We start from the raw sequence: 115,343 nt of genomic DNA, 5'->3' as shown, positions 1-115,343 counted from the left end.
GCCACTTGTTTTTAAAAATATCAGTACTAATTTTCCGGTTGATTATACTATTCAATCGAAATGTTTCAACGATGAAAAGGTATCAGCACACCATGGTATTGTTCCACAGGCAATACCTATTCATTTAGCAACCATGAGCGAGAAACAAAAAAATGTTTATATTGCGATATGTGAACGCTATATTATGCAATTTTTACCGCCATTAAGAAAAAAGATACATAGTTGTCAATATCCTTTAAAACAAGGTGTTTTAAGTTACGAAGATTCTGTAGTTTTAGATAAAGGATTTATAGCTTATTTTGATTATTTAAAAATCAAAGAAAATAATCAAAACTTACCGCAAGGAACACATAAAGGTGTATTTAAACAGTATTTTATCAATGAAAAACAAACAAAACCATTACAGGCTTATACACCAAAAACACTCATTAAAGATATGAGCAGCATTTCAAAATATGTTACAAACGATGCTCTAAAAAAAGTATTAAAAGATAAAGATAAGGGAAAAGTAGGTGAGCATGGCTCAATAGGAACAGTAGCCACAAGGGCTATTGTTGTAGACAATCTAATTAAAAAAGGTTTCTTAGAAATGGACGGCAAAAAAATCCTTTCAACGAAATTAGGGCAAGAATTTTGCTCCTTAATTCCAGAAGAAATCAAATCAGCTGAAACAACCGCCAAATGGTGGATGTTGTTGCAAGAAGTCAAAGACAACAACAAAAATCCAAATATTGTAATGGAATCTGTAGTAAAGCAATTTCAAGAAACAAAAGATAACAGCTATAAAGGAACACTTAGTCATACGCAAACGTTTAGTCGAGAAATAGGCTGTTGTCTAAAATGTGGAAAGAATGTTTTAAAAACAAAATCAAAAAAGACATTAAAAAACGTCTATTATTGTGAGGGTTTTAGAGATAAAACTTGTGATTTTGTTTTAAATGAAGATTTCAAACGATTTAACGATACTATCCATTTAACTGAAGCTAAAGTAATAAAGCTATTAAATGGTGGTACTATTAGCGAAGAATTAACCAACAAAGATGGTAAAGCCTATCAAGCATTATTAAAATTAGAAATAGATGGTAAATACGTCCAGTTAAAAATAGCTGGATTTTCCAGAAAGAAAAAGCAATAAATAGTTAAGTTTTTCATTCCCCTTAAAAATAGCAAGACATTTGTATTAAAACAAAAAGTCTTGCTATTTTTTTATTGAGAATGACTGATAGAAGCTGAAAGTAGTGTTGCTTTCATAAAAATTCTTAGAAAATAGAATTAGAGAGGATTTTAGAATGAGAAAGCCATTCAAGCATTTGAATTTAGAAAAAAGACTATTATTAGAGCGTTTACTTCATCATCATTATAATAAAAAGGAAATATCAAAGATACTTGATGTTAATCTTTCAACGATTTATCGAGAGTTGACAAGAGGAAAATATAGCCGACTTGAAAGTAGTTTAAAAAGAAGAATAGACTATTCGCCAGTCATTGCACAGGAAAAATATTGTCAAAATCAAACAAACAAAGGAAAGGAAATAAAATTAAAAAACGACCATAAACTTAGCAAATATATAACCGATTGCATTACTAAATTGAAATGTAGTCCAGCTGTTGTTGTTAATAACATACAGCGTTTCAATCTTCAATTCAGCATAAACATATCATCCAGAACGATTTATAACTATGTTTACAAAGGCGTTTTAGCAATAGAAAAAAGTGATTTAATATATGATAGAAAGAAAAAAAGGCAGAAAATAACTCATTTTCGTAAATGGAGAAAACCAAAAGAATGTACCATTGAACAACGTCCACAATCTATTCTTTCCAGAGAAGAATTTGGTAATTGGGAAATGGATTCGGTTATAGGAAAAAGTAAAGATAATCAGTCTTTGTTGGTTCTAACGGAGCGTAAAACACGCTATGAAATGATTTTTAAGGTGAAACGAGGTTCAAAAGCTGTAGTTAGGGTTCTAAATCGTTTAGAAAAGGCTTTTACAAGCCAATTCAAGAACATATTCAAGACTATAACTGTAGACAATGGATCAGAATTTTCTGATTATAAAGGAATGACAACATCTTGTGTTTCTAAAAGGAAAAAGAGGGTAGATATCTACTATTGTCATCCATATACTAGTTGTGAAAGAGGAAGTAACGAAAATCAAAATAGATATATCAGGCGATGGTTTAAAAAAGGTGAATCATTAAACGACATTTCAAAAATTAAGGTTAAAATGGTAGAGGAATGGATGAATGATTATCCTAGAAAGCTATTCAATTTCAGGACACCAAAGGAACTATTTGAAGAAGAAATTCAACAAATAAGCTAATGTTTTGTAAATTTTCATAATGTTAGAATGAGAAAGTTGATTTTTTAGAAAATTAGCTCTTTTAAACTTGGAAAAAGGTTGGTCTTGTTATAGAATAAAACTGCTAGATAGGATTGTTTTCTTTCTAATTTAAAGAACTTGGGTTTTGAAACTTAAAAATTCTTAAAAAACAATCCTACTTTTATTAAAAAATATCATTTGCAATTAATGTTTCAATTTATATAGCGGTTCGATAGAATCGTTTTTCTATTGTCAATTTATTTATTTTAGGGTATAATCATAAAGCTAAGTTGAAAGGAGGGTTGTTGAATGGCAAGAGTTGTATTAAAAGAAAATGAAAACCTTGATGATGCTTTGCGTCGTTTTAAGCGCCAGGTCTCCCGCAATGGAACCCTCGCAGAAGCTCGTAAGAGAGAATATTACGTCAAGCCGGGTATTAAGCGTAAGCTTAAAATTGAAGCTGCGAAAAAGGCTAGAAAGCGCAACAAGTAACTTCTAAAGAAGTCATTGACTTCTTTTTTTATTGTTGCATTTAATTTTACAATCTACCATAAAGCTCTTAAATCTTGAATGAGTTCTTCCGGTAAATGGCGAGGACCACGAATGGCACCGATACCATATGTCTTCATTACCGATAAAGTAAAATCATGATGACGATAATCACGAATAATTTTAATTTTCATACCTCGTTTAAAAGAAAAGTGTTCATCTTCATACTGATAAGGGATATTTTCTTCACTGACATAGCCTTCATAAATAATTTTTTGACTTGGGGCAGTTTCATAGATAAAGATGGTATCGCCTTGATGAAAATTAGGGTATTGTTGCCAAAGGAGACTATGGTCTTCACTTTGTTCAATTTCTTGATGAATATCATAGTACTTTGGATTGGAGGGAATAATCCAAGTTTGATTGCCAAAAGATTTTTGTTTCTTGGGTTTAAGGCAATTGTCATAACTCATTTCCAGTAAATCTAAAATTTCATCACTAGGAACTGTTCCATCTAAAACAACTGAAATCCAATTCGCTTTTTTCATATGATATGCAGGGAAATAACCGGGATTTCGTCTCAATGTCCCAGCGATAAATTCATCACATTTTAGATTAACAATATCCACCATTTCATCGCTATCCATACCTAATTTTCTTTTTGATATGCGCAGAAATAGCGCAAACCAAGTCTTTTGATTGGGAATACGAAAGACCTGTGCTTCGGGATTTCTTTGAAAAGGATAATCAACTGAAATTTGAAATTTCTTTTCAGCTTTTTTAATTAAGGAATAACGAATACTTTGCATAAGATTATTATACCGTCTTATGGTAAAATTAGTTATATGAGTAAAACAATAGATATCAATGATGTAAGTACCCAAGACTTACAAATTCTTGTTGGACCACAAGATAAATACTTAAAAGAACTGGAAGCAGCTTTCCAAAGTCAAATTCTTTTGCGTGATAATCAATTCATAATAGAAGGAAAAGAAGAAGTGCTTTCTATTTTGAAAGAGTTAGTTCGTTTTGTGAAAAAGAACCATTCTTTATCTTTGAAGGAAGTGCAATTTTTAATTCAAAATAGGCAAGGAAATCAATTGGATTTTGTGGATCAGCTTCAAATTGGGCGTACCTTTTCAGGTAAAAGTATTAAGCCAAAGACACTTGGTCAATACCATTTTGCAAAAGCTATGGAAAACAATACAATTGTGATTGCGATTGGTCCAGCCGGGACGGGTAAGACTTTTCTGGCAGTGGTTAAAGCGGTTACGGCTTTAAAAAATCATGAGGTAGACCGTATTATTCTAACTAGACCAGCAGTGGAAGCAGGTGAAAGCCTGGGCTTTTTGCCGGGAGATTTGAAAGAAAAAGTAGATCCTTATTTAACACCTTTATACGATGCTTTACATACGATGCTAGGATTAGAGCAAACGGAAAAGCTTATGGAAAAAGGAACCATAGAGATAGCCCCGTTGGCGTATATGCGAGGAAGAACTTTGGAGAATGCTTATATTATCTTAGACGAAGCGCAAAACACATCCAATGCACAAATGAAGATGTTCTTAACACGATTGGGGTTTCATTCCAAGATGATTATTGCTGGAGATAGTTCACAGGTAGACTTAAAAGACATCAAGTTATCTGGCTTAGCGGATGTGCAAAAGCGCTTGGCACATGTGAATGATATAGCGGTTGTAACGATGGATGGAAGAGATGTCGTTCGTCATCCTCTGGTACAAAAAATTATTGAAGCTTATGAAAAATAGGCTTCTTTTTAATAGAATAAACATAGAAATTGATTAAGGATACTGATGTGATAAAAAAAGACGACAAGGTATCCTTTTTGTATGCAAGGGATTGAAGAATAGATTAGCAACCAGTTGTTAAAGACAAATTATGAATTACGGTGTCTAGTTTTCTTGGTATATATCAAAATAGGCTAATCCTGTCAATGTTCAGTGAAAATGTCCCAAAAAATTTGTAATATAAGCGGGGAATCTTGATTAGAGATTTCTCGCTATTTTAAAGCTTACTATCATCGTGTAAATTGCTTGTGTTGATGTGCTCTTTGTTGCTGACGAATAAATGAATCTCTTTTCCAAGGATGACTCATTGGCGGTATATGTACCTGTTTCGGCTTTTTTTCTTTTGTGTCATCAGTGTCAAAATTTGCAGAGACTTTCTTGTTCTTTTCTAATTCAAATAGAGCATACACACGATCATCTACCGTTACGTATAGGGTATTGTTTAGGGTTTTAATGACTAAGGCTTTTGTCTTAGGCTTAAAGGCGATTAATTGATTATTTTGATTATAGGCTTGGTAATATTTGTTTTTATAGCTTATACAGGAGCCATTATCGAATTTTCTTTCGCATATAACTGATAATGTTAGATTGATTGTCTCTTCGCCGGGACTACTTTCTATTACCGAAGGGTATTTCGTATAATCTTGAGCAAAACGCCTATTAAAATTAGGTACGAAGGTTTCAATAAGATATTGGTCGGCTTTTTCTATGGTTGTTATATTCTCCATTTTTAACTCACTAACTAAGCGGTCTTGAAAGGTTCTATTCGCTCTTTCTATTTGCCCCTTGTATTGGCTAACACTGGAAGTTTCAATGGTAACACCAAGAGTGTTACAGGCATAACCGAATTGCGTTAAGACATCATTTTCAGCCGATTTATTCGTGCGTCTTTCATACTCAAAAACAGTTCGTCTATCGGTAAGAAATTGATAGGGTATGCCATAGTTAGAAAGGATTTGGTGAAAACAGTGATAATAGCCGTGAAGTGTTTCTTGCTTGTCAAAATAAGCACCTACAATCACGCCTGTGGCATTATCAATCGCTAAATGTAGCGTTGCCTTATTTTCACCAAACCAATTATGAATAGAGCCATCCATTTGTATTTCTTCCCCAAAATTCTTACATCGAGCTTTTCTTGGATGAGCTAGTTGTAAACTTAATTCATGATTGACAGCCACATTTAGTTCCGTATCTGTGAGAGTCGGTTTCGTTTGTTTTAAAGACATGATACTTCTTTTCTTTTTTGAACAGCGGTGTTCATTAGGGGAGAAGATACCTACTTCATTTAAAATTCTTCTAACCGAAGAAAGACTGACATGGATATCATGTTTTTCACTTAAGAATTGGGTGAAATGAGAAAAATTAAAGCCCGCATCTTGATAAATCGATTGATAAAGATGTATGATGTGAGAGCTTAATTCTTGTGTGAGGCAATGAGCAGATGGTCGGTTTCTGTTTCCGTGAACGAAACCGGCTTTTCCTTTATTCCGATAGACAATAATTAAACGATTGATTGTACGAATAGAAACACCGAGTTTTAAAGCTGCTCGTTTCTTATTGCCGTGATGGTCAATTAAATCTTTGATTGTTAAATATTTTTCTTGTTCTTTCATAGATAATCGTATCCTCTTCATTTGTTCCTCCAATGACTAGAAAATAATAAAATGGAGAAAGAGATGTAAAACAATGCCTCACTATCTTTAATCAATAATCGGGACATTTTCACTGAACATCTATTAAGACATTATCACTGAACATTCATAACTTGGTATATATCAAAATAGGCTAATCCTTTTTTATTTACTTAAATAACGATATAATAGAAAAAAGAGGTAGTTAAATGGAAATTACTTTTTATTATCGAACCAATTTTCCAGCCAAACCATATGAAAGCTTATATCGTAAAATTGGTAAAAGGACAGAAGAAGTTTTACAATTAGACAAACACAAAGAAATATCGGTTACTTTTGTTCGATCACGTACCATTCACCGAATCAATCGGGATTATCGGCAAATTGATCGACCAACGGATGTCCTCTCTTTCGCTATCCAAGATGGTGAAGAAAAAGTAGATATGAATGATTTAGGAGATGTTTTTATTAATGTTGACTATGCAGTACGCCAAGCTAAAGAATATGGGCATTCAGAAAAAAGAGAATTTTGTTTCTTATTTGCGCATGGCTTATTACACTGCTTAGGCTATGATCATATGAAGCCAGAAGATGAAAAAGAAATGTTTGTTATTCAAAATCAATTGTTAGAAGGGATTGCGGATCGAAAATGACAAGAGAAGAATTAATTCAAGAAGCCTTTTCCGTGCTTAAGAATTCCTATGCACCTTATTCCAATTATCATGTATCCAGTGCTTTAGAGTGCAAAGATGGACGTGTTTTTCATGGTGTTAATATTGAAAATGCCAGTTTCGGAGCAACGAATTGTGGGGAGCGTTCAGCGGTATTTGCGGCGATTTCCGAGGGCTATCGTAAAGAGGACTTTGTTGCGATAGCGATAGTTTGTGATGGTCCTAGAATGGCGGCACCATGTGGAATTTGTCGACAAGTCTTAAGTGAGTTATTGCAACTGGATACACCAATTTATTTATCGAATGGAAAGGGAGATGAATTGGATACAAATATGCGTCGATTATTGCCTTATCATTTTGATTCAGAGGATGTTCTTCGATGAGAAGTGGTTTTGTTGGAATTGCCGGTCGACCAAACGCTGGTAAAAGCAGCTTGATTAATGCTTTAGTAGCTGAAAAAATAGCGATTGTATCGAAAAAAAGTCAGACTACCCGTTCAGAAATTCGTGGTATTTTAACACGCGAAGATGGACAAATTATTTTTACCGATACCCCTGGTATTCACAAGCCTTTCGATCGTCTGGGTGTACGCATGAATAAAGAGGTTTATTCGGTGATTCAGGACGTGGATATGTTGTATTTAGTGGTGGACGCTAGAGTTCCCTTTGCAAAAGGAGATGCCTTTGTACTAGAACATATTGCGAATTTAAAGAAGCCCGTTTTTTTAATCTTAAATAAAGTGGATTGTTTATCCAAAGAAAAGGTTATGGCTATTTTAGGAGAGTGGAGCAAGCGTTATCCTTTTGCAGAGTATTTTCCAATATCCGCTAAGTTTACTTTGAAATTGGATGATCTCATTCAAACTACTTTAAAGTATCTACCGGAGGGAGATTATTTATATCCAAGCGATATTACCAGTGATAATGCTTTGGATTTCCGTTTGGCTGAAATTGTTCGGGAAAAAATTCTTTGCAAAACCGAAGATGAAGTTCCACATGCTTGTGCCGTTTATATTGAAAAGCGTGAGTTTAAAAAGAATACTTGTTACATACAAGCTACGATACTAGTGGATCGTCCTTCCCAAAAACCAATCCTAATTGGCAAAGAGGGCTCTATGTTAAAGAAAATTGGTTCTTTAGCAAGAGAAGACATGGAAATATTATTAGGCAAGAAAGTTTTTTTGGAATTATTTGTTCGGGTGGAAGAAGAATGGCGTTCAAAAGATGCTCGTATTTCACAAATGGGTTATGCGGGGGCGAATCGAGATGAATAATCAAGTACTTGGCTTTGTGTTAAAAGAGGTACCTTATCAAGATAAAGCGGTCATTATTTCCCTTCTTACAGAAGAAGGGAAAATTAGTTTTATTGCTAAGGGAGTGCGTAACACAAAGTCTAAAAATGCATCGGCTTTGCAAGCTTTTACTAAGGTTGAAGTGCAATACGATTTAAAAGAAGGAAAAGAGTTACAAACTTTAAAAAGGGCGAAAGCCCTCAATTTTTATCGCCATGTGTATAGTGATTTAAGGCTTTCTTCGATGGCAAGTGTCATCGTTGATATTCTTGATTGTTTGACTGTTTTTCAAGAAGATAGCTCACATCTATTTCAATTACTAGAAAATAGTTTTTCTTTATGGGAAAAAGGAGAAAATGCCGATACGGTTTTTGTCCTTACTCTAAGCACATTATTACAAGAATTTGGTTTTGAACCAAATATGGATGCTTGCGTTCATTGCGGAAAACAAGAAGTCGTTTCTTTTAGTGCAAAAGAAGGTGGTTTTCTTTGTGAAAATCATGCCCACGAGTTAGCTAGTCCAGTTATGAAAATAAGTCAATTAAAAAAGATACGTTTGGCCTTTAAGGCTCGTTTAGAGCACTACGAAGTAGTTAATCATCGAGTTGATTTTAATCATCATGAGATACGTTTGGCTTTTGATTTATTCCGTGAACACGCCGGTTTACATTTAAAGTCCTTTGATTTCTATGAACATTTATTTATGTAAGGGGAATATGGTACAATCAATAGGCATATTAGAAGGAAAGAGGAAGGATGAAAAGAGAGAAAAGTTTTGATTTAATTGTGGCACATGCTAAGGAAACCGGCTTTGTTTTCCAAGGTTCTGAGATTTATGGGGGATTAAGCAATACCTGGGATTTTGGCCCAAATGGTGTGCTATTAAAAGATGCTATTAAACGGGCTTGGCAGAAAAAGTTTATTCAAGAAGACGCAAACAATGTTGAATTACAAGCCGCTATTTTAATGAATCCAAAGGTATGGGAGGCCTCAGGTCATTTGAGTGGATTCTCAGATCCTTTGATGGATTGTAAGAATTGTAAGACAAGACATAGAGCGGACCATTTAATTGAAGATGCAACGCATGGAGAGGTTAGTCCGGAAGGCTGGTCCAAGGAAGAAATGGAAAGCTTTATTAAGGGACATAAGATTGCTTGCCCGGATTGTGGCAGTCATGATTTCACACCAATTCGTCAATTTAATTTAATGTTTAAAACGTTCCAAGGTATTTTAGAAGACTCTAAGAATACAATTTATTTACGACCTGAAACGGCTCAAGGCATGTTTGTTCAATTCAAGAATATTCAAAGAACCTATCGTAAGAAGCTTCCTTTTGGAATTGGTCAAATTGGTAAATCTTTTCGCAATGAAATTACACCTGGTAACTTCATTTTCCGTACCCGTGAGTTTGAACAAATGGAAATGGAATACTTTGTGAAACCGGGTGAGGATGATAAATGGTTTAGTTATTGGCGTAATTTTTGTATGGATTGGATTCTTTCCTTAGGAGCTAATCCGGAACATCTTCGTTTTAGAGATCATGAAAAAGAAGAATTATCTTTCTACTCTAAAGCAACAACGGATATTGAGTATAAATTTCCATGGGGTTGGGGGGAACTATGGGGTATCGCCAACCGTACAAACTACGATTTAGGTCAACATGAAAAAACCTCTAATAAGGATTTAACGTACTTAGATTCAACAACGAATGAAAAGTACTTGCCTTATGTGATTGAACCGGCGGTTGGGGTAGAGCGTTTATTCTTTATGTTCTTTACTGATGCTTATGATGAAGAAGAATTAGAGAATGGTGATACACGTGTTGTTATGCATTTCTCACCGGCGTTAGCACCAGTTAAAGCGGCGATTTTACCATTGCGTGCCAAATTACATGGTGAAAAAGCTGAAGAAATTCGTCATTTATTTTCCAAGTATTTCGCTGTTCAAAGCGATGGCTCCGGTTCGATTGGCAAGCGTTACCGTCGTCAAGATGAGATTGGTACACCATTCTGTATCACAATTGATGATGAAACTTTAGAGAATACTACGGTTACCATTCGTTACCGTGATTCCATGAGCCAAGAAAGAATGAGCATTGAAGAAGCTTTACAAAAGATAAAAAAAGAAATTGAATTTTAAGGAGTTCTATGGCGAGTATTCCGCAAAATGTCATCGATGATATTCGTTCTAAAGCTAATATTGTGGATGTCATTCGACATTATATCCCAGTAACGGAGAAGGGAAATGGCTATGTGGCTGTTTGCCCTTTTCATGATGACCACGATCCATCCTTAAAAATTTCAACGGACAAGCAAATTTATCGTTGCTTTGTCTGTGGGAATGGTGGGACGCTCTTTCAATTTGTACAGGATTTTGAGAAAGTTTCTTTTCCGGAAGCGGTTGAAAAGGTAGGTGAAATCGTTGGTATTCATGTGCAAAGTGCCCCTAAAAAAGAAGTGGTAGAAGATCCACAAACGCAAAAAATGAAAAATGTCTTAAGCGATGCAACAAGTTATTTCTCCTATATTCTAAAAACAAATGATGGTCTAAAAGCAAAAGAATATCTCAAGCTGAGAGGTATTGATGAAGAAACGGCTTTGAAGTTTGGTATTGGTTATAATCCTTATCGAAAGCTTTATTCTTATTTAAAAGCAAAGGGATATAGCGAAGAAGAAATGAGCCAAGCTAACTTAATTCGTTATTATAATGGTCGTTTTGAAGATGTATTCCAAAATCGAATTACTTTCGCTATTCATGACCGAAATGGTCAAACCGTTGGTTATACAGCTAGAAGTATGGATTCAAATGTGGATTCGAAATACATTAATACGGACAATACCTTAGTCTTTCATAAGGGAAGTGTGATTTATAATTATCATCGAGCTAAAAATCCAGCCCGAAGAGCCGGCAAGATTTATCTTTGTGAAGGGGTAATGGATGTGATTGCTCTTGGACAAGCCGGTATTGAAAATGCAGTTTGTACTTTAGGAACGGCTTGTACGGTAGAGCAGATGCGTTTATTGGCTTCCATGGCTCCGATTTTAGTGCTTGTTTATGACGGTGATAATGCCGGTCAAAATGCTTCTTATAAGGTGGCTAAATTAGCGCAATCCATCGGATTGGAATGCCGAATTGTCAAGAATATGGACAATTTAGATCCGGATGAAATCTATCGTCAAAAAGGCAAAGAAGTTTTAGAGAAGTTTATAAAACAAGAAGAAAGCTTTATGGAATTTTTCATTGATTATCGATTGAAAAATACGAATTTAGATAATTATTCTGAAAAAAAGAAGCTTGGTCAAGAAATTGCTCTTGAGATTCAAAACTTAAATGATGAGATGGATCGGCATTATTTCCAACATGTTTTAGAAGAAAAACTAGGTTTGAATTTTTCGATATTGGGAAGAAAAGAAGCCAAAAAAACACATACTACGAGAGTGAAAGTTGATGGTGTGGAAGTGGCGGAATATGAAATATTAGCCATGATGCTACAATATCCAAAAGCTATTCAAATCTTTGATGAAGAATTAGGCTTTTTAACGGATACACTGCGAAATAATGTGGCTTTAACACTGGTCAATCGCCTTCATCGTAAACAAGAAATCCAATCCATTGAATTATTAGAAGCTGCCCAAAGTGAAATGGAAAGAAAGTGTTGGTCAAAACTAATCTCGATGAATGTCAAAGAATACCAAGAAGAAAGCTTAAGAGCATTATTTGATCGCGTTAAAATGAAGCGTTTGGAAGAGCAAAGTAGAGAATTGTACGATAGTCTTTCCAATCCAAGCTTAGATGAAACAACGAAAAAACTCTTGTTACAGAAGTATAGTGAAGTAAAACGTGAATTAGGTCGTTTGAAATCAAACGAAGAAAAGAAAAATTAAAGCCATTTACCAGATTGGAATAGATTGTGGTAAAATAGGCAAAAGTGGAAGAAGGACAGACAGTGTATTCAATAGAAACCTGTGTTTAAAAAGAAAAAAGCCCACAAAGTAAAAAGAAAATAGATGGGAGAGAATATGCCAACAAAGAAGAGGACTGAAGCGAAGAAAAAGATTAGTTCCGTGAAAGAAGCGGGAAAAAATATGGATTTAAAAACATTGGATGATTTAAAAGAAGAATACAAAGCTACCTATCGAAAAGAAGGTGAATTATTACAAAAGGATGTTGTTGCTTCTTTAGAACATTTGGATTTAAGCGATGATGAAATGGATGATTTGTGGGATTGGTTTAATGAACAAAAGATGGAGGTTACTTCGGAAGAAGAATTAGAAGACTTTGAAGAAGATGAAGACCATGTTTTAGTGAATGATCAGGATGAAGGCACAGGCGATGATTTAGATGATGTAGATAAAGAAAAAGATGATAAAGAGACGACGTTAGATCATTATGGCTTGATTCGTTCGGATATGTCGAGTGCATCCGGTGATTCGGTTAAGATGTATTTAAAAGAAATTGGTCGTGTTCCTTTATTGAAAGCTTATGAAGAAGTGGAAATCGCAAAACGAATTGAACAAGGTGATGAAGAAGCTCGTAATATTCTAATTTCTTCTAACTTGCGTTTAGTTGTTTCAATTGCAAAGAAATATGTTGGTCGTGGTATGCAGTTCTTGGATTTGATTCAAGAAGGAAATATGGGACTTGTTAAAGCGGTTGAAAAGTTTGATTATACAAAAGGATTTAAGTTCTCTACTTATGCGACTTGGTGGATTCGTCAGGCTATCACACGTGCTATCGCCGATCAAGCTAGAACAATACGTATTCCTGTTCACATGGTAGAAACCATCAATAAATTAACGCGTGTGGAAAGAAGCTTAGTACAGAAATTAAGCCGTGAGCCAACCCCGGAAGAAATTGCGGAATGCTTGGATGGTATTTCGGCAGACAAAGTGCGTGAAATCAAAAAGATTGCTTTGGATCCGGTCTCTTTGGAAACGCCAATTGGGGAAGAAGATGATTCTCACTTAGGGGATTTCATTGAGGATAAGGATGCTTTAAGTCCGGATCAGTATGCTTCTAATCAATTATTGAAAGATGAAATCAACGATGTTCTTTCCGGTTTGACGGAAAGGGAAGAAAAGGTTCTTCGTTTGCGCTTTGGGTTGTATGATGGTCGTACAAGAACATTAGAAGAAGTTGGTCGTGAATTTAATGTAACACGTGAGCGTATTCGTCAAATTGAAGCAAAGGCTCTTCGCAAGTTAAAACATCCAAATCGTTCAAAGCGTTTAAAGGATTTCTTTGATAAATGATTTCAAAGCGTTTAAAAAAGATAAAACATCATGTTCAAAAGGGCTTGGTCATAGCGGATATTGGCTGTGATCATGCTTTTTTGTCCATTGATTTAATGAGGGACGGAATTGCTAAGAAGGTTTATGCTTGCGATATTGCGAAAGGTCCTTTAGCAATTGCTAAGGATAATATTAAATACTTTGGTTATGAAGATGTTATTCAAACGATTTTAAGTGATGGATTAGCGAAAGTACCAGAAGATACGCAAGGAATTATCATTGCTGGTATGGGCGGTCAAAGGGCTATTCATATTCTTGCAAGTGAATTGGCTAAAGCGAAAGGGTACAAGCAAATTCTTTTACAGGTGAATCGTGGTTATGAAGAACTAAGAAAATGGTTATTTGAGCATGGTTTTTCGATTCAAGAAGAATGGGTGGTGTATGATCGTAAGTTTTATTATCTTTCAATTTTTGTTTACTATACAGGTGAAAGCGAGTATCAAGAAGAGGATGTCTTCATTGGTCCTTATTTGAAAAAGAAGAAAGATTTAATCGCAAAAGAATGGTTTGAAAATGAAATAAAAAAAACAGAAAAGATTTTATCTTTAAGCCATGATGAACAATTAAAGAAACGTATTTCTTACTACAAGGAATATATAAAGAAATTTGAAGATGAATTTTAAAAATTCATCTTTTTCAATACAGTGGTATTTAATATAAAGCAATTTGTTAGAATGAGAAATGCGTATGGAGATAAACTGTATTTTCATAATAACGCATAAAATTTATAATGCCTTCTGTTTTAATCCAATCAACTATATTGGTGAATTTAAGGTATAATTTAGTATATGCGTAAAAAGATAAGTTGGCTGGTGCTCTTGTTGCTGATAAGTTGCTTACAAGCCTGTCATAAAGATGAAACGAAAAATTTAAAAATGGAATCCTATAAAATTCATTATAATATGGTGGAAAGTTATAGTAATTTCAAAACTAAGTCGTCATACTTTTCTACTTCAAGTGAAATGGTTAAAAGAGAAGATGGTAGTTATGTGTACTATATTTTTATCGATCACGCAAGGGTAGAAATGAATCAAGTGGTGGTGATGGCGGTTGAAAAGGGTGTTCCATACGCTCAGAATAAAAAAATGATGCCAAGTTCTGGTATCTTTGATAAACCAAGTTCCTTAATTCCTAATCAAGTGAATAAAGAAAAGGGCTATGTGAAGGGAATTGTGGTCTCTGGAGAAGCAAAAGAAAAGAAAATCCAAGTGGATATATTGGTTGAATTTAAAGATTATACCGGTGAAATTCAAAGAGAATTTATCCACTTAGAAATTCAATGAGGGGTTGAAGAATGAGTGAAAAATTAAAAAAAGAAGTTGGTCAATCATTTTTAGCTGGTTCCTTAACATCCACGGCCGGTATTTTCATTGCGAAATTAATTGGTTTGTTTTATATCATTCCATTTAAAGAAATTGTTGGTCAACAGAACATGGTATTCTTTTCAGCTTCCTATGATTATTACGCTTTATTACTACAAATTTCCGGCTCCGGTATTCCCTTTGCGATAGCGGCTTTAGTAGCGAAATATTATGCTAAGGAAGACTATAAGACGGTAATGTTAGTGCGTCGCTTAGGAACTGGAATTTTAATGGCATCTGGTTTTGTGATGGCAATGTTTTTCTTTTTGATGTCAGCTCCTTTAGCTACAAGGGCTTTAGGGGGAGGAAATATTAGCGCTTGGGAACTAAAGACCATGCAAAATGTATTCTCTTTATTAGCCTTAGCTTTATTCATTGTACCGATTTTGTATAGTTACCGTGGGTATTACCAAGGTTTAAAAGAAATGCGTGCCTATGCCGGTTCACAAGTTTTAGAACAGGTAGGGAGAGTTGCTTTTATCTTAGCGGCTTCGATGATTGGTGTTTATGTTTTTAAGATGCATCGCAGCTTTGGTGCTTATGCTTCTGTAATAGGAACCAGTTTAGGAGCTATTTTAGCCATTTTCTATTTTGCCTATTTTGATACCAAACGGAATAAAAGAATTGCTCGTTTGGCTAAAAGGCAAGAAAGAGAAGCGGTTTCCTACAAGATTATTTTAAAAGAGTTTTTAATGTACGCTATTCCATTCTTTGTGACCGCCATTTTAGGGAATTCACAAATTCTGGTGAACACCAATTTATTTGTATCTGTGAATCAAAGCTTAGGGATGAATCATAATACGGCTACGTTAATTTATTCCATTATTCAAACCAATTGTGATAAGTTAACTTCTATTCCACAAGTGGTTGCTAGTGGCTTTAGTGCGGGTATTATTCCTTTTGTGACCGCCGCTTTAGAAAACCAAAATTGGAAGGAAATGCGTAAATATTTAATGGATGCTTTTGACGTTACCTTCTTTTTTGCGATACCTGTCAGCTCGGTTTTATTTTTTCAATCCAGAGCTGTGTATTACATTATGTATGGTGGCGGTGAATTGGTGTATGGTCAAGTGGCTTTAAGACAAGCTGGTATATTAGCTTTTACATCTACCTTAACGCCTTTGATGACTTCTATTTTATTAACATTACGTTTTCGAAAAACCTGTATTGGTTATTTAGGTATAGGCTTTCTGGTTAAGCTCATTTCCTTTTATCCATTAACGGCTTTATTTGGGTATACAGGAGCGATTATTTCAAGCTATGTATCTGGTTTTGCGATTTTCTTCTTAGGCTTTTATAAGATAACTGCTTATTCTAAATTACAATGGAAAGTTTTATTAAGACGCTTCCTCAAGATTTTACTCATTTCAATTATTATGAATATCCCTTATTACTTATTGAAGTTAGTTGGTTTTGATTTTGTTCATTATTCAAGAGCGGTAGCACTGATTTTGTTTATTGGGGTTTCTATGATGGCTATGGCAATCTATTTTGCTTTAACAGAATGGTTACGTCTAGTTCAAGTTACTTTCCACCGTTCTTTAAAATTGCTTTTAAATCGTATGATAAGGAGAGCTTAATGCGTTTGGATCGAGTTTTAGCCAATGCAAGTGTGGGTAGTCGTACACAAGTAAAGAATATGGTTAAAAAGGGAAGGGTTTGTGTTAATGGTGAAGTAGTTTTAGCTGCCGGTAGGGCAGTTGATCCTAATCAAGATGTCATCACGATTGATGGCGAAGAATTAGCGTATTCTGAACATTATTATTTTATGTTGCATAAACCAGCAGGGTATATATCCGCCACCGAAGGAAGACATGATCCAACAGTATTGGAACTAGTGCCTGACTATAAAGGTTTATTTCCTTGTGGGAGATTGGATAAAGATACAGAAGGTCTACTTCTAATTATGAATGATGGTCCTTTGGCACATGAATTACTCTCACCTAAGAAACACGTTGAGAAAGAATATTATGTTGAACATCAATCACCTTTAAGTAAAGAAGATATAAAAGCTATTGAAAAGGGGGTTGAATATCGAGATATTTCATACAAAGGAGCTAAGCTGCATATCTTAGATGAGAGAAGCTGTACCATCGTTGTTCAAGAAGGAAAATACCATGAGATTAAGAATATCTTTCTCTCTCTTGGCAATAAAGTCATGTATTTAAAACGCATTCGCATGAAGAATTTAATTTTAGATGAAACACTAAAAAAAGGGGAATACCGCCCCCTAAGTAAAGAAGAAATTGAAGATTTAAAGAAGTTGTCGATTTAATTCAACAGGTAATTCAAACTTACCTGTTTTTTCATACTCCTGTAGAAAGGAAACCACTTGATTGGTTAATGCGTTGGGTGTGCTACTACCACTGGTGATGGCAATCCTTTCCTTACCAATGAGTTCACTTTCTTGAATGTCATTGACCGAAGAAATCATTTTTACAAAAGGAATACCAATCTTACGAGCAATAATTGCTAGTTGATTGCTGTTATTAGAACGAACATCTCCCACCACATACAAAGCATCGGCTTCTAAATTTAAAATTGCTTCTTGGCGTAACCTTGTGGCAGGGCATATTTCTCTTACGACTTTTGCATTTGGGTATTGCTTTAAGCAAGCTTCAATTAAGTCTTGTAAATCTAAAAGAGATAGAGTGGTTTGATTGGTGATAATGGGATTATGAATTTCAATATCTTGTAAAGCTTTTAAATCTTCAAGATTGGATACCAAATGAACCCGCTTGGATAAACCGACTGTTCCTTCGGATTCGGGATGGTTCTTCTTACCTAAATAAATGACATCATCTGCATAGTCTTTAATTAATTCATGGGTTTTTAAAACATCCGGACAGGTCGCATCGACAACTTGTAGACCTTTTTCTTTGGCTTTTTGATAAACAGCCGGTGAAACACCATGGGCTGTAAATAGAACAATTCCTTCTTGAATTTTATCTAATAAAGAAAGACGGTCTTGGTTTTTATCTTCAATGGTTTGCATACCACTTTCGGCTAATACATCCACAACGTGTTGGTTATGAACCAACATGCCTAAAATCGTAATTGGAGTATTTGGGTATTTCTCTTTAGTTTTTTGGGCTAAACGAATGGCTCGTATAACACCATGACAATATCCTCTTGGTTGAACAGAAATAATTTTCATGCCTTATTCCTTTCTTATTTTGTTGGCTCCCTTTATACTTATTATAGGTGATTATATGAAAAAGTTTGAAGATTTACACATACAAGAACCATTAAAACAATGGTTGAGGGATAAACATTTTAAAGAAATGACTGCCATTCAAGAGGAAGTCATTCCTTTATCATTGCAAGGGAAAGATATAATTGGTCTATCCGAAACAGGCTCCGGTAAGACACATGCGTTTTTAGTGCCTATTTTTGAAAAAATTGATGTTGCCAGCGATTATGTCCAAGCCGTGATTACAGCGCCTACGCGTGAACTGGCTTATCAAATTTATGCGATGGCAAAAGAAGTGGAAGCTTATTTTCCAAGCATTCGCATTAGTGCTGTTGTGGGTGGTAAGGAGCGGGCAAGAGATAGTAAGAAGTTTCAACTACAACAACCGCATGTTGTGATTGGTACACCAGGTCGGTTGAGGGATTTATTTTTAGAAGATAATTCTTTGCGTTTAGATAAAGCGAAAGTAATGGTTGTGGATGAAGCCGACATGACTCTGGAGTTTGGTTTCTTAGCGGACGTGGATGCGATTGTTTCGCGAATGAATGATGTACAAATGTTGTCATTTTCAGCTACTTTACCAAACCAGTTAAAGCCTTTTATTAGGAAGTATATGCATCATCCAATTACCATTGAAATTGGTAAACATCAATCCAATAATAAGAATATTGAGCATGTGTTAGTGCCTTGTTACCACAGAAGCTATGCCGAAACCATTTTAAAGATTATGCCCGGCTTTAATCCTTACGTCTGTTTAATATTTGCGAATTCGCGGAAAGAAGCGCATGAGATTGCCCAAGAATTGCGTGACCATGGTGTTAAATTAACTGAATTGCATGGTGATTTAAGTTCACGTGAACGTAAACAAGCCATGAAACAAATTACCCAATCACAATATGAATATGTGATTGCGACAGATTTGGCAGCCCGTGGTATGGATATTGGTGAAGTTGGTTTTGTTATTTCTTGTGGCTTTCCTAATGATTTAGAATACTACATTCATCGTGCTGGTCGAACCGGTCGAGCAGGACTATCCGGTACTTGTTACGCATTGTACCATGAGCAAGATGATGAAGCTATTCGTTCTTTAATGAAACAAGGTATTCCATTTAAACACCGCCGTTTCCATCACCATAATTGGCAAGACCTTCGTCCTTATGGTCAACGTCGAGCAAAAAAAGATACGGAAATGCAGAAACAGATTGCTAAAATGATGACCAAGAAAAAGAGGAAGGTTAAACCTGGTTATAAAAAGAAAAGAGAAGCGGAAATTGATAAACTCTATCGTCGTAAAAAGAGAGATTTTATTCGTTCCAAGATTAAAGAAGAAAAGAAGGCTCGTTATAAACAAAGAGCGAAAGAGCTAAGAGATGGCAATGAAAAAGCTTAGTTGGATTGACTAAGCTTTTCTTGTACTAGTTTATTAATTTCTTCAATCAAGGTATCCCGTAGTTCTGCTTGAGGAACTTTCCGAATGACTTCTCCTTTACGGAAGATAAGACCATGCTTGACACCACCAGCAACCCCAATATCTGCCCTAGAGGCTTCTTGGATACCATTAACAGGACAGCCCATAACCGCGACAGTGATATTGGCTTGTAAGTCTTTTAAATAGTCTTCCATCTCTTTCACCAGTGGTAACATATCATATTGAATACGACCACAAGTTGGACAAGCGATTAAATCCGGTACATCTTCTATCAATTTAAAACTCTTTAATAATTGTTTGCCGATATAAAGTTCTTCAATGGGTGGGGCAGAAACAGAAACACGCATTGTATCACCAATTCCCCGGTAAAGAAGAGCTCCCAAGGCGGCCGATGATTTAATGGATGAATCACGGAAACCTCCTGCTTCAGTAAGCCCTAAATGCAAAGGATAAGGGTATTTTCGGGATGCTTTTTCATAAACCTCAATGGTTAAAGCCACATTCGAGGACTTAAACGATAAACAAATATCTTTAAAGTCTAAATCTTCTAAAATTTTAATATGTTTATCAGCACTTTCTAGCATAGCCTCCGAACAAGGACCACCATATTTTTCCAATAGTTCTCTTTCAATGGAACCGGAATTTATGCCAATACGAATTGGTACATGTCTTTCTTGACATTTTTTAACCACGGCTTCTACATTTTCTTTAGCACCAATATTACCGGGATTGATGCGAATCGCATCAATCCCTAAATCCAAACAAGTGAGGGCAAGTTTGTGATTAAAATGAATATCAGCCACTAATGGTACAGTTGTTCCAGCTTTGATTTCACCAATTTTCTCAGCATCTTTTTCATTTAAAACAGCTAGACGAACAATCTCACATCCAGCTTCAGCTAATTCATTGATTTGTTTGATACTGGCTTCAACATCATGGGTTGAAACATTTGTCATGGATTGTAAAACACACTTATTTTGACCACCAATTTGGACAGAGCCCACGTAGATTGGTCTTGTTTCAGTTCGTTTCATCTGTGTCCTCCTAGAAAGTATTTTTCCACTATTTCATTTATTTGTCCACTAATAGAAATCTATGTTATAATCTTCTAGCGAAGACCAGGAGGTGTATCATGGCAAGAGAAAATGTCATCTTAGTCTGCTCAGAATGTGGTGAAGAAGACTATATCACGACAAGAAATAAGCGCAAGCATCCTGAAAAATTGGAAGTTATGAAATATAGCAAGCGTCTTAGAAAAATGACTCTACATAAGGAGAAGAAATAGTCATTGGACTATTTTTTATTATATCTATGAAAGTTATTTATTTAAACCAAGGAAAGTTTCAAGAAAATACTTATATTTGTTTGGAAGATAAGGAAGCCCTTATTATTGATCCGGGCAATTCTTTTTTATCCATACAAGCTAATTTACAAGGTTATAAAGTTGTAGGAATTTATTTAACGCATGGTCATAGTGATCACACCGTGTCTGTGGATGATCTCATGGACGCCTATCCGGAAGTACCTTTATTCATGCACGAAGGGGATCGTGACTTCATTGATCCAAAACTTTTTATTCCTTATGGGGCTGCTATTTATCATTCTTTTATAGCGATTCAAGAAGGACCACTTGCGATAGGGCATTTCCAAACAGAGGTCATTTATACTCCAGGTCATTCGATGGGGTCTACTTGTTTACGAATCAAAGATTGCTTGTTTTCAGGCGATACATTATTCAAAGGAACCGTTGGTCGAAGTGATTTGTATGGTGGGGATGAACAGGTTCTTATGCAAAGCTTAAAAAAGCTAAAGAAATTAAATCTTTGCTTAAAGGTCTATCCTGGTCATGACCAAGTAACAACACTAGCCTATGAGCTACAAAACAATCCTTTCTTAAGATGAGATTTCTCATCTTTTTTTGTGGATTTTTCAGTTTAAAGGGAATACAAGTATGCATGGATATGAAAGCAAGATTAAAAGATTGGTTGAAAGAAGCTTTACTTCGTAAAGCCAGTGATATTCATTTTATCAAGCAAGATGGGAAAGCCATTCAAATGGAATTTCGTACCATGCAAGGAATTGAAATGGTTTCAACAAAGCCGGAAGATGAACGTTTATTTCATTATTTGATGTATCTAGCTAACTTGGATGTTTCAAGGGCTTATCTACCACAAAGCGGCTCTTTTGAAATTCAAATTGGCGAACAGAGTTTAAGCTGTCGTTTCGCTCTTATCCAAAGCCACCATCAACAATCCGCTGTTTTAAGAATTCTAAATCACAATCATCACTTTCAAATTGAAGAATTAACCACTTCCAAAAATAACCGGGATTGGATGCGAAGGATGATGGCTATGAAAAGTGGCTTTGTGTTATTCAGTGGTTTAACAGGAAGTGGTAAGACAACAACTATGTATAGCATATTACAACAAATTCAAGGCAAAAAGATATTTAGCTTGGAAGATCCTATTGAAGTCTATCAAGAAAACATGGTTCAGCTTCAGGTTTCTAAGGAACAATTAAGTTATGAAGAAGGAATTAAACAATTATTAAGACATGATCCAGATATTATTCTCATTGGTGAAATTCGCGATAGTGTTGCTGCTAAAATGGCTTATCGTTGTGCATTAACAGGTCATTTGGTGTTTAGCTCTATTCATGCTTCTAGTTCTATACTGGCCATTCGACGGATGGTGGATTTGGGTGTTCCCTTAGGTCGATTAAAAGAAGTGTTGGTTGGTATTTCTTATCAAGAACTAGTGGAAGAAGATGGTCATAAACAATCAATTTATGAAGTTATGGATGAAAAGGAGTTGAGTTATTATTTTCAAAATCAGAAACATTCCCCTGAATTTGTTCCATTGGAAAAACAGCTTTCTCAAGAGATTTATTTCTTTTGAGGATTGTTTGTACTTGAATCAACTTTTAAAACAAGATATTCCCTTAAAAGATGCCTTGAGTTTGATTGAAGAGAAAAGAAACGAAAAAGCGATTAACAATTTAATAAGGCAATTGGAACAAGGGGAAGCTTTAGAAGTGGCTTTTCATTCTATTTGTCCTAAAAAACTATGGCTTCATTTGGAAGGCTTCTTACCATTCTTATCCTTTTCAAAAGCCTTGGAATTATCCATTCGTTTACTACAAATGGAAAATCAAAAGAAAAAAGCCATGGAAAAGAAATTGTCCTATCCATTTTTATTGCTGGTCTTGGTTAGTGCTGGTAGTTTTGCGTTTTCGTATTTCATTCTACCGACAATGGTAAAGCTGATTGGTAGTGCAGCGGTTGAAAATCAATCTCTAAAACAAGTCGAAAGAAGTTTGCGAATTTCTTGGATAATGATGGGCGTATTGTCCATTGTGGTGCTTAGCTTTGTGTTTTTATTAAAGATGAAGAAAGTACAGATTGTTTTGTATCGACTATTAAGTAAAATCTATCCCAAAAGTTATTTTGTGCAAAAGGGTTCGATAGAATTTGTAGAGTACTATTTGGAATGTTTACGATTGTGTCTATCGAGCCAAGAAAGTTTTCATTTATTAAGTAGTATTCAAGAAAAGCCACCGGTGCATTATATCGCTAGTGAATTTGACCGTTTATTATGTTTCGGCATTTCATTTCAACGGATTTATTCCCATCGTATTGTTGAGCCGAATTTGCAGCGATTTTTTCAACTATCCTATTTCTTTAAAGATACCATTCCTTTATTAGAGCGTTATTTAGCCATCGCAAGAGATAAGCAAAACCAACGTTTAAAACATTTTTCCATTCTTTTACAATGTTTTGCCTATGGTCAAATTGCGTATCTATTGGTTTTGATGTACCAAGTTATTCTTTATCCAATGCAGTTTCTACAAAAATTTTGAAAGGAGAAAAAAGATGAAAAAGAAAGTTCGTGGTTTTACCTTATTAGAAATGGTTATTGTTATTTTGATTATTTCGGTGCTGTTTCTTTTGGTTGTTCCAAATATTCAGAAGACATTGACGATTGTGAATAATAAAGGTTGCCAAGCTTTAGAGAAGATAGGGGATTCTGCCATTCTTCAATATAAATTAGCTCATGATCGTTTACCTAGTTCCATTAGTGAATTGGTTTCAGAAGGACTTTTGAGCGAAAGCCAATTGACTTGCGATGGTTCAAAGCATCTGATTATTCAAAATGGACAAGCCAAAGTTCGTTAGAGCGTTTAGTTTAATGGAATTATTGGTGGTATTGTCGGTATTATCCGTTTTATTTCTATGGACACCAAAACCTCATTTTCAAAGTTCTATGTCTAAACAAGAATGGTCTTTGAATTATTTACTAGCTCAAAGTCAAGCAATGGCAAATAAAAGAAATGGTAGCTATGAAGGGATATTTTTCTATCCCAACGGCTATGTTAATCAGGGGCAAAATAGATGGATAGATGTTTTAAAACAAAAGGTGGTGATTCGTATTGCACAAGGTCGACTGCGCTGGGAATAGAAAGGGATTTTTTCTGATGGAAACATTGATTTGTGTGTTTGTTTTTATGATTTTAGTTACTTTGGGCTATCAGACGATTTTGTATCTACAAAATGATAAAAGTCTAGAGCATTACCAAAAATGGACACAAAAGAATTTTAAAAGGGAGAAGTGTTCAGTATGCGAAGTCAAAGAGGAAGCCTCATCATCGACGTCTTATTGTCCATATTTATTTTGGTTAGTTTAGTATCTATCATTCCTTCTTTTTTAAAAACACAAAGAAGAGGTGAAACGTATATTCTTTGGCAAGATGAAATCTCTTTAGCCCAATTAAGAAGAGAACTTTTACTTGCAAAAGATATATCCATTGAAAACAATCAATTGCATTATCGCATTGGTAAAGAAGAGAAAGTATTATCTATGGTGAATAAAAAGTTAATTTTACAACCGGGTACGCAAATCTTTTTGGAAAATTTAGAGGATATTTCTTTTGAAGAATCGCAAAAGAAGATTTATTTGTTTTATAGAATAGGACATACCAAAAGAAAAGTGGGGATTTATGTACCATAAAAAGAAAGGTTTTATATCCATTTATTTTTTAGCTTTGTTTCTATTTTATAGTCAGTATCTTATCAACGAGTTAACTCTAAAACAAAAAGAATTTATTATTCAAGAAAACCTTAAAAAAGATTATTCCTTTTATCAAGAAGAAAGAAAAATCCTTCGTGAAGTAGAATGTGATTTGAAAAATGGAAAAATCAAAGAAGAACAAGTGATAAGAAACATTATTTATCCGGAAAGAAGAAGTCTAAAAATTAAGTTAGATTTAGAGAAAAAGGAAGTTGTTGAATATCGCTTTCAAGTTGATAAGTCCTCTTGAATTGGTTAAAATAGCGTAGAAGAGGTGGTAATAGAAATGATAATAGTGAATGATTTGAAGCCGAATATGTCTATTTCGTATGAGAATAATTTGTATACAGTGATTAATGTGGATCATAATAAGACAGCGATGCGCCAAATGATTATTAAAGTAAAGGTTCGTAATATGCGTACGGGTGTTATCCATGAACTTTCCTTTACTGGTGGTGATAAAGTTGAACAAGCTGAAATTGATAAAAGAAATATGCAGTATCTATACGATGATGGTACGAATTTAGTCTTTATGGATAACGATACTTATGAACAGACAGAAATTCCTAAGGAACGCTTAACTTGGGAAATGCAGTTTATGAAAGAAAATGACAATGTGATTGTAACGACGTATGGTAGCGAAATCTTAGGCGTTGCTTTACCGGATAAAGTTACCTTACAAGTCACGGAATGTGAGCAAGCTGTTAAAGGAGATACAGCAACTTCCGCCACAAAGAATGCAGTGGTTGAAACTGGTCTTGGCATTAAAGTACCATTGTTTATTCAAAATGGTGAAATGGTGGTTATCAGCACAGCTGATGGCAAATATTGTGGTCGTGCTTAAAGAATTCGCTAATGAATTCTTTTTTTCTTGCAAGGTTGTTATTTTTTTCTATAATTAGAGTGTAACTCAGGGCAGGGTGAAAGTCCCTACCGGCGGTATACCCCGCGAGCCTATGGCATGATTCGGTGTGATTCCGAAGGCGACAGTAAAGTCTGGATGGAAGAGTCTTTTATTATTTTTCCTGAGGTTACTTATAACCTCTTTTTTATAAGAGGAAAGGAGAAACCTATGTCAGAGAAAGCTCAAATGGTAGGAAAAAAAGTTTCTACCACAAGGCGTGTTGCGTTAATTGCTATTATGGGAGCCTTAGCATTTGTTTTAATGTCCATTGAATTTCCATTACCTTTTATTGCGCCACCTTACTATAAGTTTGATTTAAGTGAAGTGGCTGTTTTGATTGGTGGTTTTAGCTTAGGATCACTGGCGGCGGTATGTATGGAAGCCTTAAAGATTGTTTTACACCTTCTTTTCAAAGGAACATCCACCGCTTTTGTTGGGGAAATAGCGAATTTCTTAATGGGTCTTGCGTTTGTGCTACCAGCAACGCTTATTTATAAAAATCATAAGACAAAGAAAAATGCCTGGATTGGTTTATGCATAGGTACATTAACCATGGCGCTTATAGCTGTCTTTGCGAATTATTTCTTATTATTACCAGCCTATGCCTATTTCTTTCATATGAGTATTGAATCGATTGTTAAGGCAGGACATGCGATTATTCCATTAATCCATAATCCATTAGGATTTGTGCTTTTCTCAGTGCTTCCGTTTAATTTATTAAAAGGAAGTATTGTGTCAATTTGTACTTTATTATTGTATAAATCAATAAGTCCATTATTACATCGTTAATTAGAGCCAAAAGGCTCTTTTCTTTATGGTATAATCTTTTTGATTGGAGAGGTAATTATGGCAGAGTTTTCCCGTATAAAAAAATATAAAGATTTAAGAAATAGTTTACAAGAACAGGAATCCTTTCAAGATACTACCATTCAAAGTGAAGAACTATCTCGATTAGCTCGTCGCTTGAATGAAATTGATCAAAGTAATTTTAAAGCTCCTAGTGAAGAAATTAGTGAACCTAAAAAGGCGAGTCATGCGAAGGAAACCATTCGTGTACCACGCCAACCAAGTCTGATTGATCAAGCGGATTTATCACCGCTAGAGGCCTTAACTCATGTAGAATCTTCACCTTTGGACAATGAATATATCAGCCAATATTTAAAAGAAGCGAAACGTTATAATGTGGAACATGGCAACGCGGTTAGTGAAGAAACTTCTTTGGACATTTTAACTTCTTTAAAGAAAGAAGAAAAACCAACACGTCCTTTTCCAAAGAAACAACGTCGCTATGAACCATTGGAAGATAGTAGCACAACGGATATTCCTTTCCAAAAAGTAGAGGCAGAAAGTGAATCAACTCAAACTTTAACAAAAGCGGATATTATGAAAGAAGTACAGGATATTATGGCAGGTAAATCCGTTTCAGCTGTGGAAGATTCACAATATTCCATGGAAATTCCTAAACTTAATCGACAAGAAGAACAATCCACTCGTCAACAGCTTCTTAATGAAACAACTTCAATGCGTGCCCAACTTGAAAACTATGGCGATGATGTAGCTTCTTTAAATACAAAGATGAGAAGAACCAATCGTATTTTAAACATTGTATTGGTGATTTTGATTGTGGCTTTAGTGATTATCTTAGCTTTTGTATTTATGAGTATCTTTGGAGGTAAGCATTAATGGAACGTTATAATATTGCAATTGATGGTCCAAGTGCAGCTGGTAAAAGTACGATTTCAAAATGCCTTGCAAAAAAGCTGGATATGACGCATTTGGATACGGGGGCTATGTACCGTTGTTTAGCGTTAAAAGCTATTCGCTTGCATATTTCTCAACAGGATGAAGAAGCTTTATTAGATTGCTTAAAGAAAACTGGAATTCTTTTAAAAGGGGAACAAGTTTTCATGGATGGCGAAGATGTTAGTCAAGCCATTCGCAATCCAGAAGTCTCTTCGGCTGCTTCTAATGTCTCAAAATGGGCAAAAGTACGTCAAGAAATGGTTGCTCGTCAACAAGTCTTGGCTAAAGAAAAAGGATTTATCATGGATGGTCGTGATATTGGTACCGTTGTCTTGCCGGATGCCAAATTAAAAATTTTCTTAGTGGCTAGTGTAGAAGCAAGAGCGCAACGTCGATTCTTGGAGGATAAGTTAAAAAATCCTTCCCTTACGCTAGAGGAAGTTAGGCGGTCCATTGCTGAAAGAGATCGCCAAGATGAAACAAGATTGGCTTCACCATTGGTACAAGCTAAGGATGCTAAACGCATTGATTGTTCAGATATGAGTATTGAAGAGGTCGTGGATAAAGTTTGTTCGTACCTTTAGAAAGGGGTTTAATATGAAAGAAATGGTATTAGCCATTGTTGGTCGACCAAATGTTGGTAAAAGTACTATTTTTAACCGTTTGGTTGGTGAAAGAATGTCTATCGTAGAAGATATACCCGGGGTGACACGCGATCGTTTGTATGGTAGCGCTGAATGGGCGGGAAACTCCTTTCGAGTCATTGATACGGGAGGAATTCAATTAGCCAATCAACCATTCCAGACGGAAATTAGAGCGCAAGTAGATATTGCGATGGAAGAGGCGGATATCATTTTAATGGTTTGTAATGGTGCTGAAGGGCTTAGTGAAGATGACCATTTCATTGCCGGTTTATTACAAAGAGCTAAAAAGCCGGTGGTTCTAGCTATTAATCGAATTGATGATTCAAGTCGAATGATGAATATTTATGAATTTTATGAGCTTGGTTTAGGTGAACCAATGGCTTGTTCAGGAATTCATGGTATTGGTGTTGGAGATATTTTGGATTGTTGTTTTGAGCTGATGCCGGAAAGAGTGGATATTCCAGAAGAAGAGGGTGTTAAGATTGCTGTGATTGGTGAGCCGAACGTAGGTAAATCCTCTTTAGTTAATGCGATATTAAATGAAGAAAGAGCGATTGTATCCAATATTCAGGGTACAACTCGTGATGCCATTGATACAGCATTTGTTCATGATGAAAAACCATATATTATCGTGGATACAGCCGGGATTCGTAAGCGGGGAAAGGTGTATGAATCAGTTGAAAAGTATTCAGTTTTAAGAGCTATGCGAGCCATTGAGCGTTGTGATGTGGTCTTATTTGTGATGGATGGAGAAGCCGGTATTCGTGAACAGGATAAACATGTGGCCGGTTATGCAGTAGAAATGAATAAACCAATTATTATTGTTGTAAACAAGTGGGATATTGTTAAAAAAGATGATAAAACCATGAATGAATTTACACAAAAAGTAAGAAATCATTTCTTATACTTGAGTTATGCACCAATTGTGTTTGTATCAGCGAAAACACAACAACGTGTGCATAAGATTTTACCAATTGTTGATGAGGTCTTAGAAAATGCGAAACGAAGAATTCCAACGAATGTCTTAAATGAGGTGATTGGCGATTCACAAGTCACAACACCTGCACCAACACACAATGGTAAGCGTTTTCGTATTTATTATGCAACACAAGTGGGCATTCAACCACCAACCTTTGTGTTATCTTGTAATGATCCAAAATTATTACATTTTACCTATGAACGTTTTTTAGAAAATACATTAAGAAATGCGTTTGCTTTAGAAGGAACGCCAATTCGTATGATTGCTCGAAAGAAGGTGTCGGAATGAAAATAGCCATTCTTGGAACAGGGGCTTGGGGGTCGGGATTAGCTCAAGTAGTAGCGGATAATGGTCATGATGTACAAATGTGGGGTAAGGATGTTGGTGAAGTAGACGACATTCAAAATAATCACCATAACACCAAGTTTTTTAGTGCTGAATTAAATCACAATATCCATGCTAGTACTGATTTAGAAGTGATAAGAGGTAGTCGAGTTGTTCTGATGGCAGTGCCTTCCATTGCATTAGAACCAGTTGCGAAACAGGTTAGTCCTTACTTAGAAGATGGGGTGATTGTTGTCAATGTGGCGAAAGGATTTCATCCCGAGAATCATGAACGCTTATCACTTGTTCTTCAAAAAGCCTTTCATGATAAAAAAACTCGAATTGTAAGCTTGATAGGACCAAGTCATGCAGAAGAAGTGGTGCTTCGTTTATTGACATCGGTGAATGCGGTTAGTGAAGATGATGAAGCTTCCAGAATGATTCAAGAAATATTCTCCAATCATTATTTTCGTGTGTATCGCAATCATGATTTAATCGGAGCTGAAATTGGTGTTGCATTAAAGAATGTAATGGCTATCGCTTCCGGTATTTTGGATGGACTGGGACAAGGAGATAACGCTAGAGCAGCTTTAATGACGCGTGGTCTAGCCGAGATGAGCCGTTATGGTATTTATTTTGGTGGAAAACCCGAAACCTTTTTGGGCTTAGATGGAGTAGGAGATTTGATTGTGACTTGTACGTCTCATCATTCTCGTAATTTCATGGCAGGCTATGAAATTGGCAAAGATGATAGTGCTAAGAATTTCTTAGCCAATAATCAAAAAACGGTAGAAGGCATGTATGCTTGTAAAATTGTTTATGTAGAGGCGAAGAAACATCATATTGATATGCCAATAACGAATGAAGTCTATGCGATTTTGTATGAAGGTAAGAAACCAAGCCAAGCCATGGTGGACTTAATGGCTAGAGAGTTGAAGGCTGAATAATTGATTTGGCGTCATTATTGGTGAAAGAATAAAGGAAGCTATGAAGCTTCCTTTATTTAGTTGCATTATTTAAGGCTTTATCTTTTTTCTGTGTGTCTTCAGGACTGTAGTAACCAGCGCTTGTACAAATTTTTTCTGATTTTTTACCATTATTGACCATCCAACCACAAGCTTTAACTGTTCCTTTAAAGTAAGCAGGTAAACCTTCCCAAGTATTTTTCTTGGATTGAATGGTGGTAATGTATTTATCATCTTGATAAAGATCCATGTAGAATTGAGCGTTTTTTAACGAAGGCAGCCAACCATTACTGGCAAGACAAGAACCTGATTTAGAAATATTATTGTAACGATCATGAAGAGAAATATCTCTGTATCCACTACAAACATTTTGTGCACCCCAGTTCGCATAGATTAAGCCATTGGAAATTGAAGCGTGGAAGAAAGCTAAGTGATTGGCATTATTCTGATAATCACCGGCATAGACTGTTGGTACATTTTCCAGTCCTTTTTTAGAAACCATGGAAGTGATTGGATTACGGATATTCTGTCTATCAATTGCAATATGAGGATAAGTTCCTTTAGAGTACCTTATATTCACAACATCCTCCGGCTTTTGAACACCATTTAATTGAACACCGGGGATTTTTTCTTCCACATCCAACATTAAGTTATTAATACGACCGGGAAGATTTAAAGCACGTTTCCAATTGTGGAGATAGGTTCCTTCCCCTTTTTTTGCAGAATCATAACCTAACCAAACGGCATTGGTATAGTTGGAGCTAGAGGCAACCATCCAACTATCTTTAGCAGCTCCCTTTGGGATACCGTACGATAGACCGGAAGAACCCCAGTCAGTCGTTCCGGTCTTTGCGTAAATAGGATAGGAGCGTTTCAAAACTTGCATATAGTTATAAACACCAGAGGTTACGTTATTAGCCATTAAGACATCTGTCAAATAAGCAGAACCACTTGAAATTACTTGTTTATTTTGATTTGGTGGTAAGTATTCTTTACCATTATAAACAATCTTACGAATGGTATGCGGTTGGTTGTATTTCCCCAGATTCACAATTGCGGCGTGAGCCCCCGCTACTTCCGTAACAGTTGTTGTAAATAAATTACCGCCAATCGCAATAGAAGGATGGAAATTACCATAACGAGCTTTTTTGAAACCAAGACTACGAAGGTATTCCACATACTTATCTGAACCAATCTTAGCCGTCACGGCTTCGAAGGAGCGAATAGCAGGAATATTTAAAGAATGCGCCAAGGCAGTTTTGATATCCACATCACCACGATATTTCGTCTCATTACCGGCATTATGTAAAACACGTGATTCAGAAGGAAAGGTCATTGGTTGATCCAAGAGCATTTCATCGGTTGAATAACCCAAATATTCAAAAGCAGGAGCGTAATCAACGATTGGCTTAATGGAAGAACCGGGTTGCTTATAGCTTGAAACGGCACGATTTAAAAGACGAGCACTGCCACCATAATGACGACCACCACCAATCCCGACAATCTCACCATTTTTATTATTGATAGAGACAAGCGATATTTGCATATTTTTATCTGGGAATCGAAAGAATTTTTCATTTTGAATTTTTTCGATTTGTTCCTGAATTTGAGGTACTAAAGTAGTATGAATTTCCATGCCGGAAGAAACCGGATCTTTACCGGTTAATTCTTGAGCCTCATTTAAAACGGCATCCACAAAGGAACTGTATTGGGAACTTTCCGTTCTTAAATGCGTATTCCCTTTTAATAAATTTTCAACCTTGATGCTCTTCGCTAATTTTTTTTCATTAGCACTAATATAACCATGGTATTCCATTAGGTCTAAAACTTCATTCCGGCGGGAGGTAGCGTATTCTAAGTAACGATAAGGATTATAACGATTTGGTAGATTGATAATGCCGGCTAACAAAGCGGATTCCGATAGAGATAAGTTTTTAGCATCTTTAGAAAAATAATATTGAGAAGCTTTTTGAACGCCACGAATCCGATTACCAAAGTTTAATTTATTTAAATATAACTCAAAAATTTTTTCTTTGGACATTTTCTTTTCTAATTCGGTTGCCAGAACAATTTGTTGAGCCTTGTAGGATAAAGTTGCTTTTCTTTCCTTATCTTCAGTCGAGAAATAAGTGTTTTTGACCAGTTGCATGGTGAAGGTGGAGCCACCTTGAACATTATGATGAATAAGTGTTTCTAGGACTGATTTTGTGAAACGAGGTACATCAAAACCATTGTGAGCAAAGAAGCGAGAATCTTCAACGGATAAAAAAGCATCAACTAACGATTGGGGCATATCTTTATAGGAAATGTTTTCACGATAATAACTACCGACTTCTGTAATGAGTTTATTGTTTGCATCATAAATTTTTGTTGATTCGGAAGAATTTAAGTCATCCAAGTTTAAATTTGGCTTTCCTGCTAATAATTGTCTTCCTTTAATAAGTGCAAAGCCGCCAGCTAACGCATATAAAACTAAAATACCAACGAGAACACAATTAACATAATATAAAAATGATTTTTTCGCTTTTTTCTTTTGCATAATACGCCCCCTAACCGTAATAAATGGTACTAAAAATAAGGTATAAAGTAAAATGAAAAGAACGTCTGTTTTCGTTTATAATAAGAGTATGTTTAGTCATTTGCTTGTGACATCAGAATATAGTTTTTATCAGTCAATCATACGCTTAGAAGACTATGTTTCATACGCAAAAAAGCTTGGATATAAAAGTCTTGTCTTAAGTGACCACAATGTTTTGTCGGGTCATTCTTTATTTGGAAAACTTTGTGCAAAAGAGGGGATACAAGCTATTTTTGGTATGGAAATGGACGTTCAAATGGAAAATACGATTGTGCCTTTTTTAGCCCTAGCAAAAGATAATCGAGGTTATCAAGAATTAATCCAAGATTCCTATCTCATTAGTCAAAAAGCTTCTCTTCCTTATGAAGTCTTAAAGAAACATTCTAGTCATATTCATTTGGTTGTTTATGGTGAGGGGGGCTTATTTGATGAGGCATTATTAAAAGGACAAAGAGATGTATTGGATGAGCAACTAAGTCAATTTCACCAAGACTTAAAAAACTTTGATGTAGCGATTTCCTATAACGAAAATAGGAAATTTCGTGAATGCAATACACTATTAAAACAAGTTTGTAAGGCAAAAAACATTCCGACAGTTGCGATTCCAAAGGTTAAATACTTAGAAGCTAAGGAAGCCAATGATTTTCATATTTTAGAACTATTAGAAAAAAAGAAGAAGATTTCTGATCCAACTATACCAGTTTTAGTCGGTCGTTATTTTTATTCTTTGGCAGAAATTAATCATTATTATGATCAAGAGGACCAAGAAAGAGCCAGTCAAATTGCTCGTGAATGCCATGTGGACTTATCGCTTTTTCAAACCAACTTACCAAAACCATTTTTCTTAGGAGATAAAGATGAAAAGGCTTATTTAAAACAATTGGTTTTACTGGGACTGCAAAAAAGACTTCAAACAAAGGACATTCCAAAAGTCTATTTAGAACGCATTCAAATGGAATTCAATATTATTTGTAAGAAACAATTTGAACGCTACTTTTTAATTGTTTATGAAGCTATCCGCTATGCTCATAAACAAAACCTTACGATTGGTGTGGGCAGAGGGTCGGCGGTTGGATCTTTAATGGCTTATGCGATGGGAATTAGTCAAGTGGATCCTTTGAAATATGGTTTGTTGTTTGAACGCTTCTTAAATCCAAATCGTTTGCGAATGCCAGATATTGATATTGATATTGCCGGTCAAGATCGTCCTGTACTATTGAAATATTTACAAGAAATTTACGGCTATGAGCATGTGGCTTTGATTTCAACCTTCCATTCTTTAGCCAGTGTGGAAGTGGTGCAATCACTTTGTCAGTGTTATTCCCTAAGGGAAAGAGAAGCGAAGTCTTTAAGTATAGCGGTTAAAAAAGCGAGAGCTAAATACAAAGTAGATGATTTGCGTCTTTTAGAAGAAAAAGACAAGGCTTTACGCAATGCTATAAAACAATCCAAAGCTTGTCAGGAAGTATTTGCGACAGCGAAGAAATTAGAGGGTTTATTGATATCCGATTCCATTCATCCGGCTGGTATTGTTTTAAGCGAAAAAAGTTTAATGGATATTGTACCGGTCATTGATAGCCATGGTTTTCTGAAAATTCAATGGGATAAAGATAGCTTAGAGGAACATGGTTTAATTAAGATTGATTTCTTATCTTTAAGTAACCTAGACTTCTTAAAAGAATTATTACAGAAAACCAACTTAAATACGGATATCCATCATTTAAATTTAGAAGATAAAGAAAGCTATGCTTTATTAAATCGTGGTTTAACTTCCGGTTTATTCCAATTCGATGCGAATTTTATTCGTAAACAATTGCCTTATTTAAAACCAACTTCTTTTTTGGAATTGGTTAATGTACTAGGAATTGCTCGTCCCCAAGCGGTAGGACACATTCCTCAATACATCGAAAATAAAATATCGGATTATCCATCTTTTATTCAAGAAATTGTAAAAGATACGCATGGGGTTTTTATCTTTCAAGAACAAGTGATGCGACTATTAGTGGCTGTCACAGGTATTGATTTTGCTCAAGCTGAAACCATTCGTAAAAACGGGCATAAACAACCAGAATTAGTCAAAGGTTTTCAGGAAAGATTTGATGCCATCCATCCAGATTTATGGAAGATTGTTAAAGAATTTATGGGTGGCTTTGGTTTTAATTTATCGCATGGAGTTGCTTATGGTTTGTTAGCATACCAAATTCTTTTCCTCAAGGCACATGATCCATTAACTTTTTATGAAGTCTTATTGAACCAATCCTTGAAATCCGGTTCTTTAATGAGAAGCATTCTAAGAGAAATGCGCATTCAAAAAATTCCTTTCTATCCATTTGATTTGCGTTGTAAAGAGGCGTACTGCAAGAAATATAAATCAGGTATTCAACTTGGTTTAATGGCAATACCATCCTTGCGTTATGAAACGATAGAAAAAATTCAAAAAGATTTTGAAGAAAATGGAGGGTACAAAGATTATTTCCAATGTATCGCTCGTTTATCCCTGTTAGGTTTAACGCAGGATCAGGTTCGAGAATGCATTAAAGTTGGTGCTTTGGATTTCTTTGGGTATAGTCGTAGTAGCCTTATTCATCAATTAGAAGTCGCATTTCGTTATGCGGATTTATGTGTTGTCTATGAAGAAGGGAAGAAGAGTTTAAACTTTGATTTAGTATCCAGTCCGATTTTAACAAATCAAATTGAAACATTGGATTTAAAGCGTCAATACGAGCAAGAAATCCTTTCTTATAGTCTACAATTAGATGCTTCAGCTTTAATTCGTCAAAAGAACCATTGGTCCTTACCATTTTTGAACACATGGTCAAAACAACCTGAACAAACCGGTCTGGCAACTATTGCCCAAATGAAAGAATACCAAGATAAAAATGATCATTTTATGGCTTTTGTGCGTTTGGAAGATGAAAGTGGTCATGTAGAGGTTTTAATTTTTAGTAAACTTTATGAAAGTATTCGTGGAAAATTAAAGGTTGGACAAGTGGTTTGCATGAAAGGTCGTATTACCAATCGCCAATCTATTGAACTTTTGAAATTAGAAAGAGTGGGCTAATAAAAAGGAAATAGTCATCGTAGATGATGAAGATTTCATTCGTGAATAAGCGTCATTGCAAACTTGGTAAGTGGATGTGGCGAAAAAAGGGCAAGAAATCATCTGGAATCGTCAGCAAAGTCTTTTGCTGGAAATAGTGAAAGTAGGTGCTTGTTGCTAGCAATTGTAAAGTCTATATGGAGTATAAAGATGAGTGGTAAAAGAGATTATTTAAATGGAACAAGGTATAGTCTTAAACAGGAAAAAAATTGGTATCATTTTAATAGTGATACTGAATTGTTAGGTCGTTTCTTAGAAGTGCATGATGAAGAAAAGGTATTGGATATTGGTTGTAACCAAGGAGCTTTATTGTATTATGCTAAGGAAAAGGCTGATATTATCGGTCTTGGTGTGGATGTGTTTGAAGAGGTTCTGGAAAGTGCTAGAGAAAATGCTTGCTATAATCAAGTTGACTTCACGTTTGTTTGCTCAAAAATTCAAGATTATCGGGGTGAACTAGTGGATGTGATTGTCTGCAATCCACCTTATTTTGTAAGTGACTTAAAGAATGATAATCCTTATTTGGATGTGGCGAGAAGGCAAGCACATCTGCCAAGCAAAGATTTGATGGAATCGGTTCATCGTCTTTTAAAAGGAAATGGTCGCTTTTATGTCGTGCAAAAAGCAGAAAAGGTAGGTACTATGATAGAGGAAGCTTATGTCCAAGGTTTATCTTGTGTGCGTTTGGGTTTCGCTTATGCCCATAGATATTCCAAAGCGAAAAGTGTTTTAATGGAATTTAAATGGGGTAAGAATACGGATTGTTTGGTAGAAGAAGCAATCTTCTTAGAGGAACGATAGAAAGGAAAAGGAAGATGGGACCATATTGGATTTGGCTATGTTTGGCAGCGTTTATACTTGTCTTTTTCTATGCCTTGATTGGTCTATGGAAATCGCGTTTTCAGCTTTCTATTTCCTATGTCCCGGAAGAAGTCAAGGGAAAGACTCTTTCTTCCTTTGAACGACTTCAAAAGGAGTTAGCCATTCGTTGGCCTTATCAGAAAGTATATATGACTTATCAAAAAGGGATTTATGGTTGTCTATGGACTTATTTACCTAGTCAAATGAAAGAGGGATCCCTAGTCTTAGTGATTCATCGAGAAGCTTTATTTCCAATTTTTGAAAAATTGGATCAGCTTTTTCAGGAAAATGTACCAACGGAGAAAAAAATTAGGGTTCTTTTAGTGGAAGAAAATCCAAGTCAAGCTTTTGTGGAGTTTGGCATTCAAGATACCACAATTGTTCAAACGGAATTGGAGTTTCCTTTTGCTAAGGGACTTTCTTATCAACAAGAAGCGGTTTGGGATGTGTATTTCAAACACGAAATAGATGTTGAGAGATTGAAATCATATTTCCCGGATTGTCATGTACAAGCTATTGAGCAGGGTATACGTATTCGTTTTCCTCGTTATGAACTTTACCATAAAGCGAGAAGAATGTTAAAAAAGATGGTTGAAAAAGAAGGTTTTTTATTAGAATCAGTCATTGAAAGAAATGGTTTTCAAGAAAAAGAAAAAGGAATTGTAAGCCAATTCCAATATAGTTTACCTAAGAATTCTCATTTTATTGGTGCAGGCTATCGTAAAAATGAAGATGGTTATATTTATATGAAGTTTATACATGAATTGTTAAAAAAAGGCGGTCTATTGTGATGTGATCCCCAAAAGTTAGACCAAAATCTAACGATTAGGAGGTCGGTACAAAATCTACCGTCTTTTCTTTGCAAATTTTTAAGGGAGGAAGCAAATTGATGAACTTTGACTATCTCCATAAATGATTTTTAAATAGCAGGGAATCCGACAGTAGAAAAAAGAGCTTAAAAATGATACAATATACAAAATAGAATCTGATGGGGTGAAAAATGTTAATAAAAAAAGCAATAACCAGGGGAATTATCCCATTAATCATAATGACGACACTATCAATAATCATGAAATATCAAGGAATAGATACTTTTCAAGTTAAGGTACATTTTTAGTTGGGATTATCGCAACTTCGATAGCTGAGGCTTCTGTCATATATGAAATTGGGAAGGGGTAAAATGAGAAAATCAAAAAACTTACAAATGTATATAATTATTTTATCATTAACAGGAATTCTATCATCCATATTATTACCATGGTCAAGATTGTATAGGGGTAGCATCCCACCGGGAAATATTCCGGATACAATATACTACGGATATGAAAAAATAGGATTATTTAGTTTAATTCCACTTGTAATTCTTCTTTGTTTAACTGTATTTTCACTTGTTAAGAAAAATTCTTGTAAATATTTTAAAAAAATAAGTATTTTATTAGATAGTATCACTTTAGGGGTATGTCTATTTGATATACTGAGAATTAAATTAAAATATGGAGGAATGACGGGATTAATCCCTATCATAGAAAAAGGTCCTTTTGTTATAGGTCTTATTTCAATTTTAATTCTCATTGCATTGTTACGTATTCCTGTTGAAAAATCAAATAATAACAACTAAAAAGCTGTGAGCAATGAGGTGAGCCCTATATCAAGGAATAGATACTTTTCAAGTTAAAGGTATATTTTTAGTTGGGATTATTGTAATTTTGCCGGCTACGGCTTCTGTCATATATGAAATTGAAAACCGGTCTTTACTCAAGCAATCAATTGCTCACTTTATAATTATGTTCCTGACGGTATTTCCATGCTTATTAGTAAGTGATGGGATAGCGTTAAAAGGAGATTACAGTTTTGATGAACTAAAAACATGGTTAGATAGAAATTTGTAAATTAGAAGTTGAAATAAAAAATTCCTTGAAACATGGAGGTGTAGTATGTGTGGAATTTCTACCGATTCGCTTCTTAAGGAATACAGAAACTTGGGAATTGGGACAGAACTTATGAAACAAATTCTTTTGACCTTGAAAGAAAGAGGATATAAGAAAGTTTCATTATCTGTTCAAAAGATAAACTATGCAGTGGGTATGTACGAAAAATTAGGTTTTGAAGTTGTTCGTGAAAATGAAGAGGACTATGTTATGGTTTGTAAACTTTAGTTTCTGGCAACCCCCAATTTGTAGGGATAGATAAATTAGAATTTACGGAGGTGATTTTTTGCGAGTGTACGAAAATAAAGAAGAACTCAAGGCTGAAATAAATAAAACATTTGAGAAATATATTTCAGAATTTGATAATATTCCGGAGAGTTTAAAAGATAAGAGGACCCCTGAAGTTGATAGAACACCGGCGGAAAATCTCGCTTATCAGGTGGGATGGACAACCTTAGTTCTTAAATGGGAAGAAGATGAAAGAAAGGGACTGAAGGCAAAGACCCCATCGGATAAATTTAAATGGAATCAATTGGGTGAATTATATCAGTACTTCACAGATACCTACGCTCATTTATCCCTACAAGAGTTGAAATCCAAATTAAATGAAAATATCAATTCTATCTATGCGATGATCGATTCGCTAAGTGAGGAAGAATTATTTAAACCGCACATGAGAAAATGGGCAGATGAAGCGACTAAAACAGCCACTTGGGAAGTATATAAATTTATCCATGTCAATACGGTTGCACCTTTTGGCACTTTTAGAACGAAAATTAGAAAATGGAAGAAGATAGCATTGAAGCCACTTGAAGATGAATGGGAAAATAAGGCAAGAGAAATCATGCTAAAGTGATTGAAATGACAGTCATCCTGCCTATTTTTACGAAGGGAAATTTTGAGAGCTTGAATCATGCTGTTTGGCAAAACGGTAGAACCTGTTTGCTGAAGGGAGGAATTATGAACCAGATTGAGAAATATAGGATATTCAGTGCGGGGAAAGCCTTTGGTCACCGTGCAAAAATTGCTTTGGTGTTGCTTGATAGTAGCACAGCCTATGAGGAATTAAAAGAAGAAGCTTCACAAAGTATGGTTGCCGGAAGTTATGATTGTGCTGGCGGTGAACCGGCTGTCATACTTGAAAGAATTGCACTCGAATTGATATGTCGAGATATCCGTAATACGTGGTATTTGCCTGATAATGTAAAGTTTTGGGACAGGCGTTTTGGCAATCTATTTGAGACCAAGTTTTTTTGTTATGATGATGAGGTGGAAACGTGGAGTAAGATACTTTACAAATTCTTTGTAAAACTGCAGTGGATGCCGAAAAGAGAGGATTATATTTCAACCAGAAGCTACAATAATGGTTGGGGATATTTTGCAGAACTTTTAGCAGTTGTGAAACAAAATAATCATCCCGAATTTGATAAGTATTATGAAATTGCAGTTCAAAATGGAATGAATCCGGTGGTATTGGAACGAAAGGTGCAAGAACTGTCTGAAATAAAACAGTCCTTTGTCGAACTTTAAATCAATTTGGAATCACATTTGTCGAATGAAACATCGCATCTTTTGAAGGTTGAATCGATAGAAGTAATGTAAAAAAGCGATAAACAATGATGTGACCCCCAAAAGTTAGACCAAAATCTAACGATTAGGAGGTCGGTACATATGACTGTCTTTTTTAAAGGATAATTGGATAAAATGGTTAGTTGAAGCTAACTAAGCGCAATGGTATAATTTCTAAGTTAGTTATAACTAACTTAGAAAGGCAAGAATGGAAGTATTTCAACATACTGTCGTAACATCTAGTCACAAGCGTTTTCATCCCTTGAGCATTCTAGCTTTGAATGTTTTTATACCGGTTATAAATTCTGTATTTCCTAGTCAGAAAGGTGTCATTTTTACATTTACCATTGCTTTTTTGGTGCTTCTTTTTTCTGGAAAGATGAGGCGCTTTTGTAAAGGGATTTTCTGGATTTTGATTTTTTTTACTCTGTACTATATCGTAGGAAATTATTTTTATAGTCCAATTGCTATTTCTTTCTTTCGAATGTTGGTTTTATTTTTACCAACTATTTTATTAGCCTCTGTGATTATCTATGATTATAATTCTTCCGAGTTATTATCCGCTTTACAGCAACTAAAGTTACCTAAGATTTTAATCATTGCGATTACCGTTACCTTGCGTTATATTCCAACCTTTGCGGCTGAGTTTCGCTTGATTAAAGATTCCATGCGTTTAAGAGGAGTGGATGTTAGCTTTTATCATCCTATCCGTAGTTTTGAATATTTATTAGTACCACAACTCTTCCGTTGTTTAACACTAAGTAGCCAATTAACTATTGCTGGTCTTAGTAAAGGAATAGCGGCTAAAGAAAAGCGAACCAGTTATTTTGAACAATCTTTTCAACTTCGTGATGTTTCTTTGCTTGCTTTGGTGTTGATTGGCTATGGGGCTATTGTAGGAGGTCTTGTATGAATCACTTATTGGAAGCGAATGAGCTATCCTTTGCTTATCAATCTAATAAAACCTTAGATAGAATCACCTTTAAAGTTCCAAAAGGTCAACTCATCTACTTAACAGGTAAAAGTGGTTCGGGTAAGTCTACCTTGCTAAACATCATCAATGGAATTATTCCGGAAGTGATTGAAGGGGAACTGGAAGGGGAATTGTTTCGCAAAGGAAATAAAGAGGAAAGAATAGAAGATATTGGAAAATGGATTTCTAATATTTTCCAAAATCCTCGGAGTCAATTTTTTACAACCAATAGTACAGCGGAATTAGTCTTTCAAATGGAAAATTATGGTTTTTCAAAAGAAGAAATGAAACGAAGATTAAATAACTTATGCGATGAGTTTCATATCCATTCTTTATTAAATCGAGACATCTTTTCTATCTCATCAGGTGAAAGACAATTACTAGCTTTATTAACAGCTTTGATTATGAAACCTGAGGTTTTAATATTTGATGAACCATCCGCTAATTTGGATTATGGCAATGCGATGCGACTTAAGAAACAAATGCAACAATTGAAAGCAAGTGGAAAAACAATACTGGTCGCTGATCATCGTTATTTCTATTTAAAAGGAGTGGTTGATCAGATTTGGGTCTTAGAAGATAAAAAAATGCGTTGTTTTGATAGTGAAGAAGCTTTCTTAAATTCCAACTATGGAAAACGAAGCGCAAATTTATTTATAGCAGAGTACCCAAAACGAAAGATTGTTCCAAGCCAAGAACTTGCATTGGAATTAAGGAATATTGGCTATAAAACAATTTTAAAAAATATCAGTACAAAGCTTTATAAAAAAGAAATCTGTTTCTTGGTTGGCGTGAATGGGGCTGGTAAGACCACATTAGCGCGTATGATAGCTGGTTTAGTTAAGGCGGATACAGGAAAATTAGAACTAAAAGATAAAGTTTTATATATGATGCAAGATGCTGACTATCAGCTTTTTGCGCCTAGTGTTTATGAAGAACTAAGGATTAGTCAAAAGAAGGATAATCTTAACCAAAAAGCTTTAGAAGCTATGCACTTATTAGAACAAAAAGACCAACATCCACAAACTTTATCCGGTGGTCAGAAACAACGACTTCAAATGGCAATTAGTATGGTATCTAATCAAGGTATCTTCTTATTTGATGAGCCAAGCAGTGGTTTGGATAAAGATTCTTTGGAATTAGTTGCTCATACTTTTCAACAATTAAAAGAGGATAAATCTTTATTTGTGATTAGTCATGATTATGAATTGATACGCTTATGTGCTGAGCGCATCTTATATCTAAAAGAGGGGAAACTTCAAGAAGATTTCTATTTAACGGAAGATAAAATTCCCCAATTAAACAAAATATTTATAGAAATGGAGAAACATTATGAAAAATAATTTGAAAACAAATGACTTTTTATTGATTGCTTTATTAACAGCGGTATACATAATTATCTACTTTGTGGTAATGGCACTTATCACACCTTTAGGAGCAATGGGACATGCGATTAGTCCTGGTATTTGTGCTTTGTTCTCAGGCACTGTTTTATACTTTATGGCACGCAAAGTTGGGAAGTTAGGGCAATTCACGATTCTTACTATTTTAGTTATGGCGTGTTTTTCACTAATGGGCGGTGCTTATTTACCATGGATTATCTCTTCGGTTTTGACTGCTATTCTAGCTGATTTATTGGCCTCTCTTTCAAAGAAGACTTCCGTTTTTCGGCTAGCAATTTCATCTGGTATTATGCACGTTGGTCAAGCATGGGGTGCTATTATTCCGTCTTTATTCTTTGTGGATAAGTATAAGGAAGAATGGATTCGTCGCGGACAAACAGCTTTGGAAATGGAAGCTTATATCAAATACACATCGGGTATGTGGGCCTGGTATTCCAGTATTATTGTTTTTATGCTGGCGTTTGTGGGCATATACCTTGGTTACTTTATTTTAAAGAAACATTTGAATGGAAATTAATATGCGACTATTAAAAACTTTATTAGAGTATGGTCGTGATAAAAAAGGCTATTACATTGCAGCCATGGTTCTTTCGGGTATTTCGACTATTTTAACTTTTGTGCCATTTTATTACTTCTGGTCTTTATTGAAAGAAATAACAAGTAATGCGAATTTAGATGTTATTCAATCCTTAGCAATTAAGATTTTTGTGACAACATTGTTGTTTGTGTTTACTTATTTTTCCTCTTTAATTTGCAGTCATGTGTTTGCATTCCGTTTAGAAAGCAATCTAAAAAAAGAAGGTTTAAATCAACTTTTAAAGGCCTCCTTTAGTTTCTTTGACGTGCATTCTTCAGGACGTACAAGAAAAATCATTGATGATAATACAGCGAACACCCATACCGTTGTGGCACATATTTTACCAGATTTAGTCAATGCAATTTTATTTCCAATTTGTGTCTTAATTTTATCTTTCCGGGCGAATTTCCAAATCGGCTTATTGGTTGTGGCAGCCATTGTTTTTGCTTTGTATTGCTTCAAGTTTATGTTTACAGGTGATGATGCAATGAAAGAATATATGCAATCATTGGAAGCAATCAACTCAGAAACAGTGGAATATGTGCGTGGTATTCAGGTTATTAAAGTATTTGGTTTGGGCATTCAGTCTTTTACTCGTTTGTATAAAGCTATCTTGGATTATTCAGAAAAGATCAATAAACAATGTGAAAATTACAAAGTACCATGGGTTTTATACCAGTCTTGTATGATGAGTTTAGGAGGCTTTGTAATTTTGATTGTATATCCAATGATACAAGCCAATCATTCAATGTCGGATGTGGTTAGTTTAGTGGTGTTCTTCATGTCTTTTTCGGGCTTATTGCATACATCATTTTTGAAAGTCATGATGTTTTCTAAGAACTTTAGTATGGCAAAAGATACGATTGATAAAATGGATAATCTATTTAAAGAGATGAAAGAAAACTCTCTATCTAGTGGAACGATAAAAGAAATGAAAGATGTTTCCATTGATTTTAAACAAGTTTCCTTCGGCTATACAAACGATTTGCCAATTCTCAATCATTTTGATTTACATTTAGAAGGAAAGAAGAAGTATGCCTTAGTTGGTCCATCGGGTTCAGGAAAATCAACTATAGCGAAATTGATGTCTGGTTTTTATCCGATTCAAAAAGGTAGAATTGAAATTGGTGGTGTGGATTTAAAGGAATATGATTCTACGATTTTAGAAAAGAATATTGCCTTTGTGTTTCAAAATGCCAAGTTGTTTAAAATGAGTATTTATGACAATGTGAAATTGGGTAATCCAAAAGCTAGTCATGAGCAAGTGATGGATGCTTTGGAAAAAGCAAAGTGTTTACCAATTATTGAAAAATTCTCAACAAAGGAAAATACCTTAATCGGCGCTAAAGGGGTTCATTTATCAGGTGGTGAGAAACAAAGAATTGCAATTGCAAGAGCAATCTTAAAGGATGCTCCGATTGTGATTTTAGATGAAGCTAGTGCCGCAAGTGATCCGGAGAATGAATATGAAATTCAACAGGCTTTTTCACAATTAATGAAAGAAAAAACTGTTATTATGATTGCTCATCGTTTGAGCAGTATCCGTAATGTGGATGAAATTTTCTTTATTGAAGATGGACAAGTCATGGAACGTGGCAGTCATGTGGAATTGATGGGTAAAAAAGGTCGTTATTTCTATTTCCAAAAGTTATACCAACAAGCAAATAATTGGAGGATTTCTCATGTTGAATAAATTTTTAAGTCGTTTTGGACTAAGTGAAAAGGGAATTCATGACACTAAAAAAGCGGCTGCTTTAACAAGTGTGAAATTTGTGTTATTTACAACTGTACCAATGTTAGTGTTTGTGTTCTTACAGAATTATATGCAGAACCAATTGCACTCATTATGGTTTTATCTAGCTATTTTGGTTTCTATTATTTTCGTGAAGTATTTTTTATTAAAGTGGGAATATAAGCTGACTTACGATACAACTTATGAAGAAAGCATCGCAATGCGTGTTCAAATAGCCGATCGTTTCCGAAAATTACCTTTGTCCTATTTCTCTAAGCATAATTTATCAGACTTATCACAAACGGTGATGATGGATGTTGGAAACTTAGAAATGTTTATGAGCCATGCTTTACCACAGGGTATCGGTTTTGTCCTGTTTTACACAATTATGACAGTCTTTTTATTGATAGGGAATGTGTATTTAGGTATTGCAGTTTGTTTACCAATCTGGATTGCTTTAGTTTTAATTCTCTTAACAAAAGATATTCAAACGCGAAATGTGAAGAAGTATTATCAACAATTATTAAAGAATTCTAATAGTTTCCAAGATGCCTTTGAAATGCAACAGGAAATTAAGAGTTATTCCATGCAAGAACAGGTGAAACAAGACGTTGCAAGGGCGATTGATGATACAGAAATTCTTCATCGTAGAGCAGATTTTACAATGGCATCCATCTCTGCGTTGATTGGTGTCTTACCTTATTTAGCACCATTCTTCACTGCTATTGTGGGCGCTTATTTATTTCAAAAAGGACAGTTATCCATTTTGTATTTCTTAGGTTATTTGATGGCAGCCGGCAGTTTGTCATCCCAATTCAATAGTATGAAGGAATATTTATTAATGGGTTTATTCTTCTTGGATTCGTTTAAGCGTATTACGGATTTGAATAATGAAAAAATTCAAGAGGGAACAGACATAAGCCTTCATTCCTTTGATATTGAATTTCAAAAGGTTGGTTTTGCTTATGCTGAAAACAAGGTTATTGAAGATTTGAGCTTTTGTGCAAAACAAGGACAAGTAACGGCTTTAGTCGGTCCTTCCGGTTGTGGTAAGACAACGGTACTTCGTTTGTTATCGAGATTGTATGATTATCAAGAAGGTAAGATTTTAATTGGTGGTCACGATATTCAATCAATTTCAACACAAACTTTGTTCCAGAATATCTCCATTGTTTTCCAAGAAGTTGAATTATTTAATACATCCATTTTAGAAAATATTCGTATTGGTCGTAAGGAAGCCGGCGATGAAGAAGTATTAGCAGCTGCTAAAGCCGCCAATGTGGATAAGATTGTTTCCCGACTTCCAGATGGATACCAAACTAAGATTGGTGAGAATGGTTCACGTTTATCGGGTGGAGAAAGACAACGTATTTCAATTGCTAGGGCCTTCTTAAAGGATGCACCAATTATCTTATTAGATGAAATATCTGCTTCTTTGGATGTCGAAAACGAAATGGAAATCCAACAAGCTATCAATCAATTGATTCAAAATAAGACGGTTTTAATTGTTACTCATCGTTTGAAATCCATTGAAAAGGTAAATCAAATCCTAGTTCTTAAGGATGGTCAACTGGATCATAGTGGCCAACATGAAGATTTAATGAAAAATTGTGATTTATATCAATTGATGGTTAAGAGGTCTAGTCTAAGTGATGAGTATCTATACTAAATGAAAAAGAATTAAGAAGAAAATAATCTTCTTAATTCTTTTTAATATTTTAATAGTGGTGTTAACTTAATGACTTCAACATTTGCCTCTTTGATTTTTTCGATTTCTTCATCATCGGCATTAATATCGCTTATCAAATAATTGATATCACTGATATTCCCGGATAGAAAGGAATGTTTATTGCCTACCTTTGTATAATCACATAGGATAAATCGCTCACCAGTTGTTCTTTCAATCATGGTTTCATTGATACTAGCTTCTGCCATAATAGCGGTTGTGATTCCATCTTTGTGACTGATACCACTGCATCCTAGAAAACATTTGTTCGCCCTTACTCGTTTTAGATTGTTCATTGCAAAATCACCGACCATGGATTCTTTTGGAAAACGAAGTTCGCCACCGGTTAAGACAATGGAAAGCAGGGGATCATGCTTTAATTGTACGGCTTTGGCATTATTGGTGATGACAATAACACGTTTGTTAATGATGTATTGAATGGTTAAAAGAGCGGTTGAACTGGTGTTAATAAAAATGGTATCTCCATCATTAACGTATTGAGCGGCGTATTTAGCAATAGCGTGTTTATATTTATCGTTGGTTAGATATTCAGTATTTAGATTTACCATGGTTTGTACAAACTTGACGCCACCATGATGGCGCAAAACCGCTCCTTTATCTTCCCAATACTGCAAGTCTCTACGAATGGTTAGTTCGGAAACACTAAATTCTTTCGCTAAGGTTGATACACTAATTTCACCTAATTTTTGAATGAGCGCCATGATATGATTTCGTCTTTCTTGGACAATAGAATAATTAACTTTCATTAGAAAATCCTCTCTTTATGTTTATTATATGAACGAAAATAAGTTAGTGTCAACAAACTCATCGCAATATCTCTTTAAAAAATGGCATTATATGATAAACATTCATATAATTGGTTAAATGAACATATAATACGATTGTTGTTGTAATGGCTATTGATTATCATTTAGGTAGGAGGTATGAGTACTATGACGAACGTCAAAGACATTACAAGAGAATCTTGGATTCTGGGCGCATTTCCAGAATGGGGGACTTGGTTGAATGAAGAAATTGATAATGAAGTAGTTCAACCGGGAACCTTTGCGATGTGGTGGCTAGGATGTGTGGGCGTGTGGTTTAAAACAGAAAACGACACAAACATTGCCGTTGACCTTTGGTTCGGCAATGGAAAACGAACCCAAAAGGTTGCTTCTATGGCACCTTATCACCAAATGAGAAATATGATGGGAGTTGAAAAATTACAACCTAATTTAAGAGCGGCACCGATTGTTTATGATCCATTTGCAGTAACGAAATGTGATGCGGTGTTAGCTACGCACTATCATAATGACCACATTGATCCATTCTTTGCGGCAGCGGTCTTAAAAAACTGTAAAGAGGATGTTCCATTCATCGGTCCAAAGGAATGCGTTAAAAAGTGGATTGGCTGGGGTGTTCCGGAAGAACGATGCCAAGTGGTAAAACCTGGTGATGTTATCAAAATCAAAGATACGACCATTCATGTTTTAGATTCCTATGACAGAACTTGCCTTGTGACAACGGAGGTAGGTGAGGATATTGAGGGAATTTGTCCAACAAATATGGATGAAAAAGCTGTGAATTATCTATTTGAAATGCCGGCAGGCAATGTTTATCATACCGGTGATTCGCATTACAGTATTTGTTATGCGGAAATTGGTAAAAAATACGATATTGATATAGCCTTTGGAGCTTATGGTGAAAATCCAGTTGGTTGTCAAGATAAGATGACTTCAGTCGATATGTGTCGCATGGCAGAGGCAACGAATGCTAAGGTCGTTATTCCACTTCATCATGATGTATGGACCAATATGAAAGCTGATCCGGAAGAAATTATGTTGGTTTATAATTTTAAGAAAGATATGCTTAAATACAAATTTCATCCATTTATTTGGGATGTGGGAGGAAAGTATATTTGGCCGCAAGATAAGGACTTATTGAAATACCATTATCGTCGTGGCTTTGAAGACTGTTTCTCGAAGAAGAGAAATGTGCCATTCAAGAGTATACTGTAAAGCTTATGTTACTAGAACAAATTTATAACAATCATTTAACCTCTTATCATGAAAAATTTGATGACTGGAAAGAGGCGTTAGATGCTTGTGGAAAAACATTAATTGAACAGGGCTATATCGATCATCGTTATGTAGAAGCCATTATTAAGTGCGTAGAAGAATTTGGCCCTTATATTGTTTTGATAAAAGATGTGGCTATGCCTCATTCAACTGTGCAAGCCGAAGGAGTTTATAAAACAGCAATTGGATTTATGAAAGTTCATGAACCCGTTGTGTTTGATGAAAATGATGATGAAAAACAAGCAAGACTATTTTTCACTTTGGCGGCAACGAATAATGAGGAACATTTAAATAATATGATGCAGTTATCAGAATTGCTTCAAAATGAACAGTTAGTAGCTGATTTATTAACAGTTAATGATGACTGTGATTTATTAAAAATAATAGAAAAATATAAATAATTGAAAGAGGACGAAGATGAATTTTCTGTATAATATTTGGGTTTGGTTTGCAACCAATATCCTAACCCAGCCTGCCTACTTCATAGGTCTCATGGTATTTATTGGTTATGTTTTGTTGAAAAAGCCATTGTATGAATCGTTTGCGGGATTTATTAAAGCAACGGTTGGTTTCTTAATCCTAAGTGTTGGTTCAGGGGGATTGGTTAGTAATTTTAGACCAATTCTAGTTGGTTTAAAGGATCGTTTTAATCTTCATGCGATGGTTATTGATCCCTATTTTGGTCAAAATGCGGTTCAGTCAGCGATGAAACAAGCGGGTAAGAGCTTTTCACAAGTTATGTTCTTATTGTTGATAGCGTTTATTTTTAACCTCATTCTTGTTAAGTTTAATCGCTTTACCAAGCTTCGTGCGGTTTTTACGACGGGTCATGTGCAAATGCAACAAGCAGCGACGGCTTTCTGGTTAATTCTATTCTGCTTCCCAAGTCTGGGTGATACACCAATGTTAATAGTGATGTCATTAATCCTTGGTTTGTATTGGGCGGTTGGTTCTAATTTAACGGTTGAAATTTCGCAGGACTTAACTGAGGGAGGTGGCTTCTGTGTGGCTCACCAACAAATGTTTGGAATTGCCTTCTTCTCTTATTTATCTGCCAAGTTCTTTGGCAAGAAAGAAAACTCCAAGCGTATTGAAGATATTCGTTTACCGGGATTTATGTCCATCTTTAATGAAAATATGGTTTCAACATCCATTTTAATGATGATTTTCTTTGGAACTATTATGGCCATTTTAGGTAAACAATATTTTGTGGACGCAAAGGTTATTACCGCCAGCAAAGATTTCTTCATGTACATAGTGGATACTTCCTTGAAATTTGCGGTTTATCTTGCGATTTTACAACTGGGTGTTCGTACTTTCGTTACTGAACTGACAAATTCTTTCCAAGGTATCTCCAACACATTCTTGCCAGGGGCTGTGCCGGGCATTGATTGTGCAGCAACTTATGGATTTGGTAGTGCCAATGCGGTTACGATTGGTTTCTTATTTGGGGCTTTAGGACAATTCCTAGCCATTATTGTATTGATTTTATTGAAGTCACCAACCATTGTGATTGCAGGATTCGTACCGGTATTCTTTGATAATGCGACGATTGCTGTGTATGCCAATAATAAAGGTGGTGTGAAAGCGGCTATGTTGTTCCCATTTATTTCTGGTTTATGTCAAGTGTTTGGCAGTGCCTTTATCGCTAGTTGGGTTGGTTTGGCGGCTCATGGGGGTTACCTTGGTATGTGGGACTGGGCGGTTGTATGGCCTATGTTTACAACAGTGATGAAGTTTGCAGGTTTTATTGGAATTGCTGTAATTCTAATCGTTTTAATCGCTATTCCACAATTACAATATCGTCATCATCCAGACACTTATTTCTTATGTGTGGAAGATTATGATGCTTATAAAGAAAAAATAAAAATGAAAAAGAGTAAGGAGTAAGTTATGTTAAGAATTTTAGTAGCGTGTGCGAATGGTGCTGGAACTTCATTGATGATGAAGATGCGTGTTGAAAAAGCTTGTAAGGATTTGGGTGTTGAAATTTCCAACATTCATCATTGTTCTCTTTCGGAAGGAAAAAGTGCCGCTAGTCAGTACGATGTCGTTTTCTGTCCCTTAACATTTGTGGATATGTTTGCGGATGCTAAGAAAAAAGGTGTCAAGATATGTGGAATGAAGAATGTTCTTTCTGATAAAGAGGCGCAAGCATTATTAAAAGAAACGGGATTGGTATAAGGCTACTTTTATGTAGCCTTTTTAGAAGGAGACATTTATGAAAATTGAAAAAATACATTTAGATGATATCACAAGATGTTATTGCGCTAGTCATATGAAAATTGATGACAAGTTCTATGCCTTTTTGGGAAGTGAAAATCCAGAAAGTCCTTGTTATTCCTATACAGGAGATAACTTTGAAGTTCGGGAAACAGTTTGGGATGATCGAGGTGGTTGTATGTCCATTATTCCTTTTCCAACAAGAAAAGGGGAATTTTTGGCTGTCAATGAATTTTATTTGAAAGTTACTCCTTCCAAAGCGAAGATTGTTTGGGGTAAAAAGCTAGAAGATGGTTGGGCAATTAGAGATTTATTCGCATTACCTTATGTGCATCGTTTTGATATTTATCATGTGCACGGAATGGATTATTTAATCCTAGCGACCATTGCTAAAAATAAACAAAACAAAGAAGACTGGAGTTTACCAGGTCAAATTTATGTTACCCAATTACCTGAAAATCTTGAAGATGAAATTCACTTGGAATTATTAGTGGATGGCTTATTTAGAAACCATGGTTATTGTCGGGGAACTTATGAAGGATTACCATGCGGTTATTTTGGTAGTGATCAAGGCTTAATCCGTGTATCTCCATCTTCAAATGAAGTGGGAAAATGGAATATTGAAAAGATACTAGACGGTCAAATTGGTGAGGTGGCTTTATCCGATATCAATCATGATGGTGTGGAAGAATTGATGACCATTGAACCATTCCATGGCAATTGTATTAAAGTCTATAAATTAGTGAATGGTAAGTATGTGGAAGATTATGTGTATCCAAATACTATTGATTTTGCTCACACATTGGTTGGTAAATCAATCCGCGGTGTGAATAGTTTTATCGCCGGTGTTCGAAGGGTGGATGCAGAGTTATTCATTTTGCAATACATGAATGGGGAATATGTGCTTACTTATGTGGATAAAGGAAAAGGTCCAGCCAATATTGATGTGGTGAATTTCCAAGACTATGATTTGATTATTTCTGCCAATCATACAGCCAATGAGGCGGCTATTTATAAGGTGAGTGATTAATTATGTTAGAAGAATTGAAGAAAAAAGTACTTCGTGCCAATCTTGATTTGCCTAAATATGATTTAGTGACGTTTACTTGGGGCAATGTTTCAGAAATAGATCGTAAAAAAGGATTGATTGTGATTAAACCAAGTGGGGTTGAATATGAAAATATGAAAGCCGATGATATGGTGGTTGTGGATATGAATGGTAAGATTGTCGAGGGTATTTTAAAACCATCTAGTGATTTAGCAACCCACTTAGAAATCTATCGTCATTTTAAAGAGATTGGCGGTGTCGTTCATACGCATTCTCGAAATGCGGCTTCCTTTGCTCAAGCAGGTAAGGATGTGATAGCTTTAGGAACAACCCATGGAGATTATTTTTATGGCAATATTCCTTGTACAAGAAAGATGTATGTGGATGAGATTAAAAAAGACTATGAACTTAATACGGGGAAAGTCATTGTGGAAACCTTTAACGAAAGAAAGCTTAATCCTATTCAAATGCCTGCCGTTTTGGTGAATAGTCATGGACCGTTTATCTGGGGTAAAGATGCGAAAGAGGCTGTGCATAATGCGGTTGTCTTAGAGGAACTTTGTACCATGGCAATAAAAACACTTATAATTAACCCTCATGTTGGTATGATGCAACAGGAATTATTGGATAAACATTTCTTAAGAAAACATGGACCGGGAGCTTATTATGGGCAAAAATAAAAAGTATCTATTAGGGATGTATGAAAAATCCATGCCTAATCGTTTGTCCATCAAGGAAAAGCTTTTGTTTGTTAAAGAAGCGGGTTTTGATCATTTGGAAATTAGTATGGATGAAAGTGATGAAAAATTAGCTAGATTGGATTTTAGTGATGAGAAAATTCATGAGATAAACCAAGCTATCCTTGAGACAAATATTCCTATAAGAACGATGTGTTTAAGCGGACATCGGAAATACCCTTTGGGCTCTTTAAATGAAGAAACGAGGCAAAGAAGTATTGATATTATGCAAAAAGCTATTTCTTTTGCTACTAAAGTAGGCATTCGCATGATTCAACTAGCCGGTTATGATGTCTATTATGAACAAGGTAATGAACACACTAGAAATCAATTCGTTAAGAATTTAAGCCTAGCTTGTGATATGGCCGCAAAAGAAGGGATTCTCATGGGATTTGAAACCATGGAAACACCATTTATGGATACGGTGGAAAAAGCGATGGAATATGTGAACAGAATAAATAGCCCTTACTTACAAGTATTTCCTGATATTGGTAATTTAACCAATGCAGCGAAAATCTATGGACACGAGGTTGGGGATGATTTAAAAAAAGGGATAGGTCATCTTATCGCCGCTCATTTAAAGGAAACCCTACCCGGTCACTATCGCGAAGTTCCTTTTGGAACAGGTCATACAGAATACGTAAAGGATTTGCAGGTATTAAAAGAATTGGGTGTGCATCTTTTCACAGCTGAGTTTTGGTACACCGGTCAAGATAATTGGCAAGAGATTTGTAAAAATGCGTCCTTGTTTCTACGGAAACAGTTAGATGAGGTATTTTAAAAGGATTAACCATGCGTTAATCCTTTTTCAAGGTATATAAGACCATTTCAGCCGGACTTAGAAAGCGAATATCTTTTTTGATGGTACCAACTCCATTGGTCACATCGACATCAAACTTACCTTTGATAGAAGACTTACCACGGAAGATTTCTTTCGCCATTATTGGTCTGCTTAATGAGCCAAATAAATAATAAATCTGTCCACCTAAACTATGTCCGGCTAAATAATAATCCGTCAAATCAGGGGGAACTTGTTTCGCAGAATCCGGGGTGTGAGAGAAGGCTAAGACATAATGCGTCGGCATTAAATTCTCATACGCTTTCTTGGCGTCGATAGAACTAGTGATACCATTCGCTAAGCCAACTAACACAATGCTATCCATTTCACCCTTATGCAATAAAACGGATTGATTTTTAAGAATTTCAAAATTACTTTGAGTTAAAACACTTTGAACCGCTTGTAAGTGCTGTTTATCCATCTCATCTTGATCACCTAAGACTGCAAACTTACCATATTTCGCTTGAATAGAAGAAAGTTCGCTTTGAATTTGTTTATTTGACTCAATATCAATTTTCGCAATTGTACTATACACATCACCACCAAATAAAACAACATCCGCTTGTAAAGAATTGATTTGTTTGACCAAAGAGTGTAGACGTTTTTGGTTCATAAATTCACCATATTGAAGATCACTAAAGTACAAAATACGAAGATTATGTAAGGATTTAGGAATTTGTTTGGAAGATAAAATTTCTTTTCGTATCTTAAAACGATTTGGACTAATCCAGAAAGAATGAACCACCGTAAGTAAAATAACGAACAAAACTCCCAAAATACTGAAAAGCCATTTACGATATTTATTCATGTGTTCATACTAACACAATTGTGATAAAACCTGTAGTAGTGCTACACTTAAACTATGAACATACAAAGGAAAACATTACTGATACCAGATAACTTAATTCATTCTGAGAAAGATCGTCATTTTTTAGAAAAGTTGTACAAAGAAAAGATTGATTTTCTCCTTCTTAGTCAACAAAAATCCTATTCAGATTGGCAAAAAAAATTAGTTTTTTTAAAGGAAAAGCAATTCTATTCCACAAGCCGGGCAGCTTTGCAATATATCTGCACAAAGAAGAAAAATCCGAAAGTAGCTTATCTAGGTTCTAATCGAATTAAACAAGAAATTGTCAATTATGGTGTTGAGCTTGATTTTTCAAGACCGGACTATGTTTTAATTGGTCGAAAGTCTGTCATTGATGAGCAAGAAATTGCCATGGTTATTTCACAAGTGGAATTTGGCGCAAAGTTGATTTGTTTGGATTCTCGTAAAACACAAAGTGTCGATGGACAAGTGAGCTTTGGGGCGAGTAGTTTAGCATGGATGATTGCCTATGCTTGTAATCAGAAGCTATATGCCTTTGGTTTGCATTCCAAAGCTTTCCAAAGGTGTGCTTTATCTTTTTTAAAAAAGTCTCACGAAGACGTGCTCCGTCTGTGTCGGTCGATGAAAGAAGAGGTTCCCGTTTGTTCGCAGATGGATATCACTAGTATTTTAGTCAGTGAAGGACAAGAAATTGATTTAACGCATAATGATGGAAATTGTCCGGATTATCTAATTGATACCCTTGATGGAATCTTTAAATAAAGTGTATAATACAGACATCTATCGTGTTGAAGAAGAGTAGTAAATGAGGACGGAAGCCTAGAGAACTAAGGGTTGGTGGAACTTAGTGTTTCAAAATCATTGAACTTACTTTGGAGCGAACCGTAACTCTTGCGCTAAAAGAGAAATAAGGGCATAGAGCAATCTATGAACTAAGGTGGTAACGCGTGAAATACGTCCTTAGAGATAAGGGCTTTTTTATTTATTAAGGAGGAAAACATGCCATACAATCACAAAGAAATAGAAGCCAAATGGCAAACTTATTGGGCAGAAAATGAAACTTTTAAAACCGATGCTTATGATTTTTCTAAACCAAAATACTATGCGTTAGATATGTTCCCCTACCCAAGCGGGCAGGGTCTACACGCCGGTCATCCAGAAGGATATACGGCAACCGATATTCTTTGTCGTAAGCGTCGTATGCAAGGCTATAATGTATTGCATCCAATGGGCTATGATGCTTTTGGTTTACCGGCTGAACAATACGCTATTCAAACAGGAAATAATCCCGCTACCTTCACGGAAAAAAATATCGAAACTTTTCGGAAACAATTAAAAGCCTTTGGCTTCTCTTATGATTGGAATCGTGAAATTAGCACGGCTGATCCAAAGTTCTATCATTGGACACAATGGATTTTTAAACAACTTTTTGAAGAAGGCTTAGCTAAATGTGTGGATATGCCAGTCAATTGGTGTGAAGAATTAGGAACTGTTTTATCCAACGATGAAATCATTGATGGTAAGAGTGAGCGTGGCGGTTATCCAGTGGTTCGTAAGAATATGAAACAATGGATTATTGATATACCGGCTTATGCGGAAAAACTATTGGCAGGCTTGAATGATTTGGACTGGCCGGAATCGACCAAAGAAATGCAACGAAATTGGATTGGTAAATCCGTTGGTGTTCAAGTAGAGTTCCAAGTGCAAGGTAGTCATCATCATTTCGTTGTCTTTACAACTCGTTGTGATACTTTATTTGGGGCTAGTTATTGTGTGTTATCGCCAGAGCATGAATTGGTCCATCAAATTACAACTCCCGAACAAAAAGAGCTTGTGGAAGCCTACCGAAAAGCAGCTTCTTTAAAATCGGATTTAGAAAGAAGCGAATTAAACAAAGAAAAGACCGGTGTATTTACAGGGGCTTATGCAATTAATCCGGTCAATCAGAAAGCCATTCCTATTTGGATTTCCGACTATGTTCTAACAAGTTATGGAACTGGTGCCATTATGGCAGTTCCTGCTCATGATGCAAGAGATTATGCGTTTGCGAAGAAGTTTGGCTTAGAAATTTTACCCGTATTAGAAGGCGGAAATATTAGCGAAGAGGCTTGGGAAGAAGACGGTTTACACATCAATTCTGATTGGCTTAATGGCTTAAATAAAGAAGATGCAATTAAAAAAATGCTAGCTTGGCTAGAAGAAAAAGGGATTGGGTCTAAGAAAGTTAATTATCGTATTCGAGAATGGATTTTTGCTCGCCAACGGTATTGGGGAGAACCCATTCCAATCGTTCATTTAGAAGATGATCGTTTTGTGTCATTAAGTGATCAGCAATTACCACTATTATTACCAGTCCTAAATGACTACAAAGCAGGAAAGGATGGCTTAGCTCCACTTGCGAAAGCGAAGGATTGGGTGAATGTTGAAATGGATGGAATAAAAGGGCAACGAGAGACCTCTACAATGCCGGGCTCAGCTGGAAGTAGTTGGTATTATCTTCGTTACATTGATCCGAATAACGATAGTTGTTTAGGTGCCCCTGAACTATTGAAACATTGGATGCCTGTGGATTTATATGTAGGTGGACCGGAGCATGCGGTGGGTCATCTTCTTTATGCTCGTATGTGGAATCGTTTCTTATACGATAAAGGCATTGTTCCAAGCAAAGAACCATTCCAAAAGCTAGTCCATCAAGGCATGATTTTAGGTACCAATGGCATTAAAATGGGGAAACGTTATCCAAAGTTCATTGTGGATCCGAATATCTTGATTGAAGAATATGGTGCGGATACTGTTCGTGTTTATGAAATGTTTATGGGACCATTGGAAGCTTCAAAACCATGGAGTGAACAAGGGGTGGAAGGCTCATTTAAGTGGTTAAATCGTGTGTATCGTTTGGTGGTTGAAAGCAATAAACTAACAAAAGAAAACGATGGTTCTTTGGATATGATTTATCATGCAACGGTTAAAAAAGTATCCGAAGATGTGGAAAACTTGTGCTTCAATACGGCTATCTCACAAATGATGATTTTCATCAATGAGTGTTACAAGGTGGATAAAGTTTATCAACCTTATATAGAAAATTTCATCAAGATGTTTTCTTGTTTTGCGCCTCATTTGGGTGAAGAACTTTGGACAATTCTTACTTCCAAGAAAGGTATCAGCTTTGAAAAATGGCCAAGTTATGATGAAACAAAGTTGGTTCAAAATACAGTTACTGTTGTGGTTCAAGTTAATGGTAAACTAAGAGCTAAGTTTGAAACTGAAAAAGATTCAGACATACAAGTACTTCAAGATAAAGCAATTGAATTAGTACCAAATTACACCACCGGTAAACAAATTGTGAAAGTAATTGTCGTTCCTAATAAATTAGTGAATATTGTGGTGAAGTAATTTTAAGACAGTGAAAACTGTCTTTTTTTTTGGTAGAATAAGCACATGGAAGAATTTTCAGTCACAATTGATCAATTTGATGGACCATTGGATTTGATGTTGCATTTAATCCATGAAAAACAATTGGATTTAATGAACTTAGATTTAAATGAATTGGCGAGTCAGTATATGGCTTATATCCACTCCATGCAACGATTTCATCTTGAAATTGCCGGTGAATACTTGGCTCAATTGGCTTCTCTGATTGAATATAAATCAAAGCAATTGCTACCAAATCCAAAGGATGAATTAGAAGATAATTATGAACAAGACACTAGAGAGACTTTGGTAAAACGTTTATTAGAGTACCAACAATTCAAAGAAATACGAGAAGAATTAGAAATATATTACGAACAAAGACAACTAAAATACGCTCGTCCAATGATGGATTACCCACTAAATGAAGTGGATACATGCGAGGGATTTCAAGGTAATCCCTATGATTTATTAAAAGCCATGTCACGTTTATGGAGACGGAAACAATTGGAAAGAATAAGCCCGGTTCGTTATACCGTTAAAGAAATATCGATGGAAGATCGGGTGTTGGAATTAAGAGCTCGGTTTTTAGAATTACCAGATACCTTCGGTTTTGATTGCTTATTAGAAGATTGTGAAACCAAGCAAGAATTGATCGTTACTTTTTTAGCTATCTTAGATTTAGCTCGCCAACAAAAGTGTTTTATTCAAATCGATGAAAAAGATACCATCTGGGTACAGAAGGGAAATCATTAAAATGGAAAATCAAGCTCGCTTATTAAGTTTAGTCGAAGGACTTCTTTTCGCGGTTGGTGAAGAGGGAATTCGTGATGAACAATTAAAAGATATTTTATCTTTAAATGAGGAACAGCTTCATACTTGCATTGAGGAACTAAATCAAAGATATGAACAAGAGTCTTCAGGCATTGAATTAAGCCATTATGGTGGTCGCTATCGTTTGTTGTCAAAGGGGACGATTGAACCTTATTTAAAGACATTATTTCAAGAAGAAGCCGGTTCAAAACTATCTGTAGCAGCTATGGAAACCTTGGCTATCATTGCCTATAAACAACCTATTACACGGGTGGAAATTGAAGAAATTCGTGGGGTTGGTGCGGATGTGATGTTAAGAAAGCTACAGACTCGTGGTTTAATTGAAGAAGTTGGTCGCTCACAAGCGGCAGGCAGACCAATTCTCTATGGTGTTAGTGAGGCTTTTTTAGATGCTTTTCAATTAGAAAGCTTACAAGAATTGCCGGATTTACCAGACTATCAAACAAAAGAGGAGGATGAACTCTTTGGAGAAAGCCATGAAATCTAAATTCTTTTTATGCCTTCTTTTAATGTTGTCTTTGGCTGCTTGTTCCATAAAAAATGGAGCTTCAATTTCCTCTTGTGAACAACTGGCAAGCCATTTATTAAAAGATCTTGATCAAAAAGATCAGTTAGAAAGAGTGAAAGATCGCGTCGTGAAAGGTTTATTCTTTCAAAATGAACAGCCTTATGAAGAAGCAGTGATTTATCGTTCTCGTAAAGAAGGTACAGCGGAAATGATTGCCGTTATTCGTACGAAAAAAAAGGATAAAGTCAAAGTTAATTTAAAAGACTATTTGGTGGAATTAAAGCGAAAAATGGTGAACCAATACCCCAATGAAGTCTTTAAAGTGAGTAATGCGGTATTATCAGAAGCAGATGAATACGTGGTCTTAGTCATTCATGATAACATTGAACTCGCCAGTCAAAAAGTGAATGGTTATTTAAGTCAGTTACGTAAGGAGAAAAAATGAGTGAAGTAAATAATAAAGGGAAAACACCGGAGGATTATGGATTTCGTAAGCATGCGAAAGAGGATTTTAGTATCCATCTTCATGAACAAGCTAAGGTTAAAAAAGTCATTGGTATTTTCAGTGGAAAAGGTGGTGTTGGTAAATCATTCGTAACAGCAATGATTGCTTCCGGTATGCAGAAAAGAGGGCATCGTTGTGCTGTTTTAGATGGTGATATTACAGGACCTAGCCAAGGTAGAACCTTTGGTATCACTAGTAAAGCTCAAGGTCAAAAGGGCATGATGTTTCCGGCGGTAACGAAAACAGGTGTTCAGGTGATGAGCACGAATATGTTACTGGATATGGATGTGCAACCGGTCATTTGGCGTGGACCGGTGGTGGCTAATGTTTTAAAACAATTTTATTCAGAAGTACTTTGGGAGGATGTGGACTATATGTTTGTGGATATGCCTCCAGGAACATCCGATGTTCCTTTAACCTTGTTTCAATCGGTTCATTTGGATGGCATTATTATCATTTCCAGCCCGCAAGATTTGGTGTCTATGGTGGTTGAAAAAGCCATCAATATGGCTCGCATGATGAATGTGAAAGTACTAGGTATTGTTGAAAATATGTCCTATGTACCATGTCCGAACTGCAATGAAAAAATCTATATCTTTGGAAAATCCCATGTAAAAGAAACATCAATGAAGTATCACTTACCACTTTTAGCACAAATTCCAATGTATGCTTCTATACCAGAAGCTTGTGATCAAGGGAAAGTGGAAGATTTAGAGATTGAAGAATTATCGCCATTATTAGATTTTATAGAAAGTTTTTAAGGCTTTCTTTTTAATATACTTGAAATAATGGTAAGCTTTAAGATGAAGAATAGGAAAGGAATAAAAACATGGCAACGATTTTAATTGTGGATGATGAAGAAAAGATTCGTTTTCTAATTGATACCTATTCCAAGCATGAGGGTTATTTAACTGTTTTGGCCAGCAATGGCTTAGAGGCTTTGGATCAATTAAAAAATCATTCTATCGATTTAGTGGTAATGGATGTGATGATGCCGGAATTGGATGGTTTTTCAGCCTTGGAACAAATGAAAGCTATCCAACCAAACTTACCGGTTATTTTACTAACGGCTTTAGGACAAGAATACGATAAAGTCCGTGGTTTTGAATTAGGGGTAGATGATTATGTTGAAAAACCATTTAGTCCTAGGATTTTATTACTAAGAATGAAGGCTATTTTACAAAGGGTATATGGAAAGCAATTGGATAGTTATGAAAACGATGGTTTAAAAATTGACTATCAAGCCCATAAAGTGCTTTTAAACAATCAAATTCTTTCTTTGTCTCCTAAAGAATATGATTTATTGGTGTATTTAATCAAAAATAAAGGCATTGCTTTAAATCGTGAACAATTGTTACGCCAAGTTTGGGGTATAGATTTTTTTGGTGATGATCGTACTTTAGACACGCATATGAAATTACTACGAAAAAATCTAAATGGTTTTGCAAAACACATTGTGACAATTCGTGGTGTTGGTTACCGCTATGATGAAGAAGAATAATAGTTTAAATGCTTTAATTCTTAAAATTATGTTGTTCTTTATTGGCTCTTTATTATTGATTTTGGTATTATTTCAATTTATCTTATTAAAACCGATGTATGAAGGCTATCGCTTAAATTTATTGGCTAATCAATCAAAAATGGTAGCGAATGCTTATTTATCAGGAAATTTAGAGAAGACCATTCAAGACCTAGGTAAACAAGGAGGAACTTGTATTCGTGTCGTTAGTGCAACTAGTGATCAAATGTATGGTTCAAAGGCTTGTTTATTATCTGATTTGAGCAATTCGGAAACCATGGCTTTACAAAAGAATGCTTTATTGAATCATGGTCATTATGCGTACCATCACCTTTTTCAAATCAGTGGTTCTTCACAAACATTCCAAGGGGTAATTGACGTTCGCGTCTTAGTAGATGGAAAGGATGTTGTCATGGCAATGGTTTATGATGTTATCACACCAATTTCAGCAACAAGGCAAACTTTAATTACACAAATTTGGATTATTGGCTTTTTCTTATTCTTAATGATTTTAGCCATTACTATTTTAATTCGACAAAGAGTGGCGAAGCCATTGATTGAAATGAACCAAGCGGCGAAAGAATTAGGCAAAGGTGTTTATCCTAGTGAAAAAGTAAAACCAAATTATCGAGAGGTACAAGAATTAAATCAAACACTCAGTCAAGCGGCTTTGGATATTCAAAAAGCGGATCGGGCTAAGAGAGATTTATTGGCGAATGTTTCTCATGATTTAAAGACGCCTTTGACGATGATTTCGGGCTATGGAGAATTGATGCAGGATATCCCCACAGAAAAAACCGCTGAAAATCTTCAAATTATTATTGACGAAGCCAATCATTTGAATTTATTTGTGAATGACTTACTGGATTTATCCCGCTTAAACGATCAACAAGTTTTAGTGCAAGCGGAAAAGCGTGATTTAATTCAAGAATTAAAACCCTTGGTGCATCAATACGAAGTTTATGCTAAAAAAGAGAATCGCCGTTTTGAAACCTCTTTGTTAGAACACTATGAATATGAAACAGATTACAAGCTTTTAATACAAGTGATACAGAATTTCTTATCCAATGCTTTTCATTATACTGAAAGTGGTGATGCAATTTATTTGGAGCTAATCGAAAAAGACCGGGGCTATCGTTTACAAGTTCGTGATAGTGGAATTGGAATTGAAGAAAAGGATTTAAAAAATATCTTTGATCGTTATTACAAGATTAAACAAGAGCACCGTCGTTCTGCGTATGGGTCAGGAATTGGATTATCGATTGCGAAACAAAATTTGGATTTATTAAAGCTACGTTATGGTGTTATTTCTAAAATAGGAGAAGGAAGTACTTTTTGGATTGATTTATAGAATTTCTTAGTGAAATTTTTGTATAATAGAAGTAGTAAAAAAATTATGGAGGTTTTTTAAATGAATGCGCAAGAAAGATACCAGCTATGGTTAGAAAATGTTTCCGAAAGTGATGAACTTTATGGAGATTTAATGTCTATTAAGGGAAATGATGCTGAAATTGAGGAACGTTTCTATCAAGAACTTAGCTTTGGAACAGCTGGTCTTAGAGGTAAACTAGGGGCTGGAACCAATCGAATGAATCACTTTATGGTAGCGAAAGCAACACAGGGAATTGCTCAATACATCCTTGAAGTTGCCCCGGACCAAAAGGACAAGGGGGTCGTCATTGCTCATGATCCTCGCCATAAGAGTGATGAATTCTCAAAATTAACCGCTGCTATTTTGGCGGCTAATGGTATTAAAGCCTACGTTTTTGATGATTTAAGACCAACACCGCAATTAGCTTATTCGGTTCGTCATTTGGGTTGTGTTGCCGGTATTAACATCACTGCTTCTCATAATCCAAAAGAATACAATGGTTATAAAGCGTATTGGACGGATGGTTGTCAAGTTTCTTCAACAGTAGCGGATGGTATGCTAGCAAAGATTCAGGCGGTAGATATTTTTAAAGATATTCCAGTTTATGATTTTGAAAAATCAGTACAAGAAGGACTTATTACAATCTTAGATAAGAAGATTGATCGTGATTATTTGGATTTGGTGGAATCCTTAGCTATTCATAAAGGAGATGATTTGGATTTATCAATTCCTTTAGTTTACACACCATTAAACGGGGCAGGTTCTATTCCTTTCCAAACGATGATGAAAGATCGTGGTTTTACAAATTGGGCAATTGTTCCTGAACAAAAAGATCCTGATCCTGATTTTACAACCGTGGGTTATCCAAACCCAGAAGCACCGGCCGCCTTTAAGATGGCGGAAGACTTAGGTCGTACTATGAATGCGGAATTATTGATGGCGACGGATCCGGATGGTGATCGTTTTGCGATTGAAATTCGTGATAGTGAAGGAAACTATGTGCCTTTAAATGGTAATCAAACAGGCTACATTTTGGTTAACTATATTTTAGAAGGACATAAGGACGCTGGTACACTTCCGGAAAAAGGAGCAATGGTAAAATCTATTGTTACTTCGACCATGTCAACGGAAATGGCGAAGGCCTATGGGGTGGAAATGTTTGAAACTTTAACCGGATTTAAGAATATTTCCGGTAAGGTGCCTTACCTGCATGAACATGGTTATACATATTTATTTGGTTATGAAGAATCAGTTGGTTATGCTGCTAGTGAACAAATTCGTGATAAAGATGGAATTTCGGCTGGTATGTTAGTTGCGGAGGCGGCGGCTTATTATCGCAAACAAGGGAAAACACTTTGGGATGTGTTACAAGGTCTTTATGAAACTTATGGCTTTTATGCTGAAGATGAACCAAATATTATCCTAGACGGAAAAGCAGGGGCGGAAAGAATTCAAAGAATGATGGTTTGGATTCGTAGCAATCAACCAAAACAAGTGGCTGGTTTTGATGTGGAAAAGGTGATTGATTACATAGATGGTTATGAAGATATTCCTGCTCAAAATATGTTGCGATTCTATTTGAAGAATGATTCTTGGTTTGCAATTCGTCCAAGTGGAACAGAACCTAAGATTAAGTTCTACTTCTACACAAAACAAGATTCTCGTCAAAAAGCCTTGGAAGTAAATCGGGCTATCAAAGAAGCTATTTTAGAACAAATTCAAGCGGTGCAATAATTCTTTAAGAAGTGAGCTCTTGGTTTCACTTCTTTTTTACTGCATTTTGTCATTTTGAAAAAAATATGATTAAATGGGTACTGTATAGTTAGGGAGGGTTTAAACTCATGCTAAAAATCACAAATCTACATAAGAGCTATGGTAACAAAGAAGTTCTTCATGGTATTTCACTTGAGGTAGAAGATGGGCATATTTTTGGTTTCATTGGTCACAATGGATCCGGTAAAAGTACGACCATTCGTTCGGTGGTTGGTATTTTAAAGTACCAGTCCGGTTTGATTGAAATTGATGGTTTGGATATTCAAAAATATCCACTCGAAGTTAAACAAAGAACGGCTTTCTTGCCAGATAATCCGGATTTATATGATAATCTATCCGCTTATCAATATCTCAATTTTATTGGGGATATGGTTGGCTTAGAACCATCTCTTCGTTTACAAAGAATTGAAACTTTAGCGAAGGAATTGGAAATTGCGGATGTCTTAGGGGATAAAATTAAATCTTTATCCCATGGTATGAAACAAAAAGTCGCTATTATTTCTGCTTTTATGCGTGAACCTAAGTTATTAGTGCTTGATGAGCCGTTCGTTGGTTTGGATCCAAAAGCTACCTTTATTCTTAAAAATAAGATGAAAGAATTAACTGCTAAGGGTTCTTCTATTTTCTTCTCCTCTCATGTTTTAGAGACAGTTCAAAACCTGTGTGATGATATTGCTATCTTATCAGGTGGTCAAATTGTTAAGATGGGAACAACGAAGGAATTATTGGAATCGGGTGAATCTTTAGAAGATTTATTCTTATCTTTGGAGCATGCTCATGAGTAAATTCTTTAAATTGATGAAGGTTCAAATGTTGAATTATTGGTTACAAGGAAATGCAAAGACTATTCGTTCACAATTATTAAAAACCATAGGAGCGAGTGTAATTGCTTTAGCGATTGTCTCCTTTTATGCGGCAATGTTCTTTAAAAATGCGTCCGCATCTACCTATCCGATTTTATTTTTTGTGGTTGCTACAATTGTTATTTTTATGTCTTTTATTTCAACATCATCGATAGCACAATCAACATTCTTTGAATTTAAGGATTATGATATGTTGGCTAGTTTGCCGGTGGAAAAGAAGTGGATTTCTTTATCGAAGTTCTTGGCGGCCATGTTGAATCAATGGGCATTCGCATTGTTGTTATTAATTCCTATTTATTGTATTTATGCTATCAATTCTTCACCAACACTTGTCTTTAGCCTTTATTACTTTATTGGAATGTTACTGTTACCGGCTATTCCGGTATCTATCGGTGTTTTAAATGCTTTGTTTTTTCGCTGGATTACCGCTGGAACAAGGTATGAAAACTTATTAAAGAATCTTTTAAATCTTGCGTTAATACTCTTCTGGCTCGTATATAGCTTTACAAATGGATACATGACAAGTGGAGGCGGTCCGGCAACCGCTAAAGCCGCTCAAACATTTGGTCAAGAAAATTCTAATAGTTGGTATTTAGCTCCGGCGAAATGGTTTTCTTTTGGTTCTTATCTTGAAGAACCAAAGTATTTGCTTTATTTATTCATTTCTGCCGTGATTTCCATTGGTATTATAACCATTCTTTATTTAAAGCTATTTGATGGTATTCACCATCGTTCAGCAATGACCTATCATGTGAAAAACTTTAAGCTTACCAAAGCTAAGGGTGGTAGTGTTTTCACTGTTTTGATGAAGCGTGAATTTAAAATCTTAATTACAAACTTCGTTGCTGCGTTAAATGTATTTCTTTTGCCGGCAATAGCTATCTTTGGTGGTCTTTATGTTTATTTCAAGGCACCAAGCTATTTAATCCAATTGGTTTCAAAGGAAGGAAAAGAAGTACTTCCTTATGCCATTTATTTTGTGACAGTATTTACTAGTCTGCCGGCTTATTGTTCTGCTTGCATCAATGTGGAGGGAACACGTTTCTGGATTATTCGTTCTTTACCGGTATCGGAAAAGAAGTTCTTACTGGTAAAACACAGCGTTGGCATTTTAATGACCGGCATTGGACCATTGATTTTCCTGATTTTATGTGCCCTTCGTTTTGAATTTAATCTTTCCATGTTTTTGATAGGATTAGCTACGGTTGTTAGTATTGTTATCCTGTCAAATGGTTTTGCATTATTGATGAATTTATTACTGCCAAAGATGATTTACGATACACCTGATTTGGCGATAAAAAAGGGTGGCATTGGATCAATTCTTGGTAGCATGATTCCACACTTCGGTTTGATAGCTTTATTTGGTGTTTTTGTTGTGACTGCCTCAGATGGATTTAGTAAACAAATAGATATAACATGGTCATTATGGATATTGATAGCGATTATTACGGTTATTGCTATCGTTATTGAGACAATCTTATGGATCTATGGACCCAAAAGAATTAGAGGATTGGGATAAGTATTTATCCCTTTTTTCTTTGTCAAAATACTGCTAAACTTGAACCATGAGTATATATGAACTGAACCAAGTATTAGACATACCCAGCCAAGAAGGCATTTGGTTAGAAGAAAGAGAAAATCACTGGTATTTCATGATTCAAGATGAAACATGGTGTCCCGAAGAGATGAAAGCGATTAAAAATCGTGCTTCTAAAATCCATTTTCTAGTGAAAAAAGAAGTTCCTTTATTTTTAGTTCAAATTGAAGATGTTTTGGAATGTTCTGATATTCCAGCTTATTTAAGTGACTTTCATTACAATCCTAAAAAAACTTTCTTTTATCATTTTGTGTTTATTGATGGTAATAAGAAAGTGATTGCCATCCGTAGTGGTCAATTCAATTCTTCTTTTAATGCTATTTTGCCTAACTTTTCTTTAAGGGAAGAAGAATTTGAGAAACGCTACCTTCTTTTAAGGCAAGAAAAAGAACCATACGAATGGGAAGAAGAAGCACTTTTTGAACAAATAGATGAAAAGGAGGATGTGTTATGTGGCTTGTAATATCCATTGTTGCACTCGACCTAATTAGCAAGCATTTGGCGTCTAGGATAGCGAGTTCAATTGCTATTATTCCTGGTTTTCTATACTTAAACTTTGTTAAAAACTTTGGTATGGCTTGGTCTTTCCTAAGTGGTCAAGTGGCTTTCTTAAGCCTGGTAGCCGGCGTTGCGGTTATGGTGATGATGTATTATCTAATTCAAAAGAAACCAATGGGTTTAAGAAAAATAGCAGTTGAATTGATGCTGGCGGGAGCGGTAGGTAATTTAGTGGATCGCTTATTCTTAGGCTATGTTCGTGATTTTGTGGATACTTTTATTTTTGGTTATGATTTTCCTATTTTTAATGTAGCGGATATGGCTTTAACCATTGGGGTTATTTTATTGATGTATGTGGAATACAAAGAGGGGCAACATGGAAAAAATAAAGCTCATTGTTAAGGAAACAGGGATTCGTTTAGACAAATATTTAAGTAGTCATTGTGATTTATCTCGTAGCTTTTTACAAGATTTAATCAAAGATAAGAAAGTTTTTATCAATGGCAAGGCAATGAAAAATTCTTATAAAGTGAATGTGGATGATGTGATTGAATTTAGAGTTCCTGATTTAGAAGAAATTGAAGTCATTCCTCAAGATATTCCATTGGATATCTTATATGAGGATGAAGATGTCATTGTGATTAATAAAGAAAAGGGAATGGTGGTTCATCCATCTGCCGGTCATAAAGATGGCACTTTAGTGAATGCTTTACTATTTCATTGCCATGATTTAAGCGGGATTAATGGTAAAATACGTCCTGGTATTGTGCATCGCATTGATAAAGACACCAGTGGCTGTCTGGTTGTTGCTAAAAATGATTTTGCGCATGTTGCCTTAGCGAAACAGATGGAAACCAAGGAAGCCTATCGTGAATACCATTTGATTGTGCATGGTAATATCCAACACGAAAGTGGTTTGATTGATGCTCCAATTGGTCGTGATCCTAAAGAACGTCAACGTATGGCAGTTGTGGAAGAAAATTCTAAACCAGCGAAAACACATTTTCGTGTTTTAGAGCGTTTTGGTCAATATACTTATTTATCCTGCTTGCTAAAAACAGGAAGAACGCACCAAATTCGTGTGCACATGAAATACATTCAGCATCCTGTTTTAGGGGATGAAAAATATGGTAGTGCATGTTCCTTTTATGATACAAAAGGACAAGTGCTTCATGCTCATGTATTGAAATTTAGACATCCGAGGACAGAGAAAGAAATGGAATTCTCTGCTCCATTACCAACTTATTTTCAAGCTGTTTTAAATTATTTAGATAAGCAAAGGAGACAAATGAAATGATATTACCTTGGGATTCTTATTTTATGGGCTTAGCTCACTTGTCGGCTTTGCGTTCAAAAGATCCAAACACACAAGTTGGAGCTGCCATTGTTGATGAAAATCATCGTGTTGTTTCAGTTGGTTATAATGGCTTACCAAGAGGTTGTGAAGATAATGAATATCCTTGGTCAAGACAAGGTAAAACCCTTGAAACCAAATATCCCTATGTTGTTCATGCAGAGTTAAATGCAATTTTAAATTCCAAATGGCCGGTGAAAGATTGTACGATTTATGTATCACTATTTCCTTGCAATGAATGTGCAAAAGCTATCATTCAATCCGGTATTCGTCGGGTTGTTTATGAAAGTGATAAATACGCCGGAACCGAAATGAACATAGCTTCTAAGAGAATGTTGGAATCCGCCGGAATCGAATTGATTAAATTACCATATTCCATTCGTTTGCAAGTCGAAATGAAAGAAGGAGAGTGATTACTCTCCTTCTTTAAGTTTATCAGTATTTTTAAAATGAAGTTTCGCTACTTGTCTTAAGGCTTGATACCCAAATTGTTGCACAAAGTCTTTCGCACAAGCATCCACTAAAGAACCGGCTCCTTTTTGAAATTGAAAATTATATTTTTGATTCATCGCATCCCACTCTTCTAAAAAGCGATTTCGGGCAAAAACGGAAGCTAAAGCAACACTAGCATAATGGTTTTCAGCCCTGATTTCAAAATGTAAGTGAGAAAAAACTTCCGGTTCATATGTAAGATAAGAATAATAGTTTTTCTTAGGGGTAAATTGATCAATGATACAAAAGTCTGGCAAAGTCACTTTCTTAGCAAGAGTTAAATAAGCTTGGTTATGCAATAAGGCCTTGGTCGCATTCATGTTATAACGACGATGAAGTTCATTGTATGAAGCAGGACTTAAGGAAAGGATTGCGTGAGGAAAGTGCACTTCTAAAGCAGAACTGGCTTTGCGAATATCACGATCACTCATAGCTTTTGAATCGGTAATCCGATAACTTTTCAACAAGTCCAACTGTTCTTCTTCCACATAACAAGCACAAACGACGACCGGTCCAAAATAATCTCCAGTTCCTACTTCATCGCTGCCGGCTTGCGGAAAAGAATTCTTTTTCTCTTCTTTTTGAATTGGAATAAAAGCTGACGCATAGATTTCCGCTTCACTTCCTTGAAATAAGCATTTTCCTGATTGATAGTAAGTAATCACACAGTTTTCAAGCTTTAATTGCCAATGAGAATAGGGTGGTTTTTTCACTTCATTTTCATGAAATGTTTGATAAAGATGCTTGGCTTGTTCGGAATTTAAAATAACGGTAATTGAATTTTTCACTTTTGAATTATACCATTAAACTAAATAAGAAGGAGGTTGTTCAATGATTATTAGTCAAGATTGGGTTCTATGGATTAATGTGATGGCTGTGCTAATTCTATTTGGAAATACATTTTTCGGATATAAAAATGGCTTATTGGCAACCGTTTATAGTATTGTCAGTTTTGTGATTGTCTATGTAGTAGCCTATCTATTATCGCCTGGTTTGACCAAAATATGTCCTATTCATCCTTTCTTTCCAAAAGAAATTCAGCTATACCTAAGAACTTTAAAAATTGATACCTATATCGATCAGGTTCTATGGTTTATTATTAGCTTGGTTTTTTTAAAAGTGCTGTCGAATATTTTATACCATATTTTCAAAAGGGTACATGAAATACCTGTTTATCATGCTTTTTCTGCTTTATTTGGGGCTATTGTTGGTTTTTTTGAAGGCTTGGCACTTTGTTTTATATTATTATTTGTGTTGCAGTCCGGTTTATTTAAAAATGGAAAAGACATTAGTCGCCAGACGATTTTAAAACCAATTCAATCCACGAGTGAGTTGGCGTATCGAACGACTATGGAACAGAAGTGGTTTGATGATTTAAAGATTGATTGGCATACCTACCAACAGAAATTTAGAGAGATGAGGTTGAAATGAAAGGAAGCTACCGCAATTTAGAGTTACCGGAAATTTTAAGTGAAGTGGCTTTGCGGGCAAACTTTTCATCCACGGTTCAACGAATCGAAGAAAGTGAGCCTAACTTTTCGGAATTAATTTGGAAGCGCAATTTAAAATATCTAAAAGAAGCCATGACGTATATTCAAGAAAGTGGACCCTTATTCTTCTTCTTTCGTAAGGAAATGGCGACTACTTTCCGGAAGGCTTCAAAAGGAAGCCTTCTTCATGCACAGGAGTTATATGATGTAGCTCAATTCTTCGCTTTAGTTGCTTCGGTTTTAAATTATTTTAAAAAGTCTGAAACAAAGTCTACAGAATTAAAAGATTTATATGAAAGCTTAGTTAAAGAAGAAGTGATTGAACGACAATTAAGAAATATGGTTAGTCCGGAGGGAGAGATATTAGACAGTGCCAGTGCTACTTTAAAAAACATTCGTTTTTCCATGACTCGTAATGAACAAGCTATTACCAATGTTGCCCAAGACTTTATTGCAAAACATAGTGAACAGGTGGTGGATGGGGTAATTACGGTTCGTGCTAATCGTACCCTTATTCTAGTTAAAGCAGGCTATAAGAATAGCTTTGGTGGTTATGTTTATGGGGATTCTTCTTCCGGTTTGACCTCTTATGTCGAACCAAATGCTTTAGTTGCTTTGAATAACCAGCGCATAGCTTTACTGGATGCCCAAGAAGAAGAAATGAATCGTATTTTAAAGGAAGGCTCTGATTTAGTGAAAAGTGTTGCTCATCAAAGTTTAGCCAATCTTTCAACTTTACAGCTATTAGATGAAATATTTGCGAAAGCTTATTGGTCGATTCAAAAGGATGCCTGTGTTCCAAAATTAAGTCATCAAAAAGAACTCTACTTAAAGAAAGTACGTCATCCTTTGATTGATGCTAAGAAGGTCATTGCGAATACCTATGTATTAAAGGAACCAAATCACATGGTTTTAATCACAGGTTCGAATACAGGGGGTAAAACAGTTTCTTTAAAAGTGATTGGTTTATCCATTTTATTGTCGGCTTGTGGAATTGGTGTTTTAGCTGAAGAGGCTGTTATTCCAATGGTAGATGAGGTCTATGTGGATATTGGGGATGACCAATCAGTTGTGTCTTCACTTTCCTCTTTTTCGGCTCATATGTCCAAACAGGCATATATCATTGAACACATTCAAGAAAAGTCATTGGTGTTATTGGATGAAATTGGTAATGGAACCGATCCGAAAGAGGGGGAAGCGATAGCGATAGCCATCTTAAATCATTTAAGACAAGTAGGTTGTATAACCTTTGCGACAACTCATTATGATCGTTTAAAAGCTTATGGTAAACGGCATAAAGACATTATCTTAGCTTCCGTTCTTTTCAATATGGAAACGTTACTTCCAACCTATCAATACAAACAAGGCTTAACGGGAAGTAGTAACGCTTTTGCGGTGGCTGAGCGCTATGGTCTGCCAAAGTCAATTGTGAACTACGCTAAATCACTGAAAGAACAGGCAAAGACGGAAGAAGATCGTTTGATTGAAACGCTAGATGCACAAAAAAGTGCCTTGGAACAAGAACGTGAACAATTTCAAGTGGAAAAACAGCTTTTCCTATCTCGGTATAAAGAACTCCATGCAAAAGAAAATGCCTTGCTAGAAGCGAAGCAACGTTTTGAAAAAGAAAAACAGGAAGCTTTACAACAGGTTTATCAACAATACGAAAAGAAAGCTCAATCCATTCTTGAACAATTAAAAGAAAAGGATTTAAAATACCATGAGGCTTTAACTCTTAAAAAGAAAATGGATACACCAAAATTTACTGAGCCATTAGAAGGGCTTGAAAAACGTTCTTTTCAAGTGGGGGATGCAGTGGAACTTTTATCTTCCAAACAGGTTGGACAAATCATTAAGATAGAAAAGAAACGCCTTACAGTGGAATTAAATGGTCGGGAATACCAAGTCAAAGAAAATCAATTACGTCATTCTTTTAAACAAATTCCAAAAAAGAAGACGGAAAGAGTCTTTGTGCAAAGCGCAGGTTTATTTCAAGCTTCTATTCCTAGTGAAGTGAATTTAATAGGTTTAACGGTAGAAGAGGGTGTACATCGTTTGGATGATTTCCTAGATAAAGTTAAAATAAGTCATTTTCATCAAGTTCGTATTATCCACGGGGATGGTTCGGGCAAGCTTAGGCAAGCCGTTCATCAACGTTTATCAAAGATGAAAATGGTGGATTCCTTCCGTCTCGGTATGCCAAATGAAGGTGGAACAGGAGCGACGGTGGTGATACTGAAATGAACAAAGAATACATCAAAGCTAAGTTGGCAGAATTACCTCATGAACCCGGTTCTTACCAAATGAAAGATAAATTTGGTGAAATCATTTATGTCGGTAAGGCTAAGGATTTGCATAATCGTGTGAATCAATACTTTGTTGGAGCACATGATTTTAAAACGACGAAAATGGTTTCTAACATTGATGATTTTGATTTCATAGTGACAGCTAGTGAAAAAGAAGCCTTAGTGTTAGAAATCAATTTAATTAAGAAATATCGTCCGAAATATAACATTCAATTTATTGATGATTCCAGCTATCCATATATTAAATTAACGAAAGAGAAATACCCTCGTTTATTGATGGCTAGAGACACAAAGAAAGATAAAAAGGCTCGTTATTTTGGACCTTTTCCTGATGTAACAGCGGCTAAGAATACCTTAAGGGTTTTACAAAATCTTTATCCCTTTCGACGTTGTACGATTATGCCCAAGAAAGTATGTTTGTATTATCATTTAGGGCAATGTTTAGGACCTTGTGAATTTGATATTAAGCCTAAAGTTTATGAAGAAATGTCAGAAGGGGTTCAACGCTTTTTAAATGGGGATACGAAAGAAGTGGAAGAAAATTTACAAGTTAAAATGTTGGAAGCGGCTCAAAATATGCGTTATGAACAAGCACAAGAGTATAAAGTAATGCTAGAATCCATCCATTCCATTGTCCGTAATCAACAAAACATTGAAAAAGATAATCGTGGTGATCGAGATGTGTTTGCGTATGTAGTGGATCGTGGGTATATTGCGATAGCGGGTTTCTTAGTTCGCCGAGGTACTATTTTAAATAAAGAATTTCGTTTGAGACCATTGTATGGAGATGCACAAGAAGCCTTTGAATCTTTCTTAATCCGGTATTACCAAGAGCATCCGGCGGCTAGGGAATTGGTTTTAAGTAAGGATATGGATGTGCAAGCTTTAAAAGAAGTTTTGGATATCCCTATCTTTCAACCCCGGCGGGGTTATAAAGTTCGCTTGGTAGATATGTGTTTGCATAACGCTAAACAGCAATTGGATTTAAAGTTTAATGCTGTCAATCGCCAAGATTCAATGCGTGAGCAAGCTGTCAATGATTTAAGTAAACTGGCTGGTAAGGAAATGAATCGAGTTGAATTATTTGATAATTCACATACTTCAGGTGCTTTTACAGTCGCTGCATGTGTGGTCTATGAAGATGGAAAAGAAGATCGTAAATCGTATCGTAAATTTAAATTACACACCAAAAATTCTGACGTGGATTCCATGAAAGAAGTCTTATATCGTCGCTATTTCCGTTTATTAAAAGAAGGAAGTCGACTTCCAGATGGTATTTTAGTGGATGGTGGTTGGGGTCAAATCGAAGCCGCAAAAGAAATTTTAGGTCAATTGGATTTATTAGATAAAATTAACATTATGGGTTTGGTTAAAGATGATCATCATAATACAAGAGCGATAATGGACAGTAATGGTAAAGAATTAGATGTAGCGAAGGATTCCGCTTTATTCTTCCTTCTAACGAGAATGCAAGATGAAGTACATCGAGCAGCAATTTCTTATCATCGCCAGCTTCGTTTGAAAGCCCAAACAAAATCAATCTTAGATGAGATAGAGGGAATTGGACCAAAGCGTAAGAAATTACTATTAAAGTCCTTTGGTAATTTTACAAATTTAAAGCAATCCACATTGGAAGACATTGAACAAGTTATTCCAAGTGAACCGGCACGCCTTCTGTATGAAAATTTACATGAAAAAGAGGATGATTGATGTCATCCTCTTATCGCTTTCTTATGGCAGCAAGTAAAGCTTTATTTGGATTTTCTTTTGTATAGCGTTTATAAGCTTCTTTATAACCCTTAAAGCCGTGTAAGTCATCCGCTTTTTTACGTGCTTGAATCGCAAATAGAATTGGTAATGCTATCCGAGCGAAGTTTTTTCTTTTTTCTAGCTTCACTTTTTCTTTTTCTTCTCGTTCTGATTGAAATTGTTGATAGCGTTGTTGGAAAGCTTGTAAATGATTGAGGCTTGGTTGAAGTTTCATGGCACTTTTCGCAATCTTAACGAGCCGTAAAAGAATTTGAATAAGCAAGTAAAAGAGAACAAGTAGGGCAATACCATAGGCAATCCATAGTAGTTTTTGTGCCATCATTACCTCCTTTTATACAATAAAATTAGAAATGATAAAAATACAAAGATATACAAAATCCACTTTGGTATCTCCTGTATAAATTTACCTTCCAAACTTTAATATAGTATTATGATAAAAAGGAATTGATATTTATGCAAGAAATTATTGTCGTCAGCGATAATCACGGAGAAATAAAAAATTGTCTTTCAGTTCAAACCATGTATCCTAATGCAATATACATTCATTGTGGTGATACACAGTTAAGTTTAGAGGAAACACCTAACTTTATCCAGGTAAAAGGGAATAATGATGACTCATTAGACCTTCCTAAACAAAGAATTGTTAAAATTGAGGGTTTGAAAATATTGGTATGCCATGGGGATAAGAAGCCTTATCCAATTGATGAATTTGTAGCGAAAGAAGCGAAACAGCTTGCTTGTGCCTTGGCTTGTTATGGGCATACACACATTCCTTTGATTAGTCATTATCAAGGTGTGGATTGTGTTAATCCAGGTAGTTCGCATCCTTATGGTAATCGTGACATGTCAGAAGCCAGTTATGCTTATATTGTGATTGATCAAGGAAAGATTATGCAAAAAGAAATTCGTAGATTTGATAAATAATATTGTTTTACTTATTACAATAAAAATAGGGAAGGAATCGGAATTACAAAGATTGGGAGGAATAGAAAATGATAAACTTTAGTGGATATGGACTTATTATTGTAGTCGTGGATTATTTTGGAGGTTTGTTGCTTTTAAGCAAACTTAGTCCCTATCTTTTTAAAATGGAAAAGCAACAATATACTGCTCTATTGTTGTTTCATATTGCCATCACGGGAATTAATTTCTTTCTCTCAAAATATTTGAACCGAAAAGAAGTAAAACATACGGTATACGGGATGAGATTGGAGTATGTTATACTTTTTATTGGAATCATAGTTCTCCCGCTGATTATTATGATGTGTAAGGAAGTCCTTTATTAGAGATAGGATAGATTAATGCAGATTGAGGAAACTTGTATGAATATTTTTACTGCAAATATCATTTCACTTGGTATTTCACTTGGTATTTTAGTCGCAAATGCTGTTATATTGTTTGCGTTTACAAAAGTTATTTTAGAGAGGCTTAAAAGTCGGCTAATTAGGTATGTCTTAGGTATGAATTTGCTTACGGGGTACTAATGTGTTTATTGTATTTGAGTATGAAGTATGAATTTATTCCAATAGCTTTTCAAGATGCGAAATTTTGGCGGTTTACGGATGTCGGAATAATTCCGATTGTAATTCCTGCGTTATATTCCATATTCCTTGTAGGATATTTTGAAAAGGATAGAGACTGGAAGAAAGTCAGGGTAATGATGTTGTCGATTTTTGTTAATGGAATGTTCGCCTTTATCGGTGCATTGCTATATTATTCTTATTTGAAAGGGGACAAACTTCAGGGAATTTTTACCAGGCCGAAAGCCATTACAGAGTATATAGATTTTCGGTTTATTCCTCCATTAATAGGATTGTTGACTCTGTATTATTTTGTGATAAAACGGGATTATTTCAAACATCATAAGAAATAGTATGATAGGGAACAGAAAGAATTTTTAATAGATAGATTGTAAAATGAAATTGTCAGATGGAATTGTTTTCTTTTTAATTTTAAAAAACTTGAGTTTTAAAAAACAATCCTACTTTTATAAAAATAGTTATTGAAAAGAGTTTTATCCTTTAGTATAATTATTATGCTGTCCTCGTAGCTCAGCTGGATAGAGCTCACGCCTTCTAAGCGTGTGGTCAAGAGTTCGAATCTCTTCGAGGACGTACTTAACCGCCGATATGTTAATCGACGGTTTCTTTTTTGGAGGAAAAATGAACTATTACGATGAAGTTTTAGAACAAATCCAAGAGGCAATTCATAAACAGGAATACGAAGAAGCCCAATTCTTAATCAGAAAAGAATTGAATATGCCTTATATTCCAATGGATGTCGAAAAAAAATTAGTAGTCTTAGAAAAAGAGGTAAAATCCCATCTTCATCAAGAAGATATTGAAATAAGTTTAGAGCGCTTATTAACTATGTTAAAAGGGAAGGCTGATTTTCAGATGCAAGCAGTCAATCAATTATTAAGTCGTAATCTACGTGATTTAATACCGGAATTAAAAAGCTTTTTAGAAAATAGTCCCAATGTAGAAGCGGCTTCATTATTAATCGAAGGATTAGCCAAGCAAGGTATTCGAGAAGAATTTCATTATGTTAAAGAAGGAGTTGAATATGTATTTTGGCCAGAAGAAATCATTCCTGTTTCTTTGAGTGCGGGTTTTCTGGAAGCAAGAAAATATCTAAAAATATGGCTAGAAAATAATCATCCTGATTTCTTAGAGCTATGTATGCATCAATTAATTCACGATTGTTACGTGTTTTTACCATTGCATTATGACCAAGAAGAAGGAAAGATTTTAGCCCTAAATACTTTAGAAACAATTTCCTCTTACATGGATGATGGAAAGCTTTATCAAGAAGTTCTCATTTTGGAAGAAAAAATAGGCTCATGTCTTGACAGATACTGCACTTTTTAATAATCTATTAGCAGATTTCATAAAAGAGTGCTAAATCTACTCAAGTGCTTAAAAATTTGTTATACTGGACTAGCGAAAATGAAATAAGGAGAAATTATGGCAAACTGGATATTAAAAGAAAAATCCACAGGGGATTTAAGCGTTGTGGTTGAAGGAGAAGTTTGGCAGAAAGCTATTAAGAAAGCTTTCAACAAATTAGTCAGCAATATTACCTTACCCGGCTTCCGTAAAGGCCAAGCGCCTAAGGTCATGTTGGAAAAGAAAATTTCTGAAAATGAACGCTATTTAGAAGCCGTTCAATCCAATGCGAATGAATGGTTAAAAAAAGCTTTGGAAGAAACAAAATTAGCACCAATTAGTCAACCACAATTGGATATTAAGTCAATGGATAGTGAAAAGGCTGAAGTGGTTTATACATTCGCTGTTCAACCGGAAGCAAAAGTTAAGTCTTACAAAGGGTTAGATTATCCATTAGAGGAAGTTAGTGTTTCGGAAAAGGAAATCAAAGCTGAATTAGATCGTATGCGTGAACAATACGCTGAACTGGAGATTAAAAAAGGTAAGGCCACGAAAGGTAATACTGTAAACATTGATTATGAAGGATTCAAGGATGGGCTTGCTTTTGAAGGTGGTAAGGCTGATAGCTATGATTTGATTTTAGGTTCAGGTTCTTTCATTCCCGGCTTTGAAGATCAATTGATTGGCATGAAAGCCGGTGAAGAAAAGGATGTTGAACTAAGCTTCCCTGAAGATTATCATGTAGCGGATTTAGCCGGTGCTCCAGTTGTCTTCAAAGTAAAAGTTAATGAAGTGAAAGTCAAGAAGCTACCCGAAGTAAATGATGATTTTGCACAAGATATCAACGCCCCCGGAGTTGAAAATGTTGAACAATTGCATAAAATGATTGAAGATCGTCTAACAAGCTCAAAGAAGAGTGCGACAGATGAAAAGGCTGAAACGGCTTTGATGGACGCTTTAATTTCAAATACAGAAGTTGAACTACCGGATATCATGGTGGATGATGAGGTTCAGAATCAAGTAAACCAGCTTACTCAACAAATTCAACAATATGGTATGTCTTTGACTTCTTATTTACAAATGATGGGTCAAACATCAGAGTCATTAAAAGAAGGTTATCGTGCAAATGCAACAAAGACGGTTACTTTACGTTTGGCTTTAGAAGCCGTCGCTAAAGCGGAAAACTTGACTCCAAGTGATGAAGAAATTGAAAAAGAATATGCAAGCATCGCTAGTCAATACAACATGGAAGTTGACCAAGTTAAAGCTATGATTTCAAAGGAAATGTTGAGTCGTGATGTTGTGAATAAGAAAGCGTATGATTTTGTGAAAGAAAATGCTAAGAAAGTTGCTCCTAAAACTAAAAAAGCAAGTTCAAAAGTAAAAAGCACAAAGAAGAGCGTAGAGAAGGAATAAGGTGCAACTAAGCGCCTTATTTTTCTAAGAAGAAGGAGGTTTTATGAAAAAATCTTTGATTCATGTTCCAGCGGTTTTTACTCGTGGTATTGTCTTATTTCCCCACAATAAAGTGGATATTGAAGTAGGTCGTGCCTTATCCATAAAATCCGTTGAAATAGCTAATGAGAAATTTGAAGGATTAATCTTTTTGGTGTGTCAAAAAGACATTATGATTGATGAACCAAGCCAAGAAGATGTTTATACAATGGGAACTTTAGCTAAAGTGACATCTGTTCGTCAAAAAGAGGGCTTTTTAAGAGTGACTTTCCAAGGTCTGGATCGAGCCGGCTTAACAGAGGTAAAGATGATGGATGGTTACCAAATGGCAGCCATTGAAATTCAACCTCTCGCTGCGAGTAGTGATGATGAAGAAGAAGTTCTTGTCCATAAACTTATGGATACAATTGGTCAATTACCACAATTGAGTGATTTATTTCCTGTATCTGCGATTGAACAAGTCAACACCGGCATTGCGGCAGATGAATTTACGGATTTATGTGGACAATTCTTTTTGTTTAAACCAGAATCTCGTCAATATTTATTGGAATTAGGTCATATTAACGATCGTCTATACTATTTATTAGAAGAAGTAAATAAGGCTTTAAAATATGGTGAAGTCGAACAATTTGTTAATGAGAAGGTGAAAGATCGCATTGATGATAATCAACGTGAATTTTATTTGCGAGAAAAACTTAAAGCCATTCGTGAGGAATTGGGCGATGTTCCCAGTTCGGAAGATGATTCGGATAACTTTAGAGAAATGATTAATTCAAGACCATATCCCTCTTCGATTAAGAAGAAAGCCTTGGAAGAATTGCGACGTTATGAAATGATGCCGGCGGGTAGTGGGGAAACCTCTGTATCGCGAAACTATATTGAATGGCTTTTGAATGTACCTTGGTGGCAAGAAACAGAGGATTTAGAAGATTTGAAAGAAGTTCGTGCTTCCTTGGATGCCCGTCATTATGGTCTGGAAAAAGTTAAAGATCGAGTGATGGAATATTTAGCTGTCAAGAAGATGACGAACTCTTTGAAAGCACCAATTCTTTGTTTGGTTGGACCACCGGGAGTTGGTAAGACCTCTTTAGCCAAAAGTATTGCGGACGCCATGCATCGCAAGTTTGTTAAAATGTCGGTGGGTGGGGTGAAAGATGAAGCGGAAATTCGCGGTCATCGTCGTACTTATTTAGGTGCCATGCCAGGTCGTATTATTCAAGGTATGCGTAAAGCGGAATTCATCAATCCACTTTTCCTAATTGATGAAATTGATAAGCTAGGCGCTGATTACAAAGGTGATCCAAGTGATGCTTTACTGGAAGTCTTAGATCCTGAACAAAATGCTCAATTCTCTGATCATTATCTGGAAGAAGCTTATGATTTATCCAAAGTTATGTTCATTGCGACCGCTAATTATTTGGAAAACATTCCGGCTCCTTTAAGAGATCGTTTGGAAATCATTGAATTGCCATCGTATACCGAGGTGGATAAGGTGGAGATTGCTCGTCAACATTTAATTCCTTTACAGGTTAAAACGAATGGTTTAAAACCATCGCAATTTAAGCTCAAAGATAAAGAAATCTTATATCTCATTCGTCATTACACACGTGAAGCCGGTGTTCGTCAATTAGAGCGTTTGATAGGTAGCCTTTGTCGCAAAACAGTCTTGGAAATTTTAAATGAAAATAAGAAATCTTTAACCATGACGAAATCTAAAATTGAAATATGGCTTGGTAAACCAATCTTTGATTATGGTTCTAAAGAAAAGAAAAATGAAGTTGGTGTGGTAACCGGTCTAGCTTATACTCAATTTGGTGGCGATGTTTTACAAATTGAAGTTAACTTTTTTGCGGGTAAAGGTGGTTTAATCATTACTGGGCAATTAGGTGATGTTATGAAAGAGTCCGCCCATATCGCTTTAGACTATGTGAAAGCTCATGCAGATGAATTTAAGATTGATCCAAAGTTTTTTGAACAACACGATATTCATATTCATGTACCAGAAGGAGCTGTTCCAAAAGATGGACCAAGTGCCGGGATAACTTTAACAACCGCCTTAGTATCTGCCATTACAAATCGACCAGTGCGCAAAGATATTGCGATGACCGGGGAAGTGACTTTGCGGGGAAATGTTTTAGCGATTGGCGGTTTAAGAGAAAAATCTTTAGCGGCTCATCGAGTTGGTATTCATACTATTTTAATTCCGGAAAAGAATTTACGTGATTTAGAAGAAGTACCAGAACTGGTGAAGAAAGATATTACTTTTATTCCGGTGAAACAAGTGCATGATGTCTTAAAGGAAACTTTGGTGTAATATGCAGTATTTTGAAGCAAAGTGGCTAGCGAGCGCTGCACACCAAGATCAATGGCCAGAGCATGATTTACCAGAAATTGTATTTGTTGGCAGGTCAAATGCCGGTAAAAGTTCATTAATCAATGCTTTAGTGAATCGTAATAGGCTAGCTTACACAGGGAAAACACCCGGTAAGACACGTTTGTTGAATTTCTTTGTTGTCAACAATCAATTTGTTTTTACAGATGCGCCAGGGTATGGCTATGCGGTTGGAAGTCGTCATTCTTTGATTGAATTTGGGATTTTAATGGAGCCTTATTTTGCAAAACGGGAGAATTTAAAGGCTGTGGTTTTGGTCTTGGATGCAAGAAGGAAGCCAAGCGAAGAAGATATTTCCATGGTTGAGTATGCAAAAACTAATCATTTAGCTATCCTAGCGGTTTGTACAAAGAAAGATAAGCTATCCTATGGTCAATTAAAGAACCAGCAGTTTGCGATTGCTAAAGAATTAAAATTAAACGCCAACTCTTTCTTAGCAGTGGATTCTCTTAAAAAACAAGGTATGGATGAAGTTTGGGATAAAATCAACGAAACATTATCTTTGAAATAGACAGGAAGCTGTCTATTTTTTTATGGTAGAATAATAATTGAGGTGATTGTTATGAAATGGATGATTGTTGCGGGTGGAACCGCCGGTCACATTAATCCTGCTTTAGCTTTAGCGAAAGTAGCCAGGAAAAACAATCCTGATTTGGAGATTGTCTTTATGGGAAGTAAAGACCGTTTGGAAGCCAAGATGATTCCAGTGGCTAACTTTCCTTTTATACCTTTACATATTTCAAGCACATCGGGGAATATCGTTCATAAAATCAAAGGTTTAGCTTCTGTCTTTTTATCCATTCCCAAATGTAAAAAAATTCTGAAAAAAGAAAAACCGGATATTTGTTTAGGATTTGGGAACTACATTTCCGTTCCTGTTCTAATGGCGGCTCATCAGTTAGGTATTCCAATTTTTCTTCATGAACAAAACTCTTTTCCCGGTAAGGCTAATTTGTTCCTGGCTAAAAAAGCAACGATGATTGCGACTTGCTTTGAAGAAAATCAATTTCCAAAAGAAAAAACACGTTTATTAGGTAATCCTCAAGCTAGTCTATTAAAAGACTTTCAAGTGAATAAAAAGAAAGCTTTTGAAGCTTTTGGTTTGAAAGAAAGCTTACCACTTGTGACCATTATGCTAGGAAGTTTGGGTTCGTCTTCGGTTTCAAAAATTATTGATGAAGCGATTTCTTTCTTTCACGATGGCTACCAGGTTTTAATTAGCACTGGACAATCTAATGATTATGTATACAAACATTTAAGTAGCGAAAGGGTGAAGATTGTACCTTATTTTGATGGTAAAACTTATTTATCTTTATCAGATTTAGCCATTACAAGAGCGGGTGCTACAACACTTTCAGAATTAGAAGCTTTAGCGATTCCAAGTCTATTGATACCAAGTCCTTATGTGCCAAATAATCATCAAGAAATCAATGCGATGCGTTTGGTTCATCAAGGGGCCGCTGTTTTATTACGAGAACCGGAATTAACTGCTGAGAAATTAGCGAAACAAATCAATCAATGTATGGAAGATAAGCAATTGCTAAAGAACTTAAAAGATAAGGCATTGCTTGGACAAACAAAAGATTCGGCAGAAGAAATCATTGCTTGGATTAAGGAGGTTACACATGATAGACATTAAAGAACGGTTACAAACATACGCGAAAGTAGAGGTGGGAAAATGTTTTTCGGACTTAACGACGCTTCATATTGGTGGACCGGTTCAATATGTGATTTATCCAGATAACCTAATTGCTTTAGATGGTGTTTTGCGTATCCTTAAACAATATGAAATACCTTATAAAATGGTTGGTAAAGGATCGAATCTATTAGCTTCTGATGAAGAATTTAAGGGGGCTGTTATTCGCTTTGACCGCTATTTTAATGAGTATTACATTGAAGGAAATGAAGTGGTTGCTTTGGCCGGCTGCTCAACAATTGCTTTAAGCAATGCTTGTATGAAAGCCGGTTTAAGTGGCTTGGAATTTTCTGGTGGTATTCCCGGCACGGTTGGGGGTAATGTATTCATGAATGCGGGAGCCTATAAAGAAAATGTGGCCGATGTTTTAAAAGAAGTACTTGTCTATGTGCATGGAGAATTTAGATGGCTAACAAAAGAAGAATGTGATTTATCTTACCGTCATTCTATTTTCAAAGATCATCGGGATTGGATTATCTTAGCTGCTCGTTATGTTCTTAAAAAGAAAGATGTAGAAGAAATTTCCAGTTTGATGAGTCAACGCAAAGAGCGTCGTCTATCCACTCAACCACTACAATATCCAAGTTGTGGATCTATTTTTAAAAATCCCGAAGGGTATTATTCTTGGCAACTTATCGATAACATTGGTTATCGAGGCAAGCGTGTAGGCGATGCCATGGTTTCTGAGAAACATTCTAACTTTATTATCAATATCGGACATGCTAAGGCAAATGATTATTTAGCGTTAATTCAAGATATACAACAAAAGGTGAAAAAGTCGTATCAAATTGACTTTATTCCGGAAGTGGAGATATTCAATTGGCAAGAAAAGAAAAAATAAACGTAGTCGAAAGCGTTCTAATCAGCAAGCGTAGAGCGAATAATCGTTTAAATTATCGTCGTAGTCAAAAAAAATTGATGAAATGGGCTATGGTATTCGGAGTATTATTTCTCTTATTGATTTATTTAGCTCTACCTTTTTCAAAAACACAAGGAGTTGAAGTGAAAGGAAATTACGCTTATAGCCGTGAAGAAATTCAAAATAAGGCAGGGGTACATCAAGGTAATATCTTTTATAGCAACTTACCATTTCTTGTGGAATATCGCTTGAAATCCAATCCTTGGATTGAACAAGCCAAGGTTTCTTTACAAGCCAATCAAACGGTTTCCATAATCATTCAAGAAAAGAAAAAGATAGCGTATTACAGGCAAAAGAAAGATACCTATGTTTTATTAGCAAGTGGGAAAAGTCAAAAACTAAAGAAAGAAGATCAGTCCATTTTAAAAACGATTCCTTATTTATCCGGCTTTGAAACGGATGAACAAAGAGGTCTGTTAGCTCGTTCTTTAAAAGGATTAAGCAACGATCAATTGGATGGTATCTCAGAAATTCATCAATATAGCCTAACCTATGATCCGGAGGGGATTAAATTTGTGATGCGCAATGGTGGCTATATGATTACCGGCTATGCAAGTGCCACTTTGGTGAAAGATTTTAACGCCATTTATCATCAGACCAAAAATAAAGCACTCTGTATTTTTGCGATTGGTAAAGAAAATACGGCTTACTCTTCACTTTGTCCTTGGAAGAAGGAGAATCCTTCTTTGCAATATTGGAAGAATGATAAGGGTGAAACTTTAATTAATGCGAGCGGAGATAAAGTTATTCAACATTATTACAGTGAAGCCGGTAGTGGTAAACAAGCTAAGGCGGATAATGGACAAGCCATTAAAATTCCGGTGAATGAGCATGGTTATGAGATACCGGATAAAAGTTTTGACCGTCATTATGAAGCAGGTTACTACAAATCCGGTACCTTGAATATAAAGAAATAGTTTTGAAAGGCATATTAAATTTTGATAGAATGGACAAGAGGTGAACAAGATGTCTGTTGAAAAGAACACAAATTATGGTAATATTTCCATTTCCGCTGAAGCAATTAGCTCTTTGGCCGGATCAGTCATTATGGAATCCTATGGTATTATCGGCATGGCTTCGCGTAAATTATTACGTGATGGTTGGGCGGAATTACTGCAAAAAGAAAATTATTCAAAAGGCGTGATTGTCAAACGGGAAGAAGGTGGTTTAGTCATTGATTTATATGTGATTATTGGCTATAACGTTCGTATCGCTTCAGTTGTACAAGAAGCGCAAAAGAAAGTGAAATACGAATTAGAAAAAGCCCTTAACGAAGAAATTGCATCTGTCAACGTCTTTGTGCAAGGGGTGCACGTAATTGCTTAAGGAGATTTTATGAAGAACTTAAATGGTGAACAATTTCGAGTGTTACTTGAATCGGGGGCTAATGCCCTTTACAACCGTAAGGCTGAAGTCGACGCTATGAACGTATTCCCTGTGCCGGATGGAGATACAGGAACGAATATGTCTTTAACCATTCAAAACGGGATTGAAGAAGTAGATAAGAGTGGATCAACCGATTTATTCACAATTTCAAAGGTATTCTCACGTGGATTATTGATGGGCGCGCGTGGTAATTCAGGGGTTATTCTTTCCCAAATCTTTCGTGGTTTATCAAAATATGTAAAAGATAATGCTCTAACCACTTTATCCGCTAATGATTTTACCGAAGCTTTAATGGCTGGGGCTCGTTTAGCGTATAAGGCAGTGATGAAGCCGACAGAAGGTACAATTTTAACTGTTTTAAGAGAAAGTGCTGAATATGGTCAAATTTATATGGCTGAACATCCCAATGCAAGCGTGGAAGAGCTTATCGCTTATGTGGATGAAGAAGCACAAGCCTCTTTGCAAAGGACGCCGGAATTGTTGTCGGTATTAAAAGAAGCCGGTTGTATTGATTCAGGTGGTTTTGGGTACACCATTATTTTGGATGGTTTCGTAGCGGCTTTAAAAGGTGAACCGGTCGCTCGTCAAGATAAGCCAAGTCTAACCAACCAAGAAGAAATCTTATCCGGTTATCGTGTAGAAGTGATTTTGCCAATCAATGAAGAGGGTAAAGCCAAATATGATGAAGTACGTCTTCGTAAACAATTGTCCCAATTTGGTTCGGATATTGGGGTTTTTGATGGTGGTGATGAAATTTGTGTTTCTTTACGAACTATTGCTCCGGGGGAAGTTGTTTCCTTGATACAACGTTATGGTGAATTTAAGAAGGTGCAAGTCGAAGCCTTGAAAGAAGGATTAAAAGTTTCTTTGGTGGATGAATTTAATCAAGGTTCACAAGAAGAAAAGGAATACGGTATTATCTCGGTAGCGGCGGGTAGTGGTTTAGTGAAGTTATTCAAAGACTATCAAGTTGACTATGTGATTTCTGGTGGTCAAACGATGAACCCGGCAACCGAAGATTTCATCCATGCTATCAAAAAAGTGAATGCCCATAAGATTTTCATCTTGCCAAATAACTCCAATATTATCTTAGCTGCCAAGCAGGCTGCAGATGTAATAAAGGATAAGAAAGTGGTTGTGCTTGAAAGTAAGTCAATCTTGCAGGGTATTAGTGCTTGTCTAATCTTTAATCCAAATGAAAGTTTAAATGAAAATCAAAAAGCGATGCAAGAGGCAATTGCGAATGTCAAGAGTGGTTCCATTACCTATGCGGTAAAAGATACCAGTATGGATGGTAAAGAAATTCATGCTGGTGATTACATGGGTATCCATGATAAAGAAATTGTGTCTATTTCAAAAAATCGTTTAGAAAGTGCTTTAGGCTTATTAAAGAGCTTAATTGATGAGAAAAGTGAAATCGTAACCATTATCTGTGGAGAAGACGCAAATGAAGAAGAAACGAACCAAATCAAATCTTTCTTAGATGAAAACTATGAAGTAGATGTGGATATTCAACAAGGTAATCAACCTGTCTATACATACTTAATTGGTATTGAGTAAGAAGCCCATCGGGTTTCTTACTTTTTTCGTTTATAATAATAGAGATGAAAGATTTAAATGAGATTAAATTAACCACAACACAACGTAAAATCAAAGAAGCTTTTAACTTTGAAAGTGTGGAAGATGTTCTAACAAACTATCCCATTCGATATGATTGCTATGAAGCTTTGCCATATAGCGAATGGAAAATTGGTGAAACCCTTCGCTTTGAAGCAATAACATTAGGAAAATCCCGTTCTTTTGGCTATGGGAAAAAAACGATTGTCCATTTTGAAGTCATGGTTGAGGGGCAAGTCATCGATGTTATTATTTTTAATCGTCCATGGGCTAAGACGTTGCCCGGTCAACATGTCATTACCATCTTTGGTAAATACAATGGTCATAATAAATTCACAGCTATAAACTATGATTTAAAGGCAATGAAAGACCATAAGCCATTTGAACCAATTTATCGCAATAAAGCTGATTTTCAACAACGCTCTATTCATGCCTTTATGGAAAAGGTATTAAGTGAATGCTTGTTAGAACAAGAAGATACCATGCCGGCTACATTCATTGATAAATATCGCTTACTATCGCGTACACAAGCCTTACAATCCATTCATACGCCACCGAATAAGAGGGCTTTAAATCAAGCCATTCGTCGCTTAAAATATGAAGAATTCTTACGCTTTTTTGCCCATCTATATTTAAAAAATGAAGATACATATTGCGAAGAAAAACAGAAAAAAAATATCAAAAATGATTATATCCAATCTTTAATCCACCAAATCCCATTTGTTTTAACAAAAGATCAAGGGAAAGTTCTAAAAGAAATGATTCAAGATATGAAATCCACTAAGAAAATGAACCGTTTAATCCAAGGAGATGTTGGATCCGGTAAAACCGTAGTGGCTGGAATAAGTTTATTCGCTTGTGTTTCTTCCGGTTATCAAGCCGCTTTATTAGCACCCACCGAAATTCTAGCGCGTCAACACTTTGAAAGCTTACAAGCTTTATTTCCAAAAGAAAAGAAAAAAATGATGCTTTTGTATAGTGGTTTAAATGCGAGTAAAAAAGAAAATATCCTAAATGATTTAAAAGAAGGAAACATTCAAATTGTCATCGGGACACATTCCTTATTACAATCAGGAGTTCACTTTCAAAACTTAGGTTTAGTGATTGTGGATGAACAACAGCGCTTTGGTGTCCAACAAAGAGAATTTTTAAAAGCTCAATCCGATGGTGTAGACTTCGCAGTTATGAGTGCCACTCCAATTCCTAGAACCTTAGCTTCCAGTTTATTGGGAGGAATGGATGTCTCGACTATTCAATCTATGCCTAAAGGAAGAAAAGCACCTATTACCAAACGAATTGAAGAAAACAGTTTTCGTTCCGTTTTAAAGGATATTCAATCTTTATTAGATAAGGGACATCAATTGTATGTGATTTGTGCCGCCGTGAATAAAAATGAGAATGGTTTTAAAGTACGCAATGTTTATGATACCCAGAAAAACCTTGCGAAGCTATTTCCAAACTATCAAGTGGGAATGATTCATGGGCAAATGAAATCCCAAGAAAAAGAGAAAGTCATGCAAGAATTTTATGATAATCAAACGCAAATCTTAGTTTCAACAACGGTGGTGGAAGTGGGCATGAATTGCGTCAATGCGACAGGCATGATTATCTATGATAGTGACCGTTTTGGTTTAAGCACCTTACATCAATTAAGAGGGCGTATTCAAAGAGGAAATAATCAAGGTTATTGTTGGCTATTGAGTGATAGCCATGATGAATTAACGATTGAGCGTTTAGAAGTTTTAGTGAAGAGCTACGATGGCTTTTATATCTCCGAGGAAGATTTACGATTAAGAGGACCCGGTGATATACTTGGATTAAGACAATCGGGTTTACCAAGTTTTATCTTAGGTAATCTAATTGAAGATACAGCTTTTATTGATCAAGCAAAATTAGATGCCAAGTCAATATTAGACCATCCTGAAACACAAGAGAATCAAACTTTTATCAATAGTCTTTTAAAAGAAAGGTTGAAACATGGATATTCATAATTTTTTAAAATCACAAGGGATTAACATTGAACGCTTCGAGCTTATTGAGCAAGCCTTAACTCATAGTTCTTACGCCAATGAACACGGTTTAAAAGACGATAATGAACGCTTAGAATTCATGGGAGATGCAGTCTTACAACTATGGTCATCGGCACAGATTTATCCTTTGAATTTAAGTGAAGGTCAAATGACACGTCTAAGAGCACAATTGGTATGTGAACCAGCCTTAGCAAACTATTCACGGCAACTTGGTTTAAACCAATACATTCGTCTAGGAAAAGGGGAAGAACGCTCTGGAGGTCGAGAAAAAGATGCTATTATTGCGGATGCCATGGAAGCTTTTTTAGGGGCTTTATTCTTAGATCAAGGAATGATGGCGGTGGATGTGATTTTAAGACAAGTTATCACACCACATTTAAAACAAGCTAAAGAAATTGTCCAAGCAGTGCAACTGGATTATAAAACTCGTTTACAAGAAGTTATCCAAGCTGATTCAAGACGCTCTTTAGTGTATAATTTAGTCTCTGAAACAGGGCCAAGCAATGCTCCGACTTTTGTTATGAATGCGGTGGTCGACGGTTTGGTTTTAGGTACGGGTAGTGGTAATTCCAAAAAAGCGGCGGAACAGGCCGCTGCTAAAAATGCGTTTGAAAAATTAGCTAAATAGGAGGGTATATGGCACAAATTATTTTAGGAAAAGCGAATGGACAAGAGGTGGTTTTAGAAACCAAACGAATGAATCGCCATGGTTTGATTGCCGGAGCTAGTGGTTCCGGTAAAACCGTTACTGTAAAACATTTATTAGAAGAATGTTCACAACTAGGGATTCCAAGTATTGTTACAGATATTAAAGGGGATGTTTCCGGTTTAGCTAAAGCTGGTAATTTAGAAAAAGTAGCGAGCCGTATTCAAGAACTTGACCTAGAAAATTTTGAAGCCAAAGCCTATCCGGTGGAATTCATTGATGCTAATCGTGAATTAGGGATTCCTTTTCGCTTTGTTTTGGAAGATGTAGATCCATTATTATTGGCTAAGATTTTAGGTTTAAATGAAACTCAAGAAGGCATTTTGACCATTCTTTACTCGATTGCTCATGGGGAACAATTGGACTTAATTGATTTAGAAGATTTGAAGGCGATGTTGCAATATGTCTTAAATAATACGAAAGAATTCAGTATGAAATATGGTTTAATCACAAGCCAATCCATCTCCTCCATTCAGCGAAAAGTGCTTGCTTTTGAGAAACAGGGCGGTCAAAAGCTTTTTGGTTTACCGGATTTTGATGTACAAAATTTGTTGCAAACAAGAGATGGAAAAGGCTTAATTTCTATTCTTTCTTGTCAAAATTTATTTCTGAAACCAACTACCTATGCGACTTTAATGTGGATTTTATTAGACCGTTTATTCCAAAGTATGTCCGAGGTTGGTGATTTAGAGCAACCAAAATTAGTGGTTGTTATCGATGAAGCTCATCTATTATTCCAAGAAGCGAGTCCTTCTTTCTTGATGAAATTTGAACAGATGATTAAGTTAATTCGTTCCAAGGGAATTGGAGTTTATTTATGCTCACAATCCCCAAGTGATATTCCAAATGAAGTCTTAGGTCAACTTTCTAATCGTATTCAGCATACTTTAAGAGCTTATACACCCGTTGAAATTAAGAAGTTAAAGGGGGTTGCGGATTCTTTCCGTGCCAATCCTGATTTTGATAGCGAAGAAGTCTTACAACAATTAGCGATTGGGGAAGCTTTGGTTTCTTGTTTGCAAGAAGATGGCATACCTGCTATGGTGCAAAGAACATTAATTTATCCAATCCATAGTTCTTTAGATGGTATAGCTAAAGAAAGCATTCAAGAAAAAGTCCATTTGTCCCCTTGGCAAGAAAAATATGGTAGTGATTTAGATCCCGAAAGTGCTAATGAAAAGATTGCTGAGATATTACAAGCTCAACAAGATGAAAAACAGCAGTTACAAGAAGAAAAAGAAAGAGAAAAAGAAGCAAGAAGACAACCAACCGATTGGCAATCTCGTTTGATGCGCAAAGCGAGAAATCGTACTGAAAACGAACTCGTGAATGTAGCGATTCGTTCCGCTAAAAAACTATTGTCCGGCTTCTTTAAGTAAGAGGCTTTCATGAAGTTAATTGAATTACTTGATAAATTAAACTGTACATCCACTTCCACTTTGGAAAAAGTGGATGTTTTGTCTGTTCGTTTCTATAAACAAGACCAAAAGATTGAAATTGAATTAAAAGGGGAAGAACCTTGCAACTATGATTGTTTTCAAGAATTAGAAACAGAATTTTTACAACAAGTCGGCTTGCAACCAAATTTCTTTTTCCATTGGGAAAAGAATGAAATGAATGTTCTTCAGTTTGAAAGCTATGTTCGTCCTTTCTTTCAAAGAGAAAGTGACTTATTTGTATTTAATTCAGCTGAAATACAAATTTTCTCACAACAAAAATCCATTCAGTTTTCCTTTTTAAATCCACAATTGATTAAAAAAGGGGAAGAAGCGATTTCTTCCTTGCGTTCCATCCTAAATCAAATTGGTTTAGAAGATTATGGTATTTCCATTGTCCAACAAGAAGCTCCAACCGTTCTAACTGAAAAAACGGTTATTTTAGATCGCCCTATCCTAAAAGAAGAAAAGCTTGTCCCAGTGAAAAAAGTAATGTATAAATCTAAGAAAAGTAATGCCGAACTCATTCGTTTGGATGAAGACGTAAGTGAAACAGGGCAAATCTATTTTGAAGCTGAAGTCTTCCAAAGTGAAATCAAAGAATTAAGGGGTGGAAAACAACTTCAAACCTTATCAGTTTACGATGGTCATGGTGCTATTCATGTGAAACGCTTTAGTTCTGATCGTTTAAGTCTTGAACAGATGGAAGAAATCCATGTTGGCTCATATGTTCGTGTACAAGGAAGAATTAGTTATGATACTTTTGCGAAAGAAAATAGCTGTATAGCTAATTCCATTGAAATCATTGATCAACCAAAACAAATAGTTGATACAGCTGAAAAGAAAAGAATTGAATTTCATTCCCACACCAATTTTTCGGAAATGGATGGTGTTTGTTCACCTAAGGAAATGATTCAATACGCTTGGAATTTAGGTCATGAGGGAATTGTTTTAAGCGATCATGCGAATGTTCAATCCTTTGTGAAAGCCAAGCATTGTGTAGAAGATTTACATAAAAAAGATCCAAAGCGTTCTTTTAATGTTGGTTTTGGTTGCGAATTGAATTTAGTTGAAGATGATTTGTGCATTGTGCGAAATGCCAATGATGAAAAACTAGATGAAGCGACCTATGTGGTTTTTGACTTAGAAACCACCGGATTAAGTGCTAAGTATGACCACATGATTGAATTTGGGGCAGTTCGTATTAAAAATGGACTTCGTTTAGATTCTAAACAACTTTTTATTAAGCCTCCTATTTCCATTCCATCTTTTATTGAAAGAAAAACCAATATTTCTAATGAGATGGTAGAAAACGAAAAAAATTTCTCGGAAGTGGTGGATGAATTATTGGCTTATATTGGTGATGCGGTATTAGTAGCCCATAACGCTAGTTTTGACTATCCATTTTTTAATGAAGAGTTAAGGCGATTGGGCAGAAAAGCATTAAATAATCCGGTGATTGATACTTTAGACTTAGCTCGTGCAATTTTGCCTGATCGTTCTCGTTTTGCTCTGGAATATATTTCCAATCACTATAAGCTAAATTATTCAAGAAGCGATGCGCACCGTGCCGATTACGATGCGAATATTTTAGCCGATGCTTTTGAACATTTGATTGTGGACGCAAAGCGCCAATTCCAAGTAGAAACGATTTGTGATTTACAAGAAAAAGTACATACAAAAAGTGATTTCAAACGTATGTTTTCTAAGCATGCGGTTGTGATTGCTAAAAATCAAGCCGGTTTAAAAGCCTTGTATGATTTAATTAGTATTTCTAATACGGAAACTTTAGCCGTTAAAACCAAAAATGAAGGATCAAATGCGATTGGTGAACCTCGTATCAAACGTTCAACTCTTCAAAAGTATCGGGAGAATTTATTGATTGGTTCAGCTTGTTTAAATGGCGAAGTTTTTGAGATGGCTTGTAATGGTGATGATAATCGTTTAAAAAAGACGATGGCTTTCTATGATTACATTGAACTACAACCATTAGCGAATTATTCTACTTCTTTAGAATTAGGTTCGATCATTAACTTAGCTCGTTTAAAAGACGTTCAAAGACGTATTATCTCTTGTGCAAAGGAATTAAATTTACCAATAATAGCAACATCGGATTGCCATTATTGTAAAAAAGAAGAAAAGATTTTTAGAGATATTTATATTACTGCCAAGGGTGTTGGTGGTGGTACGCATCCTTTATACATTCGTAACGAACAAATTCGTCGTCATCATTCAAATCCTGATCAACATCTTCGTTTAACCAATGAAATGATAGAAGAATTCTCTTGGTTGGAAGATGAACAATTGGTTCATGAAATGGTCGTTGATACACCAAAGAAATTATTTAAACAAATTGAAGAAATAGAGCCAGTTCCGAAAGGAACCTATCCCCCAATTATTGAAGGTTCTGATGATAAATTAAGAGAATTGTGTCAAAAAACAGTGATGGAACAATATGGCTTTGAAGGCAAAATTCCTGACCTTGTTCAACAACGCTTAGATAATGAGTTAGATAATATTATTCGCAATGGTTTTGGTGTGCATTATTACATCGCTTCCTTGTTAGTTATGAAGACCAATGAGGATGGCTATGTGGTTGGCTCTCGTGGTTCGGTTGGCTCTTCCTTTGCGGCAACAATGTCACATATCACCGAAGTCAATCCTTTACCACCACATTATTTATGCCCCAATTGTCATTACTCTGAATTTTTCCTAGATGGTAAAGTACTATCTGGTTTTGATTTAGAAGATCAAGTCTGTCCGCATTGTCATACAATCATGCGCGGTAATGGTCATAATATTCCATTCCAAACCTTCTTAGGCTTTAATGCGGATAAAACACCAGATATTGATTTAAACTTTTCGGATTTATACCAAGCCAAAGCCCATAACTTTATCAAAGATTATTTTGGTGAAGAACATGCTTTCCGTGCCGGTACGATTGGTACCGTTGCCGAAAAGACAGCCTTTGGTTATGTGAAGGGCTATGAAGAGGAGATGAATGTGCAATTTAGCTCTCCAATGAAAGAATATCTAGCCATGCATTGCCAAGATGTTAAGCGTACCACCGGTCAACATCCTGGTGGAATTGTGATTGTACCAAAAGACCATGTGGTTGAAGATTTCACACCAATCCAATACCCATCCAATCAACCGGGGCCATGGAAGACAACCCACTTTGAATACCATGATTATGGTGACCAAATCCTTAAGTTTGATATTTTAGGCCATGTTGATCCAACCTCCATGCGCTTACTGCAAGAAATTGCGACGGTGAAACCAATGGATATTCCAATGAATGATGCTGAAACATTATCATTATTCTATGAAGACAAAGCCTTGAAAGCCGATCCAAGAATTTATCATCAAGAAACCGGTGCTGTCGGTTTACCGGAATTTGGTACAGCTAACACCAGACGTGTTTTACAAGAAACAAAACCTCATACTTTCTCAGATTTAACCATTCTATCCGGTTTAACCCATGGAACAGACGTTTGGGCAGGAAATGCTGAAGAACGAGTGAAACAAGGGTTCCTTCTAAAAGATGTGATTGGCTGTCGTGATGATATTATGACTTACTTACTGGATAAGAAATTAGAACCATTAGATGCCTTTAAGATTATGGAAGGGGTTCGTAAAGGAAAGGGTTTAACCGAAGCGCAAGAAAAAAACATGCGTGAACATCAAGTGCCGGATTGGTACATTGATTCCTGTAAAAAGATTAAATATATGTTTCCAAAAGCACATGCGGTTGCTTATGTTATGATGGCGGTTCGTATTGCTTGGTATAAAGTGCATGAACCAATTAACTTTTATATTCAATATTTAACTTTGCGCTGTGATGCCTATGATATTGCCATTATGAGTAAAGGTTTAACGGCAGTAAGAATGGAAATGGAACGAATTAAGAAGTTAATGGATACTCGTGATCCTGGCTTATCTAATAAAGATAAGGCCTTATTTAACACACTTGAAATTTGTGAAGAAATGTATGCTCGTGGCTATTCGATTGAAAATGTCAATTTGTATGAATCATTAGCCACTCGTTTCAAGCAATCACCAAGCAATCCAAATGCAGTGATTCCACCATTTGTGGTCATAGATTCCTTAGGTGAATCGGTGGCAGAGAATATTGTTCAAGCTAGACAAGAAGGAGAATTCCTTTCTAAAGAAGATTTATTAGCAAGAACACATTTATCTAAGACCTTATTACAACGTTTTGAAAAGATGGGTATTATTCAAGATTTAAACGATACCAACCAATTATCCTTGTTTGATTGACAACGATTGGAAAGTTGTTACAATGTAGGCAGTTGCGATGATCAAGACACGATTTGATGGTGAGGCTTGTAGAGAGTATCCTGGTTGCTGAAAAGGATAAGAAATCCCATGAAATTACTACTTGTGAGCAATCTATGAAAATAGATCGTTGGCTGCGTTAAAGCATTTGAGTGTTAGATAGTCATCTAACAATAAAGGTGGTACCGCGCTAGGCGTCCTTTAGGGATGCCTTTTTATTTGGAAAAGGAGAGAAGATGATAAATTTTAAAGAAAATCCAGAATTAGAAGTACTCAATCATTCTTGTGCACATTTATTAGCTCAAGCCGTGAAGCACTTGTACCCTCATGCTAAATTTTGGGTAGGACCAGTTGTAGAAGAGGGCTTCTACTATGACATTGATTTGGGCGATGATGTGATTCGTGATGAAGATATTGCTAAGATTGAAAAGGAAATGAAGAAATGTGCTAAGGAGAATAAACGCATTGTCCGTCATGAAATTAGTCGTGAAGAAGCTTTAGAACAATTCAAGGATGATCCCTATAAAGTAGACCTAATCAATCATATGCCGGAAGGTACCAATATTTCTATGTATAGTCAAGGCGATTTTACAGATTTGTGTCGTGGTCCACATGTTGAAAGCACAAAGCTACTAAAGAATTTTAAGCTATTAAAGCATTCCGGTGCTTATTGGAAGGGGGATAAAAATAATAAGGTTTTACAGCGTATTTATGGAGTTTGTTTCCCAAACGCTGAGGAATTAGAAGCCTATTTACAAGTCTTAGAGGAAGCGAAAGAAAGAGATCATCGTAAGTTGGGAAAAGATTTAAAGATGTTCTTATTCTCAGAAACAGTTGGATCTGGTTTGCCAATGTGGCTACCAAATGGTTTTACAGTAAGACGTTTACTGTCGGATTACATCATGAAAAAAGAAATTTCTTTAGGCTATGATCATGTTTTAACACCATCGGTTGCTAGTACGAAGCTTTATGAAATATCCGGTCATTTGGCTCACTATAAAGAAGATATGTTCCCAATTATGGAAAGAGATGGTGATAATTATGTGTTAAGACCAATGAACTGTCCTGAACATATGATTATTTATAAATCTAGCTTGCATTCTTATCGTGATTTACCTGTTCGTATTGCTGAGATTGCGCATGACTTCCGTTTGGAAGCCTCGGGTGCTTTAACGGGAATTGAGCGTTCTCGTTCTTTTACGCAAAATGATGCGCATATTTTCTTACGTTCGGATCAAATTGCTGATGAAATTAAAAATGTCACGAAGTTAGTCTTAGATGTTTATAAGGACTTTGGTTTTAAAGACTACGCTTTCCGTTTGTCTTTGCGTGATCCAAGTAATACGGATAAGTATTTTGGTAATGATGAGTTATGGACCCGTTCAGAAAATGAATTAAGAGAAGTTTTAAAAGAAATGGCTGTTCCTTATTATGAAGCGGAAGGAGAAGCTGCTTTCTATGGTCCTAAGATTGATGTTCAAGTAAAATCGGCTTTAGGTCATGATGTAACCCTTAGTACCATTCAATTGGATTACCAATTACCCGAACGTTTTGAATTGGAATATGTAAATAAAGAGAACCAAAAGCTAAGACCCGTGGTTATTCATCGTGCTATCTTAGGCTCTTTAGACCGCTTTATTGCTTTCTTATTAGAAGAAACCAAAGGAGTTCTTCCTTTATGGCTTGCTCCATTGCAAGTGGTGGTTATCCCGGTGAATTCTGAAGCTCATGGTGACTATGCGGCTAGTGTTAACCAAGCTTTAAAAATACGTGGTATTCGTTCACATTTGGATGATCGTAATGAGAAGTTAGGTTATCGTATTCGTGAAGCACAAATGAATAAGATACCCGTTCAAATTGTTGTTGGTAATCGTGATATTGAAAATAAGAGTGTTACGGTTCGCAACTATGGCTCCAAGGAGGAAATAACGTATCCATCGGAAGCCTATTTGAACCAATTGATTGAACAAATTAAGCAAAAATCCAGAAATTAAATATTGACTAATAACCTAGATAATTTACAATTAAAGAAGTTGAAATTAAGGAGAAAGAAAATGAAGAAAATTATGAAATTAGTAGCTATTGTGGCTTTGTCAGTACTAGTAGCTGCTTGCGCTAATAACAATTCTAAAAAAGCCCCTGCAACAGAAAACGCAATGAAAGAATTTGCTAAAAACATGCAAGCTGAAGGGGCTACTGTTAAGATGGTTTATTGGCCAGTCAACGCAAAAGATTCTGTTCGTGTTACGTTGGATCCTAACAAGGACAAGGAATTCATTAAAAACATTGCAAAGGTAGTGGATGCTTTAGAAACAAAGACTGTTACTGAAAAACCGGTATTACCTCAAACCAGTGTTGTTGTCAGCTTTGAAGCGGATGTTAAGGATGTCACATACAATGTGTCTTTCTACAAAGAAGGCTATGCAACTTATAAGAATTTCAAAACAGGTGAGAAACAAATTCTTCAAGTATCAAATGATGTGATTACTTCAATGGATAAATTAGCGAAGGCTTATACACCAGCTAAGTAACATTAAAAAAAGCGGGAATGAAACTGCCCCATTGAAAATGGACAGTTCAAATTTCCGCTTTTTATTTGTTTTAATCTTTGAAGTAATCTAAAACAGAAGAAATAGCGATAAGTTGTTTTTCACAACCACGTTCTTTCATTTCTACTTGACCATCCACAATCGCTTTACCAACGGTAATTTGCGTTGGGATACCAATTAAATCCATATCCTTAAACTTAACTCCAGGTCTTTCATCACGATCATCTAATAAGACATCGATGCCGGCTTTTCGCAATGTTTCATATAGTTCATTCGCTACTTGGACTTGCCGGGTACTCTTCATTGAAATAATGGTGATGGAACAACGATATGGAGCTAAATTCTTAGGCCAATTAATTCCATTTTCATCGAGGTTTTGTTCAGCAAGGGCAGCCATCACTCTTGCCGGACCGATTCCATAACAACCCATCCATACATAGTCCAATTGATTATTCGCATTCAAATATTGCAAATCCATTGCCTTGGAATACTTTGTACCAAGCTTAAAGGTATTACCGACTTCAATTCCTTTTTCAAAGTGAATGTTTCCTTGACCCATAGGACAAGCATCACCTTCTTGAAGTTGACGAAAATCACCATATTTACTGACTTCAAAATCACTTGGATTGACATGGATATAATGATACCCATCTTCGTTAGCCCCAAGCACAAAGTTTCTCAATAATTCAACTTCCTGATCTGCCAATATCTTAGCTTTTAAACCAATAGGACCTAAAGAACCGACAGGGCAGTGGAATAGTTGTTTGACCTTGTCTTCTGGTGCAAGCTCTAAAGATAGACAACCTAAAGCCATTTGTACCTTTGTTTCATTGACTTCACGATCCCCCCGAACTAAAACCACCACCAATTCACCATCAGCTTCATAGCATAACGTTTTCACTGTTCTTTTGGCATCTATTTTTAAGAAATGAACAACTTCTTCAATACTATGTTGCCCAAGTGTTTCTACTTTTTCAATGCTCTTCTTTTCTTCAGAAGAATTAAAGTCTTCCGGCAAACAAGCAGCAACTTCTAAATTGGCTGCATAAGATCCATCTTCATTTAAAGCTAAAATATCTTCCCCAATTGGACTAAGTGCTTGGAATTCTTCTGATAATAAACCACCCATAACACCTGTATTAGCTTTCACAATCACATAATTCAATCCCAAACGATTAAAGATATTCTTATACGCTTGAAATTGCTTGTTATAACTGATGTCCATACTAGCTTCATCCACATCAAAAGAGTAAGCATCTTTCATTTGGAATTCACGCACACGAATTAAACCATATCGAGGTCTAGGCTCATCACGGAATTTTGTTTGGATTTGATAAATAGAAAAGGGCATATCTTTATATGAACGAATTTTTAATTTCGCCGCATGCGCAAACAATTCTTCATGTGTTGGTCCTAAAACATAATTTTGCTTTTTACGATCCTTCAAAGAAAACATCGAGGAACCAAAGCCATCTCTTCTTCCCGAAGCAATATAAACCTCTTCTGGAATTAAAGCCGGCATCAATAATTCTTGACAACCAATGGCTGCCATTTCTTCTCGAATAATCTCTTTGATTTTATTAAAGACCTTTAAACCCATTGGTAAAATCATATAAACTCCAGTTGAGCTCTTCCTAATCATACCGGCTCGTACTAATAAATTGGAACTTTGGGAATCTTCGTCTTTCGCATTTTCTCTTAATGTAAAAAAGTAACTATTTTTTAAGCGCATATTTCACCTCTAATAGCCCATATTATAACAATAAAATAAGCATTGAAAAAGGCTTTAGAATGGGATATAATCGTTTTAATTTAAGGAGGCTCTCATGGCTAAATATTACACGGAACCATCCCACACCTTTAGTGAATATTTATTGATTCCAGGTTATACGGGAAAGGAGAATATTCCTAACAATGTCAGTCTTAAAACACCTTTAGTTCGTTATAAAAAAGGAGAAGAATGTTCATTGAATTTGAACATTCCAATGGTTTCAGCAGTCATGCAGTCGGTCAGTGATGATTGTTTAGCGATTGCCCTTGCTAAAGAAGGTGGTATTTCCTTCATTTTTGGTTCCCAATCCATCGCTTCCCAAGCGGCTATGGTTGAACGGGTTAAGAATTATAAAGCCGGTTTTGTGGTATCCGATGCGAATTTAACACCAAAGTCCACATTAAAGGAATTGTTAGTGCTTTTAGAAGAAACAGGTCATAGTACAATGCCGGTTACAGAAGATGGTACAAGCCATGGTAAACTCGTTGGTTTAGTGACTAGTCGTGATTATCGTTTATCTAGGATGGATGGATTAACACGCGTTGAAAACTTTATGACACCATTTGATAAGTTGGTGGTAGCGAAGAAGAATACAACTTTGTCCGAAGCTAATGATATTATTTGGGATCATAAATTAAATACCTTACCAATTGTCGATGAAAATCAATGCTTGTGTTATTTAGTCTTTCGGAAAGACTATGATTCTCATAAAGAAAATCCAGAAGAATTATTGGATGAAGAAAAGCGCTTATTAGTTGGAGCCGGTATTAATTCTCGTGATTATCAAGAAAGAGTACCTGCCTTAGTAAAAGCAGGGGTAGATGTATTAGTGATTGATTCTTCGGAAGGTTATTCTATCTGGCAAAGTGAAACGATTGCATGGATTAAGAAGGAATATGGTCATCAAGTCTATGTTGGAGCCGGTAATGTGGTTGATGGAGAAGGTTTCCGTTATTTAGCTGATGCTGGTGCTGACTTTGTGAAAATTGGCATTGGCGGTGGATCGATTTGTATCACACGTGAAACCAAAGGCATTGGTCGTGGTCAAGCGACAGCGGTTATTGAGGTAGCGAAAGCACGTGATGCTTACTTTGAAGAAAAGGGAATTTACGTACCAATTTGTTCGGATGGTGGTATTGTCTATGATTACCATATGACTTTAGCCCTAGCGATGGGGGCTGACTTTGTCATGCTAGGTCGTTACTTCTCCCGCTTTGAAGAAGCACCCGGACAAAAACTTGTTGTGAATGGGAACACAGTAAAAGAGTATTGGGGAGAAGGTTCTGCTCGTGCGCGTAACTGGGGGCGTTATGATTTAGGACAAGGAAAGAAGCTATCCTTTGAAGAAGGAGTGGATTCTTATGTACCATACGCCGGCTTATTAAAAGATAACGTAAACATGACAACGTTGAAAATAAAATCAACCATGTGTAATTGTGGCGCCTTAACCATTCCAGAATTACAAGAAAAAGCTAAAATTACCTTAGTTTCTTCCACTTCGATTGTTGAAGGAGGTGCCCACGATGTGCAGGTTAAAAATAGTGATAATTCTTATAAGTGATAAGACTAGCCGGCTAGTCTTTTTAATTAGAGTGAATCCGTTTCTTATGATAAAATAGTAACAGGAGTTTTATAAATATGAGCCGTAGTGAACAAAGAGAAAAAGCTGTTTTATCCTTGTATGCGTATTTAAGTTTATCAAGAGATATTCATGGCATTATGGAAGATACGTTTGGTTCTTTGGATAAGGTAGATCCTTATTTTATTCGTGTTGTTGAAAATGCCCAGACGCATATGGAGGAGTATAAAATCTATCTTAATCGTGTTTTAAAAAAGTGGAGCTATGATCGTTTAGGTACCATTGAGAAAGCAATATTATTAGTCGGATGTGCTGAATTTGCCTTAAAAGAAGTGGCGGCAGCCATCATTATCGATGAGGCGGTTGAGCTGGCGAAAACCTATGGAGAAGCCGATAGTTATCGTCTGGTGAATAACGTATTAGATGTGATATGAGTGAGAATATTCATTCCGTCAGTGCGGTTTCCAAACGAATTAAAGCTCTTTTGGAAAGAGATCTCCCCTTGCATAACTTTTTGATGGAAGGGGAAATATCCAATTTTCGGGCTTCAAAACATTGGTACTTTAGTTTAAAAGATGAACAGGCTTCTATCAATTGTGCTATTTGGAATTCAACGATTAGCCATATTAACTTTGTTCCTAAAAATGGTGATAAAGTGGTAGTAAAATGTAGCCTTGGAGTTTATGTGCCAAGTACTTCTATTACATTAACGATTGCCGCCATGCACAAACAAGGCATTGGTGATTTGATGCTGCAGCTAGAAGCTTTAAAAAAGAAATTAAGTGGGGAAGGCTTATTCAATCCGGAACATAAAAAACCACTTCCGAAATACCCCTTGGAAATTGGTATTATCACCGGAAAAGATACCGCCGGAAAAGCGGATATGGTTCGTACTTTAAATCTTCGTTGGCCAATGGCAAAACAGTTTTTTTATGAATGTCCCGTACAAAGTCAAAGTTCAATTCCTTTGATAGTAGAAGCCATTAAAAAGGCAGATCAGTCTAAGCATGATGTTCTAATTCTAGCAAGAGGAGGTGGTTCCTTTGAAGATTTATTTATCTTTAATGATGAACAACTAGTGCGTACTGTTTATGAAACGAAGACAGCGATTGTGACAGGTATTGGTCATGAAACCGATACAACCTTAGTGGATTATGTGGCCGACCTTAGAGCCAATACACCGACTGGGGCGGCGGAAGCGGTTACCCCCAATCAAGCTGAGATACACCAATCTTTAAGACACGTTTCTATGCGTTTGATACAAAGAATGCTAGCGTGTTTATCACTTATCCAAGAGAATTTAAACCATTTGAACAAGAATACCTATTTTCAAAATCCGGAGCTTTTAACAAGAGATAAAAGCTATCAATTGGATCAATACCTATTGCGCTTATCGAAACAAAAGGAAACCTTATTGGAAATAAGAAATCAATACAAACAATTGACACATCGCTTTGAGGCCTCTTTATTGCAACAATCTCGTTTCTATCAAAATCAAATTCAAGATTACCAAAATCGCATAAAACAAAATATTCAAGAACAAAGTTTGGAAAATAACCACAATCTAAAACAAAGAAAAGAAGAACTTAACAAAGCGATAAATCACTATTCTGCAATTCAAAATAAAGAGTATAGTCATCTCATTCAGCTATTAGATGCTTATTCACCCTTAAAGATTTTAGATCGCGGTTATTCAGTTGCCTTAAAAGAAGAAAGGGTAGTGCGTTCCATCAATACTATAGAAGTTGGTGATAAGATTAAATTACGCTTTAGTGATGGTTTTGTACAAACGCAGGTACAAACAAAGGAGAAAACATGGAAGAATTAAAATTTGAAGACGCAATGAAGCGCTTGGAAAAAATTGTAAAACAACTGGAGAGCAATGAAGCCCCATTGGAAGAAACAATTTCTTTATTTGAAGAAGGATTGAGTTTAGCCAAACAATGTGATCAACAATTGAAGAAGTTTGAAAAAAAAGTAACTGATATTGTAAAAGAAAATAAGGTGGATAGCGAATGAACTTCGAAAACTATCTTAAGGAAAGTTTGACTTTGTATGAAGATAGTCGATTAAAGGAAGCGATGGAATACGCATTGTTGGCAGGTGGAAAACGCATTCGTCCACAACTTATCTTTCATACTTTAAAAGCTTTTAATCGAAAAGAGGAGCTTGGTTATGCTTATGCTTGTGCTTTGGAATACATTCATACCTATTCTCTAATTCATGATGATTTACCGGCTATGGATAACGATGTCTTAAGAAGAGGGAAAGCAAGTGTTCATGTGGTCTATGGCGAAGATATAGCCATTTTAGCAGGGGATGCTTTACTAACCGAAGCTTTCTTTCAGTTAACAAGAAATTCTTTATCGGATAAACAAAATTTAAAAGCATTAGAAATCTTAAGCACACACGCCGGAGCGAACGGTATGGTTTTAGGGCAAGTCATGGATATGCGACCCGAGCAATTGAATAATCGAGTCAATATTGAAACTATGTTGGAAAAAAAGACTGGTCGTTTATTAGAGGTTGCTTTGGAATTAGGAGCCATTGCTGCTAACCAATTCGAAAATCTAAAGATTTTTCAAGAGGCAGGTAAATGGATTGGTTTAGCTTTCCAAATTCAAGATGATCTATTCGATATTGAAAAAACAGCGGAAGAATTAGGTAAATCCAATTCAGATGAAGAAAATGATAAGCAAACTTTATTAAAATTGATTGGTCCAGCTTCAGCAAAAGAACTAGAAAAAACATATTACTATCGGGGGATAGAATGTTTGAAGTCCATTCCTAACTTGAATTCATCCATCTTAATGGAATATATTCAATCCATTCAAAAGCGCCAGTACTAGGAGAAATGTTATGAAGTTAGAGGGTATTAAAGATCCGTCATTCTTAAAAGATGCATCCATATCAGAATTAAACGAATTATCCAGTGATATTCGTCATTTTCTCGTGGATTCTCTTTCTAAAACAGGGGGTCATTTAGCGAGTAATTTAGGTGTAGTAGAGTTAAGCGTTGCTTTGCACAAAGTCTTTGATAGCCCTAAAGATAAAATTATATTTGATGTCGGTCATCAATCTTATGTTCACAAAATCTTAACCGGAAGAGGCAAAGATTTTTCAAGTCTCCGAAAGCACAAAGGTCTATCGGGCTTTCCAAAAAGAAAAGAGTCTATTCATGATGTTTGGGAATCCGGTCATTCTTCTACTTCCTTAAGCGCCGCTTTAGGTATGGCAATCGCAAGAGATATGAATCATGATGATTACCAGGTTATTGCTGTGATTGGCGACGGTGCGATTTCCTCGGGCATGGCTTTAGAAGCTTTGAATGAAATTGGTGAAGAGAAGCGGAAAATGATTGTTATCTTAAATGATAATGAAATGTCCATCTCAAAGAATGTAGGTGCTGTGAATTCTTCTCTAGCAAAGATGCGAACCTCAAAAGCCTATGGTGTTTTAAAATCTTCTATTAAAAATTCCATTCCCAAGAATAAAATTGGTAAATCACTTTATCATTCTTTAGCAGAAATCAAAAATAAAGTTCGTACCGGTTTAACAGATGGGGGTATTTTTGAAGAATTTGGTATTGATTACTTAGGTCCTGTTAATGGTCATCGCTATCGCGACTTATTACCAGCCTTAGAAATGGCAAAGAATCATCATGGTCCAATTGTCATCCATGTGCTAACGAAAAAAGGAAAGGGATACGAGCCATGTGAAAATGATGAATCAGGGGCTTGGCATGGTGTAGGACCTTTTAATGCGCAAACAGGGGATTTTTTAAATAAAACAACCAAGGGTACTATTTCTAATGCTAACGTAGTTACGAATGCTTTAATTGAACTAGCAGAAAGAGATAAGGATATTGTTTGTATCTCACCCGCCATGGTGCATGGTTCATCCTTAGGATCTTTTTATGCAAAGTATCCAAAACGTTCGTTTGATACGGGGATTGCTGAAGAACATGCTGCTACTTTTGCGGCCGGTTTAGCTCTGAGTGGTAAAAAGCCATTCTTATGTATTTATTCTTCTTTCTTACAAAGAGCTTATGATCAAGTTCATCATGACATCGCAAGACAGGATGCTCGTGTGGTCATTGGTGTGGATCATGCCGGTTTGGTTGGTGGAGATGGTGAAACCCATCAAGGTATTTATGATGTGGCTTTCTTAAGAACCATTCCCAATATAATGATTACCCATGGAAAAGATGCCATTGAAACAAGGAATTTACTGTATACTGCTTTTCATCAGAACCATCCGTTTGTAATCAGATATCCAAAATCTTTGCAGTCAGATGAAGTGGAAGATATGAAAGCGATTGAAATCGGTTCTTGGGAAGTGATTTATGAACCAAAAAAAGTGATTGGGACCATCATTACTTATGGTGACGATGTCTATCGCTTTAAAGAAACCATCATCGCTAATCTTTTACCATATCGTTTAATCAATGCTCGTTTTCTTAATCCAATTGACATAAAAAAGATGGATCAACTGATTCAAGAACAATTACCTATTTATAGCTATGAATCGGATGTGAAAGAAGGGGGACTTAGTTCGGCAATTTTATCGTATTTAAATGAAAAAAATTCCAAACAAATATTGAGGAGATTTGGTCTTCCTAGTGAATATATAGAGCAGGGGGATCCCCAACAAATCAAGCGTGAATTAGGATTGGATATTCCTAGTGTTATTGAAACTATTTTAAAAGGAAATAGGTAGCCTATGTTAGAACATCTCTATATTCAAAACTTTATTTTAATTGACCGATTGGAGCTGGATTTTCCAATGGGTTTTTCAGCCATCACAGGTGAAACAGGAGCGGGTAAATCTATTTTCTTGGATGCTTTGTCTTTATTACAAGGGCAAAAAGCTTCAAGCACTATGGTTTCCAAAGATAAAGCCATTATTGAAGCAAGCTTCTCCTTAGATTCAAAGAGTCCTATCGCTTCTTTTTTACAGGAAAATGGTTTTGATATAGAAGAAGATAGCTTCACCATTACCCGCGAAATAGCGGCGAGTGGGAAATCAAGTGCTAGAGTGAACCATCGTGTTGTCCCTTTGTCTTTTTTGCATACTCTTGTTGAAAGCCAACTGGACATTCATGGGCAAAAAGATTCAGCTTATCTTTTGCAAAAAACAAGACATCTTTATTTATTAGATGAATATGGTCGCCTTCACGCACAAAAAAAAGCCGTTAAAGAAGCCTATGAAAACTATAAGCAAGCCTTAAAAGAAAAAGAAGACTTTTTAAATACAAAACTGGGGGAAGAAGAATTAGACTTTTATCAATTCCAACTTCAAGAACTAGAAGAAGCGAATTTACAACAAGGGGAGGAAGAGAAACTAAAACAGCTTGAGAAACAAGCTAAAGAAATGAAGAAATCTGCTCAAGATTATCTTTCTCTATTTGAATATTATGATTCAGAAAGCTCCAATTCCCTTTATCAAACGATGAAACTGGTGGATGTATTAAAAGGGGTGGATGAAAGTCAAGAAAAGATTCATGAAGCTTATGAAACCCTAGTGGATGGTTTGGAAGAAATTCGTGATCAATTAAATCCTGACTTTTTCGATGAGGAAGAAATGAATCAAATAGAAGAACGCTTATTCTTAATTCAGCGTTTTAAGAGAAAGTATGGACCTCGCTTGGAAGATGTGCTTCATTATCAAAAAGACTTGGCTGAAAAATTAGCTAATTATGGTGAGCAAGAATTCCATTTAAAGAAATTGGATGAAAAGATAAATTTTTATTTTAAAGAATATTCTTCTAAAGCGAATCATCTTAGTGAAAAACGTCACCAAATAGCGAAATCCCTAGAGAAAGAAGTGCTTCAACAATTAAAAGATTTGGAGTTACCTTATGCTCAATTTGAAGTGTTATTTAAGGATATAGAAGGCAATTCAACCGGCATTGATGATGTAGAATTTTACGTGTCAATGAATAAGGGGGAAAAGTTATCGTCATTAACGAAAGTCGCAAGTGGTGGAGAATTATCGCGTTTTATGTTAGCATTGAAAATTATCTTTACTAAGTTACAAGGTATTCAAACGATTGTTTTTGATGAAATTGATACAGGGGTATCGGGACATGTCGCAACAGCGATTGGCGAAAAGATGGCTTTATTGTCGAAAGATTGTCAGGTATTTTCTGTTACTCATTTAGCTCAAGTGGCTTCTTTAGCTCATCATCAATTTTTAGTTTCTAAATCCGTTCATCAAGAAAAGACCACAACGAAGGTTCATCTTTTAAATCAAGAAGAAAGAGCGAGTGAACTAGCTTATCTATTCTCTGGTAATCGTAGTGAAAAAGCCATTGAAGCTGCTAAGGAACTATTAGAACATGTCTAGAGTATATTTTCATGTTGATTTAAATGCTTTCTTTGCGAGTGCGGAAGTTCTTCGAGATCCTAGTTTAAAGGGTAAGCCAATCGTTGTATCGGGTCAAACAAAACGTTCGGTTGTAACAACAGCTTCTTATGAAGCAAGAGTCTATGGCGTTCATTCTGCAATGCCCATTGTTTTAGCGAAGAAACTTTGTCCGGAATTAGAAATTGTGGAAGGGCATTATTCGTATTATCGTAATCTATCTAATGAGTTTATGGATATTGTTCATTCCTTTTCTCCTTATGTAGAGAAAGCTTCAATTGATGAATGTTACGTGGACATGACGGAAGCTATTCAAAAATATGAACATCCTTTAGATTTAGCGATTTTATTACAAAAAATGATTTATCAGAAAACCGGGCTAGGTTGTTCGATTGGTATCGGTCCAAATCTTTTTCTAGCGAAGATGGCAAGTGATATGAAAAAACCGATGGGAATAACGGTTTTGCGTATTCGTGATGTAAAGGAAAAGTTGTGGCCTTTAGATGTCAAGGAAATGCGTGGTATTGGCAGAAAGACTTTACCAAAGGTAACAGCATTAGGTATTCAAACTATCGGGGATTTGGCGAATTATAAGCCAATTGAAGACTTAGAAAAAATCTTTAAGAACGGAATACATTCGTTATTAGATAGATGTCATGGCATTGATCACACTGCTTTAGAACTGGATTGGCAAAGAAAATCCCTAGGTGTATCGGAAACCTTGCTGGAAGATGTAACGGATTATGAAGAATTAAGGGGTTTATTACGTTCTTTATCAAAAAAATTACACCATAACTTAGAAAAAGAGAAAAAGGTTGGTAAAGCACTTTCCATTCGTATCACTTATTATAACTTCCGTACAGTTTCCAGATCGTTACCGGTGAAACAGGGGATTTATTTGGAAACAGATATTTTTGAACATGCTTTACGCTTGTTTGATCAGTATTGGGAATATGAAGAACCGGTTCGTCTTTTAGGTATTACAATCACTGATTTTATGGATAAACAACAGTCCACTAAACAACTGAATTTATTTGAAATGGAAAAGAAAGATACTACCCAACAGATGATTGATGAAATCAATCGTCTTACATCTGTTCCTTTATTAAAAAGAGCTAATCAAGCTAAGAAAAAAGAAAAGGGGAAGGAAATGGTATGAAACTAGAACAAGCTTTCAAACAATTTCATCTTCACTTGGAAATTAACCAAGGGAAAAGTCCTAAGACCATTCAATCGTATGAAAATGATTTAAGACAATATATTGCTTATTTAAAAGAAAATCATATTCAAGATAGCAAACAAGTAACACTTCAACTGGTACAAAGTTTCTTAACGAAACAATCAGCGATAAAATCTCCAAATTCGGTTGTTCATATGGCAACGAGTATTCGTAATTTTCATGAAGATATCGAATTTTCAACGGGAGAAGAAAATCCGGTTTCTCTAATTCAAGCTCATAAAGATGAGCAATATTTACCATCCTTTTTAAGTGTTGAGGAGGTAGAACGCTTACTAAATAGTTTTATGAGATCTGATCCTAGGCAGGATCTTAATCGAACTATCTTAGAGCTAATTTACGCTTGTGGATTACGCATTTCAGAATTATGTTCTTTAACAATAGCGCAAGTGCAATTGGAAACCGGAGTACTTCGTGTACTTGGTAAAGGGAATAAGGAAAGAATTGTACCTATTCCTAGTCAAGTAGTGGTTGATTTAGATCATTATTTAAACACAATTCGACCTCTTTGGAACAAGAATAAAACCAATACATTCTTTATCAATCGTCTTGGTAATAAAATCACGCCAAGAAGCATGCAACTTCTTTTAAAGAGAAAAACAGTAGAATGCGGTTTTCAACAGGAAATTACACCACATAGTTTAAGGCATACTTATGCGACACACTTACTACAAGGTGGTGCTGATTTACGTATCATTCAAGAACTTCTTGGTCATTCAAACATCAAGACAACAGAGATTTATACACATGTTCAAAATAAACAATTATTTGATGCTTATCAAAACTTTCATCCTTTATCTAAGAAAAAGTAATCACTAATAAAATCGCATAACATACATTATGCGAAATTCTGTTAATCTGAAAAATTGATAGTACTTTGCATATTTAAAAAGTAAGCTAAAAACCAGAAAGCCATATGCTTTCTGGTTTTATTTTTGAAATTCTAGGATTGGAATGCAACAGTTCTATGTTCATAGAAATAAGAATAATGGTTAGAAGAAACGGATTTACTAATTCCTCCTCTTATTTTAACTAATTTATGTAAACCAAACTCTCCTGAAGCAGAAACACTGGTAGTTTGTGTGGCGTACTCATAGAAATCACCATTTATCATATATTCAATTTGATAAGGACTTCTAAGCCATGCTCTTATATCGCCTGAAAACTGTTTTGCTGTCCCTTTATAAGATCTTACTAACGTGACATAATACATAGACTTAATACCCCAATATTTTCCCCATTCGCTTGTATAGCAGTAAAAAGCCATGTGAGGATGATATTGACCTTTTTTAACGGTCAAACCAACCGTCAATTCTCTAGTTGTATCAGAAGTAGTACTACTTTTTACTATCTGATTAATTTTATAGGCTTCTGGATATAAAGTTATAAATGCTTTTTCATAACTAATTCTTTTTTCACTAGAGAGTTTCCTAGCAGCCTCTTCTTTGGTCATTGGCTCACTTATTGATATGATAATATCATTATTATCGTCAAAATTTTTAGCCTTCTGTTCTTTCGGTTCTAATGCATTAACTTTCAAAAAACCTGAAATAACAAAGGACACAGTAATAAATGTCGAAATTATGTACAAAAAAACACGTTTCATTTTTTCTCCTCCCAAAAGTAAATTAATAATCCTTTAATAAAAATTAAAATTCCTACAATGACTATACAAATAGATAAAATTACGGGTGATACATAATTATTGATATCAATAAAATATATCACAGATAATAAATTAAGAAAATAACGAGTTATCCATAAAATTACTGGTAAAAATAGAATCAATACAATACCAACAATTGAATAAATTGTTGATTTCTTCATAAAAATCTCCTCCCTATAAACAATTAAAGTGTGTTTAAGTAGTTACTTAAACACCGTTCTTATACCGTGAAGGATTGTAAGTAAGCATAATTCCTTCCTCCTTACTAGTGATAAAATGACAACTTTGTTTATCTTATCTATATATTTAAAAAAACTACTATTTTCAATTATAGTCTAACACTTATAATTTATATTACAACTATTATTATTATAATTCAATTTTCATTATTTTCTTTATTTTGGTATTTTATTCATCAACTGCTTTATATCTAAGTATCTTTCCATATCACTCTCAGCATCTAAACCAATAATAAGATATTCTTTTTGTTTCTTTTTCAATAGAGTAATCATATTAAAATGATTACCTAACGAACCTGTTTTCATCCCCTTTACTCTTTTATCATAGAATTCTGAATTTGGATTTAAGAAATGATTGGTGCTAAACCAGACTTGTTCTAACTTGTTTTTATGAGTGACACTATAAGATTGACTAGATACAATGCTACGAATCCAATCCTTCTTTAATAGCTTCTCACTAACTTTTACTAAATCTTGAATATTCGTCCTAGCATTATAATCATAACCACTAGGATCAGATAAAGAAGTACTTAAAAATTGTTTTTTCTTTAAATAATCTTGAAATCCTTTGCGAAAAGCTTCCATTCTTTGATAAATATTCTTGGCATTAGGGTTTAATTTCGCTCCTATTGCGTCTGCCAGTACATAAGAAGCATCATTACCAGATGGTACTAACATACCAGCCACAAGGTCTTGAAAACGGTAGTTCCTTAGTTTCAATTTAGCGATGGATGAACCTCGTTTAACCATTTTCAAAGCCTCTTTACGAACCTGGATAGCATCATTTATTTGAAAGAATTCTTGTGCATAATCTACTACAAATAGCTTAGCTAGACTAGCTGGAACATAGGATTTATAGCTATTTTTACTTATTATTTTCTTACCATCGGTTAAATCCATGACTAAGTAAGACGCAAAGCTACCATTATTTTCAATGGTATTATTTTCTACAGTAGTGCTTGTAAGTCTTTCAAATAGACTTTGACTATGATAAAGAATAGCGTCCTTTTCACCAATGAAAAATAAACTTCCTGCTATTAGTATTAATAGCAATAATAATTCAAATACTCTTTTTTTATTTACTTTTCTCTTTTTCTTTGCCTTCTTCATACATAAAATCTAACAAAAAAATCCCTAAAAATCGACTGATTTTAGGGAAATTAAGAATTTCTTAAGACTGTCGCTTGTACAAAGGCAACAAGAGCTTTCGCCGCTTCATCAATACCATGGTCTCCTTTGTTTTCTAAACCAAGACAAGTGTAGATTTCACCAACTGGAATATTTTCTTCAAATAGTTTATCAAACATCTTATCAATCAATCGTCTCGTTTCCGTTTGTCTTTGCATTGGTCCAAAAGGATTAGCAAAGAATGTTGTTGATAAGCCTTTTTCTTGTGTTGTTCCTAGAGCAAAGCGTTTGCCTTCAATAAAGACCGGCTCCGCTTCTTCACGTGTTTTAAATAAGCGCATACCTCTTTCATCACTATAATTATTAGCATACAAGAAAACATCAATTGGATGGTCTTGCACGATCACTTCATAAGAAGATGCCGGAATAACAACTCTCGCATTCGCTTTTTCAGGATTAAAGAAAATCGAGCGTTCCATATCTTTATAAGCTGTTCCTTTATCCAAATCATCCAAACGGACAAAAGCACCAATTTCTGTACCTTGTCCATAGGGATGACCATCCTCACCAATATGAATAGTACCCATATCATCAAAGACAATCTCCTGATAATCAATTAAATCCGATGCCATTGTATTCAAAGCTTCCAATGTTTCTGACTTACCGGCCCCAGAATCACCCATAATCATAAGCCCTTTCTTTGTGCCATCTTTTAGATAAAGATTAACCATAGCCCCATGTATTGGCAAGCTACCACGTGTTATCATCACTAAATTATGCAGTGTCAACATAGATTTCTTCGTATAGCCAAAGTAATCTATCACTAAATCATTAGAACACTTGCCAACCCAAATGTCATTTTCTTGATCATGATAGAAAGTAGTATCTTTCTTGCCATCTGGATTACCGAATAAAAGAATAGCGTCCGGCTTTTTGGTCATTGTTTCTTGAGCATTCGCTAGCTCAAATAAGTTTGCACAAGCCACCGCAGAGCCTATAAAATCACGATGAAAATACGCATACACTAGAATTGTTCCAATCTTTGCAGGATAACATAACCATTCCTCGTCTCCTTTGATAAAATCTTTCATCGGATTGACAAATGTTTCTGTAAATACATTCGTTCTTTTATTGTGCTTTGGATGCAATATTAAAGGTGTACGAAGTAAGATTTGTGAGATAAAAGGAATACCTTGTAAAGCCTCATAGCCCTTTATGTTTTGCCAAGGATAATAGCTTAGTAACATGGAGGCATTCGTGCCAGCATGCAATTGCCGATAGACTTTATTCTTTGTTCCTTGGACTTTTTGTTGAATCTCCCGATAGAAATTTAAAACCAGCTTACTTTCTTTTTCATCAGCTTCAATAAAATTCTGAATTTGGAAACCTTCTTCATGATGAGTGTATAAAATTGAATAACGTTCTAAAGAACGCCAAAAGTGATAGCCCTCTTCAATTAAGTCTAATAATAATTTAGGCCGGTGAACGTATTCATCCTGTATTTCATCGACTTCACAAATCAATAATTGCTTTAAAGTTGATTTAATATGTGCCTTGATTAAAGAATGATTGGCTTTACCAAGATAAGCGTATAAATCCATGTGATGTTTCTGAAGATAGGATAAATAGTGATCTAAGAAACAATCAAAAGCCTCGGTTTCAACCACTTCATGTTTATTTGTAATGTATTTCTTAGAATAATTAAGAATGATTGTATCTTTATGGTAGTAATAAGATTCTTTCATATAGAAACCTCCTGAAGAATTTTATAAAAAAGACTAGAAAGCTAGTCTTTTATGAACATTTCCGGATGTTCTTTATCAATAATGGCTTTATACATTGTTTCAGCACCAACATAGTATTGTAATAACTTTTCTAATTCATTCACCGCTTCTTCTAACTGGTGATAACGCTCCGGTTCAACGCATTCCATAGCAATGAATTCGGTTGTTGTATCATCTGTTACTTCTGTTCGTTGACCATCACGCCAATTCCAACAGCGACAAATCACCCCGGCATCATCATAATAAGCAATCTCATTTTCTAAAGGTGGTTCTTGCTTATCGGAACCAATTGGTAAGAAGGATTCGCCGCCTTTCATTCTTCCAACATGAATATCACCAACCACTTTATCTAAATCTTCCGCCCCGATTGGCAACGCATATTTTAATGAAATCGCATTCGTAATATCTACCGTTGGAGCAATCGTACCAACTGGATTATCATGAAGAACACGCTTCAGTAAAGCCTCAATTGAACAGCGGGCTCCTTTTTTCGTTGGAAACTTAGAATAAGCTTCACGCCATACATGCACCACTGGATTTTCAGAAATCACATCACTTGGTAGATATTTCTTTGCCTCTCTATTGGCATGATTCAATAATTCTTTAATTTCTGTGGCACTTTTTTCATCCAATTGAATGCTTTCTTTAACATTTTTTACCGCTAATACCGCAATTTTAGCTTCTGGGAAAACTTCCCAAAAATTCATGTCCGCAATAAACTTCTTCATAATCTTATTCTCCTTTATTAATTCTTTAATTTTTATCTTCGTAAGCAACCATTAAGCCCTGATCGGAAACATAGTAGGAACAAAGTATAGCGGTTGGATGAATCATCACTTCTGCCTTATCACTCACCTTTTCAATCAATTCTTTTAATTCCAAAGCTGCTTCTTCATTATTTGCGTGAGCAATATACACTTTACCGCCCGCAAAGCCAGCGTTAACCATTTCTTCTACTATCTTAAGTATGGAACGCTTTACCCCTCTTAGTTTGTGTAATAGCTCTAAAGTACCTGTTTCAGAAGCCCGTCCAACAATACGAACCCCCAATAATCCCGCTAACTTCGCTACAGTTGCCGAAACACGACCATTCCTTGCAAGATTATTTAAATCTTGAATATAGAATAATAAATGCGTATGCTTCATATATGTATTGATATGGTTACAAATTTCCGCAAAAGATAAGTTTTTTAAAATTAACTCTTTTAATTTATCAGCAATTAATATTAATTCAGGACCGGCCGATAAGGAATCAATGACCAGAATATTGGCTTCCGGATGTTCCTCTAGGTACATCTCTTTGGCTTGAATGCAAGCATTATGGCTGCCTGATAAAGCCCCCGTCATCGTAATCGCAAAGATACAATCTGCTCCATCAAAACAAGAAATCCATTCAAAAGTATTCGGACAAGAAGTACTTGTTTTTCCTTTCGTTGTTTTCATAACTTCACGAAAACGATTTAAATTCGCTTTTTCTGTATCAGCGAATTCCCCCTCCGCTGTGATGACCTTCAAGGGGACAGTTTGGTAATCCACACCATCCAAATGAAATAAATTTGAAGATGAATCCGAAACAATCCTATACATCATTATGATTC

At 35.6% G+C, this 115,343-nt stretch carries 110 protein-coding genes, 1 tRNA gene, 1 pseudogene, 1 riboswitch and 1 other annotated feature (1 of these 114 only partly in view); of the genes and pseudogenes, 96 read left to right on the top strand and 16 right to left on the bottom strand.

Annotation, left to right across the window (positions count from 1 at the left end; translation table 11 throughout):
• The 3 genes from JOS54_RS04020 to rpsU all read left to right on the top strand — a co-directional run.
• A protein-coding gene (locus tag JOS54_RS04020; RefSeq protein ID WP_203244352.1) for a DNA topoisomerase crosses the window boundary here: on the top strand, positions 1 to 1,135 show its 3' portion. It extends 1,010 nt beyond the left edge of the window; only the last 1,135 of its 2,145 coding nucleotides appear in the window; its start codon lies beyond the left edge, outside the window; the stop codon is at positions 1,133 to 1,135.
• 154 nt (positions 1,136 to 1,289) lie between these two features.
• Positions 1,290 to 2,324, top strand: a complete 1,035-nt coding sequence (locus JOS54_RS04015; protein ID WP_203244351.1) for an IS30 family transposase — start codon at positions 1,290 to 1,292, stop codon at positions 2,322 to 2,324.
• Between the two features lie 309 nt (positions 2,325 to 2,633).
• Positions 2,634 to 2,816 carry a 30S ribosomal protein S21 gene (rpsU, locus tag JOS54_RS04010; RefSeq protein WP_006627631.1) on the top strand — a complete coding sequence of 61 codons (183 nt, stop codon included), beginning with the start codon at positions 2,634 to 2,636 and terminating at the stop codon, positions 2,814 to 2,816.
• A 53-nt stretch (positions 2,817 to 2,869) separates the two neighbouring features.
• Here rpsU and JOS54_RS04005 read toward each other — a convergent pair whose 3' ends face one another.
• Positions 2,870 to 3,622: an MmcQ/YjbR family DNA-binding protein gene (locus tag JOS54_RS04005; RefSeq protein ID WP_203244350.1), complete on the bottom strand. Its 753-nt coding sequence runs from the start codon at positions 3,620 to 3,622 to the stop codon at positions 2,870 to 2,872.
• 36 nt (positions 3,623 to 3,658) lie between these two features.
• Here JOS54_RS04005 and JOS54_RS04000 point away from each other — a divergent pair, with 36 nt between their 5' ends.
• Positions 3,659 to 4,582 (top strand): PhoH family protein, encoded by a 924-nt coding sequence (locus tag JOS54_RS04000; protein ID WP_203244349.1) that lies wholly within the window; start codon positions 3,659 to 3,661, stop codon positions 4,580 to 4,582.
• Positions 4,583 to 4,851: 269 nt separating this feature from the next.
• Here the strand turns inward: JOS54_RS04000 and JOS54_RS03995 are convergent, their stop codons facing one another.
• On the bottom strand, positions 4,852 to 6,255 hold the full coding sequence (locus JOS54_RS03995; protein ID WP_203244348.1) for an ISNCY family transposase: 1,404 nt from the start codon (positions 6,253 to 6,255) through the stop codon (positions 4,852 to 4,854).
• A 206-nt stretch (positions 6,256 to 6,461) separates the two neighbouring features.
• On the opposite strand from JOS54_RS03995, the gene ybeY reads away from it, so the two are divergent.
• The 11 genes from ybeY (at position 6,462) to JOS54_RS03940 (ending at position 17,141) form a co-directional block, all read left to right on the top strand.
• Positions 6,462 to 6,905, top strand: a complete 444-nt coding sequence (gene ybeY, locus JOS54_RS03990; RefSeq protein WP_203244347.1) for an rRNA maturation RNase YbeY — start codon at positions 6,462 to 6,464, stop codon at positions 6,903 to 6,905.
• Entirely contained in the window at positions 6,902 to 7,306 is a 405-nt protein-coding gene (gene cdd, locus JOS54_RS03985; protein WP_203244346.1) for a cytidine deaminase, read from the top strand. The genes ybeY and cdd overlap by 4 nt, the downstream gene beginning before the upstream one ends.
• Positions 7,303 to 8,196: a GTPase Era gene (gene era / locus JOS54_RS03980; protein ID WP_203244345.1), complete on the top strand. Its 894-nt coding sequence runs from the start codon at positions 7,303 to 7,305 to the stop codon at positions 8,194 to 8,196. Before cdd ends, era begins: the two co-directional genes overlap by 4 nt.
• Positions 8,189 to 8,923, top strand: a complete 735-nt coding sequence (gene recO / locus JOS54_RS03975; protein WP_203244344.1) for a DNA repair protein RecO — start codon at positions 8,189 to 8,191, stop codon at positions 8,921 to 8,923. Before era ends, recO begins: the two co-directional genes overlap by 8 nt.
• Before the next feature lie 47 nt (positions 8,924 to 8,970).
• On the top strand, positions 8,971 to 10,353 hold the full coding sequence (locus JOS54_RS03970; protein WP_203244343.1) for a glycine--tRNA ligase: 1,383 nt from the start codon (positions 8,971 to 8,973) through the stop codon (positions 10,351 to 10,353).
• An 8-nt stretch (positions 10,354 to 10,361) separates the two neighbouring features.
• Entirely contained in the window at positions 10,362 to 12,098 is a 1,737-nt protein-coding gene (gene dnaG, locus JOS54_RS03965; RefSeq protein WP_203244342.1) for a DNA primase, read from the top strand.
• A 135-nt stretch (positions 12,099 to 12,233) separates the two neighbouring features.
• The gene (gene rpoD / locus JOS54_RS03960) at positions 12,234 to 13,466 is read left to right on the top strand and encodes an RNA polymerase sigma factor RpoD (protein ID WP_370541387.1); all 1,233 of its coding nucleotides are present in this window, start codon (positions 12,234 to 12,236) and stop codon (positions 13,464 to 13,466) included.
• On the top strand, positions 13,463 to 14,128 hold the full coding sequence (locus tag JOS54_RS03955; RefSeq protein ID WP_203244341.1) for a class I SAM-dependent methyltransferase: 666 nt from the start codon (positions 13,463 to 13,465) through the stop codon (positions 14,126 to 14,128). The genes rpoD and JOS54_RS03955 overlap by 4 nt, the downstream gene beginning before the upstream one ends.
• Positions 14,129 to 14,293: 165 nt before the next feature.
• Complete coding sequence (locus tag JOS54_RS03950; protein WP_203244340.1) at positions 14,294 to 14,788, top strand: hypothetical protein; 495 nt, start codon at positions 14,294 to 14,296, stop codon at positions 14,786 to 14,788.
• A gap of 11 nt (positions 14,789 to 14,799) precedes the next feature.
• Positions 14,800 to 16,446 (top strand): polysaccharide biosynthesis C-terminal domain-containing protein, encoded by a 1,647-nt coding sequence (locus tag JOS54_RS03945; RefSeq protein ID WP_203244339.1) that lies wholly within the window; start codon positions 14,800 to 14,802, stop codon positions 16,444 to 16,446.
• A complete protein-coding gene (locus JOS54_RS03940; protein ID WP_203244338.1) occupies positions 16,446 to 17,141 on the top strand; it encodes a pseudouridine synthase in 696 nt (231 codons plus the stop codon). Before JOS54_RS03945 ends, JOS54_RS03940 begins: the two co-directional genes overlap by 1 nt.
• On the opposite strand, the gene ispH is transcribed toward JOS54_RS03940, so the two are convergent.
• Entirely contained in the window at positions 17,121 to 18,023 is a 903-nt protein-coding gene (gene ispH, locus JOS54_RS03935; RefSeq protein ID WP_203244337.1) for a 4-hydroxy-3-methylbut-2-enyl diphosphate reductase, read from the bottom strand. The two genes, JOS54_RS03940 and ispH, sit on opposite strands and share 21 nt — an antisense overlap.
• Positions 18,024 to 18,078: 55 nt before the next feature.
• Between ispH and JOS54_RS03930 the strand changes: the two genes are divergently transcribed.
• The gene (locus JOS54_RS03930) at positions 18,079 to 19,449 is read left to right on the top strand and encodes a DEAD/DEAH box helicase (RefSeq protein WP_203244336.1); all 1,371 of its coding nucleotides are present in this window, start codon (positions 18,079 to 18,081) and stop codon (positions 19,447 to 19,449) included.
• On the opposite strand, the gene ispG is transcribed toward JOS54_RS03930, so the two are convergent.
• Positions 19,446 to 20,522 (bottom strand): flavodoxin-dependent (E)-4-hydroxy-3-methylbut-2-enyl-diphosphate synthase, encoded by a 1,077-nt coding sequence (ispG, locus tag JOS54_RS03925; RefSeq protein ID WP_203244335.1) that lies wholly within the window; start codon positions 20,520 to 20,522, stop codon positions 19,446 to 19,448. The two genes, JOS54_RS03930 and ispG, sit on opposite strands and share 4 nt — an antisense overlap.
• 98 nt (positions 20,523 to 20,620) lie before the next feature.
• On the opposite strand from ispG, the gene rpmG reads away from it, so the two are divergent.
• From rpmG to JOS54_RS03855, 14 genes are all read left to right on the top strand, one after another.
• Positions 20,621 to 20,773: a 50S ribosomal protein L33 gene (gene rpmG, locus JOS54_RS03920; RefSeq protein ID WP_203244334.1), complete on the top strand. Its 153-nt coding sequence runs from the start codon at positions 20,621 to 20,623 to the stop codon at positions 20,771 to 20,773.
• A gap of 26 nt (positions 20,774 to 20,799) precedes the next feature.
• Complete coding sequence (locus JOS54_RS03915) at positions 20,800 to 21,390, top strand: MBL fold metallo-hydrolase (protein WP_203244333.1); 591 nt, start codon at positions 20,800 to 20,802, stop codon at positions 21,388 to 21,390.
• Between the two features lie 53 nt (positions 21,391 to 21,443).
• Positions 21,444 to 22,385, top strand: coding sequence for an ATPase, T2SS/T4P/T4SS family (locus tag JOS54_RS03910; protein WP_203244332.1), 942 nt, complete (start codon positions 21,444 to 21,446; stop codon positions 22,383 to 22,385).
• 13 nt (positions 22,386 to 22,398) lie between these two features.
• A complete protein-coding gene (locus JOS54_RS03905; RefSeq protein WP_203244331.1) occupies positions 22,399 to 23,346 on the top strand; it encodes a hypothetical protein in 948 nt (315 codons plus the stop codon).
• A gap of 13 nt (positions 23,347 to 23,359) precedes the next feature.
• Positions 23,360 to 23,662 carry a competence type IV pilus major pilin ComGC gene (comGC, locus tag JOS54_RS03900; RefSeq protein ID WP_203244330.1) on the top strand — a complete coding sequence of 101 codons (303 nt, stop codon included), beginning with the start codon at positions 23,360 to 23,362 and terminating at the stop codon, positions 23,660 to 23,662.
• Positions 23,640 to 23,945 (top strand): prepilin-type N-terminal cleavage/methylation domain-containing protein, encoded by a 306-nt coding sequence (locus JOS54_RS03895; RefSeq protein WP_203244329.1) that lies wholly within the window; start codon positions 23,640 to 23,642, stop codon positions 23,943 to 23,945. The genes comGC and JOS54_RS03895 overlap by 23 nt, the downstream gene beginning before the upstream one ends.
• A gap of 159 nt (positions 23,946 to 24,104) precedes the next feature.
• Positions 24,105 to 24,494 carry a competence type IV pilus minor pilin ComGF gene (locus JOS54_RS03890; protein WP_203244328.1) on the top strand — a complete coding sequence of 130 codons (390 nt, stop codon included), beginning with the start codon at positions 24,105 to 24,107 and terminating at the stop codon, positions 24,492 to 24,494.
• On the top strand, positions 24,484 to 24,804 hold the full coding sequence (locus JOS54_RS03885; protein WP_203244327.1) for a hypothetical protein: 321 nt from the start codon (positions 24,484 to 24,486) through the stop codon (positions 24,802 to 24,804). Before JOS54_RS03890 ends, JOS54_RS03885 begins: the two co-directional genes overlap by 11 nt.
• A 36-nt stretch (positions 24,805 to 24,840) precedes the next feature.
• A complete protein-coding gene (efp, locus tag JOS54_RS03880) occupies positions 24,841 to 25,398 on the top strand; it encodes an elongation factor P (RefSeq protein WP_203244326.1) in 558 nt (185 codons plus the stop codon).
• Positions 25,399 to 25,456: 58 nt separating this feature from the next.
• A riboswitch (FMN riboswitch) is annotated at positions 25,457 to 25,570 on the top strand.
• 56 nt (positions 25,571 to 25,626) lie between these two features.
• Positions 25,627 to 26,247, top strand: coding sequence for an ECF transporter S component (locus JOS54_RS03875; protein ID WP_203244325.1), 621 nt, complete (start codon positions 25,627 to 25,629; stop codon positions 26,245 to 26,247).
• 57 nt (positions 26,248 to 26,304) lie between these two features.
• Positions 26,305 to 27,141 carry a hypothetical protein gene (locus JOS54_RS03870; RefSeq protein WP_203244324.1) on the top strand — a complete coding sequence of 279 codons (837 nt, stop codon included), beginning with the start codon at positions 26,305 to 26,307 and terminating at the stop codon, positions 27,139 to 27,141.
• Positions 27,141 to 27,785: a (d)CMP kinase gene (gene cmk, locus JOS54_RS03865; RefSeq protein WP_203244323.1), complete on the top strand. Its 645-nt coding sequence runs from the start codon at positions 27,141 to 27,143 to the stop codon at positions 27,783 to 27,785. Before JOS54_RS03870 ends, cmk begins: the two co-directional genes overlap by 1 nt.
• Before the next feature lie 13 nt (positions 27,786 to 27,798).
• Entirely contained in the window at positions 27,799 to 29,112 is a 1,314-nt protein-coding gene (gene der / locus JOS54_RS03860; protein WP_203244322.1) for a ribosome biogenesis GTPase Der, read from the top strand.
• Positions 29,109 to 30,095 (top strand): NAD(P)H-dependent glycerol-3-phosphate dehydrogenase, encoded by a 987-nt coding sequence (locus tag JOS54_RS03855; protein WP_203244321.1) that lies wholly within the window; start codon positions 29,109 to 29,111, stop codon positions 30,093 to 30,095. The genes der and JOS54_RS03855 overlap by 4 nt, the downstream gene beginning before the upstream one ends.
• 52 nt (positions 30,096 to 30,147) lie before the next feature.
• On the opposite strand, the gene JOS54_RS03850 is transcribed toward JOS54_RS03855, so the two are convergent.
• On the bottom strand, positions 30,148 to 32,652 hold the full coding sequence (locus JOS54_RS03850) for a transglycosylase domain-containing protein (protein WP_203244320.1): 2,505 nt from the start codon (positions 32,650 to 32,652) through the stop codon (positions 30,148 to 30,150).
• Positions 32,653 to 32,740: 88 nt separating this feature from the next.
• On the opposite strand from JOS54_RS03850, the gene dnaE reads away from it, so the two are divergent.
• From dnaE to JOS54_RS03790, 13 genes and pseudogenes are all read left to right on the top strand, one after another.
• The gene (gene dnaE, locus JOS54_RS03845; RefSeq protein ID WP_203245751.1) at positions 32,741 to 35,752 is read left to right on the top strand and encodes a DNA polymerase III subunit alpha; all 3,012 of its coding nucleotides are present in this window, start codon (positions 32,741 to 32,743) and stop codon (positions 35,750 to 35,752) included.
• 189 nt (positions 35,753 to 35,941) lie between these two features.
• Entirely contained in the window at positions 35,942 to 36,592 is a 651-nt protein-coding gene (locus JOS54_RS03840; protein ID WP_203245750.1) for a methyltransferase, read from the top strand.
• 14 nt (positions 36,593 to 36,606) lie between these two features.
• Complete coding sequence (locus JOS54_RS03835; RefSeq protein WP_203245749.1) at positions 36,607 to 37,443, top strand: hypothetical protein; 837 nt, start codon at positions 36,607 to 36,609, stop codon at positions 37,441 to 37,443.
• Between the two features lie 389 nt (positions 37,444 to 37,832).
• Complete coding sequence (locus JOS54_RS07880; protein ID WP_238928377.1) at positions 37,833 to 38,270, top strand: hypothetical protein; 438 nt, start codon at positions 37,833 to 37,835, stop codon at positions 38,268 to 38,270.
• 37 nt (positions 38,271 to 38,307) lie between these two features.
• Complete coding sequence (locus JOS54_RS07875) at positions 38,308 to 38,541, top strand: DUF3021 family protein (protein WP_370541417.1); 234 nt, start codon at positions 38,308 to 38,310, stop codon at positions 38,539 to 38,541.
• A 66-nt stretch (positions 38,542 to 38,607) separates the two neighbouring features.
• Positions 38,608 to 38,808 (top strand): annotated as a pseudogene (locus tag JOS54_RS03825) (GNAT family N-acetyltransferase); the annotation flags it as partial.
• Between the two features lie 58 nt (positions 38,809 to 38,866).
• Positions 38,867 to 39,436, top strand: coding sequence for a ClbS/DfsB family four-helix bundle protein (locus tag JOS54_RS03820; protein ID WP_203245747.1), 570 nt, complete (start codon positions 38,867 to 38,869; stop codon positions 39,434 to 39,436).
• Positions 39,437 to 39,540: 104 nt separating this feature from the next.
• Positions 39,541 to 40,110, top strand: coding sequence for a hypothetical protein (locus tag JOS54_RS03815; RefSeq protein ID WP_203245746.1), 570 nt, complete (start codon positions 39,541 to 39,543; stop codon positions 40,108 to 40,110).
• Positions 40,111 to 40,357: 247 nt separating this feature from the next.
• Positions 40,358 to 41,062: an energy-coupling factor transporter transmembrane protein EcfT gene (locus tag JOS54_RS03810; RefSeq protein WP_203245745.1), complete on the top strand. Its 705-nt coding sequence runs from the start codon at positions 40,358 to 40,360 to the stop codon at positions 41,060 to 41,062.
• Positions 41,059 to 42,465, top strand: a complete 1,407-nt coding sequence (locus JOS54_RS03805) for an ABC transporter ATP-binding protein (RefSeq protein WP_203245744.1) — start codon at positions 41,059 to 41,061, stop codon at positions 42,463 to 42,465. Before JOS54_RS03810 ends, JOS54_RS03805 begins: the two co-directional genes overlap by 4 nt.
• On the top strand, positions 42,455 to 43,042 hold the full coding sequence (locus JOS54_RS03800) for an MptD family putative ECF transporter S component (RefSeq protein ID WP_203245743.1): 588 nt from the start codon (positions 42,455 to 42,457) through the stop codon (positions 43,040 to 43,042). Before JOS54_RS03805 ends, JOS54_RS03800 begins: the two co-directional genes overlap by 11 nt.
• Before the next feature lies 1 nt (position 43,043).
• The gene (locus JOS54_RS03795; RefSeq protein ID WP_203245742.1) at positions 43,044 to 44,795 is read left to right on the top strand and encodes an ABC transporter ATP-binding protein; all 1,752 of its coding nucleotides are present in this window, start codon (positions 43,044 to 43,046) and stop codon (positions 44,793 to 44,795) included.
• Positions 44,785 to 46,503 (top strand): ABC transporter ATP-binding protein, encoded by a 1,719-nt coding sequence (locus JOS54_RS03790; protein ID WP_203245741.1) that lies wholly within the window; start codon positions 44,785 to 44,787, stop codon positions 46,501 to 46,503. The genes JOS54_RS03795 and JOS54_RS03790 overlap by 11 nt, the downstream gene beginning before the upstream one ends.
• A 41-nt stretch (positions 46,504 to 46,544) precedes the next feature.
• Here the strand turns inward: JOS54_RS03790 and JOS54_RS03785 are convergent, their stop codons facing one another.
• The gene (locus JOS54_RS03785) at positions 46,545 to 47,327 is read right to left on the bottom strand and encodes a DeoR/GlpR family DNA-binding transcription regulator (RefSeq protein ID WP_203245740.1); all 783 of its coding nucleotides are present in this window, start codon (positions 47,325 to 47,327) and stop codon (positions 46,545 to 46,547) included.
• A gap of 186 nt (positions 47,328 to 47,513) precedes the next feature.
• Between JOS54_RS03785 and ulaG the strand changes: the two genes are divergently transcribed.
• Genes ulaG through JOS54_RS03750 form a run of 7 tightly spaced genes read left to right on the top strand, consistent with a single transcriptional unit; the run spans position 47,514 to position 53,427 of the window.
• Positions 47,514 to 48,578, top strand: a complete 1,065-nt coding sequence (gene ulaG, locus JOS54_RS03780; protein ID WP_203245739.1) for an L-ascorbate 6-phosphate lactonase — start codon at positions 47,514 to 47,516, stop codon at positions 48,576 to 48,578.
• Between the two features lie 5 nt (positions 48,579 to 48,583).
• Positions 48,584 to 49,039 (top strand): PTS sugar transporter subunit IIA, encoded by a 456-nt coding sequence (locus JOS54_RS03775; RefSeq protein WP_203245738.1) that lies wholly within the window; start codon positions 48,584 to 48,586, stop codon positions 49,037 to 49,039.
• A gap of 16 nt (positions 49,040 to 49,055) precedes the next feature.
• A complete protein-coding gene (locus JOS54_RS03770) occupies positions 49,056 to 50,528 on the top strand; it encodes a PTS ascorbate transporter subunit IIC (protein ID WP_203245737.1) in 1,473 nt (490 codons plus the stop codon).
• A gap of 3 nt (positions 50,529 to 50,531) precedes the next feature.
• Entirely contained in the window at positions 50,532 to 50,822 is a 291-nt protein-coding gene (locus tag JOS54_RS03765; protein ID WP_203245736.1) for a PTS sugar transporter subunit IIB, read from the top strand.
• Between the two features lie 37 nt (positions 50,823 to 50,859).
• Positions 50,860 to 51,891, top strand: coding sequence for a hypothetical protein (locus JOS54_RS03760; RefSeq protein WP_203245735.1), 1,032 nt, complete (start codon positions 50,860 to 50,862; stop codon positions 51,889 to 51,891).
• A 2-nt stretch (positions 51,892 to 51,893) separates the two neighbouring features.
• Positions 51,894 to 52,589 carry an L-ribulose-5-phosphate 4-epimerase gene (gene araD / locus JOS54_RS03755; RefSeq protein WP_203245734.1) on the top strand — a complete coding sequence of 232 codons (696 nt, stop codon included), beginning with the start codon at positions 51,894 to 51,896 and terminating at the stop codon, positions 52,587 to 52,589.
• Positions 52,576 to 53,427 carry an L-ribulose-5-phosphate 3-epimerase gene (locus tag JOS54_RS03750; protein ID WP_238928375.1) on the top strand — a complete coding sequence of 284 codons (852 nt, stop codon included), beginning with the start codon at positions 52,576 to 52,578 and terminating at the stop codon, positions 53,425 to 53,427. The genes araD and JOS54_RS03750 overlap by 14 nt, the downstream gene beginning before the upstream one ends.
• 16 nt (positions 53,428 to 53,443) lie before the next feature.
• On the opposite strand, the gene JOS54_RS03745 is transcribed toward JOS54_RS03750, so the two are convergent.
• Entirely contained in the window at positions 53,444 to 54,292 is an 849-nt protein-coding gene (locus tag JOS54_RS03745) for a metallophosphoesterase (protein ID WP_203245732.1), read from the bottom strand.
• A gap of 54 nt (positions 54,293 to 54,346) precedes the next feature.
• Between JOS54_RS03745 and JOS54_RS03740 the strand changes: the two genes are divergently transcribed.
• From JOS54_RS03740 to JOS54_RS03670, 15 genes are all read left to right on the top strand, one after another.
• Positions 54,347 to 55,075, top strand: a complete 729-nt coding sequence (locus JOS54_RS03740) for a hypothetical protein (RefSeq protein ID WP_203245731.1) — start codon at positions 54,347 to 54,349, stop codon at positions 55,073 to 55,075.
• Between the two features lie 17 nt (positions 55,076 to 55,092).
• Positions 55,093 to 55,278, top strand: a binding site (T-box leader).
• A gap of 34 nt (positions 55,279 to 55,312) precedes the next feature.
• Complete coding sequence (leuS, locus tag JOS54_RS03735; RefSeq protein WP_203245730.1) at positions 55,313 to 57,706, top strand: leucine--tRNA ligase; 2,394 nt, start codon at positions 55,313 to 55,315, stop codon at positions 57,704 to 57,706.
• A 45-nt stretch (positions 57,707 to 57,751) separates the two neighbouring features.
• Positions 57,752 to 58,477, top strand: a complete 726-nt coding sequence (locus JOS54_RS03730; protein ID WP_203245729.1) for a ScpA family protein — start codon at positions 57,752 to 57,754, stop codon at positions 58,475 to 58,477.
• Position 58,478: 1 nt separating this feature from the next.
• Entirely contained in the window at positions 58,479 to 59,042 is a 564-nt protein-coding gene (scpB, locus tag JOS54_RS03725; protein WP_203245728.1) for an SMC-Scp complex subunit ScpB, read from the top strand.
• A complete protein-coding gene (locus JOS54_RS03720) occupies positions 59,032 to 59,508 on the top strand; it encodes a DUF4358 domain-containing protein (RefSeq protein WP_203245727.1) in 477 nt (158 codons plus the stop codon). Before scpB ends, JOS54_RS03720 begins: the two co-directional genes overlap by 11 nt.
• Positions 59,505 to 60,329, top strand: a complete 825-nt coding sequence (locus JOS54_RS03715; RefSeq protein WP_203245726.1) for an Mrp/NBP35 family ATP-binding protein — start codon at positions 59,505 to 59,507, stop codon at positions 60,327 to 60,329. The genes JOS54_RS03720 and JOS54_RS03715 overlap by 4 nt, the downstream gene beginning before the upstream one ends.
• A gap of 68 nt (positions 60,330 to 60,397) precedes the next feature.
• The gene (locus tag JOS54_RS03710; protein ID WP_203245725.1) at positions 60,398 to 61,069 is read left to right on the top strand and encodes a response regulator transcription factor; all 672 of its coding nucleotides are present in this window, start codon (positions 60,398 to 60,400) and stop codon (positions 61,067 to 61,069) included.
• The gene (locus tag JOS54_RS03705) at positions 61,053 to 62,438 is read left to right on the top strand and encodes a cell wall metabolism sensor histidine kinase WalK (RefSeq protein ID WP_203245724.1); all 1,386 of its coding nucleotides are present in this window, start codon (positions 61,053 to 61,055) and stop codon (positions 62,436 to 62,438) included. Before JOS54_RS03710 ends, JOS54_RS03705 begins: the two co-directional genes overlap by 17 nt.
• 60 nt (positions 62,439 to 62,498) lie before the next feature.
• Positions 62,499 to 64,193: a phospho-sugar mutase gene (locus JOS54_RS03700; protein WP_203245723.1), complete on the top strand. Its 1,695-nt coding sequence runs from the start codon at positions 62,499 to 62,501 to the stop codon at positions 64,191 to 64,193.
• Between the two features lie 107 nt (positions 64,194 to 64,300).
• Entirely contained in the window at positions 64,301 to 65,017 is a 717-nt protein-coding gene (locus tag JOS54_RS03695; RefSeq protein ID WP_203245722.1) for an ABC transporter ATP-binding protein, read from the top strand.
• Positions 65,010 to 66,614, top strand: coding sequence for a hypothetical protein (locus JOS54_RS03690; RefSeq protein ID WP_203245721.1), 1,605 nt, complete (start codon positions 65,010 to 65,012; stop codon positions 66,612 to 66,614). Before JOS54_RS03695 ends, JOS54_RS03690 begins: the two co-directional genes overlap by 8 nt.
• Positions 66,615 to 66,660: 46 nt before the next feature.
• The gene (locus tag JOS54_RS03685; protein ID WP_203245720.1) at positions 66,661 to 67,155 is read left to right on the top strand and encodes a hypothetical protein; all 495 of its coding nucleotides are present in this window, start codon (positions 66,661 to 66,663) and stop codon (positions 67,153 to 67,155) included.
• Entirely contained in the window at positions 67,143 to 67,592 is a 450-nt protein-coding gene (gene lspA, locus JOS54_RS03680) for a signal peptidase II (RefSeq protein ID WP_203245719.1), read from the top strand. Before JOS54_RS03685 ends, lspA begins: the two co-directional genes overlap by 13 nt.
• A complete protein-coding gene (locus tag JOS54_RS03675) occupies positions 67,567 to 68,487 on the top strand; it encodes an RluA family pseudouridine synthase (protein ID WP_203245718.1) in 921 nt (306 codons plus the stop codon). The genes lspA and JOS54_RS03675 overlap by 26 nt, the downstream gene beginning before the upstream one ends.
• Positions 68,484 to 68,957 (top strand): dCMP deaminase family protein, encoded by a 474-nt coding sequence (locus tag JOS54_RS03670; RefSeq protein ID WP_203245717.1) that lies wholly within the window; start codon positions 68,484 to 68,486, stop codon positions 68,955 to 68,957. The genes JOS54_RS03675 and JOS54_RS03670 overlap by 4 nt, the downstream gene beginning before the upstream one ends.
• On the opposite strand, the gene rnhC is transcribed toward JOS54_RS03670, so the two are convergent.
• Positions 68,958 to 69,824 carry a ribonuclease HIII gene (gene rnhC, locus JOS54_RS03665; RefSeq protein ID WP_238928374.1) on the bottom strand — a complete coding sequence of 289 codons (867 nt, stop codon included), beginning with the start codon at positions 69,822 to 69,824 and terminating at the stop codon, positions 68,958 to 68,960.
• Between the two features lie 43 nt (positions 69,825 to 69,867).
• On the opposite strand from rnhC, the gene JOS54_RS03660 reads away from it, so the two are divergent.
• Genes JOS54_RS03660 through uvrC form a run of 3 tightly spaced genes read left to right on the top strand, consistent with a single transcriptional unit; the run spans position 69,868 to position 74,542 of the window.
• Positions 69,868 to 70,467, top strand: a complete 600-nt coding sequence (locus JOS54_RS03660) for a CvpA family protein (RefSeq protein WP_203245716.1) — start codon at positions 69,868 to 69,870, stop codon at positions 70,465 to 70,467.
• A complete protein-coding gene (locus JOS54_RS03655; protein WP_203245715.1) occupies positions 70,464 to 72,770 on the top strand; it encodes an endonuclease MutS2 in 2,307 nt (768 codons plus the stop codon). The genes JOS54_RS03660 and JOS54_RS03655 overlap by 4 nt, the downstream gene beginning before the upstream one ends.
• Positions 72,767 to 74,542, top strand: coding sequence for an excinuclease ABC subunit UvrC (gene uvrC, locus JOS54_RS03650; RefSeq protein ID WP_203245714.1), 1,776 nt, complete (start codon positions 72,767 to 72,769; stop codon positions 74,540 to 74,542). The genes JOS54_RS03655 and uvrC overlap by 4 nt, the downstream gene beginning before the upstream one ends.
• 10 nt (positions 74,543 to 74,552) lie before the next feature.
• On the opposite strand, the gene JOS54_RS03645 is transcribed toward uvrC, so the two are convergent.
• Positions 74,553 to 74,921 carry a hypothetical protein gene (locus JOS54_RS03645; RefSeq protein ID WP_203245713.1) on the bottom strand — a complete coding sequence of 123 codons (369 nt, stop codon included), beginning with the start codon at positions 74,919 to 74,921 and terminating at the stop codon, positions 74,553 to 74,555.
• A 134-nt stretch (positions 74,922 to 75,055) separates the two neighbouring features.
• Here JOS54_RS03645 and JOS54_RS03640 point away from each other — a divergent pair, with 134 nt between their 5' ends.
• The 19 genes from JOS54_RS03640 to JOS54_RS03550 all read left to right on the top strand — a co-directional run bounded on the left by JOS54_RS03640 (position 75,056) and on the right by JOS54_RS03550 (position 97,957).
• Positions 75,056 to 75,526, top strand: a complete 471-nt coding sequence (locus JOS54_RS03640) for a metallophosphoesterase (protein WP_203245712.1) — start codon at positions 75,056 to 75,058, stop codon at positions 75,524 to 75,526.
• Positions 75,527 to 75,594: 68 nt separating this feature from the next.
• Positions 75,595 to 75,888, top strand: a complete 294-nt coding sequence (locus JOS54_RS03635) for a hypothetical protein (RefSeq protein WP_203245711.1) — start codon at positions 75,595 to 75,597, stop codon at positions 75,886 to 75,888.
• Between the two features lie 218 nt (positions 75,889 to 76,106).
• On the top strand, positions 76,107 to 76,475 hold the full coding sequence (locus JOS54_RS03630; protein WP_203245710.1) for a hypothetical protein: 369 nt from the start codon (positions 76,107 to 76,109) through the stop codon (positions 76,473 to 76,475).
• Between the two features lie 167 nt (positions 76,476 to 76,642).
• Positions 76,643 to 76,716, top strand: a tRNA-Arg gene (locus JOS54_RS03625).
• A 48-nt stretch (positions 76,717 to 76,764) separates the two neighbouring features.
• Positions 76,765 to 77,472 carry a DUF3196 domain-containing protein gene (locus JOS54_RS03620; protein WP_203245709.1) on the top strand — a complete coding sequence of 236 codons (708 nt, stop codon included), beginning with the start codon at positions 76,765 to 76,767 and terminating at the stop codon, positions 77,470 to 77,472.
• A 96-nt stretch (positions 77,473 to 77,568) separates the two neighbouring features.
• A complete protein-coding gene (gene tig / locus JOS54_RS03615) occupies positions 77,569 to 78,906 on the top strand; it encodes a trigger factor (protein WP_203245708.1) in 1,338 nt (445 codons plus the stop codon).
• Positions 78,907 to 78,949: 43 nt separating this feature from the next.
• Positions 78,950 to 81,259: an endopeptidase La gene (gene lon / locus JOS54_RS03610; protein ID WP_203245707.1), complete on the top strand. Its 2,310-nt coding sequence runs from the start codon at positions 78,950 to 78,952 to the stop codon at positions 81,257 to 81,259.
• A 1-nt stretch (position 81,260) separates the two neighbouring features.
• The gene (gene yihA, locus JOS54_RS03605; RefSeq protein ID WP_203245706.1) at positions 81,261 to 81,848 is read left to right on the top strand and encodes a ribosome biogenesis GTP-binding protein YihA/YsxC; all 588 of its coding nucleotides are present in this window, start codon (positions 81,261 to 81,263) and stop codon (positions 81,846 to 81,848) included.
• A gap of 51 nt (positions 81,849 to 81,899) precedes the next feature.
• Entirely contained in the window at positions 81,900 to 82,976 is a 1,077-nt protein-coding gene (locus JOS54_RS03600; RefSeq protein ID WP_203245705.1) for a glycosyltransferase, read from the top strand.
• Positions 82,963 to 83,874, top strand: coding sequence for a UDP-N-acetylmuramate dehydrogenase (gene murB / locus JOS54_RS03595; protein WP_220281574.1), 912 nt, complete (start codon positions 82,963 to 82,965; stop codon positions 83,872 to 83,874). The genes JOS54_RS03600 and murB overlap by 14 nt, the downstream gene beginning before the upstream one ends.
• On the top strand, positions 83,853 to 84,869 hold the full coding sequence (locus JOS54_RS03590) for a cell division protein FtsQ/DivIB (RefSeq protein WP_203245704.1): 1,017 nt from the start codon (positions 83,853 to 83,855) through the stop codon (positions 84,867 to 84,869). The genes murB and JOS54_RS03590 overlap by 22 nt, the downstream gene beginning before the upstream one ends.
• Positions 84,870 to 84,918: 49 nt before the next feature.
• Positions 84,919 to 85,278 (top strand): Asp23/Gls24 family envelope stress response protein, encoded by a 360-nt coding sequence (locus JOS54_RS03585; protein ID WP_203245703.1) that lies wholly within the window; start codon positions 84,919 to 84,921, stop codon positions 85,276 to 85,278.
• 9 nt (positions 85,279 to 85,287) lie between these two features.
• Positions 85,288 to 86,898: a DAK2 domain-containing protein gene (locus JOS54_RS03580; protein ID WP_203245702.1), complete on the top strand. Its 1,611-nt coding sequence runs from the start codon at positions 85,288 to 85,290 to the stop codon at positions 86,896 to 86,898.
• A 44-nt stretch (positions 86,899 to 86,942) separates the two neighbouring features.
• Complete coding sequence (locus JOS54_RS03575) at positions 86,943 to 88,946, top strand: ATP-dependent DNA helicase RecG (protein WP_203245701.1); 2,004 nt, start codon at positions 86,943 to 86,945, stop codon at positions 88,944 to 88,946.
• Positions 88,933 to 89,613 carry a ribonuclease III gene (gene rnc, locus JOS54_RS03570; RefSeq protein ID WP_203245700.1) on the top strand — a complete coding sequence of 227 codons (681 nt, stop codon included), beginning with the start codon at positions 88,933 to 88,935 and terminating at the stop codon, positions 89,611 to 89,613. Before JOS54_RS03575 ends, rnc begins: the two co-directional genes overlap by 14 nt.
• A gap of 8 nt (positions 89,614 to 89,621) precedes the next feature.
• Positions 89,622 to 91,070, top strand: a complete 1,449-nt coding sequence (locus JOS54_RS03565; protein ID WP_203245699.1) for a helicase HerA-like domain-containing protein — start codon at positions 89,622 to 89,624, stop codon at positions 91,068 to 91,070.
• A 9-nt stretch (positions 91,071 to 91,079) separates the two neighbouring features.
• Entirely contained in the window at positions 91,080 to 95,408 is a 4,329-nt protein-coding gene (locus tag JOS54_RS03560; RefSeq protein WP_203245698.1) for a PolC-type DNA polymerase III, read from the top strand.
• A gap of 254 nt (positions 95,409 to 95,662) precedes the next feature.
• A complete protein-coding gene (gene thrS / locus JOS54_RS03555; protein ID WP_203245697.1) occupies positions 95,663 to 97,420 on the top strand; it encodes a threonine--tRNA ligase in 1,758 nt (585 codons plus the stop codon).
• A gap of 60 nt (positions 97,421 to 97,480) precedes the next feature.
• Positions 97,481 to 97,957, top strand: a complete 477-nt coding sequence (locus JOS54_RS03550; protein ID WP_203245696.1) for a hypothetical protein — start codon at positions 97,481 to 97,483, stop codon at positions 97,955 to 97,957.
• Positions 97,958 to 98,027: 70 nt separating this feature from the next.
• Here the strand turns inward: JOS54_RS03550 and JOS54_RS03545 are convergent, their stop codons facing one another.
• Positions 98,028 to 99,707, bottom strand: coding sequence for a proline--tRNA ligase (locus tag JOS54_RS03545; RefSeq protein ID WP_203245695.1), 1,680 nt, complete (start codon positions 99,705 to 99,707; stop codon positions 98,028 to 98,030).
• Positions 99,708 to 99,801: 94 nt separating this feature from the next.
• Here JOS54_RS03545 and JOS54_RS03540 point away from each other — a divergent pair, with 94 nt between their 5' ends.
• The 9 genes from JOS54_RS03540 (at position 99,802) to JOS54_RS03500 (ending at position 109,740) form a co-directional block, all read left to right on the top strand.
• The gene (locus JOS54_RS03540; protein ID WP_203245694.1) at positions 99,802 to 101,307 is read left to right on the top strand and encodes an IMP dehydrogenase; all 1,506 of its coding nucleotides are present in this window, start codon (positions 99,802 to 99,804) and stop codon (positions 101,305 to 101,307) included.
• Between the two features lie 77 nt (positions 101,308 to 101,384).
• Entirely contained in the window at positions 101,385 to 101,759 is a 375-nt protein-coding gene (locus JOS54_RS03535) for a transcription antitermination protein NusB (RefSeq protein ID WP_203245693.1), read from the top strand.
• The gene (gene xseA, locus JOS54_RS03530) at positions 101,756 to 103,153 is read left to right on the top strand and encodes an exodeoxyribonuclease VII large subunit (protein ID WP_203245692.1); all 1,398 of its coding nucleotides are present in this window, start codon (positions 101,756 to 101,758) and stop codon (positions 103,151 to 103,153) included. Before JOS54_RS03535 ends, xseA begins: the two co-directional genes overlap by 4 nt.
• Entirely contained in the window at positions 103,141 to 103,344 is a 204-nt protein-coding gene (xseB, locus tag JOS54_RS03525) for an exodeoxyribonuclease VII small subunit (RefSeq protein ID WP_203245691.1), read from the top strand. The genes xseA and xseB overlap by 13 nt, the downstream gene beginning before the upstream one ends.
• The gene (locus JOS54_RS03520; RefSeq protein ID WP_203245690.1) at positions 103,341 to 104,174 is read left to right on the top strand and encodes a polyprenyl synthetase family protein; all 834 of its coding nucleotides are present in this window, start codon (positions 103,341 to 103,343) and stop codon (positions 104,172 to 104,174) included. The genes xseB and JOS54_RS03520 overlap by 4 nt, the downstream gene beginning before the upstream one ends.
• Before the next feature lie 10 nt (positions 104,175 to 104,184).
• Entirely contained in the window at positions 104,185 to 106,044 is a 1,860-nt protein-coding gene (dxs, locus tag JOS54_RS03515) for a 1-deoxy-D-xylulose-5-phosphate synthase (protein WP_203245689.1), read from the top strand.
• Between the two features lie 3 nt (positions 106,045 to 106,047).
• The gene (recN, locus tag JOS54_RS03510; RefSeq protein WP_203245688.1) at positions 106,048 to 107,673 is read left to right on the top strand and encodes a DNA repair protein RecN; all 1,626 of its coding nucleotides are present in this window, start codon (positions 106,048 to 106,050) and stop codon (positions 107,671 to 107,673) included.
• Positions 107,666 to 108,850, top strand: a complete 1,185-nt coding sequence (locus tag JOS54_RS03505) for a DNA polymerase IV (RefSeq protein WP_203245687.1) — start codon at positions 107,666 to 107,668, stop codon at positions 108,848 to 108,850. Before recN ends, JOS54_RS03505 begins: the two co-directional genes overlap by 8 nt.
• Positions 108,847 to 109,740, top strand: coding sequence for a tyrosine-type recombinase/integrase (locus tag JOS54_RS03500; RefSeq protein WP_203245686.1), 894 nt, complete (start codon positions 108,847 to 108,849; stop codon positions 109,738 to 109,740). The genes JOS54_RS03505 and JOS54_RS03500 overlap by 4 nt, the downstream gene beginning before the upstream one ends.
• Positions 109,741 to 109,871: 131 nt before the next feature.
• Here JOS54_RS03500 and JOS54_RS03495 read toward each other — a convergent pair whose 3' ends face one another.
• The 6 genes from JOS54_RS03495 to JOS54_RS03470 all read right to left on the bottom strand — a co-directional run bounded on the left by JOS54_RS03495 (position 109,872) and on the right by JOS54_RS03470 (position 115,335).
• Positions 109,872 to 110,534, bottom strand: a complete 663-nt coding sequence (locus JOS54_RS03495) for a hypothetical protein (protein ID WP_203245685.1) — start codon at positions 110,532 to 110,534, stop codon at positions 109,872 to 109,874.
• Positions 110,531 to 110,755 carry a hypothetical protein gene (locus JOS54_RS03490; protein WP_203245684.1) on the bottom strand — a complete coding sequence of 75 codons (225 nt, stop codon included), beginning with the start codon at positions 110,753 to 110,755 and terminating at the stop codon, positions 110,531 to 110,533. Before JOS54_RS03490 ends, JOS54_RS03495 begins: the two co-directional genes overlap by 4 nt.
• 234 nt (positions 110,756 to 110,989) lie before the next feature.
• Positions 110,990 to 111,943 (bottom strand): serine hydrolase, encoded by a 954-nt coding sequence (locus JOS54_RS03485; protein ID WP_203245683.1) that lies wholly within the window; start codon positions 111,941 to 111,943, stop codon positions 110,990 to 110,992.
• A 50-nt stretch (positions 111,944 to 111,993) separates the two neighbouring features.
• Positions 111,994 to 113,706: a hypothetical protein gene (locus JOS54_RS03480; RefSeq protein WP_203245682.1), complete on the bottom strand. Its 1,713-nt coding sequence runs from the start codon at positions 113,704 to 113,706 to the stop codon at positions 111,994 to 111,996.
• A gap of 41 nt (positions 113,707 to 113,747) precedes the next feature.
• Positions 113,748 to 114,473: a B3/4 domain-containing protein gene (locus tag JOS54_RS03475; protein ID WP_203245681.1), complete on the bottom strand. Its 726-nt coding sequence runs from the start codon at positions 114,471 to 114,473 to the stop codon at positions 113,748 to 113,750.
• A gap of 25 nt (positions 114,474 to 114,498) precedes the next feature.
• A complete protein-coding gene (locus JOS54_RS03470) occupies positions 114,499 to 115,335 on the bottom strand; it encodes a DegV family protein (RefSeq protein ID WP_203245680.1) in 837 nt (278 codons plus the stop codon).
• Between the last annotated feature and the right edge of the window lie 8 nt (positions 115,336 to 115,343).

Origin of the sequence: Bulleidia sp. zg-1006, assembly GCF_016812035.1 — a bacterium.
Lineage (GTDB): Bacteria > Bacillota_I > Bacilli_A > Erysipelotrichales > Erysipelotrichaceae > Bulleidia.
This window is presented reverse-complemented; position numbering and strand designations above follow the sequence as displayed.

What these genes read in the sequence shown, in the direction of transcription:
- JOS54_RS03620 (WP_203245709.1), top strand. Translation starts at nt 76,765, where the DNA reads ATGAACTATTACGATGAAGTTTTAGAACAAATCCAAGAGGCAATTCAT.
- thrS (WP_203245697.1), top strand. Translation starts at nt 95,663, where the DNA reads ATGATAAATTTTAAAGAAAATCCAGAATTAGAAGTACTCAATCATTCT.
- JOS54_RS03785 (WP_203245740.1), bottom strand. Translation starts at nt 47,327, where the DNA reads ATGAAAGTTAATTATTCTATTGTCCAAGAAAGACGAAATCATATCATG.
- JOS54_RS03740 (WP_203245731.1), top strand. Translation starts at nt 54,347, where the DNA reads ATGAACATACAAAGGAAAACATTACTGATACCAGATAACTTAATTCAT.
- JOS54_RS03765 (WP_203245736.1), top strand. Translation starts at nt 50,532, where the DNA reads ATGTTAAGAATTTTAGTAGCGTGTGCGAATGGTGCTGGAACTTCATTG.
- JOS54_RS03505 (WP_203245687.1), top strand. Translation starts at nt 107,666, where the DNA reads ATGTCTAGAGTATATTTTCATGTTGATTTAAATGCTTTCTTTGCGAGT.
- ispG (WP_203244335.1), bottom strand. Translation starts at nt 20,522, where the DNA reads ATGAAACGAACTGAAACAAGACCAATCTACGTGGGCTCTGTCCAAATT.
- JOS54_RS03855 (WP_203244321.1), top strand. Translation starts at nt 29,109, where the DNA reads ATGAAAATAGCCATTCTTGGAACAGGGGCTTGGGGGTCGGGATTAGCT.
- JOS54_RS03710 (WP_203245725.1), top strand. Translation starts at nt 60,398, where the DNA reads ATGGCAACGATTTTAATTGTGGATGATGAAGAAAAGATTCGTTTTCTA.
- rnc (WP_203245700.1), top strand. Translation starts at nt 88,933, where the DNA reads ATGGATATTCATAATTTTTTAAAATCACAAGGGATTAACATTGAACGC.
- der (WP_203244322.1), top strand. Translation starts at nt 27,799, where the DNA reads ATGAAAGAAATGGTATTAGCCATTGTTGGTCGACCAAATGTTGGTAAA.
- JOS54_RS03550 (WP_203245696.1), top strand. Translation starts at nt 97,481, where the DNA reads ATGAAGAAAATTATGAAATTAGTAGCTATTGTGGCTTTGTCAGTACTA.
- JOS54_RS03790 (WP_203245741.1), top strand. Translation starts at nt 44,785, where the DNA reads ATGTTGAATAAATTTTTAAGTCGTTTTGGACTAAGTGAAAAGGGAATT.
- JOS54_RS03475 (WP_203245681.1), bottom strand. Translation starts at nt 114,473, where the DNA reads ATGAAGAAGTTTATTGCGGACATGAATTTTTGGGAAGTTTTCCCAGAA.
- ybeY (WP_203244347.1), top strand. Translation starts at nt 6,462, where the DNA reads ATGGAAATTACTTTTTATTATCGAACCAATTTTCCAGCCAAACCATAT.
- JOS54_RS07880 (WP_238928377.1), top strand. Translation starts at nt 37,833, where the DNA reads ATGAGAAAATCAAAAAACTTACAAATGTATATAATTATTTTATCATTA.
- JOS54_RS03730 (WP_203245729.1), top strand. Translation starts at nt 57,752, where the DNA reads ATGGAAGAATTTTCAGTCACAATTGATCAATTTGATGGACCATTGGAT.
- JOS54_RS03635 (WP_203245711.1), top strand. Translation starts at nt 75,595, where the DNA reads ATGATAAACTTTAGTGGATATGGACTTATTATTGTAGTCGTGGATTAT.
- JOS54_RS03870 (WP_203244324.1), top strand. Translation starts at nt 26,305, where the DNA reads ATGGCAGAGTTTTCCCGTATAAAAAAATATAAAGATTTAAGAAATAGT.
- JOS54_RS03480 (WP_203245682.1), bottom strand. Translation starts at nt 113,706, where the DNA reads ATGAAAGAATCTTATTACTACCATAAAGATACAATCATTCTTAATTAT.
- JOS54_RS03645 (WP_203245713.1), bottom strand. Translation starts at nt 74,921, where the DNA reads ATGGCACAAAAACTACTATGGATTGCCTATGGTATTGCCCTACTTGTT.
- JOS54_RS03565 (WP_203245699.1), top strand. Translation starts at nt 89,622, where the DNA reads ATGGCACAAATTATTTTAGGAAAAGCGAATGGACAAGAGGTGGTTTTA.
- murB (WP_220281574.1), top strand. Translation starts at nt 82,963, where the DNA reads ATGATAGACATTAAAGAACGGTTACAAACATACGCGAAAGTAGAGGTG.
- JOS54_RS03970 (WP_203244343.1), top strand. Translation starts at nt 8,971, where the DNA reads ATGAAAAGAGAGAAAAGTTTTGATTTAATTGTGGCACATGCTAAGGAA.
- JOS54_RS03580 (WP_203245702.1), top strand. Translation starts at nt 85,288, where the DNA reads ATGAAGAACTTAAATGGTGAACAATTTCGAGTGTTACTTGAATCGGGG.
- dnaE (WP_203245751.1), top strand. Translation starts at nt 32,741, where the DNA reads ATGTTTAGTCATTTGCTTGTGACATCAGAATATAGTTTTTATCAGTCA.
- JOS54_RS03915 (WP_203244333.1), top strand. Translation starts at nt 20,800, where the DNA reads ATGAAAGTTATTTATTTAAACCAAGGAAAGTTTCAAGAAAATACTTAT.
- JOS54_RS03810 (WP_203245745.1), top strand. Translation starts at nt 40,358, where the DNA reads ATGGAAGTATTTCAACATACTGTCGTAACATCTAGTCACAAGCGTTTT.
- recO (WP_203244344.1), top strand. Translation starts at nt 8,189, where the DNA reads ATGAATAATCAAGTACTTGGCTTTGTGTTAAAAGAGGTACCTTATCAA.
- JOS54_RS03995 (WP_203244348.1), bottom strand. Translation starts at nt 6,255, where the DNA reads ATGAAGAGGATACGATTATCTATGAAAGAACAAGAAAAATATTTAACA.
- JOS54_RS03805 (WP_203245744.1), top strand. Translation starts at nt 41,059, where the DNA reads ATGAATCACTTATTGGAAGCGAATGAGCTATCCTTTGCTTATCAATCT.
- JOS54_RS03535 (WP_203245693.1), top strand. Translation starts at nt 101,385, where the DNA reads ATGAGCCGTAGTGAACAAAGAGAAAAAGCTGTTTTATCCTTGTATGCG.
- JOS54_RS04015 (WP_203244351.1), top strand. Translation starts at nt 1,290, where the DNA reads ATGAGAAAGCCATTCAAGCATTTGAATTTAGAAAAAAGACTATTATTA.
- JOS54_RS03890 (WP_203244328.1), top strand. Translation starts at nt 24,105, where the DNA reads ATGCGAAGTCAAAGAGGAAGCCTCATCATCGACGTCTTATTGTCCATA.
- JOS54_RS03660 (WP_203245716.1), top strand. Translation starts at nt 69,868, where the DNA reads ATGATTATTAGTCAAGATTGGGTTCTATGGATTAATGTGATGGCTGTG.
- ispH (WP_203244337.1), bottom strand. Translation starts at nt 18,023, where the DNA reads ATGAAAATTATTTCTGTTCAACCAAGAGGATATTGTCATGGTGTTATA.
- rpsU (WP_006627631.1), top strand. Translation starts at nt 2,634, where the DNA reads ATGGCAAGAGTTGTATTAAAAGAAAATGAAAACCTTGATGATGCTTTG.
- JOS54_RS03815 (WP_203245746.1), top strand. Translation starts at nt 39,541, where the DNA reads ATGAACCAGATTGAGAAATATAGGATATTCAGTGCGGGGAAAGCCTTT.
- JOS54_RS04005 (WP_203244350.1), bottom strand. Translation starts at nt 3,622, where the DNA reads ATGCAAAGTATTCGTTATTCCTTAATTAAAAAAGCTGAAAAGAAATTT.
- JOS54_RS03800 (WP_203245743.1), top strand. Translation starts at nt 42,455, where the DNA reads ATGAAAAATAATTTGAAAACAAATGACTTTTTATTGATTGCTTTATTA.
- JOS54_RS03490 (WP_203245684.1), bottom strand. Translation starts at nt 110,755, where the DNA reads ATGAAGAAATCAACAATTTATTCAATTGTTGGTATTGTATTGATTCTA.
- JOS54_RS03685 (WP_203245720.1), top strand. Translation starts at nt 66,661, where the DNA reads ATGAGTATATATGAACTGAACCAAGTATTAGACATACCCAGCCAAGAA.
- JOS54_RS03795 (WP_203245742.1), top strand. Translation starts at nt 43,044, where the DNA reads ATGCGACTATTAAAAACTTTATTAGAGTATGGTCGTGATAAAAAAGGC.
- JOS54_RS03720 (WP_203245727.1), top strand. Translation starts at nt 59,032, where the DNA reads ATGAAATCTAAATTCTTTTTATGCCTTCTTTTAATGTTGTCTTTGGCT.
- cmk (WP_203244323.1), top strand. Translation starts at nt 27,141, where the DNA reads ATGGAACGTTATAATATTGCAATTGATGGTCCAAGTGCAGCTGGTAAA.
- yihA (WP_203245706.1), top strand. Translation starts at nt 81,261, where the DNA reads ATGCAGTATTTTGAAGCAAAGTGGCTAGCGAGCGCTGCACACCAAGAT.
- JOS54_RS03715 (WP_203245726.1), top strand. Translation starts at nt 59,505, where the DNA reads ATGAGTGAAGTAAATAATAAAGGGAAAACACCGGAGGATTATGGATTT.
- JOS54_RS03670 (WP_203245717.1), top strand. Translation starts at nt 68,484, where the DNA reads ATGATATTACCTTGGGATTCTTATTTTATGGGCTTAGCTCACTTGTCG.
- JOS54_RS03705 (WP_203245724.1), top strand. Translation starts at nt 61,053, where the DNA reads ATGATGAAGAAGAATAATAGTTTAAATGCTTTAATTCTTAAAATTATG.
- JOS54_RS03770 (WP_203245737.1), top strand. Translation starts at nt 49,056, where the DNA reads ATGAATTTTCTGTATAATATTTGGGTTTGGTTTGCAACCAATATCCTA.
- JOS54_RS03630 (WP_203245710.1), top strand. Translation starts at nt 76,107, where the DNA reads ATGAAGTATGAATTTATTCCAATAGCTTTTCAAGATGCGAAATTTTGG.
- JOS54_RS03470 (WP_203245680.1), bottom strand. Translation starts at nt 115,335, where the DNA reads ATGATGTATAGGATTGTTTCGGATTCATCTTCAAATTTATTTCATTTG.
- JOS54_RS03700 (WP_203245723.1), top strand. Translation starts at nt 62,499, where the DNA reads ATGAATGCGCAAGAAAGATACCAGCTATGGTTAGAAAATGTTTCCGAA.
- ulaG (WP_203245739.1), top strand. Translation starts at nt 47,514, where the DNA reads ATGACGAACGTCAAAGACATTACAAGAGAATCTTGGATTCTGGGCGCA.
- dxs (WP_203245689.1), top strand. Translation starts at nt 104,185, where the DNA reads ATGAAGTTAGAGGGTATTAAAGATCCGTCATTCTTAAAAGATGCATCC.
- xseB (WP_203245691.1), top strand. Translation starts at nt 103,141, where the DNA reads ATGGAAGAATTAAAATTTGAAGACGCAATGAAGCGCTTGGAAAAAATT.
- JOS54_RS03910 (WP_203244332.1), top strand. Translation starts at nt 21,444, where the DNA reads ATGGATATGAAAGCAAGATTAAAAGATTGGTTGAAAGAAGCTTTACTT.
- rpoD (WP_370541387.1), top strand. Translation starts at nt 12,234, where the DNA reads ATGCCAACAAAGAAGAGGACTGAAGCGAAGAAAAAGATTAGTTCCGTG.
- JOS54_RS03655 (WP_203245715.1), top strand. Translation starts at nt 70,464, where the DNA reads ATGAAAGGAAGCTACCGCAATTTAGAGTTACCGGAAATTTTAAGTGAA.
- JOS54_RS03875 (WP_203244325.1), top strand. Translation starts at nt 25,627, where the DNA reads ATGTCAGAGAAAGCTCAAATGGTAGGAAAAAAAGTTTCTACCACAAGG.
- JOS54_RS03885 (WP_203244327.1), top strand. Translation starts at nt 24,484, where the DNA reads ATGTACCATAAAAAGAAAGGTTTTATATCCATTTATTTTTTAGCTTTG.
- era (WP_203244345.1), top strand. Translation starts at nt 7,303, where the DNA reads ATGAGAAGTGGTTTTGTTGGAATTGCCGGTCGACCAAACGCTGGTAAA.
- comGC (WP_203244330.1), top strand. Translation starts at nt 23,360, where the DNA reads ATGAAAAAGAAAGTTCGTGGTTTTACCTTATTAGAAATGGTTATTGTT.
- JOS54_RS03775 (WP_203245738.1), top strand. Translation starts at nt 48,584, where the DNA reads ATGTTACTAGAACAAATTTATAACAATCATTTAACCTCTTATCATGAA.
- JOS54_RS03955 (WP_203244341.1), top strand. Translation starts at nt 13,463, where the DNA reads ATGATTTCAAAGCGTTTAAAAAAGATAAAACATCATGTTCAAAAGGGC.
- JOS54_RS03500 (WP_203245686.1), top strand. Translation starts at nt 108,847, where the DNA reads ATGAAACTAGAACAAGCTTTCAAACAATTTCATCTTCACTTGGAAATT.
- efp (WP_203244326.1), top strand. Translation starts at nt 24,841, where the DNA reads ATGATAATAGTGAATGATTTGAAGCCGAATATGTCTATTTCGTATGAG.
- JOS54_RS03850 (WP_203244320.1), bottom strand. Translation starts at nt 32,652, where the DNA reads ATGCAAAAGAAAAAAGCGAAAAAATCATTTTTATATTATGTTAATTGT.
- JOS54_RS03575 (WP_203245701.1), top strand. Translation starts at nt 86,943, where the DNA reads ATGAAAGATTTAAATGAGATTAAATTAACCACAACACAACGTAAAATC.
- uvrC (WP_203245714.1), top strand. Translation starts at nt 72,767, where the DNA reads ATGAACAAAGAATACATCAAAGCTAAGTTGGCAGAATTACCTCATGAA.
- leuS (WP_203245730.1), top strand. Translation starts at nt 55,313, where the DNA reads ATGCCATACAATCACAAAGAAATAGAAGCCAAATGGCAAACTTATTGG.
- rpmG (WP_203244334.1), top strand. Translation starts at nt 20,621, where the DNA reads ATGGCAAGAGAAAATGTCATCTTAGTCTGCTCAGAATGTGGTGAAGAA.
- JOS54_RS03950 (WP_203244340.1), top strand. Translation starts at nt 14,294, where the DNA reads ATGCGTAAAAAGATAAGTTGGCTGGTGCTCTTGTTGCTGATAAGTTGC.
- JOS54_RS03760 (WP_203245735.1), top strand. Translation starts at nt 50,860, where the DNA reads ATGAAAATTGAAAAAATACATTTAGATGATATCACAAGATGTTATTGC.
- JOS54_RS03675 (WP_203245718.1), top strand. Translation starts at nt 67,567, where the DNA reads ATGGAAAAAATAAAGCTCATTGTTAAGGAAACAGGGATTCGTTTAGAC.
- dnaG (WP_203244342.1), top strand. Translation starts at nt 10,362, where the DNA reads ATGGCGAGTATTCCGCAAAATGTCATCGATGATATTCGTTCTAAAGCT.
- recN (WP_203245688.1), top strand. Translation starts at nt 106,048, where the DNA reads ATGTTAGAACATCTCTATATTCAAAACTTTATTTTAATTGACCGATTG.
- lon (WP_203245707.1), top strand. Translation starts at nt 78,950, where the DNA reads ATGAAAAAATCTTTGATTCATGTTCCAGCGGTTTTTACTCGTGGTATT.
- JOS54_RS03545 (WP_203245695.1), bottom strand. Translation starts at nt 99,707, where the DNA reads ATGCGCTTAAAAAATAGTTACTTTTTTACATTAAGAGAAAATGCGAAA.
- JOS54_RS03540 (WP_203245694.1), top strand. Translation starts at nt 99,802, where the DNA reads ATGGCTAAATATTACACGGAACCATCCCACACCTTTAGTGAATATTTA.
- JOS54_RS03930 (WP_203244336.1), top strand. Translation starts at nt 18,079, where the DNA reads ATGAAAAAGTTTGAAGATTTACACATACAAGAACCATTAAAACAATGG.
- JOS54_RS03600 (WP_203245705.1), top strand. Translation starts at nt 81,900, where the DNA reads ATGAAATGGATGATTGTTGCGGGTGGAACCGCCGGTCACATTAATCCT.
- JOS54_RS03585 (WP_203245703.1), top strand. Translation starts at nt 84,919, where the DNA reads ATGTCTGTTGAAAAGAACACAAATTATGGTAATATTTCCATTTCCGCT.
- JOS54_RS04000 (WP_203244349.1), top strand. Translation starts at nt 3,659, where the DNA reads ATGAGTAAAACAATAGATATCAATGATGTAAGTACCCAAGACTTACAA.
- JOS54_RS03835 (WP_203245749.1), top strand. Translation starts at nt 36,607, where the DNA reads ATGGGACCATATTGGATTTGGCTATGTTTGGCAGCGTTTATACTTGTC.
- JOS54_RS03745 (WP_203245732.1), bottom strand. Translation starts at nt 54,292, where the DNA reads ATGAATAAATATCGTAAATGGCTTTTCAGTATTTTGGGAGTTTTGTTC.
- JOS54_RS03895 (WP_203244329.1), top strand. Translation starts at nt 23,640, where the DNA reads ATGGACAAGCCAAAGTTCGTTAGAGCGTTTAGTTTAATGGAATTATTG.
- JOS54_RS03750 (WP_238928375.1), top strand. Translation starts at nt 52,576, where the DNA reads ATGGGCAAAAATAAAAAGTATCTATTAGGGATGTATGAAAAATCCATG.
- JOS54_RS03840 (WP_203245750.1), top strand. Translation starts at nt 35,942, where the DNA reads ATGAGTGGTAAAAGAGATTATTTAAATGGAACAAGGTATAGTCTTAAA.
- JOS54_RS03940 (WP_203244338.1), top strand. Translation starts at nt 16,446, where the DNA reads ATGCGTTTGGATCGAGTTTTAGCCAATGCAAGTGTGGGTAGTCGTACA.
- cdd (WP_203244346.1), top strand. Translation starts at nt 6,902, where the DNA reads ATGACAAGAGAAGAATTAATTCAAGAAGCCTTTTCCGTGCTTAAGAAT.
- araD (WP_203245734.1), top strand. Translation starts at nt 51,894, where the DNA reads ATGTTAGAAGAATTGAAGAAAAAAGTACTTCGTGCCAATCTTGATTTG.
- JOS54_RS03495 (WP_203245685.1), bottom strand. Translation starts at nt 110,534, where the DNA reads ATGAAACGTGTTTTTTTGTACATAATTTCGACATTTATTACTGTGTCC.
- JOS54_RS03520 (WP_203245690.1), top strand. Translation starts at nt 103,341, where the DNA reads ATGAACTTCGAAAACTATCTTAAGGAAAGTTTGACTTTGTATGAAGAT.
- JOS54_RS03945 (WP_203244339.1), top strand. Translation starts at nt 14,800, where the DNA reads ATGAGTGAAAAATTAAAAAAAGAAGTTGGTCAATCATTTTTAGCTGGT.
- JOS54_RS03690 (WP_203245721.1), top strand. Translation starts at nt 65,010, where the DNA reads ATGAGTAAATTCTTTAAATTGATGAAGGTTCAAATGTTGAATTATTGG.
- scpB (WP_203245728.1), top strand. Translation starts at nt 58,479, where the DNA reads ATGGAAAATCAAGCTCGCTTATTAAGTTTAGTCGAAGGACTTCTTTTC.
- xseA (WP_203245692.1), top strand. Translation starts at nt 101,756, where the DNA reads ATGAGTGAGAATATTCATTCCGTCAGTGCGGTTTCCAAACGAATTAAA.
- JOS54_RS03560 (WP_203245698.1), top strand. Translation starts at nt 91,080, where the DNA reads ATGAAGTTAATTGAATTACTTGATAAATTAAACTGTACATCCACTTCC.
- JOS54_RS03695 (WP_203245722.1), top strand. Translation starts at nt 64,301, where the DNA reads ATGCTAAAAATCACAAATCTACATAAGAGCTATGGTAACAAAGAAGTT.
- tig (WP_203245708.1), top strand. Translation starts at nt 77,569, where the DNA reads ATGGCAAACTGGATATTAAAAGAAAAATCCACAGGGGATTTAAGCGTT.
- JOS54_RS03485 (WP_203245683.1), bottom strand. Translation starts at nt 111,943, where the DNA reads ATGAAGAAGGCAAAGAAAAAGAGAAAAGTAAATAAAAAAAGAGTATTT.
- JOS54_RS03640 (WP_203245712.1), top strand. Translation starts at nt 75,056, where the DNA reads ATGCAAGAAATTATTGTCGTCAGCGATAATCACGGAGAAATAAAAAAT.
- lspA (WP_203245719.1), top strand. Translation starts at nt 67,143, where the DNA reads ATGTGGCTTGTAATATCCATTGTTGCACTCGACCTAATTAGCAAGCAT.